A 96,592-nucleotide genomic window follows, 5' to 3' on the forward strand; every position below is an offset into this window, starting at 1 on the left:
AGCGCCATTCCCACTCGGTTTCGCGCTTCCGCGCATAGGGCGTGATCTTCGCCGGCTTGCCGAGCATCTTGCGCAGGTCTTCCATCATCATGCCCGGCTGCACCTTGGCGAAGTTCTCGGGCGTCAGCACCTGGCGCAGCGCGCTCATCCTGCCGTCGGCGCCGATGGTGATCATGTAGTTCTTCTGGCCCTGCGGCTGGCGGTTGTACTCGAACACGCGGCCGCCGGGCGCATCCCAGATGTTCTCGGGCTGGCCGAACCTGGCGCGCACGTCGGCTTCGGTGGAGACGCCTTCTTCCAGTTCGCTGATGCGCTGGTTGTCGCAGCCCGCAAGCCCGATCACACCCGCCAGCAGTGCCGCCGCCATGCCGATCCGCCACTGTTTTCGCTGCTTCATTCCATCCCCGGTAAAATTCGCGCCACAAAGGTCCAGTCTATGTCCATCTTCCGCCGCCCCCACTACACCTCCGAGATCACCAACTTCATCGAGGAGATGAAAGCCAAGAAGCCGACGCTGGAAGCCGAACAGCGTGCCGGCCGCGCCCTGCTCTGGGACAAGCACCTCGACCGCAGCCTGCTCGAGGAGTACAGCGAAGCCCGCGTGCCGCAGCAGCCGTACGTCTACCAGACCCAAGCCAAGTAATGGTGCCCAGCCGGCATCCATCGTTTGCCGCCGTCGTGCGCAGCTATTGAAATGATAGCAAGCACCCGATGAAGGACAACGAGGACAGCGACACGCTCGTGGCCAGCATGCCCGAAGTGGTCGACCAGGTCGCGCTCGCGAGGCTCTATGGCGAGCCGTTGTTCGCGATGCCGAAGGACCTGTACATCCCGCCGGAGGCGTTGCAAGTCTTCCTCGAGGCCTTCGAGGGCCCGCTCGATCTGCTGCTCTACCTGATCAGGAAGCAGAACTTCAACATCCTCGACATCCCGATGGCGGGGCTCACGCGGCAGTACCTGAGCTACGTCGACGAGATCCGCCAGACCAACCTGGAGCTCGCGGCCGAGTATTTGCTGATGGCCGCGATGCTGATCGAGATCAAGTCGCGCATGCTGCTGCCGCCCAAGAAGGTGGCCGACGGCGAAGAGGCCGAAGACCCGCGCGCCGAGCTCGTGCGCCGCCTGCTCGAGTACGAGCAGACCAAGCTGCAGGCCGCCGCCATCAGCGCGCTGCCGACCTACGGACGCGACTTCTGGAAGGGGCAGGTCTACATCGAGCAGTCGCTCAAGCCGCGCTTTCCCGATGTGAACGTGATCGAGCTGCGCGACGCCTGGGCCGACATCATGAAGCGCGCCAAGCTCGTGCAGCACCACAAGATCTCGCGCGAGGAGCTCAACGTGCGCGAGCACATGAGCATCGTGCTGCGCCACCTGCAGGGGCAGCGCTTCGTCGAATTCGAGAAGCTGTTCGACGTGTCGCGCGGCGCGCCGGTGCTGATCGTCACCTTCATCGCGATGCTCGAGCTCGCGAAGGAAACGCTGATCGACATCACGCAGGCCGAGGCCTTCGCGCCGATCTACGTGCGGCTGGCCTACTCGCCCGCCTGAGCCTCTTTCCTACTTCCGAGAAATCCGCCGTGCACGATTTCGACGTCCTCATCGTCGGCAGCGGCCTTGCAGGCCTCTCCGCCGCGCTGCACCTGGCGCCCACGCACCGCGTGGCCGTGCTGACCAAGCGCGCGCTCAACGACGGCTCCAGCGCCTGGGCGCAGGGTGGCATTGCCGCGGTGCTGGCCGCGGGCGACAGCTTCGACGCCCATGTGGAAGACACGCTGATCGCCGGCGCGGGCCTCTGCGACCCCCAGGCCACGCGGCTGGTCGTCGAGGGCGCGCCTGAGGCCATCGCCTGGCTGCGCGAACTCGGCGTGCCGTTCTCCGAGGAAGGCGGCGGCCTGCACCTGACGCGCGAAGGCGGCCACAGCCAGCGCCGCATCGTGCACGTGACCGACGCCACCGGCGCGGCCGTGCAGCGCACGCTGATCGAGCAGGTGCGCCGCACGCCCAGCATCTCGCTCTTCGAGCACCACACGCTGGTCGACCTCGTCACCGGCACCGGGCTCGGCCTGAAGGACCCCGCCTGCGTGGGCCTCTACGCGCTCGACGACCAAACCGATGAAGTGCTGGCCTTCCGCGCGCCGCACACCATCCTGGCCACGGGCGGCGCGGGCAAGGTGTACCTCTACACCACCAACCCCGACACCGCCACCGGCGACGGCATTGCCGCGGCCTGGCGCGCGGGCTGCCGGGTATCGAACATGGAATTCATCCAGTTCCACCCGACCTGCCTCTACCACCCGCACGCCAAGTCCTTCCTGATCAGCGAGGCGGTGCGCGGCGAAGGCGGGCTGCTCAAGCTGCCCGACGGAACGCGCTTCATGCCAAAGCACGATGAGCGCGCCGAACTCGCGCCGCGCGACGTGGTGGCGCGCGCCATCGACTTCGAGATGAAGAAGCACGGGCTGGACTGCGTGCACCTGGACATCTCGCACCAGCCGCCGGCATTTCTTAAAGAACATTTCCCCAACATCCTCGCGCGCTGCCTGGAACTGGGCATCGACATCACGCGCGAGCCGATTCCCGTGGTGCCGGCCGCGCACTACACCTGCGGCGGCGTGCTGAGCGACCTGGCCGGGCGCACCGACCTGCCCGGCCTCTACGCCATCGGCGAGACCGCCTGCACCGGGCTGCATGGCGCCAACCGCCTTGCGAGCAATTCGCTGGTCGAGTGCATGGTGTTCGCACGCGCCGCGGCCGCCGCCATTGCCGCGGCACCGGCGCGCGAGCGCATCGAACTGCCGGCCTGGGACGAAAGCCGCGTGACCGATGCCGACGAGGCCGTGGTCATCTCGCACAACTGGGACGAGCTGCGCCGCTTCATGTGGGACTACGTCGGCATCGTGCGCACCAACAAGCGCCTGGAGCGCGCGAGCCACCGCATCGCGCTGCTGCAGGCCGAGATCCAGGAGTTCTACGCGAACTTCCACGTCACGCGCGACCTGCTCGAACTGCGCAACCTGGTGCAGGTGGCCGAGCTGATCGTGCGCTGCGCCCAGGCCCGCCACGAAAGCCGCGGGCTGCATTTCAGCCGCGACTATCCCTCGCTCGCCGAGCCGACCGCACCGACCGTGCTGGTGCCCTCGGCGGACTGAAAACCACCCGCTTTTCACGTTTTCTTCACTCAAGGATGCCCGGCCACCGACGCCCGCAGGGAGAAACCCAACCATGTCGAACACCACCACCCCACCGCCGGAAACCACGCCAGCCTCGCCCTACGGCACGCTGCCGCCGGCCTCGCTGCCCGCCTCGCGCAAGCCCCTGAGCCTGCCGCGCCTGGCCGACATGCATGCGCGCGGCGAGAAGATCTCGATGCTCACCGCCTACGACGCCACCTTTGCGGCCATGGCCGACGCGGCCGGCATCGATTGCCTGCTGGTCGGCGACTCGCTCGGCATGGTCTGCCAAGGCCTGAACAGCACCGTGGGCGTGAGCCTGGACGCCATGCGCTACCACACCGACAGCGTCTCGCGCGGCCTGCGCCGTGTGCAGGGCACGGCCTGGCTGATTGCCGACCTGCCCTTCGGCAGCTACCAGGAATCGCGCGAGCAGGCCTTGCGCAGCGCCACGGTGCTGATGCAGGCCGGCGCGCACATGGTCAAGCTCGAAGGCGGCGGCTGGACCACCGAGACGGTGCGCTTCCTGGTAGAGCGCGGCATTCCGGTGTGCGCGCACCTGGGCCTGACGCCGCAGACCGTGCATGCGCTGGGCGGCTACCGCGTGCAGGGCAAGGGCGACGCCGGCGCGCTGCTCAAGCAGCAGGCGCATGCGCTGCAGGACGCGGGCGCGACCATGCTGGTGCTCGAGATGGTGCCGGCCGCGCTGGCCGCCGAACTCACCGCCGAACTCAAGCACTGCGCCACCATCGGCATCGGCGCCGGCAAGGGCACCGCCGGCCAGGTGCTGGTGTTGCACGACATGCTGGGCATCAACCTCGGAAAGATGCCGAAGTTCGTGCGCAACTTCATGGCCGATGCGCCGGGCGTGCTGCCCGCCCTCAAGGCCTACGTGCAGGCCGTCAAGGACGGCAGCTTCCCCGACGACCAACTCCACGCCTGGTAAGGAAGGAACCGAGACATGTACATCGCACACACCATCGACGAGCTGCGCAGCCACCTGGCCGCCTTCGAGCGCCCCGCCTTCGTCCCCACCATGGGCAACCTGCATGACGGCCACCTGGCCCTCGTGAAGCAGGCCAAGCCGCTGGGCGACGTGACGGTGGCGAGCATCTTCGTGAACCGCCTGCAGTTCCTGCCGCACGAGGATTTCGACACCTATCCGCGCACCTGGGACAGCGACTGCGAGAAGCTGCGCACGGCCGGCTGCGACGTCCTCTTTGCGCCCGACGAGAAGGCGCTCTACCCCGAGCCGCAGACCTGCAAGGTGCACCCGGACCCGGCACTCGCCGACATCCTCGAAGGCCATTTCCGTCCGGGCTTCTTCGTCGGCGTGTGCACGGTGGTGATGAAACTCTTCCAGTGCGTGCAGCCGCGCGTGGCGGTGTTCGGCAAGAAGGACTACCAGCAGCTCATGATGATCCGCCACATGGTGCGGCAGTTCGCGCTGCCGATCGAGATCGTGGGCAGCGAGACCTTCCGCGCCGACGACGGGCTTGCGCTGTCGTCGCGCAACGGCTACCTGAGCGAGGCCGAGCGCGTGGAGGCCGTGCAGCTCTCGAAGGCGCTGAAGGCCATGGCCCAGGCGGTGCAAGCCGGCGAGCGCGATTTGGCCGCGATCGAAGCGCGGGCAATGCAGGCGCTGGCGCAGCGCGGCTGGCAACCGGACTATCTTGTGCTGCGGCGCCGCTCCGACCTGCAGGCGCCCAGTTCCGCCAATCTGGCTGGCGAGCCGCTCGTGGCGCTGGCCGCGGCGCGGCTGGGCGGCACGCGGCTGATCGACAACCTCGAAATCGACGCGATGCCCTCATGACCTACAGCGTCAAGGAAATCTTCTACACCCTGCAGGGCGAAGGCGGACAGGCCGGCATGCCGGCCGTGTTCTGCCGCTTCGCGGGCTGCAACCTCTGGACCGGCCGCGAGGAAGACCGCGCCACAGCCGTCTGCCGTTTCTGCGACACCGATTTCGTCGGCACCGACGGCACGCTGGGCGGCAAGTTCAAGAATGCCGAGCTGCTGGCCGACACCATCGCCGCGCAATGGCCGGCCGAAGACGCCGAGCACCGGCTGGTGGTGCTGACCGGCGGCGAGCCGCTGCTGCAGGTGGACGCCGCGCTGGTCGATGCGCTGCATGCGCGGCGCTTTCGCATTGCGGTGGAAAGCAACGGCACGGTCGCCGCGCCCGAAGGCATCGACTGGCTCTGCATCAGCCCCAAGGCCGGCGCGCCGTGGGTGCAGCAGCGCGGGCAGGAGCTCAAGCTGGTGTGGCCTCAGACCGAATTCGATCTCGACACGATGGCGCGCACCGGCGAGTTCACGCACCGCTTCCTGCAGCCGATGGACGGACCCGACCGCATAGCCAACACCGAGCTGTGCATTGCCGAATGCATGCGCCATCCGGCGTGGCGCCTCAGCGTGCAGACCCACAAGATCACCGGCATCCGCTGAGCGCGGACATTCTTCAGATGCGATTCACCATCAGCCAACGCTTTTTCTTCGACGCCGCGCACACGCTCAAGCGCGAGATCGAAGCCGAAGGCAGCCGCCGTATCCACGGCCACACCTACCACGCCGAAGTCTGGCTCGCGGGCCAGCGCGATCCCGTCACAGGCATGGTCGTCGACCTGGGAGTGCTGCGCCGCCGGCTCGGCGACGTGCGCGAGCAGCTCGACCACCACCTGCTCGACGACGTGGCGGGGCTGCATCCGCCGACGCTCGAGAACCTGTGCCTGTTCATTGCGGACGCGCTGCCGGAATTCAGGCCCTCGCTCGCGCGCGTGCGCGTGTGGCGCGAGGCGCTGGGGGACAGTTGTACGCTGGAGTTCTGAGTCTCGCTCCCTCTCCCCTCGGGGAGAGGGTTGGGGTGAGGGTGAGCGGCAGCGAAGGCCGCGCGATGTTGTGAGGCCCAGGCCCTCACCCTAACCCTCTCCCGGAGGGAGAGGGAACAAAACCTCAGGCCGCGCCGATGCCCGCCACCAGGCTCCCCGGCGCCTGCCCCTTCTTCAGCCCCGCCGTGAACGCCAGCATCCGGTCGATCGGCACCCTCGCGCGCAGCCCCAGCGCCGGGTCGACGTGGATTTCGCCCGCGCCGGTTTCCAGCGCATCCGCCAGTTCCACCAGCCCGTTCATCGCCATCCACGGGCAATGCGCGCAGCTCTTGCAGGTGGCGCCGTTGCCGGCCGTGGGGGCCTCGATGAAGGTCTTGCCGGGGTTCAGCGTGCGCAGCTTGTGCAGCATGCCGCTGTCGGTGGCAACGATGAATTCGCTCGCGTCCATGCGCTGCGCCGCGTTCAGGATGGCCGAGGTGGAGCCTACCGCGTCGGCCAGCGCGATCACGTCGGCCGGCGACTCCGGATGCACCAGCACCTTCGCGGCCGGATGCGCCTTCTTGAGCAGTTCGAGCTCGAGCGACTTGAACTCGTCGTGCACGATGCAGGCGCCGTTCCAGCTGACCATGTCGGCACCGGTCTGGCGCTGGATGTAGTCGCCCAGGTGGCGGTCGGGGCCCCAGAGGATCTTGCGGCCCTGGGCGTGCAGCGCGCTCACCACGTCGAGCGCGCAGCTCGAGGTGACGAGCCAGTCGGCGCGCGCCTTCACGGCCGCGCTGGTGTTGGCATAGACCACCACGGTGCGGTCGGGGTGCCGGTCGCAGAAGGCGCTGAACTCGTCGACCGGGCAGCCCAGGTCGAGCGAGCAGTTGGCGTCCAGATCGGGCATCAGCACGCGCTTCTCGGGCGAGAGGATCTTGGCGGTCTCGCCCATGAAGCGCACGCCCGACACCACCAGCGTCTGCGCCGCATGGTCGCGGCCGAAGCGCGCCATCTCGAGCGAATCGCTCACGATGCCGCCGGTTTCCTCGGCCAGGTCCTGCAGGTCGGGGTGCACGTAGAAGTGCGACACCATCACCGCGTTGCGCTCGCGCAGCAGGCGGCGGATGCGCTCCTTGAGTGCGATGCGCTCATCTTGCGAGGGCTCGGGCGGCACGCGGGCCCAGGCGTGGCGCGTGTCGCAGGCCGCGCCGGCGCCTGCCGCGGGTTGTTCGTAGTCGACGTCGATGACGAAAGAAGGGGCAGCCATGGACACGCTCAGCCTTCCTGGAAACGCATCGAGAAGTCGATGGCCTTCACGTCCTTGGTGAGCGCACCGACGGAGATGCGGTCCACGCCGGTGTCGGCCAGCGTGCGCAGGCCCTCGAGCGTCACGCCGCCCGAGATTTCGAGCACGGCCTTGCGGTCCTCGCCGGCTTCGGCGTTGATGTGGACGGCCTCGCGCAGCGTCGGCAGGTCCATGTTGTCGAGCAGCACCATGCGCGCGCCCGCCTCCAGCGCCTCGCGCAGCTGCGCCAGGGTTTCGACCTCGACCTCGACGAAGGCCGCGCGCTGCGCCGCCGGCGCCACCGCACGCAGCGCCGCGGCCACGCCGCCGGCCGCGGCAATGTGGTTTTCCTTGATGAGCACCGCGTCGTAAAGGCCGATGCGGTGGTTCACGCCGCCGCCCGTGCGCACCGCGTACTTCTGAGCAAGGCGCAGGCCCGGCAGCGTCTTGCGGGTGTCGACGATGCTCGCGCGCGTGCCGCACACGGCGTCGGCATAAAGCGCCGTCTTGGTGGCGACCGCGCTCAGCAGCTGAAGAAAGTTGAGCGCGGTGCGCTCGGCCGTGAGCAGTGCGCGCGCCGTGCCCTCGATCTCCAGCACGGTCTGGTCGGCCGCGCAGCGCTCGCCCTCGCCGCACAGCCAGCGGATGCGGGCCTGCGGATCGAGCTGCCGCACGGTGGCTTCGACCCAGGGCGCGCCGCAGAGCACGGCCGCCTCGCGCGCCAGCACGCGGGCATGGGCGCGGCGGCCGGGGTCGACCAGCGAGGCGGTCAGGTCGCCGTCCGCCACGTCTTCCTGCAGGGCGCGGGCGGCGTCGGCCTGGGCCAGCGCGGCCACGGCCGGCGCCGAAAAATCAAAGCGAGGGCTCATGGCTGTCTTGTCTCTTCAGTCTTGTGTGTAGTTCATGGTCATGGCACACGGCCCGGACGCCTCTAGGGCCGCACCGACTCGGGCACCGGATCGCGGCCGGTCAGCGAGGCCACCGCCTCCTGCGGGCTCAGCCGGCCGTCGAGCAGCGCGACCACGCCTTCGGAGATGGGCATTTCCACGCCCAGGCCGCGCGCACGCTGCACCACGGTGCGTGCGCAATAGACGCCTTCGGCGACATGCCCCAGCGAAGCGACGGCCTGCGCCAGCGTGTGGCCCTGGGCCAGCAGCAGGCCCACCTTGCGGTTGCGAGAAAGGTCGCCGGTGGCCGTGAGCACCAGGTCGCCCAGGCCGGAAAGGCCCATGAAGGTTTCGGCGCGCGCGCCGAGCGCCAGCCCGAAGCGCGTCATTTCGGCCAGGCCCCGCGTGATGAGCGCCGCGCGCGCATTGAGCCCCAGCGCCAGGCCGTCGCAGAGGCCAGTGGCAATGGCCAGCACGTTCTTGACGGCACCGCCGACCTCCACGCCCACGATGTCGTCATTGGCATAGACGCGCAGGGCCGGGCCGTGGAAGGCCTCGACCAGCGCGTCGCGCACCGCGGCATGGGGGCTTGCGGCCACCAGCGCCGTCGGGCGGCCCTCGGCGACTTCCTGCGCAAAGCTCGGGCCGCTGAGCACGCCGGCCATCAGTTCAGGCGCGACCTGCCCCCAGATTTCGTGGGCCAGCAGGCCGTAGGAGGTGGGAGACGAAGCATCGAGCGCGGGTTCGACGCCCTTGCACAGCCACGCGACCGGCGCGGTCGTGCCGCGCAAAGCGATGAGCTGCTGGCGCAGCGCGGCCATGGGCGTGGCCACCACGACCAGTTCGGCGCCCGCCCGGGCCTGGTGCAGGTCGCCGGCGCGCACCGTGAGTGCGGGCGGCAGCGCCAGGCCGGGCAGGTAGCGGACGTTTTCGCGCGCCTTGGCAATGGCCTCGGCCTGGGCCGCATCGCGCGCCCAGAGCGTGACCTCGTGGCGGCCCGCCGCATTGACAGCCAGCGCCGTGCCCCAGGCACCGGCGCCATGAACGCAGATCTTCATCGGCGTTGCGGCGCTGTGCCGGCTTTACTGCGTGACGATCGGCGAGGGCTGGCCGGCGGCCTGCGCCTGCTGCTGCTCGTACATCGCCTGGAAGTTGATTTCCGCCAGGTGCACGGGCGGGAAGCCGCCGCGCTGGATCACATCGGCCACGTTGCCGCGCAGGTAGGGATAGACGATCTGCGGGCAGGCGATGCCCAGGATCGGGCCCATCTGGTCTTCGGGCAGGTTGCGGATCTCGAAGATGCCGGCCTGCTTGGCTTCGACCAGGAACACGGTCTTGTCCTGGATCTTGGTCTGCACGGTGGCCGACACGGTGATCTCGAAGATGCCTTCGGCCACCGGCTGGGCGTCCACGCCGAGCTGGATGTCGACTGTGGGCTGCTCCTGCTCGAGCAGGATGGCGGGCGAATTGGGCTGTTCGAGCGACAGGTCCTTGAGGTAGACGCGCTGGATCTGGAAAACGGGATCTTGGGCTTGCTGGTCGGCCATGGCTGAACTTTCGAGGATCAAAACAATGCCCGCCGGGGAGAGCTTCCCGCAGCGGGCTGCAGATGAATGAGCAGGCGATTATCGCCCCGCGGCCGGACCACTTTCGCGACGCCCGGCTGCTTTGTGTGTCAGGCGCCTTGGAGCAGGGGCACCAGGCCGCCGCGGCCGTCCAGCGCCACCAGGTCGTCGCAGCCGCCCACGTGGGTGTCGCCGATGAAGATCTGCGGCACCGTGCGGCGCTGGGTGATCTCCATCATGGTGCTGCGGGCCGCGGGATCGCTGTCGATGCGAATTTCTTCGATCTCCTCGACACCCTTGGACTTGAGGATCTGCTTGGCGCGAACGCAGTACGGGCAGAAGGCGGTGGTGTACATCTTGACGGCTTGCATACGCTTTACCTTGGGGAAGCCTCAGGCTTTTTCAACGGGCAGGTTAGCCTCTTTCCAGGCCTTGAGGCCGCCGGAAACCGCTTGGGCCTGCTCGTAGCCCAGTTTCTTGGCCATGGCCACGGCGCGCTGGGCGCGGGCGCCGGTGGCGCACACCAGCAGCAGCGGCACGCCCTTGTTCTTGACCGCGCCGGTCAGTTTTTCCTCGAGCTGGTTCAGGGGCACGTTCTTGGCGCCGATCATGTGGCCGGTGGCGAACTCTTCGGGTTCGCGTACGTCGACCAGCACCGCGCGTTCGCGGTTGATGAGGTGCACCGCGCCCTGGGCCGTGAGCGTGCCGCCGCCGGCGCCGCGCACGAGCGGCCAGGCCAGCATGCCACCCGAGCTGAGTGCGATCAGGATCAGCATCCAGTTCGCGGTGACGAATTCGATCAATTTCACGGGGGTTCCTTGGATGGCAAACCCGGGATTTTAGAATGCTGGTTTTCCCAAGCGCTGCCAAAGGCTTCCCACATGCACAAACTGGTACTGATCCGCCACGGCGAATCGACCTGGAATCTCGAAAACCGCTTCACCGGCTGGACCGATGTCGACCTGACCGAAACCGGCATCGAGCAGGCCAAGCAGGCCGGCCGGCTGCTCAAGGCCGAGGGCTACGACTTCGACGTCGCCTACACCAGCGTGCTCAAGCGCGCCACCCGCACGCTCTGGCACACGCTGGACGAACTCGACCGCACCTGGCTGCCCGTGGTGCATTCGTGGCGCCTGAACGAGCGCCACTACGGCGCCCTGCAGGGCCTCAACAAGGCCGAAACCGCCAAGAAGTATGGCGACGAGCAGGTGCTGGTCTGGCGCCGCAGCTACGGCACCCCGCCGCCGCCGCTGGAAGCCGACGACCCGCGCAGCGAGCGCTCCGACGTGCGCTACGCCAAGCTTTCGCCCGAGCAGGTCCCGCTGACCGAATGCCTGAAGGACACGGTGGCACGCGTGCTGCCGTTCTGGAACGAATCGATGGCGCCGGCCATCCGCACCGGGCGCCGCCTGGTGGTGGCGGCGCACGGCAACTCGATCCGCGCGCTGGTCAAGTACCTCGACGGCATCTCCGACGACGCCATCGTCGGCCTGAACATCCCGAACGGCATTCCGCTGGTCTACGAGCTCGACGACGAGCTCAAGCCGCTGCGGCACTACTACCTCGGCGACGCCGCGGCCGCCGAAAAGGCCGCCGCAGCGGTGGCCTCGCAGGGCAAGGGCTGAAAAAAGAAAGCCCCTCGGCGGCGCTCCCCCGTGGAACCCCGGCAGGCAATTTGCTTCCAAGCTGTGTATATTGGTTTGACAGCCGACAAGGACAATCACTCATGATGGGTCAGAAACTGAAGATTACCGGCTGGGTTGCCGCCGGCGCCGTTGCCGGCGTCTTGACCACCGTCTCGTTGCAGACGGTTGCACGCGGCTCGCTCGCGCCGCTCCCGCTCGAGGAATTGCAGCAGCTCGCCGCGGTGTTCGGCATGGTCAAGAGCGACTATGTCGAGCCGGTCGACGAGAAAAAGCTCATTTCCGACGCCATCTCGGGGATGGTGGCCGGGCTCGACCCGCATTCCCAGTACTTCGACAAGAAGTCCTTCAAGGAATTCAGGGAAGGCACCACCGGCCGCTTCGTCGGCGTGGGCATCGAGATTTCCCAGGAAGACGGGCTCATCAAGGTGGTGTCGCCGATCGAGGGCTCGCCGGCCTTCCGCGCGGGCCTCAAGCCCAACGACCTGATCACCAAGATCGACGACACGGCCGTGCGCGGCCTGTCGCTCAACGAGGCCGTCAAGCGCATGCGCGGCGAGGCCAACACCAAGGTGCTGCTGACCATCTTCCGCAAGGACGAGAGCCGCACCTTCCCGGTCACGATCACGCGCGAAGAAATCCGTACCCAGTCGGTGCGCGGCAAGGTCATGGAGCCGGGCTACGGCTGGATCCGGCTGTCGCAGTTCCAGGAACGCACGGTCGACGACTTCGTGAAGAAGGTCGAGGACATCTACAAGGAAGAGCCCAACCTCAAGGGCCTGGTGCTCGACCTGCGCAACGACCCGGGCGGCCTGCTCGACGCGGCCGTCGCCATCTCGGCCGCCTTCCTGCCCGAGAACGTCACGGTGGTGTCGACCGACGGCCAGCTGGCCGAGAGCAAGTCCGTCTACAAGGCGGCGCCCGAGTTCTACCAGCGCCGCACCGGCAGCGATCCGCTGCGCAACCTGCCCGCGGCGCTCAAGACCGTGCCGCTGGTGGTGCTGGTGAACGAAGGCTCGGCCTCCGCGAGCGAGATCGTGGCCGGCGCGCTGCAGGACCACAAGCGCGCCACCATCATGGGCAGCCAGACCTTCGGCAAGGGCTCGGTGCAGACGGTGCGCCCGCTCGGACCGGACACGGGCCTCAAGATCACCACGGCGCGCTACTACACGCCGAGCGGTACCTCGATCCAGGCCAAGGGCATCGTGCCCAACGTGCTGATCGACGAAAGCGCCGAGGGCAGCCCGTTTGCCGCCCTGCGCATGCGCGAGGCCGACCTCGAAAAGCACCTGGCCAGCGGCCAGGGCCCCGAAACGAAGGACCCGGAACGCGAAAAGGCCCGCGACGAAGCCCGCAAGCGCCTCGAGGAAGAAGCCAAGAAGCCGCCGCAGGACCGCAAGGTGCCCGAGTTCGGCACCGACAAGGACTTCCCGCTGGTGCAGGCGCTCAACCGCCTCAAGGGCCAGCCGGTGCTCGTGAGCAAGACACAGGTCATCGTCGAGAACAAGGAAGAAAAGAAGGAAAACTGAAGCCGCGCTGCCACCAAGGCGGCCCGGGGCGCGCATGGACGATCACGACCTGCTGCGCTATTCGCGGCACATTCTTCTCGAGGAGTTCGGCATCGACGGCCAGGCGCGCGTCGGTGCCGGCCACGCGCTGGTGATCGGCGCGGGCGGCCTGGGCTCCCCGGTTGCGCTGTATCTCGCGGCCGCCGGCGTCGGGCACATTGCCCTTGTGGACGACGACGAGGTCGATCTCACCAACCTGCAGCGCCAGGTCGCCCATACCAACGACCGCGTGGGCCGGCTCAAGGTCGAATCGGCCGCCGAGGCCATGCGCGCCATCAACCCCGACATTGCCATCGAGACGCACGCCCTGCGCGCCGACGAGGCGCTGCTTTCGCGCCTGGTCGCGGCCGCGGACGTGGTGGTCGACTGCTGCGACAACTTTGCCACGCGGCACGCCGTCAATCGCGCCTGCGTGGCGCATGGCAAGCCGCTGGTGGCGGGCGCCGCGATCCGCTTCGACGGCCAGCTGAGCGTGTACGACACGCGCGATGCGGCCTCGCCCTGCTATGCCTGCATCTTTCCGCCCGACGCGGCCTTCGAGGAAACGCGCTGCGCGGTGCTTGGCGTGTTCGGCCCGGTGGTGGGCACCATCGGCACGCTGCAGGCCAGCGAAGCGCTGAAGCTGCTCGCGGGCATCGGGCCCTCGCTGGCAGGCAAGCTCCTGATGTTCGACGGCCGGCGCACCGCCTTCGATACGCTGAAGATCGCGCGCGATCCGCACTGCAGCGTGTGCGCGCAGCGCCCGGCCTGAAGAAGCGCCCTTCTCAAGGCTGCCGGGCGCCCTTGGCCCGAGCGGCGCCCTTGGCGGGGGCCCCGGGGGTCGGGCGATTCGCTTCCGACAGCACGCCCTTGCAGTCCGAATCCTGCCCCGGTCCGGTCTCGATGGTCGCGGCCAGCCCCAGCAGCGGGTTGACGGTGCCCAGCGCGAGCGCCGCCAGGCCGCGCCCTGCCAGCGGGACCACCTTGACGCCGCCCGTTGGCGAACCGAAAGTGCCGCCGATGACCAGCGGCGTGCGCAGCGAGAGGATGTTCTTGCTCTTGGGCTCCGGGCGGACCACGAAGTCGAGCGTTTCGGTCGCGAGGTTGGCCTGGCCGGTGGCATAGAACACGGCATTGGTCGTGTCCAGCACGAGGGTGCGCCCGGTCATCAGCCCCTTGTTCACGTCGAAGGCCATGGCCGCGCAGCGCAGCTCGACGTTGCGGTCGCCGCGCAGCAGGAACTTGATGATGTCGCCCCCCACGAGCGTTGCGAAGACCGGCAGCAGGTTGCCGAACTGGCCGCGCCCGGAAATCACCGCGACGTCGCCGGAAGCGCCTCCGAGCCAGTTGGCCACGGAATTGCCGGCGCCCGACAGGTTGATGCGGCCGTCGAGCCGGCCCACGCTGTTGCCCGTGGTCTCCAGCTTCGGAAACACCCGGGCGAGCTGCATGCCGCGCAGGTCGAGCGAGGCGCGGATGTCGGCCGGATCCTTCGCGCCGTCGATGCGGATCGCGCCGGCCAGCTTGCCGCCGCCCACGCCCAGGTCGAGCGGATCGAGCGTCAGCACGCCGTTGTTCAGCTTGACCTGCACGCTGCCGCGGTCGAGCGGCACGTCGCGCACGTTGCGGATGCGGTCGGCCGTGTACTTGACCTCGGCGTTCATGGCGCGCAGGCGCTCGAAGTCGAGCTTGGCGCTGGGCAGCACCTTGGCGCCCGGGGCGCGCTTCGCCTTGATGGTGGGCGGCGGCGCGACGCCCTCGACCGCCTTGGCCGAGCGTTCGGTCGGCGGCAGGCCGATGAGCGGGCCCAGGTCGTCCATGTCCATGACCTTGGAGCGCAGCTCCCCCGCCAGGTGCGGCACCTGGCCGGCCTTGTCGAAGCGCATGTCGCCGGCAATGTCGGAAAGGCCGAGCCGGCCCTTGAGCCCGGCCACTTCCCACAGCTTGCCGCGCTTGCGCAGGTCGCCGCTCAGCGCATAGGGAGAGGTTTCCGGCAGCGCGATGCCCAGCAGCGGGAACAGCGCGCCAAGGGTCTGGCCCTTGAGGTCGAACGTGGCCTGGATGCCGTCGAGGTCGGCAAAGTCGGTCACCGTGCCCGAGGCCTTCAGCCGCGTCTGGCCGGCCGCGGCATCGACCTCCAGCGGGAACGGTGGCTGGCCGGCCGCCTTGAGCTGCAGCACGTTGCCGGTGCGGCCCTCGGCCGTCAGCGGCTGGCCCTTGTAGCGGCCCTTGATGCGGTAGCTGAGCGGGAGCGTTCCCCGGCTGGTGTCGTAGCTCACGTCCGCATGCAGGTCGACGCCCAGGTGGGTGGCCAGGAAGTCGACCGCGCCGCTGTCGACCTGCATCAGGCCGATGACGGGCACGGTGCCGGCATCGGAGGTGTCCTTGCCGAGCGCCCACGTGCGGCGCCCGTCCGGCTCGATCTGCAGGCCCAGCGTGGGCGAGGACAGCGCCAGGCGCGGGATCACGACCTTGCGCGAGACGAGGGGCCAGAGCCGGATGTCGAACTCGGCGCGCTCGGCCTTCACCAGGTAGGGCTCGCGAGCCCAGGGCGGATTGGCAAACTCGATGCCGTCGGCCTTGACGGTGGCGCCGCGCAGGCCGATGCCCACGTCGAGCCGGCGCGTGATCTCGAACTTGCGCCCGGTCTTCTCGCTGACATAGCGGTTGACCGGTCCGCGCAAGGTGTCCCACGGAAAGAACGCCAGCAGCACCGCCAGTGCGGCAAGCAGCAGCACGAAAGCCGCAAGCAGCTTGAGCCAGAGCGGCCGGTCGCGAAGGACGTTCGTTGCCATGCCGAGTGGATATATCGGCCGCGGCGCCCCGCGGGTCGGCAATGGACCGCAGAAACCGTGAGGCATTGCCTACGGAGGGGGCCTCGCCGGTCCTTTCGTCAGAACGCGCCTACAACACCCTTCCTCCGAAACTTGCATGATGCTCGTCGGCGGCGCCACAAATTTCGGTGTGCAGGCATTCGCCAGCGGGGCGTCGAAGACACCTGCCAACGTCAGAGGAAGCGCGGTTCGGCATGGAGACAAGATTGCAGACCTACATCGTCGAAGACAACCTCACGATCCGTGAAAACCTCATTGGCACCCTGGAAGAACTCACCTGCACGACGGTGGTCGGCTTTGCCGAAACCGAGGCCCATGCGAGGCAATGGCTGCACGACCACAGCGAGGAGTGGGACCTGGCGGTGGTCGACCTTTTCCTCAAGCAGGGCAGCGGCCTGGGCGTGCTGCAGGCCTGCACCTCGCGCCGGGCGAACCAGAAGGTGGTGGTGCTCAGCAACTATGCAACGCCCGACATCCGGCGGCGATGCGCCGAATTCGGCGTGGATGCGGTGTTCGACAAGTCGAACGAGATCGATGCGCTGGTCGACTTCTGCATCCTGGAGGCGGTGGCTCACCGCCCCACGAGCGGCACGGGCGGCACCGGTTGAAGAAGTAGCCGGCGGCCGCCGGCTACTTCCATCAATCGATCAGCTTGTTCTTCAGTGCGTAGTACGTGAGGTCGCTGTTGGAGGACAGGTTCATCTTCTCCATGAGGCGCGTGCGGTAGGTGCTCACGGTCTTCACCGACAGCGACAGCGTCTTGGCGATGTCGCCCGCGGTCTCGCCCTTGGCGAGCTTCAGGAACACCTGGAACTCGCGCTCCGACAGTTGCTCGTGCGGCGCGGCATCGTCCTTGCGGTCGAGCTGGCGTGCCAGCAGCTCCGCCACGGCCGGCGTGATGTAGCGGCGGCCGAGCGAGATGGTGCGAATGGCGTTGACGATCTCCATCGGATCGCATTCCTTGTTGAGGTAGCCGCTCGCACCCTGGCGGATGAGATTCATCGCGTAGTGCTCTTCGGGATAGCCGCTCAGGATGAGGATGCCCACGTCCGGCGCCTTGGCGCGGATCATGGCGAGCGCGTCGATGCCGCTCTGCCCCGGCATGGAAAGGTCCATCACCAGCACGTCGAGTTCGGTGGTGCGCACGAGCTCGATGGCCTCGCGCCCGCTGGCGGCTTCGCCGGCCACGCGCAAATCGACGTGTTCGGAGAAGAACTGCCTGAGGCCAGATCTGACGATGGCGTGGTCGTCCACAATTCCAATTTTGATCATCTGTTACTTTCTTCGTTGTGCCGCGCCTGCGCAAGCCGCAGCATGCCGGTCCCCTGCTTGTTGTCAATTATTCACGAACTTGTGTTGAAAGCACCTTCGAAAGTTTCATGCATTGGCTAGCCCCTCCAAAAATGGCCGTGAGCCTGCTGCTCGCGGCGCTGGCCGCGCTGGCCCTCGTTGGGATCAACGAGGCCGGCTACCGCCAGTCGAGCCGCGCCCTGGCAGACATCGACGCGGCGCTGAAGGTGCGCGGTACGCTCAACCAGATCCTGCAGAACATGCTCGATGCCGAAACCGGCCAGCGAGGCTACCTCCTCACCGGCGAAGCCAGCTACCGGCAACCCTACGACACGGCAGTCAAGCAGGTCGACGGCCACCTTGCGGCGCTACGCCAACTGTACGCCGAACGCCCGGCCGAGCGTACGCGGCTGGCGGAGCTTTCGAAGCATGTGCTGCGCAAGATCGCTGAAATGGACATGAGCGTGCGGCTGCGGCAGGACGGCAAGGACGAGGCCTGGAAATTCGTCATCACGACGGACGTGGGGCGCGAGGAAATGGATTCCATTCGCAAGGCCGCCGGCGAATTGGCGGAGATCAGCAACCAGACCCTGCACCAGAGCCAGATCCAGGTGATGAAGTCGCTGCGGCTTGCGCGCATCGGCACCGCCATCGTCGCGCTTGCCGCGTTCCTTGCCTTCTTCCTGTACCTGCGGCAGGCGCACGCGCTGCGCTCCATCGGAGAGCGCCAGCAGGAAACACTGCAGCGCGAGCGCAATGCGCTCGAAGACGAAGTGCGCGAACGCACCGCATCGCTGGCCGAACTGGCCACGCACCTGCAGGACGTGCGCGAAACCGAGCGCGGCTATCTCGCGCGGGAGCTGCACGACGAGCTCGGCTCGCTGCTGACCGCCGCCAAGCTGGACGTCGCACGCCTCAAGTCGCGGCTGCTGGAGGCGCCCGACGCCACCCAGCGGCTGCAGCACCTGACCGAGCTGCTCAACAGCGGCATCGCGCTCAAGCGCCGCATCATCGAGGACCTGCGGCCGTCGTCGCTGTCGAACCTCGGGCTGGTCGCGTCGCTCGAGATCCTCGGGCGCGAGTTCGCCGAACGCTCGGGCATCCAGGTCCAGATGGTGCTCGAACCGGTGGCCATGGACGAATCGCGCCAGCTCACGATCTACCGCATGGTGCAGGAGAGCCTGACCAACATCGGCAAGTACGCCGAGGCCAGCGAAGCGACGATCGTGCTGAAGAACTACGAGAACCACGCGGTCGTGGAAGTGGCCGACAACGGCAAGGGCTTCGACCCCCAGCGCATCCGTCCGTCGACGCACGGCCTGGCCGGCATGCGCCACCGGGTCGAGGCGGCCAGGGGCAGGCTCACGATCTCGTCGACGCCGGGCCGCGGCACCCGCGTGAGCGCCATGCTGCCGATTGCGAAGACGCTCTGAGCGCTTGCCGGCACCCCTGCGGTATTTCTGCACGGATCGGCGCGCAAGGAACTCGGCCATCTCCTACGCTCCCCGCGCCCAGCCGCTGACAGCCCCTCGCAGGGGGGTCCACTTAAGGTTGGCCACGTGCCGTTCATTTCCTCTTGGACGCGCAATTTCCAAACAACGAGCGAAGCCTCGAAGGAGTCCACATGTTGTATTACGCAGTGGTGTTTCTGGTCATCGCACTGATCGCCGCCGTGTTCGGCTTCGGTGGCATTGCGGCCAGCGCGGTAGGGATCGCCAAGATCCTTTTCGTGATCTTCGCCGTGCTTGCCATCGCCAGTTTCCTGGCCGGCTTGCTACGACGCAAGTAGCGTAGGTACGATCCACAGGCTCCCGCAATTCATCTCCCCGGAAAGGAAAGATTCATGAACACGACCAAGACTCCCTCGCAACTTGCCGACGATGCCCGCCAGACCGCCAACGATGCGGTGGAAACGACCCGGGCCTATGCACAGAACGCGGTGAATGCGGCCGGCGAGAAGGTCCGCGAATTGCGCCGCGACGCGGAACCCGCGGTCGAACAACTGGCCGCACGCGTGCAGCAGGCCGTGCAGCGCGGCCTCGACGCCGCCTCCACCACCAGCGCGCGCGCACAGCGCCGGCTGGAACAGGCGGCCGACGTCACCGGACGCTACATCTCCGACCAGCCCGTGCGCTCGGTGCTGATTGCGGCCGCCGCCGGCGCCGCGATCACCGCCCTCATCGTGCTGGCCAGCCGCAACCGCCGGGACGACTATTGATCTGATCCGCTGAAGGCACGCAGGCAGTTCCACCCGTTCCGCGCACCATGCTTCATCCGATTTTTTCCACGGTGCTCGGGCATCCGGAACTCATCGCCGACCACGCCGCCAACTACGCGGCACTGGTAAGACAGGAGGCCTCGGAAGCGGGGCGCGGGATCGTTGCCCGCATCGTGGCCGGCGTGCTGGCGGTCGGCAGCGCCCTGCTGGCCCTCGGGCTCATCGGCGTGGCCGTGCTGATGGGCGTGCTCCACGGCAGCTTCCACTGGGTGCTGGTGGCGGTGCCCGGCGTCGCGCTGGTGATCGCCGCCATTTGCGCCTGGATGGCGGTCCGGCCCTTCCCCGGCTATGGATTCGACGACCTGCGCGCCCAGGTCGACGCCGACCTCCGGGCGCTGCACGAAGCAGGAGTTCACCATGGACGGCACTGAGCGCAGCTTCCTGACGCCGCAGGAGCGGCTGGCCATCTCGCGCCGTGCGCTCGTCAGGCAGTTGAATGGTGAGGACGAGCCGGCGGACGACGGCGGCCGCGGCCAACGCCGCACCGCGCAGGAACGTCCGGAAGGAATGCATGCCGCCGGCGAAGCGGCGGACCACCGGCGAGCCTCGCCGGCGCGCGGCCGCAGCCAATGGGTTTCGATGGCCCGCAGCATGACCGAGCGTTGGTGGCGCCGCCATCCGGCCCATGCGGTGGGCCAGCTCGCCCGCCCTTTGCTCGAACACTATGCCCGCAAGGAGCCCGCCAAGCTCATGGCGCTGGCGGCCGCCACCGGGGCGGTGATCGTGCTGACCAAGCCGTGGCGCCTGCTCTCCTTCACGGCGGTGCTGGCGGCTGTGCTCAAGACATCGGACGTGGCTGACGTCGTCAACACGTTGATGCAGAAAAACACCAGCCCACGAAAGGATTCTCCATGAATGCCAATGCTTCCACCGCCACGGGCGCGGCACAACACCAGCGCCTCGTGCTCGACGAGCAGGCCATCGGCGCCGCCGCCAAGAGCCTCGACGAAGGCGCGGTCACGCCGAGCTACGGCCCCTGGCGCGACGATGTGCTCAAGCTTCTGAACGACGCGCTGGCCACCGAACTGGTTTGCGTGCTGCGCTACAAGCGCCACTATTTCACCGCCAATGGCGTCTCGTCGCCCAAGATCGCCGAGGAATTCATGGTGCACGCCAACCAGGAATCGGCCCATGCCGACCGCATCGCGGAACGCATCGTCCAACTGGGCGGGGAGCCGGACTTCGCGCCGACGCACCTGCTCGACCGCAGCCACGCGAGCTACGACGAATCCACCGACCTGCAGGCCATGGTGCGCGCCAATCTCGTGGCCGAGCGCATCGCGGTGGAAACGTACCGGCAGATGATCGCGCTGATCGGCGACAAGGACCCGACCACCCGCCGCATGCTGGAAGACATTCTTTCCGACGAGGAAGAGCACGCGGACGAGCTCAAGGACTGGCTCGGCCACTGAGCGCGATTCCTGAGGCCGCAACAGCCCTCTCTCCCATTAAAAAGCCCGGACGAACCGGGCTTTTTGCTGGGCAAGGGAAACGGTCAGCTTCTGACCTCGAGCTGGTTGTTCACCGAGGTCACGCCCTGCACGCCCTTGGCGATCTCCTCGGCGCGCGCCTTGGCGGCGGCCGTGGGCGCGGGGCCCTTCAGGCTCACGACGCCGCCCTTGGTGTCGACGTCGATCTTGATCGCGCTCAGGTCCGGATCCTTGGCGAGGCCCGCGGACACCGACGCGGTGATCGCGGCATCGTCCACCGTGGCACTCACGGCCGCGCCGGCGTTCTTTGCGGCGTCCTTCACCTCGGCGGCGGTGCCGGAGGCGTCGATCTTCGCCTTCGCTTCCTTCAGGGCCTCCGCGGTCTTGGCGGCGGCCGTGTCGGCCGCCTTCTCGGTCTTTGCGATGGCGCTGTCGAGCTTCTCGCCCGCGGTGCGGTTGCCCGCGTTGTCGCAGGCGGCGAGGGTCAGCGCGGCGCCGGCCAGCAGCACGGCGAGCCATGCGCGCGAAAACGGCATGGCGATGGTTGTTCGGCGAATATTGTTCATTGGGAATCCTCCAGTCGCTCGCAGGGAGCAGGGAAAGGCGTGGCCCGAAGGGACGGGCCACGGCTCACTCTAGCTTTCGGAGCGAACCGGCAGGGATGGCCGGCGGCGCGAAACCCTGTAGGACGGAAGGGTCAAGCCGTGATGATCCAGCCTTCGAGCGGATCGAACCGCTCCGGCAAGCCGTAGCCCGGACCGGGCGTGGAAGCGCGCTGCGCGCCCCAGGCAGCCTGTACGAGGCAAAGTACCGCATCGATGTGGTCGCCGCGGGCGTCGCCGAGCAGCTCGGCGCGCTGGGCGCCGCTGAGCGCCAGCCGCAGCCCGAGCCGCGTGGTGCCGGCTTCGAGCGCCGCGAGCAGGTCGGTGCGCGCGGCCAGCCGCTCGGGCGTCTGCTTTGCGGATTCGTCGCTCTTGTAGCTGCGGCGGCCGATCAGTTCGCGCGCGAGCAGCCCCGGATAGGCCTCGAGCGCCACGCGGCGGCCGTTGCTGCCGGCGTGCAGCCCCGGCAGGCTCGCGCCCGCCTCCAGCAGCGGCGGCACGCCCGCATGGAGCATGAAAGCCACCGGCGGATTGACCCATTTCATCGACGTGCTCGAACCCGCCGGCCCGTCGGTTGCCCGGTGCGCGAACTTGCCGCCGGCCGGGCGGGCGGCGCAGAAGGCCGCGAAGGTGGCCCGGATCTCGGCGCGGCCAAGGCCCGCATAGTGGCTCATGAGCGCGTTCCATTCCATAGGCCAGCGCAGATGCTTCACCAGCTCGCGCGGAAGCCCGAACGGAAAATCGAAGCCGCCGATCCATGCGGGTTCGCTGCGCAGCCACGCGGCCCAGGCATCGAGCGCCGTGAAGCGCCGCAGGCCCGCGCCAGCACCAGCTCGCCCGCATTGCTGCTGATGCGGCCGCTCGCCACGACGATCGGCTTGCGCGCCGTGGGTGCGCAGGAAAAATCGCAGCCGAACAGCAGCGCCTGGCTCATCGTCTTCAGCCCAGCGCGAGCGCCACCACGCCGGCCGCGATGAAGCCGGCCCCCAGCAGCCGCAGCAGGCGGTCGCCCTCGCGCAGCAGATGGCCACCGATCAGCGCGGCGAACAGCATCGAGACCTCGCGCGCCGGCGCGACATGCGAAATGGGCGCCTGCTGCACCGCGTAGAGCACCAGCACGTAGGAGACCGGGCTGATCGCCGCCACCAGCAGCGCGTACTTCCACTGCGCGCGCCACATCCGCACGGTGGTGGCGCGGTCGTGCAGTGCCGCGGGCAGCAGCAGGCCCACGCGCACGAAATTGCTGAAGTAGTCGAGCAGGATCGGCGACATCGCCAGGAACTTCACCGCATAGCTGTCGGCCACCGTGTAGGCCGCAATGAAGGCGCCGGTCAGCACGCCATAGCGGAGGCCCTTGTGCACCCGCGCGCGCTGGGCAGGGTCATGCGTCTTGCGCCACAAGCCCGGGCCGCCCGCCACCAGGAACACGCCGAGCACCACCCCCGCGATGCCCGCCACACCCACCAGGCTGATGCGCTCGCCCAGGAACAGGATGGCCACCAGCGACGACAAGAGCGGGCCCGAGCCGCGCGCCAGCGGATAGACCACCGTGAGATCGGACTTGCGGTAGCCGCGCAGCAGGATGACGTAGTAGAAGACGTGCAGCACGCCGCTCACGGCGACGAAGCCCCACTCCCGCAAGCCCCAGCCCGGCACCACGCGCCAGCCCAGCGCAATGCCCACGGGTGCCCACACGATGGCCATGAACACGCCGCTCTGGAATGCGAAGCGCGCATCGCCGTTCGCCTTCTTGGCGGCGATGTTCCAGCTGGCATGGACGATCCCGGCGAGCAGGATCAGCGCGAAGGCGGAAAGCGGCACCTCAAACTACGCGGGATCGAGCGCCGCCGGGCCGCCCCAAGGCGCGAGCGGCCCCCTCGGGGGGCAGCGAGGACACGAAGTGCCGAGCGTGGGGGCCACGTACCTTAATGGCGCCCGACGATGGCGGCGGTGGCCATCAATTCTTCGAGCAGCGCGAGCGAGACCTTGCCCGACACTGCGTACGGATTGAGTTCGGGCTTTTCCGAATACTTGAGCAGCGTCGAAGCATTGAGCTTGGAGAGGTTGACCTGCCCCATGGTCCAGCCGCCGAAGCGGCGCTCGGAGATTTCCTCGTAGTGCAGCAGCACCACGTCCTTGTGGCGCGCATCGCGCTGGATGTGGCCGTAGAGCTCGCTGATGGCCATGCGTCCGCCCTCGATGGCCTGCAGGAAGGTACCCGCGCCATAGCAAAGAATGCCGGTGATGCCGCAAGCCGTGTTGTGCGTGCGCGATTGCGAGAGGATGGCTTCGATGGCCTCGGGGCTGGTATCGACCGCGCGGCTGGCGTAGAGAAGTCGGACCAGCATGATCAGCTCCTTCTTGGCAAGAGGGAAAGGAATTCGCGCCGCAGGCTCGGGTCCTTGAGGAACACGCCGCGCATCACGGAGTTGATCATCTTGCTGTCCATTTCCTTCACGCCGCGCCAGGCCATGCAGAAATGCTCGGCTTCCATCACGAGCGCAAGGCCGTCGGGCTGCGTCTTTTCCTGGATCAGGTCGGCCAGCTGCACCACGGCTTCTTCCTGGATCTGCGGGCGGCCCATGACCCATTCGGCCAGGCGCGCGTACTTCGACAGGCCGATGACGTTGGTGTGCTCGTTGGGCATGATGCCGATCCACAGCTTGCCGATGATCGGGCAGAAGTGGTGCGAGCAGGCGCTGCGCACGGTGATCGGGCCGACGATCATCAGCTCGTTCAGGTGCTCGGCGTTCGGGAATTCGGTGAGCGAGGGCGGCGCCACGTAGCGGCCCTTGAACACTTCGTTCAGGTACATCTTGGCCACGCGGCGCGCGGTGTTGCCGGTGTTGTGGTCGTTCTCGAGGTCGATCACCAGGCTCTCGAGCACGCCCTTCATCTTGACCTCGACCTCGTCGAGCAGCGATTCGAGTTCGCCGGGCTCGATGAACTCGGCGATGTTGTCGTTGGCATTGAAGCGCCTGCGCGCGGCGGTCAGGCGCTCGCGGATCTTCACCGAGACGGGGGTGCCCTCGTCGTCGTTGTTGCCGTCAGGGCGCGGTTCCACGTCGGTTTTCCTCAGCATCCGCGCATGGTATCAGCGAACGCATTCCAGCCGGGGCCGGCGGGGAACACCGCGCCGGCGCCATTCATGCCAGCGCAAAATCGGCCACCAGCGGCAGGTGGTCGGACATGCGCGCCCAGATCGGGCCGCGCGGCACCGAACAGGCCACCGGCTCGAGCTCGCGCCCGTAGACGAAATCGAGCTGCGCCACCGGCAGCCGCGAGGGGTAGGTGAGCGTTCGCGGCCCGCGCAGGTCGCTGGTGTCGCGCAGGCCCATGGCGTTCATGGCATAGCGCATGCGCGCGCCCCAGTCGTTGAAGTCGCCCGCGACCACCACCGCCTCGCCGGCCGGCACCTCGCGCTCGATGAACTCGCGCAGCCGCGCAACCTGCCGCACGCGGCTGCCCTTGATGAGCCCCAGGTGCACCACGATGGCATGCACCGGCCGCCCCTCCACCTCGATGACCACGTGCAGCAGGCCACGCTGCTCGAAGCGGTGGTCGGAAATGTCCTGGTGGCCGGTGCGGATGACCGGCCAGCGGGTCAGGAGCGCATTGCCGTGCTCGCCGTGGCGCGTGATGGCGTTGGTTTCGTAGACGGCGGTGTAGCCCTCGGGCGCGAGGAAGTCGGCCTGCGGAAGCTCGGGCCAGCGCTCGAAGCGAAGCGCGGCCTGCCGGTTCATCTTGCGCACTTCCTGCAGGCAGACGATGTCGGCATCGAGCTGTTCGATGGCATGCCCCAGGTTGTGGATCTCCAGGCGCCGGGCCAACCCGATGCCCTGCACACCCTTGTGGATGTTGTAGGTGGCCACCCGGAGGTTGTATGCCGGCAGGTTCATCGCACAAATTCTGGCAGCAACAGAATGGCTTCGGCGTTCGACGGGGAAAAGCACGCATCGGCCGCCTCGCGGTAGGGCAGCCACTTCCAGTGGGTGTGCTCGTGCGGTGCCAGCGTGGGCACCACGCGCTCGGGCACGCACAGGCCGAACAGGTGCTCGGTGTTGTGCGTCACGCCGGGCGCATAGCGCGCGCGCCAGCGCGGATAGATCTCGTAGACGTTGCGCAGCTGCCAGTCGACCAGCTGCGATGCGAGCGGGCTGCCCTCCCCGCACTGGATGCCGGTTTCCTCGGCCACTTCGCGCGCCGCGGTGAGCGCCAGCGGCTCGTCGGCCAGGTCCTTGCTGCCGGTGACCGACTGCCAGAAGTCCTCGGCGTCGGCGCGGCGGATCAGCAGCACCTCGAGCGCCGGCGTATGGATGACGACCAGCACCGACTCCGGAATCTTCCAGGGCCGAGTGCTGGCGGTCATGGGCGCATCAGGCAGGTTGCTGTACGTTGCGCAGCCGGATGTGCAGCTCGCGCAACTGCTTCTCGTCGACCGGGCTCGGCGCCTGCGTGAGCAGGTCCTGCGCGCGCTGGGTCTTGGGGAAGGCGATCACGTCGCGGATCGACTCGGCGCCGGTCATGAGCATGACCAGGCGGTCCAGGCCGATGGCGATGCCGCCGTGCGGCGGGGCGCCGTACTGCAGCGCGTCGAGCAGGAAGCCGAACTTGAGCTGCGCATCCTCGGCGCTGATCTTGAGCGCGCGGAACACCTTGCTCTGCACTTCCTCGCGGTGGATACGCACCGAGCCGCCGCCCATCTCGATGCCGTTGAGCACCATGTCGTAGGCCTTGGCAATGCACTTCTCGGGCGCGGTGTCCATGAGGTCTTCATGGCCGTCCTTCGGCGCGGTGAACGGATGGTGCACGGCGCTCCAGCGCTGGCCTTCCTCGTCGAATTCGAACATCGGGAAGTCGACCACCCACAGCGGCGCCCAGCGGTCGTCGAACAGGCCGCTCTTCTTGCCGAAGGCGCTGTGGCCGATCTTCACGCGCAGCGCACCGATCGCGTCGTTGACGATCTTTTCCTTGTCGGCACCGAAGAACAGGATGTCGCCGTTGCGCGCACCCGTGCGGGCGATGATCTCGGCCAGCGAGGCATCGTCGAGGTTCTTGACGATCGGGCTCTGCAGGCCCTCGCGGCCGGCCGCGGCATCGTTGACCTTGATGTAGGCCAGGCCCTTGGCACCGTAGATCTTGACGAACTCCTGATAGGCGTCGATCTCGCCGCGCGAAAGGCCGCCCTCGGCGCCACCGCCCGGCACGCGCAGCGCGACCACGCGGCCGCCCTGCATGGTGGCGGCGTTCGAGAACACCTTGAACTCGACGCGCTTCATGAGTTCGGTGAGCTCGGTGAACTCGAGCTTCACGCGCAGGTCGGGCTTGTCCGAGCCGTACTTGAACATCGCGTCGCCGTACGTCATGGTCGGGAACACCGGCAGGTCGATGCCCGCGGCGTTGCGGAACACGTTGCGGATCATGCCCTCGAACATCTCGCGGATCTCTTCCTCGGCAAGGAACGAGGTCTCGATGTCGATCTGCGTGAATTCGGGCTGGCGGTCGGCGCGCAGGTCTTCGTCGCGGAAGCACTTCACGATCTGGTAGTAGCGGTCGTAGCCGGCCACCATCAGCAGCTGCTTGAAGAGCTGCGGCGACTGCGGCAGCGCGAAGAAGCTGCCGTCGTGCACGCGGCTGGGCACGAGGTAGTCGCGCGCGCCTTCGGGCGTGGACTTGCCGAGCATCGGGGTCTCGATGTCGATGAAGCCGTTGGCATCGAGGAACTTGCGCGTTTCCATCGTGACCTTGTAGCGCAGCATCATGTTGCGCTGCATGGCCGGGCGGCGCAGGTCGAGCACGCGGTGCGTGAGGCGCGTGGTTTCCGAGAGGTTGTCGTCGTCCAGCAGGAACGGCGGCGTGACCGAGGGGTTCAGCACCTTGAGCTCATGGCACAGCACTTCGATCTTGCCGCTCTTGAGCTGGTCGTTGGTGGTGCCTTCGGGGCGTGCGCGCACCAGGCCGGTGACCTGCACGCAGAACTCGTTGCGCAGGTTCTCGGCCACGGCGAAGGTGGCGGCGCGGTCGGGGTCGCACACCACCTGCACGTAGCCTTCGCGGTCGCGCACGTCGATGAAGATCACGCCGCCATGGTCGCGGCGGCGGTTGACCCAGCCGCACAGGGTGACGGTTTGGCCCATCAGGGCTTCGGTCACGAGACCGCAATAGTGAGTACGCATGGCCATATCTTGGATTCCGGCGCCGCGGGGGCGCGTTTTTTTACTTGTTCGCGAGGGAGGACGGGCCGCCGGGGACGACCACTCCCATCGAGACGATGTACTTGAGCGCTTCGTCCACGCTCATCTTGAGTTCGATGCAGTCGCTGCGCCTGAGCATCACGAAATAACCGCCCGTGGGGTTGGGCGTGGTCGGCACGTAGACACCCAGGTAGTCGCCGCCGCCCAGGTGGCCAATGACCTCGCTGCCCGGCGTGCCGGTCACGAAGGCGATGGTCCAGACTCCCTCGCGCGGCCACTGCACCAGCACCGCCGTGCGGAAGGCGTTGCCGTTCTCGGAGAACAGCGTATCGGACACCTGCTTGACGCTGGAGTAGATCGAGCGCACGACGGGAATGCGCCGCACCACGGCGTCGCCCCATCCGAGCAGGCGCTTGCCCACGAAATTGCTCGCAATGGCGCCCACGCCCAGCAGGATGGCCAGCGTGAGCAGCACGCCGAGCCCGCGCACGTTGTTGTCGTACAGCCATTTCTGCCAGACCGAGGGCAGCACCCAGAGCGTCTGGTCCAGCGTGTCGATGATCCACTTCAGCACCGCCAGGGTGATGAACAGCGGAACGATCACCAGCAAGCCGGAGAACAGCCATTTGCGCAGGGCGAGCATGGATGGCTTCTCAGTCGCTCTTGGCAGCAGCAACCGGCGCGGGGGCCGGGCTGGGGGCGGGGACGGCGGCGGGCGCTGGGCTGGAAGCTTCCGCGGTGCTGGCGGCCGGCGCGGCTGCGGCGTCGCCGTTCTTGGCGGCGCCCGCAGGCTCGGCCTTCTTGCCGCCGCCATCGCGGAAATCGGTCACGTACCAGCCGGAACCCTTGAGCTGGAAACCGGCGGCGGTGACTTGCTTCTCGAATGCACTAGCGCCGCACGCCGGACACACCGTGAGGGGTGCATCGGACATTTTCTGCAGGGCGTCCTTGGCGAAGCCGCAGGCGCTGCACTTGTAGGCGTAGATGGGCATGGAATTGAGTGAAAAAGCGGCGCAAAAACGAGGCAGGGGCCGCTCGCAAAGCCCTCGATTATAAGGGCGCCCCGCCCTTCGGGGCGTCCTAGACAGCCAGCATCCGGTGCGGTGTGCGGGTGTTGGTCACCCACTGCGGCGCCAGCGATCCGGCCACCAGGCCGGCAAAGGAGGCCAGCACGCCGGCCAGCTGGGCCGGGAATGCGCTGCCCCAGGGCATGGCCAGGAACAGCAGCCAGGTGCCGATGCCCAGCACAATGGAAGCAAGGGCGCCCTGCGTGGTGGCGCGGCGCCAGTAGAGCCCGCACACCAGCGGCACGAAGGCGCCGACCAGCGGCACCTGGTAGGCGCCCGACACCAGTTCGTAGATGGGGGTGCCCTGCATGCGGATGGCGTAGGCCAGCACGGCTGCGCTGAAGACCAACACCGTGATGCGCATGGTCATGAGGTTCTGGCGGTCGGTGCCGGCGGGACGGAACTGGCGCCAGATGTTCTCGGTGAACGTGACGCTCGGTGCCAGCAGCGTCGCCGAGGCGGTCGACTTGATGGCCGACAGCAGCGCACCGAAGAACAGCACCTGCATCACGAAGGGCATCTTCTCGAGCACCAGCGTGGGCAGCACCTTCTGCGGATCTTCCTTCAGCAGTGCGGCGGTCTGCTCCGGCATGATCAGCAGCGCGCTCGCCACCAGGAACATCGGCACGAAGGCGAACAGGATGTACGCCACGCCGCCGATCACCGGGCCGCGGGTGGCGGACTTGACGCTGTTGGCGGACATCACGCGCTGGAACACGTCCTGCTGCGGAATGGAGCCGAGCATCATCGTGATGGCCGCGGCAAAGAAGAACACCATGTCGTGCCAGTTGGGCTCGGGCCAGAACCTGAAGAGGTCCTTGCTGACCGCGAAGGCCACCACCTTGTCGGCGCCGCCGGCCATGTTGCCGGCGAACACCGCAATGCAGGCCAGCCCCGCCACGAGGATGATCATCTGGATGAAATCGGTCACGGCCACCGACCACATGCCGCCGAACAGCGTGTAGGCGAGGATCGACACCACGCCGATCACCATGCCCGCCGGGATGGGGATGGCGCCGGCCGAGAGCACGTTGAACACCAGCCCGAGCGCCGTGACCTGCGCCGACACCCAGCCCAGGTAGCTCAGCATGATGATGAGCGAGCAGGCCACCTCGACGCCGCGGCCGTAGCGCTCGCGGTAGTAGTCGCTGATGGTCAAAAGCGTCATGCGATAGAGCTTGCCCGCGAAGAACAGGCCCACCAGGATCAGGCAGGTGCCCGCTCCGAACGGGTCTTCGATGACCCCGTTCAGCCCGCCCTCGATGAACTTGGCCGGGATGCCGAGCACCGTTTCGGAGCCGAACCAGGTCGCGAAAGTGGTCGTCACGATCATGTAGAGCGGCAGGTGCCGCCCGGCGATGGCGAAGTCGGTGGTGTTCTTCACCCGCTTGGCGGCGTACAGGCCGATCGCGATGGTGACCAGCAGATAAACGACAACCAGCGTCAGCAGCACGGGGACACTCCTCTAGAACAATCTCACGCGCACCAGCAATTGCATGGCGAGCAACCCCAATACAAATCCTATGCCACCGTAGATGATGGTCTGCAGCAGCCGGTTGGTGCGCTTCTGGGCGGCCAGCAGTTCCAGCAGCTCGCGGCGGTGGTCGGCGGGCCGATTTTCCAGGAAATCGTGCAGCAGGCGCGGCAGCTCGGGCAAGAGTTTTGCGTAGCGCGGCGCTTCGGCCTTGAGCTGCTGGAACAGCTTCTTCGGCCCGATCTGGTCGACCATCCACTTCTCGAGGAAGGGCTTGGCGGTGTGCCAGAGATCGAGTTCCGGATCGAGCTGTCGGCCCAGGCCCTCGATGTTGAGCAGGGTCTTCTGCAGCAGCACCAGCTGCGGCTGGATCTCGACATGGAAGCGGCGCGAGGTCTGGAACAGGCGCATCAGCACCATGCCGAGCGAGATTTCCTTCAGCGGCCGGTCGAAGTACGGCTCGCAGACGGTGCGGATCGCGCCTTCGAGCTCGTCGATGCGCGTGCCCTCGGGCACCCAGCCGCTCTCCAGGTGCAGCTCGGCCACGCGCTTGTAGTCGCGCCGGAAGAAGGCCACGAAGTTCTGCGCGAGGTATTCCTTGTCCGACTCGGTCAGCGTGCCGATGATGCCGAAGTCCAGCGAGATGTAGCGCCCGAAGGTCTCCGGCGCGAGGCTCACCTGGATGTTGCCCGGGTGCATGTCGGCGTGGAAGAAGCCGTCGCGGAACACCTGGGTGAAGAAGATCGTGACGCCGTCGCGCGCCAGCTTGGGAATGTCGACGCCGGCCGCGCGCAGGCGGTCGAGCTGGGCAATGGGCACGCCGTTCATGCGCTCCATCACGATCACCTCGGGGTGGCAGAAGTCCCAGAACATCTCGGGGATCAGCACCAGTTCGAGCGAGGCCATGTTGCGGCGCAGCTGGGCCGCGTTGGCCGCCTCGCGCACCAGGTCGAGCTCGTCGTGCAGGTACTTGTCGAACTCGCCGACCACCTCGCGCGGCTTCAGGCGCTTGCCGTCGGGCGAGAGCTTCTCGACCCAGCCGGCCATCATGGCCATGAGCGCCAGGTCTTTCTCGATCACGCCGCGCATGCTGGGGCGCAGCACCTTGACCGCGACCTCGCGCACCTCGCCTTCGTCGGTGCGGATGGTCGCAAAGTGGACCTGGGCGATCGACGCGCTGGCGATCGGCGTCTCGTCGAACTGCACGAACACGTCGCCCACCGGACGGCGGAAGGCGCGCTCGATGGTGGCAATGGCCACCGCCGAGGGGAACGGCGGCACGCGGTCCTGCAGGAAGGCGAGCTCGTCGGCGATGTCGGGCGGCAGCAGGTCGCGCCGGGTCGACAGCACCTGGCCGAACTTGACGAAGATCGGCCCCAGGCGTTCGAGCGCCTCGCGCAGCCGCTGGCCGCGGGGTGCGTCGAGGTTGCGGCCGATGGAGACGATGCGCGCCACCACGCGCAGCCAGGGTTTCTGGAAGCTCGTGAGCACCAGCTCGTCCAGGCCGTAGCGCAGCGCGACCCAGACGATGAAGATTCCGCGGTAGAAGCGCCTCATTCGGCCGTGCTCGCCGAGCCGGTCGACGGACCGCCGGCCTGCGGTGGCTTGCGGCCGCCGGCGAACTGGCGCAGCGCTTCCACGACCCGGCGCGCGCCGTTGGCGATGGTGTGCGCCGGTACGTCGCCCACGAGGCGGGCGAGGTCGTCCTCGACGTCCCAGCGCACGTGGTCCACCAGCCAGTTGACCTCGGCCGCGAGCTGCACGTCGCCGATGATCTGCACCGAGGGCTTGCCGCCGCGCAGCGTGGCGCGGGCCAGCTCGAAGGGAGATTCATCCGTGACGGTGAGCGTGAGTTCGGGCACCGAGCCGGCGGGCGCGAGGTCCAGCAGGCCGGCCGGCGTGGCGACCAGATCCATCGTCACGAAGCGCCACTGGAAGCGCACCACCCGCCCCTGCTGCCGGAGCAGCCGCTGCTGGGCCTCGGGTTCCTGCTGCAGCACATGGTTCAGGAACAGCACCGCGCGGTGCTGGATCTCGTGCACCGCCCAGGCGGGCGGCTGCAGGCGCTCGCCGATGCGGTTGAACAGGTCGTCGAGAAAAGAAAATGGGGACGATGGTGTAGCCATGTCCCCATTATCGGTTCTGCAGGCGGCCCCGCGGCCGCCGCAATGCGCTTACTGCAGGGCCTGCACGCCCGCCACGAGCCAGCCGCTGGTGCCGCTGGTGGGCTTGGTCATGTTCCAGACTTCGCGGAACGGGCCCGGGCCGGCCGAGGCATCTTCGCGGATCATGCCGGAGAACTCCACGCTCGCGAGGTAGGCATCGGCCAGTTCCTCGATGCCGAGCAGCTTGGCGTCGAGCATGACGACTTCGGTCTTGTTCGAGGCGCCGCCGGTGTGGCTCGCACGGTCGGCCAGCTGGCTGCGGATTTCCTCGACCATGTCGTCGGTCATCATCGAGCGCAGCATGCTGACGTCGGCGCGGTCCCATGCGTCCTGCAGTGTCACGAAGTTGCGCTTGGCGGCGCTCAGGAAGCCGTCCACGTCGAAGCCGGCCGGAATGCCCCACGACTGCGAGCCCGAGAGCGCCGAGCCGATCATGCTGCCGCCGGCCGCCGCACCGGCCGCGGACAGGCTGCTGCCATGCGCGGAGGAGCCGGCGTCGAAGGCGGCCGTGTTGCGCTCCCAGGGACGCGCCGACGCATCGTTGCCGACATTGGCGGGGCTGTACTGCGCGGGCGCGCTGGCGTTGGCCGGATTGCCGGCGCCTTCGAATGCGAAGCCGCCCGGGCGGTTGGCGCCCGACGATGCGGCCGAGCGCGCCTTGAACATGCGCCAGACGAACAGCCCGGCCATCACGAGCAGGCCGATCAGGAGGATGTTCGCAAAGCCGGCACCCAGGCCCAGCGAGTGTGCGAGCCAGGCGAGGCCCAGGCCGGCGGCGAGGCCGCCGAGCATGGCGCCCCACGGACGCTTGGGCGCAGCGGCGGCGGGCGCGGGCGTTGCGGGCCTCGGCGCCGCATTGGTCGCGTTTTGCTGCGCGGGTGCGGTGGGTGCTGCGGATTCGCGCTGCGTCACGTTGGACGACTGGCGGCCGAACGACTTGCCGCCACCGATGCGAGCTGCGTCTGCCTGAACGCTGACCAGGGCCAGCACGCAAGCCAGGAACAAAGAACTCAAACTTTTCATGTCGTCTCCTCTTTCGAGCGAAGAATTCGCTTCATCAACATTTGATTCCAACATGAAGGGCCACCACGCCCCCCGTCATGTTGTGATAGTCCACATGCCCGAAACCGCCCTCTTTCATGAGGGTCTTGAGTTCGTCCTGCGCGGGATGCATGCGGATCGATTCGGCCAGGTAGCGGTAGCTCGCGTCGTCGCCGGCCACCAGCTTGCCCAGGCGCGGCAGCACGTTGAACGAATACCAGTCGTAGGCCTTGGCCAGCGGCTTGGCCACCTTCGAGAACTCGAGCACCAGCAGCTTGCCGCGCGGCTTGAGCACGCGGTTCATTTCCTTCAGTGCAAGGTCCTTGTGCGTCATGTTGCGCAGGCCGAAGGCCACGGTCACCACGTCGAAGTGGTTGTCGGGGAACGGCAGCTTCTCTGCGTCGCACACCAGCGTGGGGAGCGCCACGCCGCCATCGAGCAGGCGGTCGCGGCCGGTGCGCAGCATGGCTTCGTTGATGTCGGTGTGCACCACCTGGCCGCTGGCGCCCACCTTCTTCGAGAAGGCCAGCGCGAGGTCGCCGGTGCCGCCAGCGATGTCGAGCACGCGCGAGCCCTCGCCCACGTTGGCCACCATCACGGTGTAGGCCTTCCAGGCGCGGTGCAGCCCCATCGACATCAGGTCGTTCATGAGGTCGTAACGCGTGGCGACGGAATCGAAGACGCCGCGGACACGTTGCGCTTTCTCGCTTTCGTCGACTTTCTCGAAGCCGAAGTGGGTGGTGCTCATGCGCCTGATATTAGGCCGGAAGCACACAGCTCAAGAAGGCGACCCTGCGGCGACGGCGGACATTTGTTGCTTTTTCTTGAAATCGCGGGCCGCGGCAAGGCGCGCCGCGCCTGCGTGCGGGGCTACTTTTTCAGGAGCGAACGCGGTCTGGCGGGTCAGTGGCTGCCGCAGGCGGAGCCGCCCTTGTCGATCATCGGCGCGTCGCGGTCGACGCCCGCGGCGGCAAGCCGGCGCTCGTATTCGGCCCAGAGCGCGACCTGGTTGGCGCCGAGCTCGTACAGCAGGTTCCACGAGAAGATGCCGGTGTCATGGCCGTCGCTGAAGACCGGCTGCACGGCGTAGTTGCCGACCGGCTTCAGGTCGACCAGCTCGACCTCGCGCTTGCCGGTCTGCAGCACTTCCTGGCCAGGGCCGTGGCCCTGCACCTCGGCGGATGGCGAATAGATGCGCATCAGCTCGAACGGAATGCGGAAGCTCGCGCCGTCCGAGAAGCCGACCTCGAGCACGCGCGACTGGCCGTGCACGGTGATCGATTGCGGCGTCGGTGCGCCGGCTTGCAAACCTGCCATCAGAAGCTCCTTGTGCCCAGTCGGGCCATCATCTCACTCTCGAGCGCGGGCAGGCGCGCGGCCACGGCGGCCTGCCGGGCCGCATCCGCTTGGCGCTGCACCGGCGCCCACACGGAGCCCGGAAAATGCGTGTCGTCCGCAAAGCGCGCGATCACGTGCCAATGCAGGTGCGGCACCATGTTGCCGAGCGCCGCAAGGTTGATCTTGGCCGGCGACAGATGCTCGCGCAGGCACTGCTCGACCACCGTCACCGCCTCCATGCACAGCACGCGGTCGGCCGCGTCGAGGTCGGAAAACTCCGCCGCATGCTCGCGCCAGATCACGCGGTAGAAGGCCGGGAAGCCGGCCTCCTCGGCATGGATGACGCGAAGCTTCGCGCCCTCGAACACGATGCGGCCGCCGGGGCCTTCGCAGAAGGGACAGTTCTTCACCTTCATACGAGCACCCGCTCGATGCCGCCCTGGTTGGCGGCGGCGACGTATTCGGGCATCCAGTCCCTGCCGAGGATCTTGTTGGCCATCTCGACCACGATGTAGTCGGCCTCGAGCAGGCCGTTGTTCAGGTCGTTGCCGTAGCGCGAGAGGCCTTGCAGGCAGCTCGGGCAGCTGGTCAGGATCTTGACGTTGTCCTTTTCGCCGACCTGGCCGTTCGCGCGCAGGGCGGCCTCGCCCTTCTTGAGCTCTTCTTCCTTGCGGAAGCGGATCTGCGTCGAGATGTCGGGCCGCGAGACGCCCAGCGTGCCCGATTCGCCGCAGCAGCGGTCGTTCTTGAGCACGTTGTCGCCGACCAGCGCCTTCACGGTCTTCATCGGGTCCTGCAGCTTCATCGGGCTGTGGCAGGGGTCGTGGTAGAGGTAGCCGCCACCGCCTGCATCGGCCAGCGTGATGCCCTTTTCGAGCAGGTACTCGTGGATGTCGATGATGCGGCAGCCCGGGAAGATCTTGTCGAACTGGTAGCCCTGCAGCTGGTCGTAGCAGGTGCCGCAGCTCACCACCACCGTCTTGATGTCGAGGTAGTTGAGCGTGTTGGCCACGCGGTGGAACAGCACGCGGTTGTCGGTGATCATCTTCTCGGCCTTGTCGAACTGGCCGCTGCCGCGCTGCGGATAGCCGCAGCACAGGTAGCCGGGCGGCAGCACCGTCTGCACGCCCGCGTGCCAGAGCATGGCCTGCGTGGCAAGGCCCACCTGCGAGAAGAGGCGCTCCGAACCGCAGCCGGGAAAGTAGAAGACCGCCTCGGTCTCCGAGGTGGTGGCCTTCGGGTCGCGGATGATCGGCACGTAGTCGGCATCCTCGATGTCGAGCAGCGCGCGCGCCGTCTGCTTGGGCAGGTTGCCCGGCATCTTCTTGTTGATGAAGTGGATCACCTGCTCCTTGACCGGCGCCGGGCCGAGCGTGGCGGGCGGCGCCGCGGTCTGCTTCCTGGCGAGGCCGCGCAGCAGGTCGTTGGCCAGTCGCTGCGCCTTGAAGCCGATGCCCACCATGCCCGCGCGCACCGCCTTGATGGTCTGCGGATTGGTCGCGTTGAGGAAGAACATCGCGGCCGCGTTGCCGGGGCGGAAGCTCTTCTGCCCCATCTTGCGCAGCAGGTTGCGCATGTTCATCGACACGTCGCCGAAGTCGATCTTCACCGGGCAGGGCGTGAGGCACTTGTGGCAGACCGTGCAGTGGTCGGCCACGTCCTCGAACTCTTCCCAGTGCTTGATGCTGATGCCGCGCCGGGTCTGCTCTTCGTACAGGAAGGCTTCGACCAGCAGCGAGGTTGCGAGGATCTTGTTGCGCGGGCTGTACAGCAGGTTGGCGCGCGGCACGTGGGTGGCGCACACCGGCTTGCACTTGCCGCAGCGCAGGCAGTCCTTCACGCTGTCGGCAATGGCGCCGATGTCGCTCTGCTGCATGATGAGCGACTCATGGCCCATGAGGCCGAAGCTCGGCGTGTAGGCGTTGGTCAGGTCGGCATGCGGCAGCGCGGCTTCGCCGGCGGGGGCGCGCAGCAGCTTGCCCTTGTTGAAGCGGCCTTCGGGGTCGACGCGGCGCTTGTAGTCCATGAAGGGCGCGAGCTCTTCGTCGCTCAGGAATTCGAGCTTGGTGATGCCGATGCCGTGCTCGCCCGAGATCACGCCGTCGAGGCTGCGCGCCAGCGCCATGATGCGCACCACCGCGGCATGCGCGGTCTGCAGCATCTCGTAGTTGTCGCTGTTGACCGGGATGTTGGTGTGCACGTTGCCGTCGCCCGCGTGCATGTGCAGCGCCACCCAGACGCGGCCCTTGAGCACCTGCTGGTGGATGGCGGTGCACTCGGCCAGGATCGGCGTGAACTCGGCGCCCGAGAAGATTTCCTGCAGCGGCTGGCGCAGCTGGGTCTTCCAGCTGGCGCGCAGCGTGTGGTCCTGCAGCTGCGGGAACAGCGTGTCGACGTCGCGCAGCCATTCGGCCCAGAGCGCACGCACGCCCTGCACCAGCGCCACGGCCTGCGCCACCCGGTCTTCGAGCAGCTCGGCGGCGGGGATCTCGTGTGCGTCGTCGGTCTTGCCCAGCGGCAGGTTGCCGCGCAGCAGGAAGGCTTCGAGCGCGTCGGTGAGCGCGAGCTTGTTCTGCAGCGAGAGCTCGATGTTGATGCGCTCGATGCCGTCGCTGTACTCGGCCATGCGCGGCAGCGGAATGACCACGTCTTCGTTGATCTTGAAGGCGTTGGTGTGCTTGCTGATGGCCGCGGTGCGCTTGCGGTCGAGCCAGAATTTCTTGCGCGCCTCGGGGCTGATGGCGACGAAGCCTTCACCGCTGCGCGAATTGGCGATGCGCACCACTTCGGAGGTGACGCGCGCCACCGCGTCGGCGTCGTCGCCCGCGATGTCGCCGAACAGCACCATCTTGGGCAGGCCGCCGTGTTTTTTCGACTTGGTGGCGTAGCCCACGGCCTTCAGGTAGCGGTCGTCCAGGTGCTCCAGGCCCGCCAGCAGCACGCCCGAGCGCTTCTGCTCGGCGAACATGAAGTCCTTGATCTCGACGATGCTGGGCACCGCGTCCTTGGCGTTGCCGAAGAATTCGAGGCACACGGTGCGGGTGTGCGCCGGCATGCGGTGCACCACCCAGCGGCAGCTGGTGATGAGGCCGTCGCAGCCCTCTTTCTGGATGCCGGGCAGGCCCGAAAGGAACTTGTCGGTCACGTCCTTGCCGAGGCCTTCCTTGCGGAAGGTGCGGCCGGGAATGTCGAGGCGCTCGGTGCGCAGTTTCGTCTTGCCGTCGGCGGCGTAGTACTGCAGTTCGAACTCGGCGCTCTCGGCGTCGTGGATCTTGCCGAGGTTGTGGCCGATGCGCGTGACTTCGAGCCATTCGGCCTGCGGCGTGACCATGCGCCACGAAGCCAGGTTGTCGAGCGCCGTGCCCCAGAGCACGGCTTTCTTGCCGCCCGCGTTCATGGCCACGTTGCCGCCCACGCACGAGGCCTCGGCGGAAGTGGGGTCGACCGCGAACACGTAGCCGGCGCGCTCGGCGGCGTCGGCCACGCGCTGGGTGACGACGCCGGCTTCGGTCCAGATGGTGGGCACGGGGTTGTCGAGGCCGGGCAGCGGAACCAGCTCGACCTCGGTCATGGCCTCGAGCTTCTCGGTGTTGATGACCACGCTCTTCCAGGTGAGCGGAATGGCGCCGCCGGTGTAGCCGGTGCCGCCGCCGCGCGGGATGATGGTCAGGCCCAGCTCGATGCAGCCCTTGACGAGCAGGGCCATCTCGGCCTCGGTGTCGGGGCAGAGCACCACGAAGGGATATTCGACGCGCCAGTCGGTGGCGTCGGTGACGTGCGAGACGCGCGAGAGGCCGTCGAACTTGATGTTGTCCTTGGCCGTGAGGCGACCCAGTACGCGCGTGGCCTTGCGGCGCAGGGCGGCCACGTCGCGAAAGGCGGTGTCGAAGGCCGCGACGGCCTGGCCGACAAGGCCCGTGAGTTCGCCCACGAGCTGGTCGCGCGGCAGGTCGCTGTCGGGGGTGCGGCGCTTCTGGACTTCGGCCAGGCGGTGCCTGAGCGCATCGACCAGCTGGCCGCGGCGGCGCGGGTTGTCGAGCAGGTCGTCGACGAGGTAGGGGTTGCGCTGGACCACCCAGATGTCGCCGAGCACTTCGTAGAGCATGCGCGCCGACCGGCCGGTGCGGCGCTCGGCGCGCAGGGTCTGGAGCAGTTCCCAGCCGCGCTCGCCCAGCAGGCGGATCACGATCTCTCGATCGGAAAAGCTGGTGTAGTTATAGGGGATCTCGCGCAGTCGTACAGGCTCTGCGGCCTGCGACAACAGCGTGGTCAACGCGGTCGGAGCATTCATCGGGGGTGGCACCTCGGCCAGGCGCTGCGCGCCCATCTAGCCGGGGGTGGGATTTTAGGGCAGGGGCGGGGGGCCTGCCTTGCGCCTTCGCTGTTCCCCTATTGGGAGGCGCCCGGCAGGCGGTGCCGTGGTGTGGATGCCGCTGCCCTCACCCCGGCCCTCTCCCGGAGGGAGAGGGAGCAAGACGGAGGCGCTTGGTTCAGGGTTCAGAACAGCACGCGGCTGCGGATCGTGCCGTTCACCTTGGCCAGCTTTTCCAGCGCCAGGTCGGAATACGCGGCGTCGATGTCCATCACCACGTAGCCGATCTTCTCGTTGGTCTGCAGGAACTGCGAGGAGATGTTGATGTTGTTGTCCGAGAAGATCTTGTTGATCTCCGACAGCACGCCGGGCACGTTGCGGTGGATGTGCAGCAGCCGGTGCTTGCCGGGGTGGGCCGGCAGCGCCACCTCGGGAAAGTTGACCGACGAGGTCGAGGTGCCGTTGTCGCTGTACTTCACCAGCTTTTCCGCCACCTCCAGGCCGATGTTGGCCTGCGCCTCCATCGTCGAGCCGCCGATGTGGGGCGTGAGGATCACGTTGTCGAGCCCGCGCAAGGGCGACTGGAACTCGTCCTTGTTGCTGCGCGGCTCGACCGGGAACACGTCGATCGCGGCGCCCAGCAGCTTCTTCTGCTTCAGCGCCTCGGCCAGCGGCTCGATCCGCACGACCGTGCCGCGCGAGGCGTTGATCAGGATCGCGCCCGGCTTCATGGCGGCGATTTCGGCCGTATCGATCATCCATTGGGTGGCCTGCGTCTCGGGCACGTGCAGGGTCACGATGTCGCTCTGGGCCAGCAACTGGTGCAGTTCGCGCACCTGGTGCGCATTGCCCAGGGGCAGCTTGGTCACCACGTCGTAGAACGCCACCTTCATGCCCAGCGCCTCGGCCAGCACCGACAGCTGGGCGCCGATGGAGCCGTAGCCCACGATGCCCAGCGTCTTGCCGCGGATCTCGAAGGCGTTCTCGGCCGACTTGAGCCAGCCGCCGCGGTGGGCGACCGCGCTCTTCTCGGGCACGCCGCGCAACAGCAGGATGGCTTCGGCCAGCACCAGCTCGGCCACCGAGCGGGTGTTGGAATACGGGGCATTGAACACCGCCACGCCGTGCTCGCGCGCGGCTTCCAGGTCGACCTGGTTGGTGCCGATGCAGAAGCACCCCGCCGCCACCAGCTTGTGGGCGGCCGCGAAAACCTCGGCCGTGAGCTGCGTGCGCGAGCGGATGCCCAGGAAGTGGACGTCGGCGATCTTGGCCTTGAGCTCCGCATCGGGCAACGCACCCGGCAGCGACTCGATGTTGGTGTAGCCCGCGGCGCGCAGGACCTCCACCGCCGAAGGATGGATGCCCTCGAGCAGAAGGAACTTGATCCGGCTTTTTTCGAGGGAGGTTTTGCTGCTCATGGCGTACTCGCGGAAGCCCCGGCCGCGGCAACAGGCTAGGCCGAAAAAGGGGAGGTCGATGCTAGCATGCTGCGCCGCAGCATGAGGGCGCGCACGCCGTGGGAAGCCCTGCGCCAAAGGGGTTTTCCCGATTGGAAATTAACAACACTCCGTGCGCAAATGTGACGCGGCCATGTCATCCACGTGGCCTAGCATCCGCGCTTTCATTTTCCCATCAGGAGTCTTCATGCGATTCAAGACGCTCGCGCTGGCATCGGCGCTGGCCGCCACCACGCTGTTCAATGTGGCACATGCCCAGACTGAGATCCAGTGGTGGCACTCCATGACCGCCGTCAACAACGAGTGGGTCAACGACCTGGCCAAGCAGTTCAACGAGAGCCAGAAGGAATACAAGGTCGTGCCGACCTACAAGGGCACGTACGACGAATCGATGACGGCCTCCATTGCCGCTTTCCGTGCCGGCAACGCGCCGCACATCCTGCAGGTGTTCGAAGTGGGCACCGCCACCATGATGGCCAGCAAGGGCGCCATCGTGCCGGTGGGCCAGGTCATGAAGGACGCGGGCGAGAAGTTCGATCCGGCCGCCTACATTCCCGCCGTGGCCGGCTACTACACCGCGCCCAACGGCCAGATGCTGAGCTTCCCGCTGAACAGCTCGACGACGGTGTTCTATATCAACAAGGACGCCTTCAAGGCCGCCGGCATCGACACCACCAAGCTGCCCTCGACCTGGCCCGAAGTGACGGCCGCCGCGGCCAAGCTCAAGGCGAGCGGCCACAAGTGCCCGTTCACCACCGCCTGGCAGGGCTGGACGCAGCTGGAGAGCTTCTCGGCCTGGCACAACGTCGAATTCGCGACCAAGAGCAACGGCCTGGCCGGGCTCGATGCGCGCATGAAGATCAATTCGCCGCTGCACGTGCGCCACATCGAGAACCTGGCCAACATGGCCAAGCAGGGTCTCTTCATCTACAAGGGCCGCGGCAATGTGCCGGAAGCCTCGTTCGTGTCGGGCGAGTGCGCGATGATCAACACCTCGTCCGGCTTCTACGGCAACGTCGCCAAGAACGCCAAGTTCGCCTACGCGGTCGCTCCCCTGCCCTACTACCCGGACGTGCCCGGCGCACCGCAGAACACGGTGATCGGCGGCGCCAGCCTCTGGGTGATGTCGGGCAAGAAGCCGGCCGAATACAAGGGCGTGGCCAAGTTCTTCAGCTTCATCTCGACGCCTGAAGTGCAGTCGGCCAGCCACAAGCGCACCGGCTACCTGCCGGTGACCACGGCGGCCTACAAGCTCACCGAGGAATCGGGTTTCTACAAGCAGAACCCCGGCACCGACGTGGCCGTGACGCAGATGATCCGCAAGGTCACCGACAAGAGCCGCGGCATCCGCCTGGGCAACTACGTGCAGATCCGCGCCATCGAGGACGAAGAGCTCGAACAGGTCTGGAGCGGCAAGAAGAGCGCCAAGGAAGCCCTCGATTCGATCGTCACGCGCGGCAACGAGCAGCTGGAACGCTTCCAGAAAGCTAACAAAAGCTAACGATTGACGGCCGGACCCGTGGGTCCGGCTAATATCGCCCGCCCCCGTTCGCTCGTGCGCAAGAGCGGGCCAGGCGGGATTTTTTATGCAGAGGGTTCATGGAAAAACGCGTTTTCTTTCGCTCGGGCTGGTTGCCCTGGCTGCTGCTGACCCCGCAAATGGCGGTGATCCTCGTGTTTTTCTTCTGGCCGGCGGCGCAGGCGCTGCTGCAGTCGCTGCAGCAGCAGGACGCCTTCGGCACGTCGGTGGAATTTGTCGGGCTCGACAACTTCCGCCAGATATTCAGCGATCCGAGCTATGTGGAGTCGTTCAAGACCACCGCCCTGTTCTCGGTGCTGGTGGCGGGCATCGGCATCACGCTGTCGCTGGGGCTCGCGGTGTTTGCCGACCGCATCACGCGCGGCGGCACCTTCTACAAGACCATGCTGATCCTGCCCTACGCGGTGGCGCCCGCCGTGGCGGCCGTGCTCTGGGTGTTCATGTTCTCGCCGTCGCTGGGCGTGGTGGCCTATGCGCTGGGCAAGATCGGCATCGACTGGAACCACCTGCTGGACTCCGGCCACGCCATGACGCTGATCGTGATGGCCTCGGTGTGGAAGCAGATTTCGTACAACTTCCTGTTCTTCCTGGCCGGGCTGCAGTCGATTCCCAAGTCGCTCATCGAGGCCGCGGCCATCGACGGCGCGCGCCCGTGGCGCCGGTTCTGGACCGTGCAGTTTCCGCTGCTCTCGCCCACCACCTTCTTCCTGCTGGTGATCAACGTGGTCTACGCCTTCTTCGACACCTTCGCGATCGTCGATGCGGCCACCCAGGGCGGGCCGGGCAAGGACACGGCCATCCTGGTCTACAAGGTCTACTACGACGGCTTCAAGGCCATGGACCTCGGCGGCTCGGCGGCGCAGTCGGTGGTGCTGATGGTGATCGTGGTGGCGCTCACCGTGATCCAGTTCCGCTACGTGGAAAAGAAGGTTCAATACTGATGAAGCAAAACAAGAATCTGGCGGAGGCGTTCCATGGTTGAGAAACGCGGCACCCATGGCATCCTGGCCCATGTGGTGATGATCCTGGGCGTGTTCATCGTCGCCTTCCCGCTCTACCTGGCGTTCGTGGCGTCCACGCACACGGCGCAGGAGATCGTGCAGGCGCCGATGCCGCTGCTGCCCGGCAGCAACATGCTGGACAGCTACAAGGGCGCGCTCTTCGGGCGCGAAACCAGCAGCGGCTCCAACGCGCCCGTGGCCCACATGATGTGGGTGAGCCTGGTGACGGCGCTGGTGATCTCCATCGGCAAGATCTCCATCTCGCTGCTGTCGGCCTTTGCCATCGTCTACTTCCGGTTCCCGTTCAAGAAGATCTGCTTCTGGGCCATCTTCGTGACGCTGATGCTGCCGGTGGAGGTGCGCATCCTGCCCACCTACAAGGTGCTGTCCGATCTGAACATGCTGAACACCTACGCGGGCCTCACGGTGCCGCTGATCGCGTCGGCCACCGCCACCTTCCTTTTCCGCCAGTTCTTCCTGACGGTGCCCGACGAGCTCACCGAGGCCTCGCGCATGGATGGCGCAAGCCCCATGCGCTTCTTCTTCGACGTGCTGCTGCCGCTGTCGAAGACCTCGATTGCGGCGCTGTTCGTGATCCAGTTCATCTACGGCTGGAACCAGTACCTCTGGCCGCTGCTCGCCACCACCGGCGAAGACATGTACCCCGTGGTGGTCGGCATCAAGCGAATGATTGCCGGCGGCGACAGCCAGAACGAATGGAACGTGGTGATGGCCACCGCCATCCTCGCCATGCTGCCGCCCGCGCTGGTGGTGGTGCTGATGCAGAAGTGGTTCGTCAAGGGCCTCGTGGACACTGAAAAATAAATAACTTGCGGGACAGACCAGGATTGCGAAGCAATCTGCTCTGTCCCCAACTGATCAAGACTATGGCTGCTCTCTCTTTACGCAACGTCATCAAGCGCTACGGCCATGGGCCGAAAGCCAACCAGGTCATCCACGGCGTGAGCGCCGAGATCGCCGACCATGAATTCATCGTCATCGTCGGCCCCTCAGGCTGCGGCAAATCCACCCTGCTGCGCATGGTGGCCGGCCTGGAGGAAATCTCGGCCGGCGAAATCTCCATTGGCGGGCGCGTGGTGAACCAGCTCGAGCCCTCCGAGCGGGACATCGCCATGGTGTTCCAGAACTACGCGCTCTATCCGCATATGAGCGTGTTCAAGAACATGGCCTATGGCCTGAAGATCGCCAAGGTGCCGGAGCCCGAGATCAAGACCCGCGTCGACAAGGCGGCCAAGATCCTGGAGCTGGGCCACCTGCTCGAGCGCAAGCCGCGCGAGCTCTCGGGCGGGCAGCGCCAGCGCGTGGCCATGGGCCGCGCCATCGTGCGCCAGCCGCAGGTGTTCCTGTTCGACGAGCCGCTGTCCAACCTGGACGCCAAGCTGCGCGCGCAGACCCGCATCGAGATCCAGAAGCTGCACCGCGAGCTCGGCATCACCTCGCTGTTCGTCACGCACGACCAGGTCGAGGCCATGACGCTGGCGCAGCGCATCATCGTGATGAACGGCGGCGTGATGGACCAGTTCGCGACGCCCGAAGAGGTCTACAACCGGCCCGCCACCACCTTCGTTGCCAGCTTCATCGGCTCGCCGCCGATGAACCTGCTGCAGCACGCCCCCGGCGTGCGGCCCGGCCAGATCCTGGGCATCCGCCCGGAGCACCTGACGCTGGACGAAAGCGGCTGGTCGGTGCAGGTGGAGTCGGTCGAACTGCTGGGCGCCGAGCGGCTGGTGTACGGCCGCATCGGCGAGGAGCAGATCATCATGCGCACCGACGAAAGCGATCATCCGCCGGTCGCGGGCGACACCGTGAAGATCGCGGCGCGCGAGGACAAGCTGCACTGGTTCGATGCCGGCTCCGGCAAGCGGGCCGACTGACGATGCCGGCACGGATGAAGCCCTGGCCCTATCCGCGCTGGATCGCGCACCGCGGCGCCGGCAAGCTGGCGCCCGAGAACACGCTGGCGGCCTTCCGCCTTGGCGCGGCGCACGGCTACCGCATGTTCGAGTGCGATGCGAAGCTCAGCGCCGACGGCGTGGCCTTTCTGATGCACGACGCCACGCTCGACCGCACCACCAACGGCCGCGGCACCGGCGGTGCGCAGCCCTGGAGCGCGCTGGCTCAGCTCGACGCCGGCGGCTGGCATTCGCGCGCCTTCGCGGGCGAGCCGCTTGCCACGCTCGAGAACCTCGCGCGCTTCTGCCTGGCCAACGGCCACCTGCTCAACATCGAGATCAAGCCCACGCCGGGCACCGAACGCGAAACCGGCGAAGCGGTGGCGCGGCTCGCGGCCCGGCTGTGGCAGGGCGCGGCCATACCGCCGCTGCTCACCTCGTTCCAGGCCGAATCGCTCGCGGGCGCCAGGGCGGTGCAGCCCGAGCTGCCGCGCGGGCTGCTGCTCGACACGCTGCGGGACGGCTGGCTGGCCGCGGCCACCGGCCTGGACTGCGCCGCGGTGGTCTGCAACCACGCGCTCTGGGACGCCGCCACGGTGGCGCAGGTGCAAGGCGCGGGCATGCGCGCGCTGAGCTACACCGTGAATGACGAATGGGCCGCCGAGCGGCTCGTCGAGCTGGGCACCGACGGCATCATCACCGACCGGGTCGACCTGTTCAGCCCGGCCGGTTGACCGCTTCCCGCCGGCGCGGCCCGGCAGACACACGCTGTCACGCCCCGCGCCGCGGACCGCAAATGGCGCCTTCTATGATGGCAGCCATGCGTTCGATCCCCCGCCTGATTGCCTTTTGCCTGGCCGCCCTGCTGCTGCTGATGTGCGGCGCCGCGACGGCCCAGCCGGGCACCGGCGGCGTCGGCGGCAGCACCGCGGCTGCCGCGGCCCCGGCGCCCGAACCCACGGTGGCCGAGCTGCGCGAGCAGTTCAACAAGATCAGCACCGATGCCGATTCCACCGGGGACCTGCGCCAACTGCTCGCGCAGATCAGCGACATCGGCACGCAGGCCGACAAGTTCGTTGCCGCGCGCACCGGCGAGCTGGCCGACCTGAACGCCCGCCTCGGCGAGCTCGGCAATCCGCCGGCCGCGGGCGCAACCGAAGACCCCGACATCACGCGCCAGCGCGCCCGCCTCACGAAGGAGCGCAACGCGCTGGACGCCGACATCCGGCTCGCACGGCTGCTGGCCATCGACGTGCGGCAGCGCGCGGCCGAACTGGTGACCCAGCGCCGCGCGCTGTTCGAGGCGCAGATCACCGAGCGCGCGCCCTCGCCGCTCACCGGCGAGTTCTGGGGCGATCTGCAGGACGCCTGGCCGAGCGACCTGGCGCGCCTGAAGGCCATGGCCTCCGACCTGCGCGACGGGTTCTCGCAGGCCATGCAGCAAGGCCCCCGCATGGCGGTGCTCTGGGCGCTGATCCTGGCGGTGCTGCTCGCGGTGCTCGGCAACTGGGTGGCCGAGCACCTGCTGACGCGGATCGCCGCGCGGCTGCTGCCGGCCGGGCGGCTGCGGCGTTCGCTGCTGGTGATTGCCATCGTCGCGAGCCACGTGCTGCTGGTGGCCGTGGCCGCGCACGGCTTCGTGTGGGTGCTCGAGGAATACGCCACCTGGGAGCCGCAGGCGCGCAAGGCGATGCGCTCGACGGCGCAGGCGCTGGTGTTCATGGCCTTCGTCATCGGGCTGGGCCGCGGGCTGCTGGCCACGCGCCGCCCGTCGTGGCGGCTGCCGCCGATTCCGGACGCCATGGCCACCCGCCTGGCGCCGCTGCCGTGGCTGGTTGCGGCGGTGGCCGCGCTGGCCTGGGCGCCGGTGGAGATCAACGCGCTGGTCGAAGCGAGCTTTGCGGCCGTGGTGGCCACGCACGTGCTCACCGCGCTGGTGCTCACGGCGCTGGTGGGCGCGGTGCTCCGTCGCCTGAGGCCCATGCGCGCCGATACGCCGGACGCCGATCCGCCCGAGCGCCCGATGTGGGTGGGCCTGCTGGTGGCCTGCATCGGCGTGCTGATGGTGGCCATCTGGGTGCTGGTGGCGGTGGGCTACGTGGCGCTCGCGAGCTTCCTGGCCTCGCAGCTCACCTGGAGCGGCATCGTCGCGGCCGCCTTCTACGTGCTGTTCAAGTTTGCCGACGACGTGTTCATGGCGGGCGTGTCCTCGCGCAGCACCTTCGGCCAGCGCCTGCAGAAGAGCTTCGGCCTGGCGCCGCAGACGCTCGACCAGGCGGCCACCGTGCTCTCGGGCCTGAGCCGGGTGGCGCTGTTCTTCTACATGCTGATCGCGCTCGCGGCGCCGCTGGGCACCGGGCCCAGCGAAGTGTTCCAGCGCAGCGGCAAGTTCGGCACCGGCGTGAAGGTGGGCGAGTTCCAGCTGGTGCCGGGCGCCATCCTGAGCGCCGTGGCGGTGGCGGTGATCGGCTTCATCGTGCTCAGGGTGTTCAAGCGCTGGCTCGCGCGCAGCTACCTGCCCAGCACGCAGTTCGAGCCGGGCATGCAGAGCTCGATCACCACGCTGCTGGGCTACGTGGGCGGCATCCTGGTGGTCGCGTTCTCGCTGTCGGCGCTGGGCATCGGCATCGAGCGCATCGCGTGGGTGGCCAGCGCGCTGTCGGTGGGTATCGGCTTCGGCCTGCAGGCCATCGTGCAGAACTTCATCTCGGGCCTCATCCTGCTGGCCGAGCAGCCGGTGAAGGTGGGCGACTGGGTGGTGCTGGGCACCACCGAAGGCGACGTGCGGCGCATCAACGTGCGGGCCACGGAGATCCAGCTGGGCGACCGCTCGACGGTGATCGTGCCGAACTCCGAGTTCATCACGAAGACCGTGCGCAACATGACGCTGACCAACGCGGAGGGCCGGGTGCTGATCCGCCTGCCGATGCCGCTGACCACCCACGCGCAGCGCGTGCGCGAGCTCATCCTGGACGCCTGCCGCGCGCACGAGAGCGTGCTGGAAACACCGGCGCCTTCGCTCACGCTCGAAGGCATCGAGGGCGGCCTGCTGATCTTCCAGGCCATTGCCTATGTGCCGAGCCCGCGGCTGGCAGGCAGCGTGCGCAGCGACCTGCTGTTCACCATCCTGGAGCGCCTGGATGCGGAGCAGCTGCCGCTGGTGCCGTATGCGGCGCCGCCTGCGCCCGTGCCTGCGTCCGCACCCGCGCCGGATGCCGCGGACGGCGCCGGCCCGGCCGCCACCCCCGCCGCCTAGGCGCCGCACCGATCGTCCAAGCAGCGGGCGAATGCCCGCGCTGATCGATCAATTGTCCGGAGGCTCCCAAACCAACAATCAGCCATGAGCAGGCGTGCTGTCGCCAACGCTCGCCCGGAGCATCAATGGCTGAAGAAAGCGACCTCGAAAAAACCGAACCCGCCTCACCGCAGCGCCTCGAAAAGGCCCGCGAGCAAGGGGACGTGGCGCGGTCGCGCGAATTGGCGACCTTCGTGCTGCTGGGCACTGCCGTGGCCGGCCTGTGGCTCACGGCCGATTCGCTCGGCGCCACGCTGCGCGGCGCGCTGGCCCAGGGCCTGCACTTCGACCGCGCCGCAGCGTTCGACCCCGCCCACATGCTGGCGCGTGCCGGGCTCATGGGCCAGCAGGCGCTGCTCGCGCTCGTGCCGCTGTTCGGCATGATGCTGGTGGCGGCCGTGGCGGCGCCGCTGATGCTCGGCGGCTGGCTGCTCTCGGCCAAGGCCCTGGCGCCCAAGTTCAGCAAGCTCGATCCGGTGGCCGGCGTGGGCCGCATGTTTTCGGCGCAGGCGCTGTCGGAGCTGTTCAAGGCGCTCGCCAAGTCGCTGCTGATCGGCGGCGTGGCCTGGCTGGTGATCATGGGCAACGTGGACGAAGTCTCCGCGCTCATGGCGCAATCGGAGCGCGCCGCGCTGCCGCAGATGATCGTGCTGGTGGCGCACAACTGCGCGCTGATCGCCTCCGCGCTGTTCCTGGTGGCGCTGGTCGACGTTCCCTACCAGCTGTGGAGCTACCACCGCAAGCTGCGCATGTCGCGCGAAGACCTGCGCCAGGAACACAAGGAGAGCGAGGGCGATCCGCACATCAAGGCGCAGATCCGCCGCCAGCAGCAGCAGATGGCGCGCCGGCGGATGATGTCCGAGGTGCCCAAGGCCGACATCGTGGTGACCAACCCCACGCACTTTGCGGTGGCGCTCAAGTATGTGGACCACGACATGCGCGCGCCGCGCGTGGTGGCCAAGGGCAGCGACCTGATGGCCGCGCGCATCCGCGAGATCGCGCGCGAGAACAACGTGGCAATCCTCGAGGCGCCGCCGCTCACGCGTGCGCTCTTCAAGCACACCCGGCTCGGCGACGAGATCCCGGCCGGCCTCTACACCGCGGTGGCCGAGGTGCTGGCCTGGGTCTACCAGCTCAAGCGCTGGCAAAGCGAAGGCGGCGAAGCGCCGCGCACGCCGGCCGACCTGCCGATTCCTGAATCGCTCGAATATTCACCGAAGGCCGCCGCATGAACGCCATGGCCACCCTCACGCGCCTGCAGTCGCAACTGTTCTCCGGCAGCCAGTGGAAGGGCCTTGCCGGCCCCATCCTGATCGTGCTGATCCTGAGCATGATGGTGCTGCCGCTGCCGCCCTTCCTGCTCGACCTGCTGTTCACCTTCAACATCGCGATGTCGGTGATGGTGCTGCTGGTGAGCATGTACACCATGAAGGCGTTGGACTTCGCGGCCTTTCCGGCCGTGCTGCTGTTCTCCACGCTGCTGCGCCTGTCGCTCAACGTGGCCTCCACGCGCGTGGTGCTGATGCACGGCCACACCGGGCCGGACGCGGCGGGCAAGGTGATCGAGGCCTTCGGCCACTTCCTGGTGGGCGGCAACTTTGCCGTGGGCGTGATGGTGTTCATCATCCTGGTGCTGATCAACTTCATGGTGATCACCAAGGGCGCGGGACGCATCGCCGAGGTCGGCGCGCGCTTCATGCTCGACGCGATGCCGGGCAAGCAGATGGCGATCGACGCCGACCTGAACGCCGGCCTGATCGGCGAGGAGGTGGCGCGCAAGCGCCGCCAGGAAGTCGCGCAGGAAGCCGACTTCTACGGCTCGATGGACGGCGCCAGCAAGTTCGTGCGCGGCGACGCGATTGCCGGCCTGCTGATCATGGTGATCAACATCATCGGCGGCCTGGTGGTCGGCATGCTGCAGCACGGGCTGGACTTCGGCACCGCGGGCACGACCTACACGCTGCTGGCCATCGGCGACGGCCTGGTGGCGCAGATTCCGGCGCTGGTGATCTCGACCGCCGCGGGCGTGATCGTCTCGCGCGTCACCACCGACGAAGACGTGGGCCGGCAGCTGACCGGCCAGCTGTTCTCCAATCCGCAGGTGCTCTTTCTGACGGCCGGCCTGATCGGGCTGATGGGGATGATCCCCGGCATGCCGAACCTGGCCTTCCTGCTGATCGCGGGCAGCCTCGCGTGGCTGGGCCGGCGCATGCTCAAGCGCGCGCCGCAGGCCACGGCCGAACAGGCCGCCGCAGCCCAGGCCGCGGCCATGCCGTCGGCCGAGGCACCCGAGGCGACCTGGGACGACGTGGCGCTGGTCGACCCGCTCGGCATGGAGGTCGGCTACCGGCTGATCCCGCTGGTGGACCAGACCCAGAACGGCGAGCTGCTGGGCCGCATCAAGAGCATCCGCAAGAAGGTGGCCCAGGAGATCGGTTTCCTGGCGCCGGTGGTGCACATCCGCGACAACCTGGAGATCCCGCCCAACACCTACGTGATCAGCCTGAAGGGCGTGGAGATCGGCCGCGGCGAGGCCTTCCCCAACCAGTGGATGGCCATCAACCCCGGCCAGGTGAGCGGCACGCTGCCCGGCACGCCGACGCAGGACCCCGCCTTCCACCTGCCCGCGGTGTGGATCGACGCCAGCCTGCGCCAGGAAGCGCAGGTGCTCGGCTACACGGTGGTCGATGCCTGCACGGTGATGGCCACGCACCTGAACCACCTGATCCAGACCCATGCCGCCGAATTGCTCGGCCGCCAGGAAGTGCAGCAGCTGCTCGACCAGATCGGCAAGACCGCGCCCAAGCTCACCGAGGATCTGGTGCCCAAGGTCATCTCGCTGAGCACGCTGCACAAGGTGCTGCAGAACCTGCTCGACGAAGAGGTGCCGATCCGCGACATGCGCACCATCCTCGACGTGATGGCCGAGCATGCGCCCACCGTCAAGGACGCGGCCGAGCTCACCTCGCTCACGCGCCTGGCGCTCGGCCGCGCGATCACGCAGCAGCTGTTCCCGGGCGATTCCGAGCTGCAGGTGATCGGCCTGGACAGCGCGCTCGACAGCGTGCTGCAGCAGGCGCTCACCAACAACAACGGCATCGAGCCGGGCCTGGCCAACAGCCTGATGCAGCAGACCCGCGCCGCCATCGCGCGCCAGGAGCAGCTGGGCCTGGCGCCGGTGCTGGTCGTCCAGCATTCGCTGCGCGTGCTGCTCTCGCGCTTCCTGCGCCGCAGCTTCCGCCAGCTCAAGGTTCTCTCGCATGCAGAGATTCCTGACACCCGCAACATCAAGATCACCGCCACCATCGGAGGAAGAGTTTGAACATCCCGACAGACGTCCGCACCAGCGCGCGCAAGTTCGTCGCGCCCACCAGCCGGGAAGCACTGCGCCTGGCGCGCCAGTCGCTCGGCGACGAAGCCATCGTGCTGACCAACCGCGTGACCGCCGAAGGCGTGGAGATCGTGGCCATGGTGCAGGAGGATGTGGAAGGCGTGCGTGCGAGCGCCGCTGCCGCGCCGCCGGCGCCCCAGCCATTGCCGGCAGCCATGGCCGCTCCGGCGCCCGCCAATACTCCCATCGCAGCGCCTGCCGCTGTCCCCGCGCCCCTGGCCGCGGACAGCGTGCTCGGCGAACTCCATTCGATGCGCTGCATGATCGAGGAGCAGCTGGCCGGCGTGGCCTGGAACGAGAAGCAGCGGCGCGACCCGATGCGCGGGCGCCTGCTGCGCACGCTGCTGGGCGCCGGCTTCAGCGCCCGCCTCTCCAAGGCCATGCTGGAGCACCTGCCCACGGGCCAGAGCTATGCCCAGGGCATGGCCTTCGTGCGCTCCGAGCTGATCCGCACGCTGCCGGTTCACGAGGACGAGGACGCGCTGCTGGCGCAGGGCGGCGTCTATGCGCTGATGGGCCCTACCGGCGTCGGCAAGACCACCACCACGGCCAAGCTCGCGGCGCGCTGCGTGATGCGCTTCGGCGCCGACAAGCTCGCGCTCGTCACCACCGACAGCTACCGCATCGGCGCCTACGAGCAGCTGCGCATCTATGGCCAGATCCTCAACGTGCCGGTCTACGCCGTGAAGGACACGGCCGACCTGCACCTGGTGCTGCAGGACCTGCAGGGCAAGCACATGGTGCTGATCGACACCGTCGGCATGAGCCAGCGCGACCGCGCCGTGTCCGACCAGATCGCCATGCTCTGCAACAGCCAGCGGCCCGTGAAGCGGCTGCTGCTGCTCAACGCCACGAGCCACGGCGACACGCTCAACGAGGTGGTGCACGCCTACCGCCACGGCAGCGGCAGCGATCTCGCGGGCTGCATCTTCACCAAGGTGGACGAGGCCACGCACCCCGGCGCGCTGATCGACACCGTGATCCGCCACCGCCTGCCGGTGCACTACGTCTCGAGCGGCCAGAAGGTGCCCGAGAACCTGATGCGCGCCGACCGCGCCCAGCTGGTGGACAGCGCCTTCCAGGCCAACAGCCGCAGCGCGCTGTTCGTGCCCGGCGAAGGCGACCTGCAGGACGGATCGGCGAATGCCGAGGCCTCCGCAGCTCACGCGGAGGCCGAACGCCAGCGGCTGCAGTACCGCCAGCTGATCCGCGCCATGGCGCACGACGCGCAGGAAGTGGCCGCCGCGGCGTCGGCACTCGCGGCCGCGCCGCTCGGCTTCGAGCAGGCGCGCACGCTCTGGCGGATGGCCGCCGACGAGGACGTCGGCCACAAGGCGGTGCTGCAGGCGCTCATGGCGCATGCCGCGAGCGAGATTGCCGCAAGCTGCGACACCCACGTGCTGGCGCTCAGCGGCCAGGTCGGGCTCAAGTCCGACGAAGGCGGCGACGCCTACCAGTGCCAGGGCAGCCTGCTGCTGTCCGACCGCGGCGGGCAGCCGCTCTCGGCGCCCAACCAATGGCTTTCCACCGCCGCGACCCGCAGCGCCGCCGACCCCACGCGCAAGCCCGGCGTGCGGCAGGTGCAGTGGCTGCGCCAGCAGGACTTCGGCAAGGCCGTGGTGCACATGCTGCCGCGGCTGCCCGCGGCCGAGCTCATGCTGCAGTGGCAGGTGCAGCGCCAGCAATGGATGGCGCGCGCGCCGGGCTCCACGGCCGTGACCGATCCGCGCACCGGCGAATACGCCACGCTGACCGGCCTGGACTTCAGTTTCGGCGAGGCGCGCGCCGTGGTCTTCAAGGGCCGTGCCGCGCTGCAGTCGGTGGCCGAGGCGCGGGTCACGCTGCGCACCGACGGCGGCCTGCCCGGCCTGCGCTGCATTGCCACGCGCCTGACCGATGCGCGCAGCCACAAGGTGCTGGCGCAGAGCTATGCGCTCACCAACATCGGCCGCGACATCGGGCCGCAGCAGCTCGCGCAGTGGCAGGGCTGGGCCGCCGAGGCCGAGCCCTGCCTGCGCCTGCTGCGCCAGGGCCTCTCGGTGCTGGGCGGGCTTGGCGAGGCGGGCGATCCGCACATGATGAAGCGCCTGCTCATCGCCGGCCAGGTGACCACCACCGTCTGGCGCCTGCAGCAGGCCGGCGGCGACTGGGCCGGCCGCACCCGCGCGCTGCTGTCGCAGCTGACCGGCCGTCCCGCGCGGCCCGGCCGCCCCGTGTCGGGCAACGTGCTGTATGCCGGCGTGGGCAAGCTGTTCTTCCTGCTGGAGGCGCTGGACACGTGAGCAAGCTGGTGTCGGATCAAGCCGATGGGCTGCGGCGGCTGCTTGCGCAGTCGTCGGCGCGCATCATCGCGATCGCAAGCATGGGCAACCGCCCCGGCGCCACCACGGCGGCCATGAACCTGGGCGCCGCGCTGGCCCACATGGGCAAGGACGTGCTGCTGCTCGACGAGCACAGGCCGGGACCGGATACGGCGTGCGCCGCATGGGCCGCCGATCCGCTCGGAACGCTGGCCGACGTCGCATCGCAGCGGCTGACCTGCGAGGGCGCCGCCGCGCGCACCGAGTGCGGCGTGCATGTGCTGCCGGCGCCGCTCGGCGGCCAGCCCGACCACACCGACCCGCGCCTGCTGTGGGACGGCAGCATGATCCTGGTCGACGCGGCGCTCGACGCCGTCGGCAACCTGTCGCCGCTCGCGCGGCTGGCGGACGAGCTGGTGGTGGTGCTGCAGCCCCACCCGGCCTCCATCACCGCCACCTATTCGGGCATCAAGCGGCTGCACTACGCGCACGCGCTCAGGCAGCTTCGCCTGCTGGTCAATGGCGTGGCCGACCCCGAGGCCGCGCGCCAGACCATGGCCAACCTGGTCGACACCGGCAGCCGCTACCTGGCGGTTTCCATACAGCCGGCCGGCTGGGTCCGCGCCGACCCGCACATGGCCGATGCCAGGCGCCTCGCCCGCACCGTGGTCGAGGCCTTCCCGGCCAGCCCGGCGGCGGTGGATTTCCGCGTCATCGCCGCCGCTGTTGCGCAGTGGCCCTGGCGTCCGGCCGTGCGGCCGCAGGACACCCGGACCGCGCTCTGGCGGCCCGAGGCGTTGGCATCGGAGCCCGTGGCGGCACAAGAGCAAGAGACGGAAGACGAAAGGGACGGCCGTGTACACCGCGCAGGGAACCTTTGAGAAGTCCCACCTGCTGAAGCAGCACCAGCCGATGGTGCGCCGCATGGCGCTCCAGATGCTGGCCAAGCTGCCCGCCAGCGTGGAGCTCGACGACCTGATCCAGGCCGGCATGATCGGCCTGCTCGACGCTTCCACGCGCTACCAGGACAACCGCGGCGCGCAGTTCGAAACCTTCGCCAGCCAGCGCATCCGCGGCGCCATGCTCGACGAACTGCGCGCGAGCGACTGGGGCTCGCGCGGCCTGCGCCAGTCGGCGCGCAAGGTCGAACAAGCCATCCAGGCGCTGGAGCACCGGCTCGGCCGCTCCGCCAGCGAAGGAGAGATCGCCCGGGAACTGAAGATGGAGCTGGACGACTACCAGTCGCTGCTGCAGGACATCCAGGGCTGCCAGCTGCTCTACGTGGAAGACTTCGCACAGGATGGGGAATCAGAAAACCCCTGGCTCGAGCGCCAGGCACAGGCCGACGCCCGGCTCGGCGGCGACGATCCGCTCGCGCAGCTGCTCGAAGCGGGTTTCCGCCATGAGCTTGTCGATGCGATTGCCGCGCTGCCCGAACGCGACCAGCTGCTGCTGAACCTGTACTACGAGGAAGAGCTGAACCTGCGAGAGATCGGCGCGATCCTGGAAGTGACGCAGTCGCGCGTGTGCCAGCTGCACAGCCAGGCGATCAGCAGGTTACGGGCGAAGTTGAAGGATTCGCTTTAGGGGTCGGACCGGACGCGGAGCGCTCCGAAACGGATTCTCGCCGGCGTGAGAGGTCGCACTGCCCGACCGTATCAGTAGGCGTACGGAGAGACCTGCACAAACGGGTCGGCCTGGACTCTAAAACCATATGGCGCTGGGACGGTGTTGTCGAAGCGGCCAGTAAACAGGTTCGCAGCCGCGAACTCAATGAATCTCCCGCGCTTGTCATTGATGACCCTGGCGCCGGGACAGCCCAACAGGCTTAGATGAATAACCGGTTGAAGCTGCGTTGAACAATAAACACTGACGGCAACGTCGCCGCTCATCGGCCGCACCGTTAGCTCAAGGCGTAGTTCTTGACGATGAACAACATAGTGAAACGAGACCCCGTACTCTTCTTCATCTGGAGCTACTCCGAGAAGTTCAAGGAATTCGACTGGCTCCCACACAAGTTCTGACATGACAAATCCGGCAGGCTATGGGGCGTTCTGCGGTGTAGCGACTATCCATTCTGCCGTCACAGCGCCATCGCCGTACATCAACAGGTCGACCACATTGTCGAGACTCACAAACCGAAAGTGACGCGGCATGCTTCGCGCTAGCCCAATGGTCTGGAAGTCTGTGAATGACGCCAACCACTGCGAGTTCTTGACCTCCAAGAGCGGGAATGCGTAGCCGTCCCATCTTCCCTCAAGCCGGGGAATCTCGGCTGCCGGCATCGCCTCCCATGGGTGGGCGAACTCGGTGTGGGACATGCATGCCATGACGCTATCAAAGCGGACCAGGAGATCCCGCGCTGAAGCGCCGCGAATGTTCGAAAAACTGAGTCGGACCGTGTGACCACCGGGTTCCGTGCACAGCACGATGTAAGCGCATGGAGCAACCACATCCCTGACCGGCGTGAAGCGAATGTAGGTTTCTTGCATTGGGGATACGTAGATCGCTTTGTTGGTCATTGGACAGTGCTTGGCCCGCGGATCGAGGATTTAGCCGCTTCGATCATGGGGCCCCATTCGCGTCAAAACGCTGCAGAAGGTCGACCACCGACGGTTCGACCGAAGGCGCTTTGACAGCACACGCAGATATCGCCATGGCCCGATGATATTCACAAGGCGATGGGCCGGAAGGTCCGACTCTGGCGACTGCAGCCATTGGGGCCAAAAGCGTGATTTTGTGGGCGCCCTCAGAGCGCGAGAATGTTGACAGCACTACAGGAGAACTTTTCTTGACGACCATCGCCATCACCCCCGCAATCAACGTCAGCAACGGCCAGGGCTTTGTCCTGTTTGGCGGCGTGAACGTACTCGAGTCGAAGGACATGGCCCTGCGTACTGCGGCGGAATACGTCCGAGTCACGCGGAAGCTTGGCATCCCATATGTTTTCAAGGCAAGTTTCGACAAGGCGAATCGCTCGTCTATCCATTCCTTCCGAGGGCCCGGATTGGAAGAGGGCTTGAAAATCTTCGAGGCCGTCAAGGCGGAGTTCGGCGTGCCTCTTCTCACCGACGTTCACGAACCGTGGCAGGCAGATCCTGTTGCCGAAGTCGTGGACGTTTTACAGCTACCTGCGTTTCTCGCTCGCCAGACCGACTTGGTGGTCGCGCTTGCCAAGACCGGCAAAGTCATCAACGTCAAGAAACCTCAGTTCCTGAGCCCGCCGCAGGTGCTCAACATCGTGGAGAAAATCAGGGAGGCAGGAAGCTCCCCCGTCATCCTGTGCGACCGTGGCACTTGTTTCGGCTACGACAATCTTGTGGTGGACATGCTTGGATTCGGTGCGATGAAGAAGGTCACCGGGAATCTGCCGGTCATCTTCGACGTTACCCATGCCCTCCAGCAACGTGACGCGAACGCCGCCGTCTCTGGCGGGAGACGGGAGCAAGTGGCTGAACTGGCGCGCGCGGGCCTGGCCGTAGGTTTGGCGGGCCTCTTTCTTGAAGCTCATCCTGACCCAGCGCAGGCTAAATGCGACGGTCCCAGCGCTCTGCCGCTGGACCAGTTGGAGCCTTTTCTGGCGCAGTTGAAGGCATTGGACGACTTGGTGAAATCGTTCTCGCCCCTGCATATCCGCGCCTGAGCGATGCATCGCAATCCGATGGATCCGCATTGGAAAGCTAACCATCAACGGGCAAGTTCGAACCGTGAGCAGGTTCAAGACATCGCCTGCCATCAAATGCCACGCCAGCTCCTCAACAGTCCAACGGGCTGAGGCCCCGGCATTGCGCAGAAGCCTTGACGTTGATTGGTAACAACGTGGTGACCGGTATCGTCGCTCCTGCCTCGCGGTAGGGAATGAACTTGGCACCAACGAGCGCTCGCGCTGCTGCGCTATCGAGCACGGCGCTGCCGCTGCTGGTGACCAGCGATGTTTTGCGCACAGTGCCGCGCTCGTCCACGTGCACCCGCAGCACAGCGGTTCCGTTAGGCATCGGGTCATTCGTGTTTTGCCGGGGCATTCTGAGTTGCAGTGGCTCGGCCAAGCGAAGCTGGCTCGGCGACACGGTCTTGTCTGGCCACGCGTCGGTCGCGCTGGAAGAGGCGCAACCTTCTATGCCGATCGCGCAACATAAAAGCGCAGCAACCGCAAGAATTCTCATATGCATGTTTCTGTGTTCGTTATCTGAGTGTTGGCACTTGGCTGAACGCGGCTCGTTAGCTGACGGCTACCCGCTCTGAGAATCGCGTGCGATGCGGACCGGTTTGCACGCCTCACACCGCCAGACGATCACCCCATCCATATACGTGGCGCTCATCTACATTCAAACGGCACCTGACGTTGGCGGCCGCTTGATGGCAGGTCTATGCGCCAGCCCCGCCTCCACCAAGCTGCTCGGCAAGCCCGACGATGATGCCCTCTGGCCCGCGGATGTAGGCCAGCCGGTAGCTGTCTCCATACTGCATTTCGCCGATGATCTCGGCCGCGTGGGCGCGCATGCGCGCGACGACGCTGTCGATGTCATCGACCGCGAACATGATGCGGCGGATGCCCAGCGTGTTCACCGGTTGATTCACAGGACCAAACCTGATCGCATTGGGCGTGTGGAACTTGTCCAGCTCGATGCCCTGTCCATCGGGCGTCCGCAACATCGCCAGGGTGGCGCGGACATCCTTGAGCCCGATCAGTTGTCCGACCAAGGGCCCGTCCACTGTTGTTTCGCCCTCGAGCTTGAGGCCCAGTTCGATGAAGAACGCCTTGGTCGCTTCAAGGTCGTCGACAACGATAAGGACGTTGTCCATGCGTTTAAGCGTCATATCCTTCCTCTCCTGACTTTGAATGCAGGCGTTCGGAGCCGCTATGGTTCCAGCGCTTTCTTCATGTACGCCATGTAGAAGCCCTGAATGCAGTCGTCGATGCGCCCGAACTCTTCGTATCCCTGCTTGAGGTAGAACGCGCGGGCCTGCCATTCGAATGTGTTCAGCGTCGCGTTGCGGGCGCCCAGCTCGCGGGCTTTGTGTTCTGCCATGGCGAGCAGCCTGCGGCCCACGCCCTGGCGCCTCGCTGCATCGTCCACAAACAGCAACTCCACGTTCAGCCATTGCAGGAATACAAACCCGCGCAGGCCACCTACGAGCGCGCCGTCCTGGTCCTTCGCGCTGACCCAGACCGGCTGCACCTGTCCGTATTCGCCGACAAACCGGTAGTTGAACTGCCGCATGCGGCGACCCAATTCGCCCGAGTGCACTTCCTCGGCCGTGGGGGTGTAGATCTCGAAGTTGCTCATGGGTGGAAAGCCGGCTGCTGGCCGCATTCTGTCCCTTCAGCCCATCTCGACCAAAAGCCGCGGCCATCGCTCGCCGAACCGTTTTGCCGCAACCCGCTGCCGGTAGGTCGCAAGGCTTGCACGCAGGGGGTTGTGCCGGACGCGCAGCGCGAACAGGTCGTCGAGTCCATGCGGCGCGACGACGCCCAGCGATCCGTCCTCGTTCAGCCAGACACCGACGCAGGTGGCAAATTCCGGCCAGGTTGCAACGCCTTCTTCCAGCGACGCGAGAGGAGGCACCACCTGGCCGAGGGCGGCGGCGAACCAGCGGTGCACGCCGGCCTGATTCGTCACTTCCCAATTGAAGCCTGGCATGGCCGAACGAAGCTGGTTTTCAAGGCCGGCATCCTGCTCCGGACTGGCCTCCACGTCGAAGTAGACGACATCCAGGTCTTCGACGGCCGAGCGCCGCTCGAACCCGTGAAGGGTGTCCCACACCAGGGACCGGATGGCGCCGGCGCCAATGCACCAGGACCGCAGCCCGAGCGAGCGGACCGCCCGCAGTGCGGCCATCAACTCGTCCGATGCGGCCACCATGGCGGCAAGCCTCTGCACATGGTCTGCCTTGGGGCTGGAAGTCATGCCCCGATGGTAAGCCGGCCGCCCCGCGCAGCCTCAGAACCCGAGGCTCTCCAGCAGGTCGTCGACCTGCGCCTGGCCCGTGACGGCCTCCGGGTTGCCGGGCACCACCTGCGGGCCGTTCTGCAGGCTGCCGGCTTCGGCCTCGTGGCGCTTCTCGGCGTGCTTGTCGAGGTGCGAGTTGTCGATCAGCACCTGCAGCAGCTGCGTCTCGACGTCGTTGACCACTTCCATCATCTTCTTGATGACCTGGCCCGTGAGGTCCTGGAAGTCCTGCGCCATCAGGATCTCGATCAGCTGCGTGTTGATGGCACCGGCCTTCTGCGGCACGTCCTGCAGGTAGCCGCGCGTGTCCATCACGAGCTGACGTGCATGGTCCAGCTCGACCGGGTTCGCAAACCATTCGTCCCAGCGCCGGCTCAGGCCCTTGGCGTTGCTTGCAAGGTCTTCCTGCAGCGGCTGGGCCAGGTCGATGGCGTTGAGCGCACGGTGCGCCGCCCGCTCGGTCATGGAGGCGATGTAGCCCAGGCGATCGCGCGCATCGGGAATGGCCTGCGCGGCCTTGGCGACCTGCTTGTCCAGCCCCAGTTCGCGCAGGCCTTCGCGCAATTGCCGGGTCAGGTGCCCGATGCGCCCGAGCAACTCTTCGGCCGTGTTCCCGTGCTCCGCGGGTTCGAGCGCAGCGTGTGTCATGTCAGGCCGCCTCTTTCTGGAGCTTCTCGAAGATCTTGGTGATCTTTTCCTCGAGCGTGGCCGCCGTGAAGGGCTTGACCACGTAGCCGTTGGCGCCGGCCTGCGCGGCCGCGATGATGTTTTCCTTCTTGGCCTCGGCCGTGACCATCAGCACCGGCAGCTTGGCCAGCTCGGGGTCGGCGCGGATGGTCTGCAGCATGGTGAGGCCGTCCATGTTGGGCATGTTCCAGTCCGACACCACAAAGCCGAAGTTGCCGCCGCGCAGCTTCTCGATGCCGGCCGCGCCGTCTTCGGCCTCGTCGACGTTGAGGAACTCGAGTTCCTTCAGCAGGTTGCGCACGATGCGCCGCATGGTCGGGAAGTCGTCCACGACCAAAATTTTGATGCTCTTGTCAATCACGATTCTTCAACTCCAACAGTTCGTTTTCAAACCCGGTTCGTGCGTTCGCCGAAGGTGCGCAGATGGGCCAGCACGCGGCGTCCCATCTCTGCCAGCGGCGCCACTTCATCGGCCGCGCCCAATGCGATGGCCTCGCGCGGCATGCCGAAGACCACGCAGCTGGCCTCGTCCTGCGCAAAGGTGTAGGCGCCGGCCTGCTTCATGCGCAGCAGGCCTTCGGCGCCGTCCCGGCCCATGCCCGTGAGGATCATTCCGATCGCGTTCTTGCCGGCGTGCCTGGCGGCCGAATCGAACAGCACGTCGATCGAGGGGCGGTGGCGGTTCACCGGCGGCTCCTGGTCGAGCTGCGCCACATAGTTGGCGCCGCTTCGCCCGAGCGACAGGTGAAAGCCGCCAGGCGCGATGTAGGCGTAGCCCGGCAGCACGCGTTCGCCATGCTCGGCTTCCTTCACGGTGATGCGGCACAGGCCGTTCAGGCGCTGCGCGAACGAGCGCGTGAAGCCGGCCGGCATGTGCTGCGCAATGAGCACCGCGGGCGCATCGGGCGGCAGCGGCAGCAGCACCTCGCGGATGGCCTCGGTGCCGCCGGTGGAGGCGCCGATGATGATGAGCTTCTCGGTGCTCAGCAGCGGGCTGCGCAGCAGCGGCTCCTGCGGGTTGCTGTCCGCCGCGCCCTTGGCCGAGGCGCCGTGCCGGCCCGGCAGCAGCCGCGCCGCGGCGGCCGTGCGGATCTTGCCGGCGATGAGCTCGGTGTATTGCAAGAGGCCGTCGCGCACGCCGAGCCGCGGCTTGGTCACGAAATCGATCGCGCCCAGCTCCAGCGCGCGCAGCGCAATCTCCGAGCCGCGCTCGGTCAGCGACGACACCATGACCACCGGCATCGGCCGCAGGCGCATGAGCTTCTCGAGGAATTCGAGGCCGTCCATGCGAGGCATCTCGACGTCGAGCGTGAGCACGTCGGGGTTCGTCACCTTGATGAGGTCGCGCGCCTGCAGCGGATCGGCTGCGGTGCCGACCACCGTCATGTCGGCCTGGCTGTTGATGATCTCGGTCATCACGCTGCGGATCAGCGCCGAGTCGTCGACGCAAAGTACCTTGATTTTCTTCATGCGATCCAGCTTCCCTTGCCATATGCGGCGGACCATTTGCGCAGCAGTTCGCCCTCGTCGCGCTGGACCGCCTGGATGTCGACCGGCGCGCGCAGCTTGCGCACCACGGCCTTGCCGCTCTCCGGCAGCAGGCACACGCGGCGCGCATGCAGGCCGCGCAGGTCCTGCGCAGCGACGGCGATGCGCTGCTTCTCGAGGTAGCGCAGGACAAAGTCGGCATTGCGCCCGCCGATGTTGAGCATGGTCATGTTCGCCAGCACCGCGGCGCCGCCAAAGACCTTGGCCTTGAGCCGCTCGCGGCGTGCGCCCGCGCGCAGCAGCTCGGCGATCAGCACGTCCATCGCATGCGCGCCGTAGCGCATGGCGCCGGCCTGCTCGCGCGAGCCCGCCTCGGCGTCGTCGGGCAGCATGAAGTGGTTCATGCCCGCCACGCCCGCCTCCACGTCGGTGATGCAGGCCGCCACGCAGGAGCCCAGCACCGTGGTCAACAGCACACCGGCATCGGTCACGTAGTACTCCGCCGGCAGCAGCTTGACCGCGGCGCAATCGAAGTCGCGGTCGAAGTAGTGATGCGTGGCCACCGAACCCGGCACGGCCGCGGGCAGGAAGCCCTTCTGCGCAGCAAGGTTCGTGTTCGCATTCGTGTTCATGTACGCGCCTTGCCCAGCGCGTACACCGTCTGCCCGACCGTCTTGAAGCTCTGGTTGACCAGCGAGGCGTTCTCCGAATGCCCTGCGAACAGCAGCCCGTTCGGCTTGAGCAGCGGCATGAAGCGGTCGAGCAGCTTCTTCTGCGTGGGCTTGTCGAAATAGATCATCACGTTGCGGCAGAAGATCGCATCCACCGGCTCCTTCACGGGCCACGACGCATCGAGCAGGTTGAGCCGCGAGAACTTGACCATGGCGGCCACCTCGGGACGCACCCGCACCTTGCCGGCGTTCGCGCCGGTGCCCTTGTTGAAGAAGCGCCGCAGGCGCTCGGTGGACATGCGGTTGACCTGCTCCATCGTGAAGACGCCGGCCGACGCGCGGGCCAGCACCGCGGTGTCGATGTCGGTGGCAATCACGCGCGCTGCGCTCGCACGCTCGCCGAGCGCCTCCATCAGCGTGATCGCGATCGAATAGGGCTCCTCGCCCGTCGATGCGGCTGCGCACCAGACGGTGGGCGGCTGGGTGCACTTGCGCGCCAGTTCCGCAAGCACCGGAAAGTGGTGCGCCTCGCGGAAGAACGAGGTCAGGTTGGTGGTCAGCGAGTTGATGAACAGCTGCCACTCCTGGCCGTCGCGGCTGTCTTCCAGCATGGCCAGGTAGGCCGAGAATTCGGGCAGCCCGAGCTCGCGCAACCGGCGCGAGAGCCGGCTGTACACCATCTGCCGCTTGTGCTCGCCCAGCGCGATGCCGGCGCGCCGGTGGATGAGCGTGCGAATGCGCGAAAAATCGCCGTCGGTGAAAAGGAATTCGGAAGTCATGCGCGCATCTCGCTAGGCGGCTTCGGCCGGGATCACGTCCTGCGACCAGGCCAGTGCCGACAAATGCGCGGCATTCACCTGGCTCGCGCTCAGGAGCAGCGCCTCCGCCAGGCGCGCCGCCTCGCCGGTGTCCATCTCGCAGGCCTCGGCCAGCGAGAGAAAGGGGCCGTACACGCCGCCGCGCGTGAGGATGGCCTGCTGGACCGAATCGGACAGCTGCACCTTGTTGAGCACCTCCTGCATCGGAATGCCCAGCAGCTGGTCGATCAGCGAGAACATGCCGACCACGAACAGGTTGTCCGACTCGCCCCGCGGCAGCATGATCTCGCCCATCAGTTCGACGAAGCGGCCGCGCATGATGGCCTTCTTCATCATGAAGGGCGGGCTGCCCATGGGGTTGCTGGTGGCCAGCAGCAGCGAGAGCCAGCGGAACAGCGGCGAATAGCCGAGCATCGTCACCGCATGGTGCAGCGAATGGATCTCGACGCCGGCCCCCACGGCCGGCGAGTTCATGTGGCGCAGCAGCCGGTAGGTGAGCGCGGCATCGCGCTTGAGGGCGGCCTCGATCTCGCGCAGGTCCTCGTTGCGCTGGATCATCTGCAAGAGCCGCATGATCAGCACCGATTCGGGCTGCAGCGCATGGCTGCCGGTGCTTGCCGCAGGCGGCGGCGGCAGGCCGCAGCTCGCGTCGGCGAACACGTCGACGCGGCGGGCGGCGCAGGCTTCGAAGTCTTTCCACGAGGCCATGCGCGTGGCGATCGGCTGGATCGGCATGTGGTCGGGCAGCTCCTTGCCGCGCGCGGCCGCCACCAGCAGGGGATCGCCGGCACCCACGTCGAAATGGCTCACCAGGCCGAGCAGTTCGGGATCTTCGGGCAGCGCCTTGGCGCGGCACAGCATGAAGCTGAACCCCTGCTCGTGCAGGAAGTGCAGTATCGGCCGCAGCTCCTCGTTGGCCAGGTCGCCGAGCTCCACGCACAGCACGGTGTACTCGGGCGGCAGCGACTGCAGCGCGCCCAGCGCGAGCAATTCGGCATTCACGTCGAAGAACAGTTCGCTGCGCCCCAGCCGCCATGGCGTGTCCGGCGGGTTGAGGTGCTCGGTCACGCAGGCCACGAGCGACTTGAACTGGCTGATCGCATCCGGCGCTTCTTCGGGCCTGGCGGCCGCGCGCCAGGCGAGCCTGTAGCCTGCGACGCGCTTGTGCGCATCGAGCAGCAAGGTGTAGGCCACAAAGCCCTCTGCATTGCGCGGCATCGCCAGGCCTTGGGCCGTTTCGGCTGCGGGCGTTTCCTCGGCCGCGCTGCGCCGGAAAAAATCAAAACGCATTGCATCGTCTCCGTGGGGTTGTCTCTGTCGTATCCGTCAGGCCGCGACCGGCTCCGTGCGCGCCGCGCGGGCCAGCACGGTGGCGCGCTCCACGTGCGCGCGCTGGATGCGCGGCATGGCATCGACGTCGATGATGAAAGCCACGCTGCCGTCGCCCAGGATCGTCGCGGCCGAAATGCCCGGCACCTTGCGGTAGTTGGTCTCCAGGTTCTTGACCACCACCTGGTGCTGGCCGAGCAGCTCGTCCACCAGCAGCGCGAAGCGCGTCTCGCCGGCCTGCACGATCACCAATATCCCCTGGGTCGGATCGGTCTGCGCGCCGGCCACATCGAACACGCCGTGCAGCTCGATCAGCGGCAGGTACTCGCCGCGCACCTTGATCACATGGCCGTCGCTGGTGATCGAATGCAGGTGCTCGGTGCGCGGCTGCAGCGACTCGATCACGTAGCTCAGCGGCAGGATGTAGGCCTCGCTGCCCACCTTGACCGACATGCCGTTGAGGATGGCCAGCGTGAGCGGCAGCACGATGCGGGTGGTGGTGCCCCAGCCCTCGCGCGAACTGATCTCCACGTGCCCGCCCATCTCCTGGATGTTGCGCTTGACCACGTCCATGCCAACGCCGCGGCCCGAGATGTCGGTGACCTGCTCGGCCGTGGAGAAGCCGGGCGCGAAGATCAGCTGCCACACCTCGTCGTCGGGCATGGTGTCGGTCACGGGCAGGCCCTGCTGCATGGCCTTGGCGAGGATCTTCTGGCGGTTGAGGCCCGCGCCGTCGTCGCTGACCTCGATCACGATGTTGCCGCCATGGTGCTGCGCCGACAGCAGCAGCTGCCCTTCGGCTTCCTTGCCCTTGGCGATGCGCTGCGCGGGCGTCTCGATGCCGTGGTCCAGGCTGTTGCGCACCAGGTGCGTGAGCGGATCGATGATGCGCTCGATCAGGCCCTTGTCGAGCTCGGTTTCCTTGCCGAAGGTGTCCAGGCGCACTTCCTTGCCGAGCTTGGCGCTGACGTCGCGGATCACGCGCGGGAAGCGGCTGAACACATAGTCCATCGGCATCATGCGGATCGACATCACCGATTCCTGCAGGTCGCGCGCGTTGCGCTCCAGGTGGCCGAGGCCGCTCAGAAAGCGCTCGCATTCCACCGGGTCGAGCATGGTGGCGGCCTGCGTGAGCATCGATTGCGTGATCACCAGCTCGCCCACCAGGTTGATGAGCTGGTCGACCTTTTCCACGTCGACGCGGATCGAACTCGAATCCTTGGCGCCTGCTGCGGCGGCCGAAGCGGAGGCCGCCCTGGGCGCCGCGCTGGCCGTCGGCGCGGCCGGCTGTGGTGCCGCGGCCGCCGGTGCGGCCGGCGCCGCTGCAATGGGCGCGGCCGCAGGAGCCGCATCGCCGCCCGCGGGCTCGGCCGTGATCTCGATCTGCGACTCGTCGATGACGAAGCAGCACACGGCCACGATGTCGTCGGGCGCGCAGCTGGTGTCGAGCAGCACCGTGAGCTGGTCGCCGCTGCGCGTGCGCGACAGCAGCTTGCCGAGGTTGCCGAGCTCGTCGGCGAGCAACTCGCATTCGCTGTCGGACAGGCGCGAGAACCGGATGCGCAGCGCCCCGCCCGGCGCGGGCACCGCGGCAGCGGCAGCAACGGGCACGGCGGCGGGCGCGGGCACAGGCGCGGGTGCAGGCGCCGCCTGGGCTCCGTCGCTCTCCAGCGCCAGCTGGCGCAGCACCTCGCAGATGTGCGCCACGCGCTCGGGGTCGGGTTCGTTCTCGGCCTGGTAGGCAATCAGTTGTTCTTGCAAGGCGTCCTTCGTTTCCAGGAATGAATCGATCATCGAGCGGCTCAGCGTCAGCTGGCCGTGGCGCGCGCGGTCCAGCAGGGTTTCCAGAAGATGGGTGGTGTCGGTCAGCGCAACGAAGCCGAAGGTGGCCGCGCCGCCCTTGATCGAATGCGCGGCACGGAAGATGGCGTTGAGCTGCTCGCTGTCGGGCGCCTCGGCGTCCAGTTCGAGAAGCAGCTGCTCCATCTGCGCCAGAAGCTCGACGGCTTCGACAAAAAATGCCTGTGTGAACTGACTGAGATCCATCGTTGCTCCGAACCGGCGTGCATGCGTGCCGGCGTCAATGTCTTTAGGGGTGCGTGGCTGCCGGCGACCCTTTGACGGTCACCTTGAGGTTGTCGGTGGGCGCGGAAAGCAGTGGCGGCGGCGAAGCCTTCGCCCTTGCCGGCAGGATGGCGCCGGCACCGCCACCGCCGCTGTTCTCGTTCTCGATCTGCTGCTGGGTGCGGTGGTTCAGCAGGATGATGCTGATGCGCCGGTTGATCGGGTTGCGCGGATTGCTGCGGTCCAGGTGCATGCTGTCGGCCAGGCCGACCACGCGCAGCACCTTGTTCTCGGCCATGCCGCCCATCACCAGCTCGCGCCGCGAGGCGTTGGCCCGGTCGGCCGACAGCTCCCAGTTGCCGTAGGAGCGGTCGCCGTTGCTGTAGACGAAGGCATCGGTGTGGCCCGACAGCGTGATCTTGTTGGGCAGCTCGTTGAGCGTGGGGCCGAGCTCGCGCAGGATGGCGCGCATGTGCGGCACCACCTGCGCACTGGCCAGATCGAACATCGGGCGGTTCTCGTTGTCCACGATCTGCAGGCGCAGGCCCTCGGTCGTGATGTCGATCAGGATCTGCGAGCGGAACTGGCGGAACACCGGGCTGTTCTCGATGAGCTTGTCCAGCCGCTCCTTCATGCTGGCCAGGCGGTCCGCATCGGCGTCGTCCTCGGCGTCGGCGCGCTGCACCTCGCCGTCGGCCCGCGTGCTCGGGTCCATGCCGCCGCCGGGCACCACGCTGATGCTGGTGCTGCTCTTCTCGCCGCCGCTGAGCGCCACCTTCAGCGGCATGCGGAAGTGCTCGGCGATGCCCTCGCGTTGCTTCGGCGAGGTATTGGACAAGAGCCACATCACGAGGAAGAACGCCATCATGGCGGTCATGAAGTCGGCATAGGCGATCTTCCAGCCGCCGCCGTGCCCGCCGCCCCCATGGGCGGCCACGCGCCTGACCACGACCCTGTGCTTTTCGGTGCTCATGACGATGCGCCGCGCCGCTCAGCGCGCCTTGACTTCGCGCACGTGGCTGTCCAGCTCGGTGAAGCTGGGCCGCTCGGTCGAGAACAGCACCTTGCGGCCGAACTCCACCGCCAGCTGCGGCGCATAGCCGTTGAGGCTCGCGAGCAGCGTGACCTTGGTGCACTGGTACAGCTTCATGCCCTCGGACACCTTCTGGTCGATCAGCGAAGCCAGCGGCGAGACAAAGCCGTAGGCCAGCAGCACGCCAAGGAAGGTGCCCACCATGGCGTGCGCGATGAGCGCGCCCATTTCCGAGGGCGGCAAATCGGCCGAGCCCAGCGCATGCACCACGCCCATCACGGCCGCGACGATGCCCAGCGCAGGCAGCGCATCGCTCACGCGCGAGAGGCTGTGCACGGGCATCTCGGCCTCGTGCTTGATGGTCTCGATCTCGTGGTCCATGAGCGCCTCGATCTCGAACGCATCGGTGTTGCCGCTGATGACCAGGCGCAGGTAGTCGCACAGGAACTCCATCACGCCGGCATCGGCCAGGATCTCGGGGTAGCGGCGGAAGATCTCGCTTTGCGCCGGGTCCTCCACGTCGGACTCCAGCTTCATCATCCCTTCCTTGCGCGCCTTGGCCAGCAGCTCGTAGAGCAGCGCGAGCAGGTCCAGGTAGAGCTGCCGGTTGTGCTTGGACGAGCGCAAGAGCAGCGGCAGCTCCTTGAGCGTGGCCTTGATCGTCTTGCCGTTGTTGCCGGCCAGGAAGGCGCCCAGCGCGGCGCCGCCGATCATCAGCAGCTCGACCGGCTGGAACAGCACGCCGAAGTGCCCGCCCATGAGCGCATAGCCGCCGAAGACGGCGCCAACCACCACCAGATACCCAACCAAAAGGAGCACGCGCTTCCCCTATTGCCCTTGAGGCGTCGATTCAAAAGCCCTGCCCGGCGGGCAGGGTCCGTGTCAGTGGAGGCCCGCGCCGCCCGGCGCCGCCTCCACGCCAAAACCCATGCCTTCGATGCCGAGCGCGCCGGCCTCGCCATCGGCGCCGCGCTTGGCGCCGCGCGCCTTGCCCGCGCGCGACGGCGGCCTGCAGAGCACGCACACGTAGCCGCTCTTGTGGTCGTGCGCATGCGCGACGAACTGGCCCGAGCAGCGGCAGCAGGTGCTCAGCTGCAGCATGTCGCTGTCGAAAAAACGCACCATCGTGTAGGCGCGCGTGAAATCCAGAATTGGCTCGCTGTCCTGGGCTGCAATTTGCTGCAAATAAAGCTTGTAGCTTTTAATCAATATCCAGACTTTTTCTTCGTCCGAATGAATTTTCATGAATTGATACATGTTGTAAAACATTGACGAATGGATATTCGCCAGCCACGTCATATACCAATCGGTTGAAAAGGGAAGCAATCCCTTGGGCGGTGAAACCCCCTTGATTTCCTTGTAGAGGCGGATCAGCCGCTCGCGGCTCAGGCCCACCTCCGACTCCAGGAACTGCAGGCGGGCGCCCAGCTGGATCAGCTGGATCGCGAGCTGCACTTCCCGCACCTCGCCCAGCACGCTCTTGCGCGTCATGCCGGCACCGCTGCTTTTCGGGTCTGCAGGCTCCGTGCCGACATCAGGATCGACATGTGTGCTTGTTGCAGCATCGTGTCCTTACCTTCGCCAACCACCGCCGACATCGAGGCGTGTTCGTCGAGCCTGAAACTGCACAGCAGGAAGTTCGACGCCGCCAGCTTGACGATCTGCGCCAGCGACATGCCGGCCAGCATGTCGGCCAGTTCGCTGCTCACGCCGAGCCTAAACATCGCCGCCACGCGGTCCTGCTTGACCAGTTTCTGCGCCAGCAGCATGTAGGCGAGATTGATGTCGCCGATTTCCCGGGAGATTTCGCCGTTGGCTACGCTCATCACGTTATCCGTTTCCAAAATGCACTCCGTTCAGTCATGTCCTGATTGGATTATTCACAATATTTAACACTTGTAACCTTCTGCACTACTCAAACTGTAAACAGGGCTACAAGTACATGTAAGCTTTTGTTGCAATAGCACGACGGGGCTTCCGTCGCTGCGACCAGTTCTCAAAAAAGATGTGAATCTAATGACAAAGCATTAATCGAATCGCCCTGCCGCCTGGCCCCTGCCGTTCTCGATTCCGTGGATCCATGCCATGACCTCGGCCACCGCCAGATAGAGCTGCGGCGGAATCTGCCGATCGAGGTCCACCTGCATCAGCAACCGGATCAGGTCCGGCGAGGCGTGCACGTAGACACCGTTCTCGCGCGCCTGCCGCAGGATCGATTCCGCCGTCACGCCATAGCCTTTGGCCACGACCACCGGCGCCTTTGCGGTGTCGGCATGGGACAGCGCCACTGCGCTCTGGCGCGGTTGCGCGGGGGTCGTCATGCAGTGCGCTCCATGGCGGTGATCTGCAGGTCCTGCAGCCGCAGGCCCGCGGCCGCGAGGCGCGGTGCCAGTTCGCCGCCGTCGCTGCGCAGCCGGGCCAGCGTCGCGGCCTCGCGTGCGGCCAGGTGCGCCTGGACCATTTCGCCCGCAAGGCTCAGGCGAAGATCCACCGCCCCCAGCTTCGGCAGCGTGAGCGACACCGTGGTCGTCCAACGGCGCAGGGGCGCGCCGCCGCCGTCGCCGCGGCCTTCGGGCGCATCGCCGGGCTGCCCGGTTTCTTCGTGGATCGACCACGCCATCGGCACATCGGGCCAGGCCTGGCCGCTCCAGCGGAACACGGCGGTGGCCAGCAGGTCGAGCTGCTGGTGCACCAGCGCGGCGGTCTGCGGATGGATCAGCTCGGCCGCGGCCGGCGCTGCCGCGCGCGCCGGCGCATTGGCCGCATCGGTTTCGCCGGCGCCGAGGCCGGCCATGCGCGCCTCGCCGGACAGCGCGGCCATCGCGGCGATCGCGGCCATGTGGCTGGCCGAGGCAACCGCGGCCTGGTGGATCTGGGCGGCCGGCGCGGCGCCAGCGGGCTGGGCCACAGCGGGTTGGGCCATCGCCGTCGGCTGCGCCCGAGAGGTGCCAGGCCCGGCCGGCTGCTGAAGCATCGGCAGCGGCTGCGTCAGCCGAACCTGCGGCTCCTCGGCCAGCTGCGACAGCGTGCGCAGCCCCATGGCGAATTCGAGCAGATGCGATTCGTAGAACAGCCCGCTGCCGCTCACCGATCGTCCCAGCGCGGCCGCGAGCACGGCGCCGGACGGAGCTTCCTGCGGCGACGCCCACAGCGGCGCCGCACCGCGCACCGGCTCCGGTTCGGCATGCAGGTCCGCCAGCACGGCGCCGATGACGCGTGCCGCCGCCGACCACCGCGTGTCGATCGAGGGCGGCGCATCGGCGCGCGGCAGTGCGGGCGCGGCGCCAGTGTCAAGGCGCGTTTCGAGCGGCGCATGGGACGGCAGCCGGACATCGTTCTTGATCTTCTGGATCTCGGCCATCGGCCCGACCGGCATGCTCGTGCCGACCTCGGTCTGCAGCACGGCGAGGTCCGGCCGCGCCGAAGAAAGCTTCGAGGCAAGCAGCGCATCGACGGCAGGTCCGATCGGTCTGTTCATGGCTTCGGGTGCAGCGTCCGGCGATCAGTGCGGCAGGCCGTAGGCCTTGCCAAGATCGCTGCGGTTCTGCAGCTGGGCCATCTTGGCCACCAGGCGCTCCAGCTGCGGCTTGACCAGCGCGCACACCTCGTCCTGGTCGGCGTGGATGCGCGCGATCAGTCCGCGCACCTGTTCCAGCTGCGCGGCATCGAGCGACACCGCGCCCACGGCCTTGAGCCGGTCGACCAGCTGCGCACAGCGGGCTTCGAGCTCGGGCAGCCGGTCCCATTCCCTCGCGCGGGCCAGCGAAGCCATGAGCGACATGGCCGAGGCGAGCTCGCCATAGCAGTGGACGACTTCGTGGCGGACTGGCACGGCCTGCGCTTCCAGTGCGGCGGGGTTGGGATCAATTGCCGGCACTGGCGCCGCCGATCTCGCGCCATGCGGACGCGACGTTCTCGAGCAATGCCTCGGCCTCGTCGAGTGCCTTGGGCTCGTTGTGCAGGTTGGCATAGAGCAGCCGGCGAATGACGTAGTCGTACAGCGCCGAGAGATTGCCCACCAGCTCGGCGCCGGCCGCGCCCGCGGCCTTGGCATCGAGGGCGGCCTTCAGGCCGTTGTCGACGATGCTCACGGCCTTGGAGATCGCGTTGCCCTTGGCGGCCATGTCGCCGGTGGCCATGTGGTGGCGGGCCATGCCGATGCTGGTGACGACGCCGTCGAACAGCATGACGATGAGCTGGTGCGGTGACGCGCTCATGGTGCGCGTCTCCATGCCGACGTGCGCATACGCGCTGGCGCCGGTCCTGAAGGTGTGGGGGGTGTACATGACTGCTTGCTCCGCTGGAATGGCTACTTGCTGCTGCTTTGCATGCTCGCGAATTGCTGTGTGAGATAGCTGCTGGTCCGGTTCATCTGGCTCATGAGCAGGTCGAGCTGGGTGAACTGCGTGCGATAGCGCTCCACCTTGGCGTCGACCCGCGTCTTCATGTCGGCGTACTGCTCGTCGAGCTGCTTGAGCGAGGCGGTCATGCCATCGGACGCGACCTTGAGCGCGCCGCCGGTGGAGGTGAGGTCGTCCACCAGCGCGCTCAGCTGCTTGCCGTAGCCGGCGGTGCTGCCGGTGGCGCTCGCGAACAGCCCCGAGACGCCCGCCAGGTTGCTGGCCAGGACCGACTTGAGCTTGGTCGAATCGACCGCCATGGTGCCGTCCTTCTGGAAGGCGACGCCGATCTCGGACAGCACCTTCATGTCGTCGGGGCCGCCGGCCTGCGGCGTGGTGAGCGCCTGCCGGATGCGCGTCTGCAGGTTGCGCAGCGTCGAATCGCCGACGAGCGCGGCGCCGGTCTTGGAGTCCTGGTTGTAGGCGGTCAGCGTGTTGGCCGTGGCCTGCAGGCTGTTGTAGGCCTTGACGAAATCGTTGATGGCCGTCTCCACCGCGGCCGTGTCGGCCTGGGTCGAGAGGCTGCTGCTGCCGGTCTTGAGCAGCGTCAGCGTGGTGCCCTGGATGGCTTCCTTGACGGTGTTGCTCGCGCTGGTCACGGCAATGCCGTTGACGCTGAGCTTGGCGTTCTGCCCCGCCACCGTCTGCCGCAGGTTCTGCGTGCCCGCGGGATCGTTGTTCAGCAGGTTCTGCAGCGCTGCATCGCCCGCCACCGAGACGCGCATGCTCGAGGCCTCGCCGGTCTGCGAGGAGGTCAGCACCAGCCGGTTGGGCGTGCCGCTGCCGTCGTTCACGATGCTGGCCGAGACACCGGCCTTGGCGGCGTTGATGGCGTCGCGGATGCCCGCCAGCGTGTTGTTGCTGCTGTCGATGGTGATCGGCACGGCGGTGCGGGTGGCGTCCTTGGTGAAGCCGGAGCCGCTGTAGGTGCCGGTGGCCGCATCGAGCGTGCCGCCCGTGATGGCGCCGAAATCGATGGTGATGGTTCCGCTGCCGATGGCCGCGGTGGTGCTCGCCTGGCCCGCCGCCACCAGCGACTGCGGCTGCGCGAGCTGCGTCACCTCGACGGCATAGGTGCCGGCCGCGGCCGTGCCTGCGGCTGCCGCGGTCAGCACGTCGGTTGCGCTGGAGACGGCCTTCACGCCCTGGAACAGCGCCGGGTCCGAGAGCTTCTTGGCCGCGGCCTGCAGCGTGCCCAGCGAGCTTTGCAGCGTGCCGTAGGCCGAGAGCTTGCTCGTGTAGCTCACCTGGCGCTGCTGCAGCGCCACCAGCGGCTGGCTCTCCGCCGTCTGCAGCTGCGAGAGCAAGGTGCTCAGGTCGAGGTTGGAGCCCACGCCCAGGCTGCTGATCGATGCCATGTTGAAATTTCCTGATGTCTGTGAATGAGAAGGCGGCGGCGGCTGTCAGGATTGCTTTCGCTGTCGTCTGCGGCCTGGCCGGAACCAGGCCGCAGGGAACAGCGCAGGCGGAGCCGGGCTTTCGCCCGGCGGCCTGCGCAATGCCTTTTCAGATCAGCGCAGGAGCGACAGCACGCCTTGCGTGGTCTGGTTCGCCTGGGCCAGCACCGAGGTACCGGCTTGCTGCAGGATCTGCGCACGGGTCATGTTCGACACTTCGGTTGCGTAGTCGGCGTCTTCGATGCGCGAGCGCGAGGACGACAGGTTGGTGATGGCGGTGCCCAGGTTGGAGATCACCGAGTCGAAACGGTTCTGCACCGCACCCAGCGAGCTGCGCAGGTCGTCGACTTGCTTGAGCGCTGCGTCGATGGCTTCGAGCGGGTTGGCGGTCGAGCCGGTCTGCAGGCTGGCGACCGAGACCTTCGAGGTGTCGAGCGCGAAGGCGGCCGTGCCAGCGGTCGTGGTCGTGTCGGCGGCTTGCGGGTCCAGCGCGACGTAGAAGCGTTGGGCCACGCCGTTTGCTGCGTCGGTGAATCCTTCGTTGTTCAGGGCCATCGCTTCCGCGGCGCTGGCAGGCGTGATGGTGACTTCCGCGTACCAGTTGCCAGCCTTGTCGCTCAGTGCGTTGGCACCGAAGGTCACGCTACCGGCAGCCACGCCCAGGCTGGTTGCCAGCGTGCCGCCGGTCTTTTCGGTCACAGCGGAGGTCGTGACGTTGGTCGTTGCGCCGTACACCTTCTGTGCGGCGGCGGCGTCCACGTCGGCCGAGGTGCCGACCATCGTGGCGGTGCCGTCGAAGCTCGCGCCGGTCTTGGCTTGCGGGCCGTTGACGTTGAAGCCTTGCATGCCGAGCGTCTTCGAGCTGATTTCCTTCAGGTCGATGTCGATGGTCTCGCCGTCGTTGGCGCCGACCTGCACGGTCAGCGGCTTGGCCGACGACGACAGGACCTTCACGCCGTTGAAGTCGGTCTGCTTGGACACGCGGTCGATTTCACCGAGGCGCAGCTTGATTTCGTCCTGGATGGATTGCAGGTCGCTGCCGGAGTTGCTGCCGTTGGCGGCTTGCACCGACAGTTCGCGAACGCGCTGCAGGTTGTTGTTCACTTCCTTGAGCGCGCCTTCCGTCGTCTGCGCCAGCGAGATGCCGTCGTTGGCATTGCGCGAGGCTTGCGTCAGGCCGCGGATGTTGGCCGTGAAGCGGTTCGCAATGGCCTGGCCGGCGGCGTCGTCCTTGGCGCTGTTGATGCGCAGGCCGGAGGACAGGCGCTGGATCGCCGTGTTCAACGACGATTGCGACGCGTTGAGGTTGTTCTGCGTGAGCAGGGAAAGGCTGTTGGTGTTGATGACTTGCGCCATGTTCGACTCCTGATAGACAAAGGTTGTGGACTCCGGCCCTCAGGCCGCAACGCTGGACCCGCTCCCACTGTGAGACTCAAGCCATCGTTGGTTTAGTTATCGGCAGGGCTTTTCAAACATTTAGAGTCCGGCGCAAAAAAAGATGCGCGCCCCACAACCTCGGCGCTCAGGCGGGCAGGTTCATCACTTCCTGGTAGGCCGCCACCAGCCGGTTGCGCACCTGCAGCCCGGTCTGGAAAGCCACGTTGGCCTTCTGCAGGTCGACCATCACGTCGTTCAGCGCCACGCCGGGCTTGCCCATTTCGAAGTCCTCGGCCTGGCCGTAGGCCTTGGTCTGCGCGGTGCTGATGCTGTCGAGCGAGCGGCGCAGCTCGGCCGCGAAGGCCCCGGGCTGGGCCGCCTCGGCGGCGGGTTGCGCAATGCCGCTCTGGAGCGCGGTGGCGCGCATCTGCTGCAGGACGGATTCGATGGCGGTGATCGACATGGAGAGCTCTCTCTGGATGGGTTGGATCTGGATATGAAGAGGGAGGCCCAGGGCCTTCCCGCGTGTTTTCAGCGTAGCAGGCGAAGCCCCGGCGACATGCGCCCAACTGACGGCAAAACCCGCAGTTGTTCGACCAATCGAATATGGCCCGGCTGCTGAGAATCAACGCCGAACCCATAGCTCGCTGACGACACCACGGCCCCCTCGGCATGACCCCAGAACATCGAAGCCTCCAGCCCCTCGACATGATCCCGCGCCGCCCCGTGCACCTGGCCGCGGCGGAGCCTGCGCAATGAGTTCGGCGGCCCCCGCGGGCACCGGCCCGGCGCCCTCGCCCGCCTCCGGCCTTGCCGAGCGCCTGCGCACCCAGCCGAAGCTGCCGCTGATCGTCGGCGCGGCCGCCATTGCCGCGGCCGCCGCGGCGTTCCTGCTGTGGAGCCGCGCGCCCGACTACGGCGTGCTCTACACCAACGTGACGGACCGCGACGGCGGCGCCATCATCGCGTCGCTGCAGCAGATGAACGTGCCCTACAAGTTCGCCGAAGGCGGCGGCGCGATCCTGGTGGCGCGCGACAGGGTGCCCGAAGTGCGCCTGAAGCTCGCGTCGCAGGGCCTGCCCAAGGGCGGCGGGGTCGGCTTCGAGCTGATGGACAACCAGAAGTTCGGCACCAGCAACTTCGCCGAACAGGTCAACTACCAGCGCGGGCTCGAAGGCGAGCTGGCGCGCTCGGTCGAATCGATCGGCTCGGTGGAATCGGCGCGCATCCACCTGGCGCTGCCCAAGCCTTCGCTCTTCGTGCGCGACCAGAAGAAGCCCTCGGCCTCCGTGATCCTGACGCTGCACCGCGGCCGCAGCATCGACGAGGGCCAGGTCAGCGCCATCGTGCACATGGTCTCCAGCAGCGTGCCCGACCTGGACGCCAAGAGCGTGACGGTGGTCGACCAGCACGGCAACCTGCTGTCGGCCGCCAATGCCGGCGCCCGCGGGCTGGACGTGAGCCAGCTCAAGTACGCGCAGGAAATCGAGCAGGGCTACATCCGCCGCATCGAGGCGATCCTGCAGCCCCTCGTGGGCGCGAGCAACGTGCGCGCGCAGGTGGCGGCCGAGATCGACTTTTCCGTGGTCGAGCGCACCGAGGAAAGCTACAAGCCGAACCAGGACCCGCGCGCCGCAGCCATCCGCAGCCAGCAGTCCAGCGAGTCGATGCAGCAGGGCGCCACGCCGCCGGGCGGCGTGCCGGGCGCGCTGTCGAACCAGCCGCCGCAGACGCCGAGCGCGCCGATCACCGCGCCGCCGAACGCCGCGGCAGCTGCGCCGAAGGCCGCGGCAACCGCCACGGCAGCCAGCACGGCACCGGGCAGCTCGCGCAAGGACGTGACGACCAACTACGAGCTCGACCGTTCGATCCGCCATGTGCAGCAGGGCGCGGGCGGCGTGAGGCGGCTGTCGGTGGCCGTGGTGGTGAACCACCGCGACACCGCGGACAGCGCCGGCAAGCCGGGCCAGCGCGCGCTCACGCCGGCCGAGATCGAGCAGATCCGCAACCTGGTCAAGGAAGCGATGGGCTTCAGCCAGGAGCGCGGCGACTCGCTCAACGTGGTCAACAGCGCCTTCGCCCGCGAAGGCGGCGACGCAGAAGCCGGGCCCGCGCTGCCGTTCTGGCGCGACCCCGCCAACCTCGGACTCGCCATGACCATCGCGCAGTACCTGCTGGTGGCTGGCCTCGCGCTGTTCGCCTGGTTCGCGGTGCTGCGGCCGCTGCTGCGCAAGCACCTCGCGCCGCCCGCCGCCGCGGTGCCCGAAGCGGCGCCGGCCGCCCCTGGCGCGGCCGACGACGACGGAACGGCCGCGCAGAACAACGCGCGGCTGCGCGAGATCGAGCGCCAGAAGGCCGATCTCGACTACGCACACCAGACCGCCGACCAGGACCCGCGCCTGGTCGCCACGCTGATCAAGCATTGGATGAATTCATGAGCGACGCAGGCACCCGGAAGAGCGCAATCTTGCTGATGTCGTTGGGCGAGGACCGCGCCGCGGCCACGCTGCACCACCTGCCGGCCACCGAGGTGCAGGCACTGGGCGTGGCCATGGCGCGGCTGAGCCAGGTCTCCAAGGACGAGCTCGCGGCCGTGCTGGCCGAGTTCCGCATGGAGACCGAGCAGCTGTCCGCGCTGCACCTGGGCTCGGGCAGCTACATCCGCGCCGTGCTGCGCAAGGCGCTGGGCGACGACCGCGCGAGCAACCTGCTCGAGGACATCCTGCAACCCGACGAGCCGCACGGCGGCATCGAGCGGCTCAACGACCTGGAAGCCGGCGAGGTGGTGGAGCTGGTGCGCGACGAGCATCCGCAGATCCTGGCCACGCTGCTGGTCCACCTGGACCGCAAGAAGGCCTCCGAGGTGCTCGAACGGCTGCCCGAGCGCCTGCGCCACGACGTGATCCTGCGCGTGGCCACCTTCGGCGGCGTGCAGCCGGCCGCGCTGGCCGAGCTGACCGACGTGCTCACCGAGATGCTCTCGGGCGAAGGCCTCAAGCGCAGCCGCCTGGGCGGCGCGCGCACCGCGGCCGAGATCGTCAACCTGATGAACAGCGCGCAGGAGGAAGAGGCCATTGCCCACGTGCGCGCCCATGACGAGGCGCTGGCCCAGCGCATCGTCGAGGAGATGTTCGTGTTCGAGAACCTGCTCGACCTGGAGGACCGCTACATCCAGCGCCTGCTCAAGGACATCGAGTCCGATTCGCTCATCGTCGCGCTCAAGGGCTCGGCGCCCGAGCTGCGCGAGAAATTCCTCAAGAACATGTCGCAGCGCGCCGCCGAGACGCTGCGCGAGGACATCGAGCTGCGCGGCCCGGTGCGCGTGTCGCAGGTCGAGACCGAGCAGAAGGCGATCCTGCAGGTCGTGCGCCGCCTGGCCGATGCCGGCGAGATCGTCGTAGCCGCGCCTGGTACCGATGATTTCGTCTGACGCCTTTCCTGCCGCCGCGCGTCCGCGCCTGTCCGCCTGGCAGCGCTGGGAGATGGGCGCGATCGACGCGGACGCGCTCGCGGCGCGCAGCGCCAGCATCGAAGTGCCCGCAGCGCCGCGCGTCGACCCGGCCGCGCTGGCACGCGAGGCCGAGCTCGAACGCCTGCGGCTGGAAGCGCGCGCCACCGGCGAGGCCGAAGGCCGCCGCGAGGGCTGGGCGCAAGGCCATGCCGAGGGGCGCGCCGAAGGCCTGGCGGCCGGCTTGGCCGCGGCCAGCGCGCATGCCGAGCAGTTGCGCGCGCTGGCCGCCTCGCTGCCGGCCGCGCTGCGCAGCGCCGAGAGCGAGCTGGCCGATGCCATCCTGGCGCTTTCGCTCGACGTCGCGCGCCAGGTGATCCACCGCACCCTGCGCGTCGAGCCCGAATGGGTTCTTGCGCTGGTGCAGGACCTGCTGCACACCGAACCCGCGCTGCAGGGCGAACCGCGCCTGCTGCTGCATCCCGACGACCTGGCGCTGGTGAAGAACAGCCTCGGCGGCGAATTGCAAGCCGCGGGCTGGCAGTTGCGCGCCGACGACGCCCTGGCCCGTGGCGGCTGCCGCGTGCGCTCCGCGAGCGGCGAGATGGACGCCTCGCTCGAGACCCGCTGGAAGCGCGTGGCCGGCGCCTTCTCGCGCGATGCCGAACCCGATGGAGCCTGAAGCCATGCAAGCCACCGCCAACACCGCCGCGCCCGGCGCCGTCAACCCGCACCTCAAGTCCTGGCTCGGCACGCTCGCGCAGGCCCGCGGCGAGGTCGGCCTGTGCGCAACCATCGCCACCTCGGGCCGCCTGACGCGCGCCGTCGGCCTGGTGCTGGAGGCCGTGGGCCTGCAGCTGCCGGTCGGCAGCGACTGCCTGATCGAATTGCCGCCCGGCTATCCGCAGCGCCATGCCGAGGCCGAAGTGGTCGGCTTTGCCGGCGACCGCCTGTTCCTGATGCCGCAAAGCGAAGTGGCCGGCCTGCTGCCGGGTGCGCGCGTGTTTGCGCGGCCCGGTCCTGCGCAGTTTGCGGGCGGCGCTTCCGGCGATGCCCACACCAAGCGGCTGCCGGTGGGCGAAGGCATGCTGGGCCGCGTGGTCGATGCCGCCGGCCGGCCGCTCGACGGGCTCGGCCCGCTCGACGTGAGCCGCCGGGTGCCGCTGGGCGCGCCGCCGATCAATCCGCTCGCGCGCGCGCCGATCGATTCGGTGCTCGACGTGGGCGTGCGCGCCATCAACGCCATGCTCACCGTGGGCCGCGGCCAGCGCATGGGCCTGTTCGCGGGCTCGGGCGTCGGCAAGAGCGTGCTGCTGGGCATGATGGCGCGCTACACCAGCGCCGAGGTGATCGTGGTCGGCCTCATCGGCGAACGCGGCCGCGAGGTCAAGGACTTCATCGAGAACACGCTGGGCGAGGAAGGCCTGGCGCGCTCGGTGGTGGTGGCCGCGCCGGCCGACAACTCGCCGCTGCTGCGGCTGCAAGGTGCGGCCTATGCCACCTGCCTGGCCGAGTACTTCCGCGACCAGGGCCGCGACGTGCTGCTGATCATGGATTCGCTCACGCGCTATGCGATGGCGCAGCGCGAGATCGCGCTGGCCGTGGGCGAGCCGCCCGCCACCAAGGGCTACCCGCCTTCGGTGTTCGCCAAGCTGCCCGCGCTGGTGGAGCGCGCCGGCAACGGCGCGCGCGACGCCAACGGCCGCGGCGGCTCGATCACGGCCTTCTACACCGTGCTGTCCGAAGGGGACGACCAGCAGGACCCGATCGCCGATTCGGCCCGCGCCATCCTCGACGGCCACGTGGTGCTGTCGCGCACGCTGGCCGAGGCCGGCCACTACCCGGCGATCGACATCGAGGCCTCCATCAGCCGCGCGATGACGGCGCTGATCGAGCCCTCGCAGTTCGACACCGTGCGCCGCTTCAAGCAAGCGCTCTCGCGCTACCAGCGCAACCGCGACCTGATCAGCGTCGGCGCCTATGCGGCCGGCCACGACCCGCAGCTCGACCAGGCCATTGCGCTCTATCCGCGCATCGAGGCCTTCCTGCAGCAATCGATGCACGAGCGCTGCGACTACGCCGCCTCGATCGAGCGCATGGGCAGCCTCTTCGAATCCGCCTGATCCATTTCCCTTCCACAGGAGTTGCCATGCCGCACAAGCTTCCGCTCGACACGCTCACCGACCTCGCCCGCACACGGACCGACGATGCGGCGCGCCAGCTCGGCCTGCTGCAGAACGCGCAGGTCAGCGCCCACCAGAAGCTGGAGCTGCTGCTGCAGTACCGCCAGGACTACAGCGACCAGCTGCAGGTGCTGATGGAGAACGGCCTGCCCTCGGCCCAGTGGCACAACTACCGCAATTTCCTCGGCACGCTCGACGGCGCCATCCAGCAGCAGCAGGCCATCGCCGCACAGGCGGCCAGCCGGCTCGACCATGGCCGCAGCGAATGGCAGCAGCACAAGCGGCGCCTGAACTCCTTCGACGCGCTGGCCGAACGCGCACGGCGGCAGGAACTCGTGGTCGGCGCGCGGCGCGAGCAGCGCGACAGCGACGAGCGCACGGCACGCAAGTTCTTCGACCGCGCCTCCCAACCGACACCCTGACGCACATGCCTTCCCCCATCGCCCCTTCCTTCAGCCCGAACGCGGCTGCCTCCGCGGCTTCTTCCACCGCCGCCGGTGCACGCGGCCGCAACGCCGAGGAACCCGGCGGCCGCAGCTTCGACGCGGCGCTGGCCCGCTCGCGCAACGCAGGCGCAGCGCAGGCGCCCGAAGAGGCCGAATCGTCCGCACTGGCAACCACGCACCGCCGAAAGGCCTCGCGCGCCGGCGACCGCAAGGACGAGCTTCCCGCCGAGTTGCTGCCGATGTCTTTTTTTGCGCCGCTGGTGGCGCCGCCAGCTGCCGCTACTGCTGCACTTGCAGCCGGTGCGTCCGCCGCCGCCTCGGTGCCCGATGGCGTCCAGGCCGTGGTGCCGGGCGATGCGCCGGCCGACACGCTGGCTGGAGAGACCTCGGACGCTGCGGCAGGCCAGACGGCCGTCGCGGCGGATGCCGAAGGCGAAAGCACTGCGCAGGCGAAGCCGGCAGACGGTGCACAGCAGGCCGCGGCCCCGGACACCGCGCAGCCGGCGGAGGCACGCGCCGCCATGCAGGCCGCAGCCGCTGTGCCGCCGCCGGCCGCCGCGGGCACGGCCCCAGCCGCGATCCCGGCTGCCGATGCTGCAGCGCCCGACGCCGCCGCCACCACCGCGGCTTCCGCAGCAGCAGCCACCGACCCCCGCGGCGCCTCCACCGCCTCCCTCTCCGCCGATGCCGACACCGACTCGGCACCGGCCACCGCCATGATCTCCGCCGACAAGACCGCCGACCTGGCCGCCGCATCCGACGCGGCGCCCACTTCCACCAGCGTGGCCACCGCGATGCCGTTCACGCCGGCCGCGGCCGCTGCCGCGCGCACGAACGTGCCGCCGGCTTCGCCGCACACGCCCATCCTCAGCGTGGAGCCGTCCGTCGGCTCGGCCGCCTGGGGCAAGGCCATCGGCCACCAGGTGCTGCGCATGACCGCGGCGGGCTACCAGGTGGCCGAGCTGAACCTCAACCCGGCCGGCCTCGGCCCGCTCAAGGTCACGCTCACCATGGGCGACAACCAGGCGCAGGCGATGTTCACCTCGGCCCACGAGAGCGTGCGCAAGGCGCTCGAGGTGGCCTTGCCGCAATTGCGCACCAGCCTTGCCGACCACGGCATCAGCCTGGGCCAGGCCTCGGTCGGCGCGGAATCGCATCCCTTCGCCGGCCAGGGCGGCGCCTTCGGCCAGCCGCCCCCGCAGCAGGGGTCGCAGCGGCAGGCCGACTACCCGGGCGCGAGCCGCGTGCCAGCCATTGCCACCACCGAGCCGCTGCGCAGCATGCCGGCGCCCGCCGCGCTTCGCCGGCCCAGTGCCGGCGTCGACACCTTCGCATGAGACGGTGAACGCGGGATCTGAGGCCTTTTCCCGCGCTTGATCAGCCCTTCGCCTGCCAGCCACCTGGCAAAGAATAGTCCGAAACCGATTCGCTTCGCAGCACCCTTATGGCTACCAGTCCTCCTGTCGCACTCGCCCCCGTTCCCCCTTCCCCCGCACGTCCATCGAAGCTGTGGATCGTGCTCCTGATCGTCGCGCTGGTTGGCGCGCTGGCCGCTGCCGGCGGCTACTTCCTGCTGCGCCAGCGCGCACCGGCCGAGCCTGCCGCAGCCGCCGCGCCGGTGCCGGAGAAGCCGATCTTCGTGACGCTGGAGCCGCTCACCGTCAACGTGCAGTCCGAAGGCCGCGGCCGCTTCCTGCACGTGGGCGTGGCCCTCAAGGTGCATGACGAGCAGGCCAAGGCGCGCATCGTCGAATTCATGCCCGAGATCCGCAGCCGGGTGCTGCTGCTGCTGTCGAACCGCCCGCCCGAGTCGCTGGTGACGACCGCCGACAAGGCCCGCCTGGCCGAGGAGATCCGCGTCGAGTTGAGCCGCCCGCTGGGCGCCGGCCTGCCGCCGCAGGAGATCGCCAGCGTGTCCTTCAACACCTTCGTGGTGCAGTAACCCTTTCCGGACCGCCGATCCATGGCCTACGAACAAGTGCTCTCCCAGGACGAGGTCGACGCGCTGCTGCAGGGCGTCACCGGCGGCGCGCCCGAGCAGAGCGACGGCGCCGCCGCCCGCGCGGACGGCCTGCCGGTGTACGACCTGGGTGCGCCCGACCGCGTGGTGCGCAGCCGCATGCACACGCTCGAAGTCATCAACGAGCGCTTTGCCCGCCACCTGCGCAGCTCGCTGCTGAACTTCATGCGCCGCAGCCCCGACATCTCGGTCGGGCCGGTGCACATCCAGCAGTACGGCGAGTTCGTGCGCCACCTGCCGGTGCCGGCCAACATCAACATGCTGCACATGAAGCCGCTGCGCGGCACGGCGCTGTTCGTGTTCGATCCGAAGCTGGTGTTCCTGGTGGTGGACAACCTGTTCGGCAGCGACGGGCGCTACCACGTGCGCGTCGAGGGGCGCGACTTCACACGCACCGAGCAGCGCATCATCAAGCGCCTCCTGAACCTCACGCTGCAGTGCTATGCCGACGCCTGGCAGCCGGTGTTCCCGCTGAGCTTCGACTACGTGCGCGCCGAGATGCACGGCAAGCTCGCCAACATCGTCGCGCCCAACGAGGTGGTGATCAACACCACGCTGCAGATCGAGTTCGGCCCGGTGGGCGGCTTCCTGCACGTGTGCATTCCCTATTCGATGATCGAGCCGATCCGCGACCTGCTGTCCAACCCGGTGCAGGACGAGATCGAGGTCGACAAGCGCTGGGTGCGCCAGATGTCCCAGCAGATGCAGAGCGCCGACGTGGAGCTCAGCGCCGAATTCATCACGCTGCCCTCGACCATTGGCGAGGTGCTCAAGCTGCAGGTGGGCGACGTGCTGCCCATCGAGCTTCCCACGTCGATCACCGCGCGCGTGGACGGCATTCCGGTCATGGAATGCGGCTACGGCGTGTCGAACGAGCGCTATGCCCTGCGCGTGCTGCAGATGATCTCCCACCAAGACAGCGATCCGAAGAACGACCATGACTGACAACACCCCATCCACCAGCGATGCGGACGACTGGGCCAGCGCGCTGGCCGAGCAGACCGCGGCCTCCGCGCCCGCGCCCGCCTTCGCCCCCCCTGCCGCCCCGCCGGCAATCGCTCCCGCTCCCGCACCGGCTGCTGCTCCCGCGGGCAGCCGCGTGTTCCAGCCGCTGCAGGCCATGGCGACCGGCGCCGGCTCGCCGGTGGACGTGGAGCGCATCCTCGACGTGCCGGTGCAGCTCACGGCCGAGCTCGGCCGCACGCGCATCACCATCAAGAGCCTGCTGCAACTTTCGCAGGGCTCGGTGGTCGAGCTCGACGGCCTGGCCGGCCAGCCGCTGGACGTGCTGATCAACGGCTACCTGATCGCGCAGGGCGAAGTGGTGGTGGTCAACGAGAAGTACGGCATCCGCCTGACCGACATCGTCACCCCCTCCGAGCGCATGCAGAAGCTCGGCCGGTCATGAGCCTCTTCGCCCGCCGGCTGCGGCAGGCCGCGGCTTCGTTCGCGGCCGCGGCCTGCGTTGCCGCCCACGCCGCGCTGCCGACCGTGCCCTCGCCCGTGGAGGCCGCCGCGCCGGCCGTGGGCGCCTCCAGCCTGCTGCAGGCCGGCTTCGGCATGTTCACGGTGCTGGGCCTGATCTTCCTGTGCGCCTGGGCCGCGCGCCGCTTCGGCCTGCAGCGCCTGGGCGGCGGCCAGTCGGTGAAGGTGGTCTCCAGCACCATGGTCGGCCAGCGCGAGCGCGTGGTGGTGGTCGAGGTCGGCGGCACCTGGCTGGTGCTGGGCGTTGCGGCCGGCCGCGTCAATGCGCTGCATTCACTGCCGGCACAGGTTCTGCCCGCGGCGCCGCCGGCCAGCGCCATGCCCGACGCCCGCCTGGCCGGCGCGGCGGGCCTGTTCGCCCAGAAGCTGCGCGACTCGCTCGGCCTTCAGCGGCCCCACCCATGATGCGCATCGCCCGCCAACGAAGCCTTGCCGGCTTCGCGCTGATGCTGCTCGCCCTCGCGCTGCCGATGGCGGCGTCGGCTCAGGGCCTGCCCGGCCTCACCAGCACGCCCGGGCCGGGCGGCAGCCAGACCTGGTCGCTCAGCGTGCAGACGCTGGTGATGCTGACCTCGCTCAGCTTCCTGCCGGCGCTGCTGCTGAGCATGACGAGCTTCACGCGCATCCTCATCGTGCTGGGCCTGCTGCGCACGGCCATCGGCACGCAGTCGTCGCCGCCCAACCAGATCCTGGTGGGCCTGTCGCTGTTCCTGACCTTCTTCGTGATGGCGCCGGTGTTCGACAAGGTCCACGACGAGGCCTACAAGCCTTTTTCCGAGAACAAGATCACGGCCGAGAAGGCGCTCGAGAAAGGCATTGCGCCCTTCAAGTCCTTCATGCTGAAGCAGACGCGCGAGAACGACCTGGCCCTGTTCGCCAGGCTCGCGAAGACGCCCGACATGCAGGGCCCAGAAGAAGTGCCGCTGCGCATCCTGCTGCCTTCGTTCGTGATCAGCGAGCTGAAGACCGCGTTCCAGATCGGCTTCACCATCTTCATTCCGTTCCTCATCATCGACCTGGTGGTGGCCAGCGTGCTGATGTCGATGGGCATGATGATGGTGCCGCCCGCCTCCATCGCGCTGCCCTTCAAGCTGATGCTGTTCGTCATGGCCGATGGCTGGCAGCTGCTGATCGGCGCACTGGCCCAGAGCTTTTATCTTTAGAGGCGCGCAATGACACCCGAATCCGTCATGTCCCTGGGCAGCCAGGCCATCCACGTCTCGCTGCTGCTGGGCGCGCCGATGCTGCTGGTGGCGCTGGTCGTGGGCCTGGTCATCAGCATCTTCCAGGCTGCGACGCAGATCAACGAAGCCACGCTGTCCTTCATTCCCAAGCTGCTGGCGGTGTTCGCGGTGCTGGTGCTGGCCGGCCCCTGGATGCTGGCGCAGATGCTCGACTACATCCGCACGCTGTTCTCGAGCATCCCGCAGCTGGTCGCCTGAGCGCGCGCCGACATGCCCGCCATCTTCTCCGTCACCTCGGCGGAGCTGACCGCCTGGCTGACGGCCTTCCTGTGGCCCTTCGTCCGCATGCTGGCGCTGGTGAGCACCGCGCCGGTGTTCGGCGAGCCCGGCGTCGCGCGCCAGACCAAGGTGGCCATTGCCGCGCTGCTGGCGGTGGCCATCGCGCCCACGCTCGGGCCGATGCCCGCGGTGCCGGTGGTCTCCGCGGGTGGCGTGTGGATCATCGTGCAGCAGGTGCTCATCGGCGGCGCCATCGGCTTCACGATGCGCATGGTGTTTGCCGCCGTGCTGGCGGCGGGCGAGTACATCGGCCTGCAGATGGGCCTGTCGTTCGCGTCCTTCTTCGACCCCATGGCCGGCGGCGCCACCATGGTGGTCGCGCGGCTCATGCACATGCTGGCCATTCTTCTTTTCCTGGCGGTGGACGGCCACCTGCTGATGCTGGCCGCGCTGGCCGACAGCTTCCACACGCTGCCCATTGCCGATGCGCCGCTGGCGGCGCAGGGCTGGATGCTGCTGGTGTCCGGCGGCGGCCGCATCTTCGCCAACGGGTTGATGCTGGCGCTGCCGCTGGTGACCGCGCTGCTCACGCTCAACCTTGCGATGGGCATCCTGAACCGCGCATCGCCGCAGTTCAGCATCTTTGCGGTGGGCTTTCCGCTCACGCTGCTGGCGGGCATCGGCATGCTGCAGCTGCTGATGCCGCAGCTCGGCGCCTTCCTGGAGCCGCGCTTTGCCGCCGCGCTGTCTTCGCTGCCGCAGCTGATGCAGGCGCTGCGGCCCTGAGCCGCACGCCCCTTCCCATTCACAGGTAGTTGAACAGCGCGATGCTGTGCAGCCGCGCGAAGGTCTGCTGGGTGGCCTGGAGCGAGGTCTGGCGCTGCAGGAATTCCGAGATGGCGCTGGCCGGGTCCAGGTCCACCAGTTCCGAGAGGTAGGCCTTGTCGGTCAGGCCGCGCGAGGCACCGCTGGTGTCGAGCGCGTCGATCTCGTTCATGCGCGAGCCGATCGACGACATCACGGTGAGCACGTTGTCGTGCGCGTTGGTGATCTTGACATTGAAGGTGCTGAGCGCGTTGAGCAGGTCGGCCTTCGCCGAATCGCCATTGCCGGCGAGCGGCTGCCTGAGCGCGGTGACCAGTTCGCCGATGGCGGCGAACACGTCGGTGCCCGCATTGCGCGCGGTGGCCACCTGGAAGGTGTCGCCATCGGCCGGCGCGCCGCTCATGGTGATCTGCAGGCCGCCGAACGAGATGGCGGCGCCCGGCACGTAGGCGCCCGATGCGGCCACCACAGGCGGCGTCTCCTGCGTGGCCACCGTGTAGTTGCCGCCGCTGAAGCTGATGACGAAGTCCTTGCCGTAGTTGGCCGCACCCGCGTCGGTCACGCCCACGGCGCCGAAGACGCCGGAGCCGGTGTTGGCCGCGCCCGCCGAGCTCACGTAGCCCGCGCCGCCCTGCACCGACTGGAACACGCTGCGCCCGTCGTCCGTGGTGGACATCTGGCGCGACACGTCGACCTGCATCAGCCGCTGGCCCTGGTCGCCCATGTACTGGATGCCGCCGGCGGCGCCGGCCACGAAGGGCTGGCTCCCGCTCTTGAAGCCGGCGAACAGGAACTGGCCGTTGCCGTCGTCGGCATTGGCCACGTTCACGAGCTGGTCCAGGTTGCCCTGCAGCGTGGTGGCCAGCGAGGCGCGGTCCGCATCCGACAGCGTGCCGTTGCCCGCCTGCACCGCGAGCGTCTTCATGTTCTGCATGATCGAGGTGACCGACTTCAGCGCGGTCTCTTCCTGCGAGAGCGAGAGCATCGCGCGGCTGCGGCTGGTGGCGTACTGCGCCGACTCCGCCATCGACTGGCTCACGCCCAGCGCGCGCGCGGCGGCCACCGGATCGTCGGCAGCCGTCAGGAACTTGGTGCCCGCAGCGAGCTGCTGCTGGATGCGGAACAGCTGCTGCTGCTGCGAACCGAGCGAGTTCATGCTCTGGGCGTAGAAGGATTGGGTGCTGATGCGCATCGCGGCTCCTGAAGATCTTCTTTGGAAAAATGCGGCCGGCTCAGCCGCGAATGCCCAGAATCGCGTCGAACATGGTCGACGCGGTCTGGATCACCTTGGCATTGGCCTGGTACATCTGCTGGTACATCAGCAGGTTGGCGGTTTCCTCGTCCTGGTTCACGCCCGAGATCGAATCGCGGCTCGCGCGGATCTGGCCCGTCACGCCTTCCTGCGTGGCCGAGGCCACGCGGATTTCCATGGCGCGGTTGCCCACCTCGCTCACCAGCTTGGCGAAGGCGCCGTTGAAGGTGGAGGTGCCGCCGTCCATCGCGGTCTTGCGCTGCAGCGCGCCAAGACGCAGCGCGTTGCTGCCGTCGGACACGCCGCCGGCGTTCTTGCCGATGGTGAAGGTGTCGCCATCGGCAGGCGCGCCGCTGAGCTTGACCTCGATGCCGTCGAAGCGGATGGAAGCGCCCGCGGTGTAGGGCACGGCCGTACCGGCGGCATAGCTGGTCGATGTGCCGTCGGCCAGCGTCACCGTCACGGCGGAGGTCGCTGGAAAGCCCGTCAGCGTGTTGGCCGCGGCGTCGTAGCCGAGCGTGACCGTGCCGGCCAGCGGCGTGGCCAGGTAGGCCGAATCGACCACGGCCGGGCTCAGCGCGCCGGTGCCCTTGTTGCCGACCGCCTTGCCCGTGGCCAGCGGCGACGCGGCGGCCACCTTAGCGGTGTCGCGCACCAGCACGTCCATGTCGCGCGCGCCGGTGCGCGTCGGCTGCACCAGGAAGGAATCGCCCGCCTGCGCGGTGCCGCTGGCCACCGCGAGGCTCACGCCGTCGAAGCTGGCGGGGAAGCTGGTGAAGTCGCCCATCGGCTGCTTGTCCGACAGCCGCGTGACGCTGTAGGTGAGCGTGCCAGCCACGTCCTTCACCTGCACCGAATAGTCGCTGGTCGTGAGCTGCGAGGTGTCGGCCACGCTGGCACCGAGCACCATGTCGCCCCCGTTGCGCGCATTGGAAAACACGCCCGCCGTGGCTTGCGAGAAGAAGTCGGTGCCCAGCACGCCGTTCAGGTCGACGCCCAGCTTGTGCTGCTCGTTGAACTCGCTGCCCAGCGCCATGGCCAGGCGGCCGACGGCGTTCTGCGTGGGGGTGAGCGTCTCGGCGCGGAAGGCCAGCAGGCCGCCCAGCGATCCGCCAGCAATCACGTCGTCGTTGAGTTCGGACACCGTGCCGGTGAGCCCGACCAGCGCCACCGCCTTGCGCGTGGGATCGGCGGCGGACGACACCGCCTGCAGCTGCGCGGCCCGGTCGCCCAGCACCAGCGTCTGGCCGTTGCCGATGAAGACGTTGTACTGGCCGCTGTCCTGCTCCAGCACCTTCACGCCCACGATCTTGCCGAGCTCGCTCACCAGCTGGTCGCGCTGGTCCATCAGGTCGTTGGGCGGCTGGCCGCCGGCCATGGCGCTGAGCTGGCTGATCTGCTGGTTCAGGCTCGCGATCTGCTTGGCATAGGTGTTGATCTGCCCGGTGCTGCCTTCGATCTGGTCGTTGACCGAACCGTTCAGGTCGGTGAGGTACTGGTCGGTGGCGCGGAACTTGTTGGCCAGCGTCTGCGCCGCGCTGATGAGCTGCTGGCGCGCCGCCGGATCGGCCGGCGTGTTGGCCACGCCCTGCACGCTGGCAAAGAAGCTCTGCATCAGCGGCGTGAGGCCCGCGGTCTTGTCGGCCAGCAGCGAGTCGATGCGGTTGATCTGCGATCCGTAGCTCGCGAGCGCCGCGCCCGCGGCCTCGGCGCCGTTGAGCTGGGCCGTGAGATAGCCGTCGTAGCTGCGCTGCACCGTAGTGACGCGCGCGCCGTTCCCGATGAACCCCGCACCGGTCGTCGTGCCGCCGTTGGACGAGACCAGCGCGGTCTGCCGGCTGTAGCCGGCGGTGTACACGTTGGCCGTGTTGTGGGCCGTCGTCATGAGCGCGGATCGCGCGACGCTCAGGCCGGACAGGCCCGTTTGGAACATCGACATGAGGCTTTACCTGTAAAACGTTTTCTTGTTGGCACCGGGCATCGCTTGCGATGCCTGCTTCCTGTCTATCGGCAGGCGGCGCGGAAAATGAAGTGCCCGGTGGAACATTTCAGGCGGCGCGCCGGAACACGCTGACCGACTCGACCAGGCTCGCGGCCTGCTCCTGCATCGACTGCGCCGCAGCGGCGGCTTCTTCCACCAGCGCCGCGTTCTGCTGCGTCACCTGGTCCATTTGCGCAATCGCCTGGTTCACCTGCTCGATGCCGGTGCTCTGTTCCTGGCTTGCTGCGGTGATCTCGCCCATGATGTCGGTCACGCGTTTCACGCTGTCGACGATCTCGTCCATCGTGCGGCCCGCCTCGGCCACTTGGCGGCTGCCGGCCTCGACCTTGTCGACCGAGTCGTCGATCAGGCCCTTGATTTCTTTTGCCGCTGCACCTGAGCGCTGGGCGAGGTTGCGCACTTCGGAGGCCACCACTGCAAAGCCTCGGCCTTGTTCACCGGCACGTGCCGCTTCCACGGCCGCATTCAGAGCCAGGATGTTGGTCTGGAACGCAATGCCATCGATCACGCCGATGATGTCGACGATCTTCTTGGACGACGCATTGATCGACGCCATGGTGTCGACCACCTGGCCCACCACCCCGCCGCCTTTCACGGCCACTTCAGAGGCCGAGAGCGCCAGCTGGTTGGCCTGCCGTGCGTTGTCGGCGTTCTGCTTGACGGTGCTCGTGAGCTCTTCCATCGAGGCCGCCGTCTGCTCGAGCGAACTGGCCTGTTCCTCGGTGCGCGCCGAGAGGTCCCGGTTGCCCGCCGCGATCTGGCCCGATGCGGTCGCGATGGTGTCGGTGCCCTGGCGTACTTCGCCGACCACCCTGGCCAGGCTCTCGTTCATGTGCTTCAGCGCCTGCATGAGCTGGCCGGTCTCGTCGCGCGAGTCGGCTTCGATCACCGAGCCGAGATCGCCGCTCGCCACGGTTTCGGCCACCTTCACCGCGCGGCCCAGCGGCTGCGTGACGCTGCGCGCGATCAGGAAGGCGCAGGCCGCGCCGATCACCAGCGTGAGCACCGTGAGCACGATGCGCAGGTTGAAGCCTCGCTCGTTGGCCGCGTCGATTGCATGGCTCATGTCGTCGATCGCCTTGCGCTCGAGCGCCAGCAGTTCGAGCACCCGGCTTTCATAGGCCTTGGCGGCCGGCTGGAAGATGTTCTTGAAAACCGCCTCCGCTTCGCCCGGGGTGCCGCTGGCCTTGGCTTTTTGCACCGCGTCCTTGGCGGCCTGGTACTTGGCCCGCAGCTCGACGATGGACTTGAAGGTCGACTTCTCGACGTCGGTCACCAGCAGGGCCTCGACCTTGGCCATGGTCTCGCCGCCCTTCTTGACGCTGTCGGAGATGACGTCGGCAAAGGTGACGGGAAGCGTCTCGTCGGTGGTGCGGGCAATCATCGCGGTGCGCGCGATGGCCGAGTAGGTCAGCACGTACCAGTCGGAGATGAGCCGCTCCTTCGCGAGCGGGCTCTGCATCATCTGGCGCGTGGCCTCGGCATTGCTTCGGGCGGTCACCAGGGCGAAGGCGGCCGAGACCAGGGTCAGCGCGAGAACCAGGCCGAAGCCGATGGCCAGGCGCGTTCCGATGCGCATGTTGGAAAGGAAGTTCATCTTTGAATACCGAATGGGAGTGAAGGAGGCGCGCGGCCTCAGATGGGCGCCACCTCGGGCGCGTGGTAATGGACAGGGCTGGTTTGGCGCAGGGCGGTTGCGGGCTGGCGCGGCGGGCCGTCCAGCTTGAACACGCTCACGGCCTGCACGAGGCTCGCGGCCTGCTCCTGCATCGACTGCGCCGCGGCGGCGGCTTCTTCCACCAGCGCCGCGTTCTGCTGCGTCACCTGGTCCATCTGGGCAATGGCCTGGTTCACCTGCTCGATGCCGGTGCTCTGCTCCTGGCTCGCGGCCGTGATCTCTCCGATGATGTCGGTCACGCGTTTCACGCTGCCCACGATCTCGGCCATGGTCTTGCCGGCCTCGCCCACGAGGGCGCTGCCCATGTCGACCTTGCCGACGGAGTCGTCGATCAGGCCCTTGATTTCCTTGGCGGCGGCGCCTGAGCGCTGGGCGAGGTTGCGGACTTCGGAAGCGACCACTGCGAAGCCTCTTCCCTGCTCACCGGCACGTGCCGCTTCCACTGCCGCATTCAGCGCGAGGATGTTGGTCTGGAACGCGATGCCATCGATCACGCCGATGATGTCGACGATCTTCTTCGAGGACGCATTGATCGAGGCCATGGTGTCGACCACCTGCCCCACCACATTGCCGCCCTTCACTGCCACTTCGGAGGCCGAGAGCGCGAGCTGATTGGCCTGACGCGCGTTGTCCGCGTTCTGCTTCACCGTGGAGGTCAGTTCTTCCATCGAGGCCGCGGTCTGTTCGAGCGAGCTGGCCTGCTCCTCGGTGCGCGACGAAAGGTCCTGGTTGCCCGCCGCGATCTCGCCCGAAGCCGTGGCGATCGCATCGGTGCCCTGGCGCACGCCGCCCACCACCTTGGCAAGGCCGCCGCGCATCGATTCGACGGCTCGCGTGATCACGCCGATCTCGTCGCGGCGGTCGGACGACAGCGGCCGTGACAGGTCGCCCTGGCCGATGGCCTGCACATGCTCGCTCAGTACGCGAAGCGGCCGCACCATGCGCCGGATGAAGACGATCAGCCCCGCGCCCAGCAGCAGCGCGGCCAGCGCCATGATGCCGCCGAGCAGGCGCATCTCGCGGTAGAGATCGGCCATCACTTCCGAGGCGGGCATCTCCGCCACGACCAGCCAGCCGGTCGCATCGCTCCTGCTCACGGACGCGTAGCGCTGCCCCGGCTGCACCGGCTGCAGCACCGCGGGTGCATCCTCGATCCACGCGGCGTCCTCGCCCTTCAAACGTGCGAGCCACCCGGCCGGATCCGCGCCCTGCACAACCTCGGACAGCTTCTTGCCGGCCGCCGACGGATGGAACACGAGCGTGGCAGCGGCAGGGTCTGCGCCCGGGTTGACGATGTAGAGCCCGCCCGTGTCGAAGATCCGGCTCTGGCCCACCGCTTCGCCGAAGGAAGCCTGCTGCTGCGAGATGTCCAGGCCGATGTAGAGCACGGCGACGACCTGGTCCGCGGCGTCGCGCACCGGCTCGTAGACCGTCATGAAGGGGCGCCCGAACAGCATGACGCGGCCGATGAATTTCTTGCCCGAGCGCAGCACCGGATACGCTGCGCTCTTGCGGTCGAGCAGCGTTCCGATGGCGCGCTCGCCGTTCTCCTTCTTGACCGAGGTCGTGATGCGGCGGAAGTCTTCGCCCTGCGCCACGAACACCGTGGCGTTGGCGCCGGGAAAATCCCGCGCGAAGGCATCCACCTCGCTCGTGCTCGCGCCATTGATCTGCGTGCCGTAGCTGCTCACGATGCCTTGGGCCGCATCTTCGACAACGAAAGTGGCCGCGAACTGGCGCCGGAAGACGCCGTACGCGTTCTCCGCGGTCAGCTGCATGGTGCGGTCGAAGATGTCGAGCGACCGCGCAATCGCTTCGGCCTTGGCATTGGCGTATTGCGCGGCGCTGCGCTGCTGCTGTGCAGAGCCGATCGCATAGAACGCCGCGAGCAGCAGCCCCGTCACCAGAAGAATGGCAAGGGCGGCCCTGACGGTGAGCGCGCGCGCCAGCGAGACGAAGGGGCGCGTTGGCTGGGACGGGTCCGTGGCTGCGGCTTTCATCAGAGTTCTCTCCTGTGGGTGTCTAGAACTCGGTCCAATCGCCCGTGGCACCTGCGGCACCCGCAGCGCCGCCGGCCAGGGTCAGCGGCGTGGCGGAGGCCATCGCTTCCTTCTTGCGCGGCTTCGCGAGCGGCCGGGCCGGCGCCTCGGGCGTGCGCGGTGCTTGCGCATGCAGGGTTGGGGCCGCGCCCTCGAGCCTGAACACGCTCACGGCTTCCACCAGGCTCGCGGCCTGCTCCTGCATCGACTGCGCCGCAGCCGCCGCCTCTTCCACCAGCGCCGCGTTCTGCTGCGTCACCTGGTCCATCTGCGCGATGGCCTGGTTCACCTGCTCGATGCCGGTACTCTGTTCCTGGCTTGCGGCCGTGATCTCTCCGATGATGTCGGTCACGCGTTTCACGCTGCCCACGATCTCGGCCATGGTCTTGCCGGCTTCGCCCACGAGGGCACTGCCCATGTCGACCTTGCCGACGGAGTCGTCGATCAGGCCCTTGATTTCCTTGGCGGCGGCGCCCGAGCGCTGCGCGAGGTTGCGCACTTCGGAGGCGACGACCGCAAACCCTCTTCCCTGCTCGCCGGCACGCGCCGCTTCCACGGCTGCGTTCAATGCCAGGATGTTGGTCTGGAACGCAATGCCGTCGATCACGCCGATGATGTCGACGATCTTCTTCGAGGACGCATTGATCGAGGCCATGGTGTCGACCACCTGGCCCACGACATTGCCGCCCTTGACGGCCACTTCGGAGGCCGAGAGCGCCAATTGATTGGCCTGGCGCGCGTTGTCGGCGTTCTGCTTGACGGTGCTCGTGAGCTCTTCCATCGACGCCGCCGTCTGCTCCAGCGAACTGGCCTGCTCCTCGGTGCGCGAAGAAAGATCCTGGTTGCCCGCGGCAATCTCTCCCGAGGCGGTCGCGATCGCATCGCTGGAACTCTTGATCCGCACCACGACCTCGGTCAGCTGGTCCTGCATGCGCTTGATCGAGAACAAGAGGCTGCCGGCGCGGGCCGAGCGGGCCTGCACGCTTTCGCTCAGGTCGCCGTTCGCGATGCGGCCGACCACATCGGCGGCGTAGCCGGGCTCGCCGCCCAACTGCCGCGCCAGGAGCCGTGCCACCACCACGCCGAGCCCCACGCTGATGGCGATGCCGGCCAGCGCCATCAGCACCATCAGCAGGCGCGAGGTCTTGAAGGTGCGTGCGGCGTCTTCCATGCTGTCCTTGGCCTGCTGGTCGCTGTAGGCCACCATGCGCTGGAGCACTTTCTCCAGCGCGCGCGACTCCTTGAGCAGCTGCTCGCTCTCCTGCGGCACGCTGCCTTCGAACTGCGAGCTGTCCAGCGACTGCTTGGCGATCAGGTCGGCAAAATCGGCCAGGTGCTTTCGCAGCGGCGGCATCAGGCGCTGGTACTGCTCGCTGAGTTCGCGGCCTTCGGGCGTCTCCTCGAGCAGGGGCTTGACCTCGGCCACGTTCGATTCGAGCGCCCTCACGGCGTTCTTCAGTTCCGTGAAGCCGGTGTTGCGCTCGCCCTTGGTGCCGGCCGACAGCAGGCCCATCTGGGCGCGGCTCGCGTCGAGCAGCTGGATGTTGGCCGCCTGCACGGCCTTGATCGCGCGCAGGTCATGGCTGTAGAGGTCTTCAGTCGAGGCGTTGATGCGCCCCATCTGAATGATGCCGATCCCGCTCACCGCGGCACCCACCGCCGCGACCACGAGAAAGCTGAGCACCAGCCTGACGGCGACGCGAAGCTGCTGGAACCATTTCATTTTTCTTTTTCCTGGGGTGCGTTAGAACTCGGTCCAGTCGCCCGGCGCGGCAGCCTGGGCCGCGGCGAGCCTTGGAGCGGAACGGGTGCCGGCTGCGCGGCGGGCCGCCGCCGGCCGGGCGGGCGCCTTCAGCGCGGGCACCGCCTTGCGCGGCGGCAGCGCCGGCTGCACCCGGGCCTGCATCTGCACGAGCGGGCGCGGTGCGTTGTCGCTGTCCAGCTTGAACACGCTGACCGACTCGACCAGGCTCGCGGCCTGCTCCTGCATCGACTGCGCCGCGGCCGCCGCCTCTTCGACCAGCGCCGCGTTCTGCTGCGTGACCTGGTCCATCTGTGCAATGGCCTGGTTCACCTGCTCGATGCCGGTGCTCTGTTCCTGGCTGGCCGCCGTGATCTCGCCCATGATGTCGGTCACGCGCTTGACGCTGTCGACGATCTCGTCCATCGTGCGGCCCGCCTCGGCCACCTGGCGGCTGCCGGCCTCGACCTTGTCCACCGAGTCGTCGATCAGGCCCTTGATTTCCTTGGCGGCTGCACCTGAACGCTGGGCCAGGTTGCGCACTTCGGAGGCGACGACTGCGAAGCCTCTTCCCTGCTCGCCGGCTCTTGCGGCTTCGACAGCAGCATTGAGCGCCAGGATGTTGGTCTGGAACGCGATGCCGTCGATCACGCCGATGATGTCGACGATCTTCTTGGACGAGCTGTTGATCGAGCCCATGGTGTCCACCACCTGGCTGACCACGCCGCCGCCGCGCACCGCCACTTCAGAGGCGGAAACCGCCAGCTGGTTGGCCTGGCGTGCGTTGTCCGCGTTCTGCTTGACGGTGCTCGTGAGCTCTTCCATCGAGGCCGCCGTCTGCTCGAGCGAACTGGCCTGCTCCTCGGTGCGCGAAGACAGGTCCTGGTTGCCCGCCGCAATCTGTCCCGAAGCCGTCGCGATCGCATCGGTGCCGTGGCGCACTTCGCCCACCACCTTGGCCAGGCT

The 96,592-nt window shown here is 67.7% G+C and carries 99 protein-coding genes and 1 pseudogene (1 of these 100 only partly in view); 42 read left to right on the plus strand and 58 right to left on the minus strand.

The genetic code is table 11. The annotated features are described in order from the left end of the window. Window positions 1-367, minus strand: partial view of an outer membrane protein assembly factor BamE gene (locus AC1DSC_RS15040; RefSeq protein WP_369664503.1) — the 5' portion only. 107 nt of this gene lie to the left of the window's left edge; the window shows 367 of its 474 coding nt (coding positions 1-367); its start codon is at window positions 365-367; the stop codon falls past the left edge of the window. Between the two features lie 69 nt (window positions 368-436). Here AC1DSC_RS15040 and AC1DSC_RS15045 point away from each other — a divergent pair, with 69 nt between their 5' ends. The 7 genes from AC1DSC_RS15045 to AC1DSC_RS15075 all read left to right on the plus strand — a co-directional run bounded on the left by AC1DSC_RS15045 (window position 437) and on the right by AC1DSC_RS15075 (window position 5,998). After that, entirely contained in the window at window positions 437-643 is a 207-nt protein-coding gene (locus tag AC1DSC_RS15045; RefSeq protein WP_015866864.1) for a DUF3460 family protein, read from the plus strand. Between the two features lie 68 nt (window positions 644-711). Beyond that, entirely contained in the window at window positions 712-1,548 is an 837-nt protein-coding gene (locus tag AC1DSC_RS15050) for a segregation and condensation protein A (protein WP_015866865.1), read from the plus strand. 29 nt (window positions 1,549-1,577) lie between these two features. Then, a complete protein-coding gene (nadB, locus tag AC1DSC_RS15055; RefSeq protein WP_369663403.1) occupies window positions 1,578-3,149 on the plus strand; it encodes an L-aspartate oxidase in 1,572 nt (523 codons plus the stop codon). Between the two features lie 73 nt (window positions 3,150-3,222). After that, on the plus strand, window positions 3,223-4,116 hold the full coding sequence (gene panB, locus AC1DSC_RS15060) for a 3-methyl-2-oxobutanoate hydroxymethyltransferase (RefSeq protein ID WP_369663404.1): 894 nt from the start codon (window positions 3,223-3,225) through the stop codon (window positions 4,114-4,116). A 15-nt stretch (window positions 4,117-4,131) separates the two neighbouring features. Next, window positions 4,132-4,983 carry a pantoate--beta-alanine ligase gene (gene panC, locus AC1DSC_RS15065; RefSeq protein ID WP_369663405.1) on the plus strand — a complete coding sequence of 284 codons (852 nt, stop codon included), beginning with the start codon at window positions 4,132-4,134 and terminating at the stop codon, window positions 4,981-4,983. After that, window positions 4,980-5,618: a 7-carboxy-7-deazaguanine synthase gene (gene queE, locus AC1DSC_RS15070; RefSeq protein ID WP_062365700.1), complete on the plus strand. Its 639-nt coding sequence runs from the start codon at window positions 4,980-4,982 to the stop codon at window positions 5,616-5,618. The genes panC and queE overlap by 4 nt, the downstream gene beginning before the upstream one ends. 17 nt (window positions 5,619-5,635) lie before the next feature. Then, window positions 5,636-5,998, plus strand: coding sequence for a 6-carboxytetrahydropterin synthase (locus AC1DSC_RS15075; protein ID WP_015866870.1), 363 nt, complete (start codon window positions 5,636-5,638; stop codon window positions 5,996-5,998). Window positions 5,999-6,122: 124 nt separating this feature from the next. Here AC1DSC_RS15075 and nadA read toward each other — a convergent pair whose 3' ends face one another. From nadA to AC1DSC_RS15105, 6 genes are all read right to left on the minus strand, one after another. Next, window positions 6,123-7,247: a quinolinate synthase NadA gene (nadA, locus tag AC1DSC_RS15080; RefSeq protein WP_369663406.1), complete on the minus strand. Its 1,125-nt coding sequence runs from the start codon at window positions 7,245-7,247 to the stop codon at window positions 6,123-6,125. Between the two features lie 8 nt (window positions 7,248-7,255). After that, entirely contained in the window at window positions 7,256-8,134 is an 879-nt protein-coding gene (nadC, locus tag AC1DSC_RS15085; RefSeq protein ID WP_369663407.1) for a carboxylating nicotinate-nucleotide diphosphorylase, read from the minus strand. Window positions 8,135-8,196: 62 nt separating this feature from the next. Beyond that, entirely contained in the window at window positions 8,197-9,210 is a 1,014-nt protein-coding gene (locus tag AC1DSC_RS15090; protein WP_369663408.1) for an NAD(P)H-dependent glycerol-3-phosphate dehydrogenase, read from the minus strand. A gap of 24 nt (window positions 9,211-9,234) precedes the next feature. Beyond that, window positions 9,235-9,699 (minus strand): protein-export chaperone SecB, encoded by a 465-nt coding sequence (secB, locus tag AC1DSC_RS15095; RefSeq protein ID WP_015866874.1) that lies wholly within the window; start codon window positions 9,697-9,699, stop codon window positions 9,235-9,237. A gap of 128 nt (window positions 9,700-9,827) precedes the next feature. Next, on the minus strand, window positions 9,828-10,088 hold the full coding sequence (gene grxC, locus AC1DSC_RS15100; protein ID WP_015866875.1) for a glutaredoxin 3: 261 nt from the start codon (window positions 10,086-10,088) through the stop codon (window positions 9,828-9,830). Window positions 10,089-10,109: 21 nt separating this feature from the next. Further along, window positions 10,110-10,493 carry a rhodanese-like domain-containing protein gene (locus AC1DSC_RS15105; protein WP_370880715.1) on the minus strand — a complete coding sequence of 128 codons (384 nt, stop codon included), beginning with the start codon at window positions 10,491-10,493 and terminating at the stop codon, window positions 10,110-10,112. 105 nt (window positions 10,494-10,598) lie between these two features. Between AC1DSC_RS15105 and gpmA the strand changes: the two genes are divergently transcribed. The 3 genes from gpmA to AC1DSC_RS15120 all read left to right on the plus strand — a co-directional run bounded on the left by gpmA (window position 10,599) and on the right by AC1DSC_RS15120 (window position 13,679). Continuing rightward, on the plus strand, window positions 10,599-11,342 hold the full coding sequence (gene gpmA / locus AC1DSC_RS15110; RefSeq protein ID WP_015866877.1) for a 2,3-diphosphoglycerate-dependent phosphoglycerate mutase: 744 nt from the start codon (window positions 10,599-10,601) through the stop codon (window positions 11,340-11,342). 104 nt (window positions 11,343-11,446) lie between these two features. Next, a complete protein-coding gene (locus AC1DSC_RS15115) occupies window positions 11,447-12,889 on the plus strand; it encodes a S41 family peptidase (RefSeq protein ID WP_026284207.1) in 1,443 nt (480 codons plus the stop codon). A gap of 34 nt (window positions 12,890-12,923) precedes the next feature. Further along, window positions 12,924-13,679 carry a HesA/MoeB/ThiF family protein gene (locus tag AC1DSC_RS15120; RefSeq protein ID WP_018906415.1) on the plus strand — a complete coding sequence of 252 codons (756 nt, stop codon included), beginning with the start codon at window positions 12,924-12,926 and terminating at the stop codon, window positions 13,677-13,679. A gap of 13 nt (window positions 13,680-13,692) precedes the next feature. On the opposite strand, the gene AC1DSC_RS15125 is transcribed toward AC1DSC_RS15120, so the two are convergent. After that, the gene (locus AC1DSC_RS15125) at window positions 13,693-15,702 is read right to left on the minus strand and encodes an AsmA family protein (protein WP_018906414.1); all 2,010 of its coding nucleotides are present in this window, start codon (window positions 15,700-15,702) and stop codon (window positions 13,693-13,695) included. A gap of 233 nt (window positions 15,703-15,935) precedes the next feature. On the opposite strand from AC1DSC_RS15125, the gene AC1DSC_RS15130 reads away from it, so the two are divergent. Next, window positions 15,936-16,349 carry a response regulator gene (locus AC1DSC_RS15130; RefSeq protein ID WP_015866881.1) on the plus strand — a complete coding sequence of 138 codons (414 nt, stop codon included), beginning with the start codon at window positions 15,936-15,938 and terminating at the stop codon, window positions 16,347-16,349. A 31-nt stretch (window positions 16,350-16,380) separates the two neighbouring features. Here the strand turns inward: AC1DSC_RS15130 and AC1DSC_RS15135 are convergent, their stop codons facing one another. Then, the gene (locus tag AC1DSC_RS15135) at window positions 16,381-17,013 is read right to left on the minus strand and encodes a response regulator (protein WP_015866882.1); all 633 of its coding nucleotides are present in this window, start codon (window positions 17,011-17,013) and stop codon (window positions 16,381-16,383) included. 131 nt (window positions 17,014-17,144) lie between these two features. Here AC1DSC_RS15135 and AC1DSC_RS15140 point away from each other — a divergent pair, with 131 nt between their 5' ends. The 6 genes from AC1DSC_RS15140 to AC1DSC_RS15165 all read left to right on the plus strand — a co-directional run bounded on the left by AC1DSC_RS15140 (window position 17,145) and on the right by AC1DSC_RS15165 (window position 20,721). Then, the gene (locus AC1DSC_RS15140; RefSeq protein ID WP_015866883.1) at window positions 17,145-18,464 is read left to right on the plus strand and encodes a CHASE3 domain-containing protein; all 1,320 of its coding nucleotides are present in this window, start codon (window positions 17,145-17,147) and stop codon (window positions 18,462-18,464) included. A 191-nt stretch (window positions 18,465-18,655) separates the two neighbouring features. Beyond that, window positions 18,656-18,820: a DUF1328 domain-containing protein gene (locus AC1DSC_RS15145; RefSeq protein ID WP_015866884.1), complete on the plus strand. Its 165-nt coding sequence runs from the start codon at window positions 18,656-18,658 to the stop codon at window positions 18,818-18,820. Between the two features lie 54 nt (window positions 18,821-18,874). Next, a complete protein-coding gene (locus AC1DSC_RS15150; RefSeq protein WP_015866885.1) occupies window positions 18,875-19,249 on the plus strand; it encodes a hypothetical protein in 375 nt (124 codons plus the stop codon). Between the two features lie 47 nt (window positions 19,250-19,296). Beyond that, window positions 19,297-19,680 (plus strand): TMEM134/230 family protein, encoded by a 384-nt coding sequence (locus tag AC1DSC_RS15155; RefSeq protein ID WP_369663409.1) that lies wholly within the window; start codon window positions 19,297-19,299, stop codon window positions 19,678-19,680. Continuing rightward, a complete protein-coding gene (locus AC1DSC_RS15160) occupies window positions 19,667-20,164 on the plus strand; it encodes a hypothetical protein (protein WP_369663410.1) in 498 nt (165 codons plus the stop codon). Before AC1DSC_RS15155 ends, AC1DSC_RS15160 begins: the two co-directional genes overlap by 14 nt. Continuing rightward, window positions 20,161-20,721, plus strand: a complete 561-nt coding sequence (locus AC1DSC_RS15165; protein WP_015866888.1) for a ferritin-like domain-containing protein — start codon at window positions 20,161-20,163, stop codon at window positions 20,719-20,721. The genes AC1DSC_RS15160 and AC1DSC_RS15165 overlap by 4 nt, the downstream gene beginning before the upstream one ends. Before the next feature lie 83 nt (window positions 20,722-20,804). Here AC1DSC_RS15165 and AC1DSC_RS15170 read toward each other — a convergent pair whose 3' ends face one another. The 19 genes and pseudogenes from AC1DSC_RS15170 to serA form a co-directional block, all read right to left on the minus strand. Continuing rightward, window positions 20,805-21,305: a BON domain-containing protein gene (locus AC1DSC_RS15170; protein ID WP_018906411.1), complete on the minus strand. Its 501-nt coding sequence runs from the start codon at window positions 21,303-21,305 to the stop codon at window positions 20,805-20,807. Window positions 21,306-21,436: 131 nt separating this feature from the next. Continuing rightward, window positions 21,437-22,275: pseudogene (locus tag AC1DSC_RS15175) on the minus strand (DUF429 domain-containing protein). A 5-nt stretch (window positions 22,276-22,280) separates the two neighbouring features. After that, entirely contained in the window at window positions 22,281-23,162 is an 882-nt protein-coding gene (locus AC1DSC_RS15180; protein ID WP_369663411.1) for an EamA family transporter, read from the minus strand. A gap of 104 nt (window positions 23,163-23,266) precedes the next feature. Continuing rightward, the gene (locus AC1DSC_RS15185; RefSeq protein WP_015866892.1) at window positions 23,267-23,689 is read right to left on the minus strand and encodes a BLUF domain-containing protein; all 423 of its coding nucleotides are present in this window, start codon (window positions 23,687-23,689) and stop codon (window positions 23,267-23,269) included. A 2-nt stretch (window positions 23,690-23,691) separates the two neighbouring features. Beyond that, window positions 23,692-24,423: a GTP cyclohydrolase I gene (gene folE / locus AC1DSC_RS15190; RefSeq protein WP_015866893.1), complete on the minus strand. Its 732-nt coding sequence runs from the start codon at window positions 24,421-24,423 to the stop codon at window positions 23,692-23,694. Between the two features lie 64 nt (window positions 24,424-24,487). Beyond that, window positions 24,488-25,240, minus strand: coding sequence for an endonuclease/exonuclease/phosphatase family protein (locus AC1DSC_RS15195; RefSeq protein ID WP_369663412.1), 753 nt, complete (start codon window positions 25,238-25,240; stop codon window positions 24,488-24,490). Further along, entirely contained in the window at window positions 25,237-25,710 is a 474-nt protein-coding gene (gene nudB / locus AC1DSC_RS15200; RefSeq protein WP_369663413.1) for a dihydroneopterin triphosphate diphosphatase, read from the minus strand. Before nudB ends, AC1DSC_RS15195 begins: the two co-directional genes overlap by 4 nt. 7 nt (window positions 25,711-25,717) lie before the next feature. Continuing rightward, entirely contained in the window at window positions 25,718-27,523 is a 1,806-nt protein-coding gene (aspS, locus tag AC1DSC_RS15205; protein WP_015866896.1) for an aspartate--tRNA ligase, read from the minus strand. Between the two features lie 34 nt (window positions 27,524-27,557). Next, window positions 27,558-28,178, minus strand: a complete 621-nt coding sequence (locus AC1DSC_RS15210) for a DUF502 domain-containing protein (protein WP_015866897.1) — start codon at window positions 28,176-28,178, stop codon at window positions 27,558-27,560. 10 nt (window positions 28,179-28,188) lie between these two features. Next, on the minus strand, window positions 28,189-28,527 hold the full coding sequence (locus AC1DSC_RS15215; protein WP_015866898.1) for an FmdB family zinc ribbon protein: 339 nt from the start codon (window positions 28,525-28,527) through the stop codon (window positions 28,189-28,191). 88 nt (window positions 28,528-28,615) lie between these two features. Then, a complete protein-coding gene (locus AC1DSC_RS15220) occupies window positions 28,616-30,055 on the minus strand; it encodes a high affinity choline transporter 1 (RefSeq protein WP_369663414.1) in 1,440 nt (479 codons plus the stop codon). Window positions 30,056-30,067: 12 nt separating this feature from the next. Further along, window positions 30,068-31,633, minus strand: coding sequence for a ubiquinone biosynthesis regulatory protein kinase UbiB (ubiB, locus tag AC1DSC_RS15225; protein ID WP_015866900.1), 1,566 nt, complete (start codon window positions 31,631-31,633; stop codon window positions 30,068-30,070). Next, window positions 31,630-32,202: a ubiquinone biosynthesis accessory factor UbiJ gene (locus tag AC1DSC_RS15230; protein ID WP_015866901.1), complete on the minus strand. Its 573-nt coding sequence runs from the start codon at window positions 32,200-32,202 to the stop codon at window positions 31,630-31,632. The genes ubiB and AC1DSC_RS15230 overlap by 4 nt, the downstream gene beginning before the upstream one ends. A 48-nt stretch (window positions 32,203-32,250) precedes the next feature. Beyond that, window positions 32,251-33,264, minus strand: a complete 1,014-nt coding sequence (locus AC1DSC_RS15235; RefSeq protein WP_015866902.1) for a Tim44 domain-containing protein — start codon at window positions 33,262-33,264, stop codon at window positions 32,251-32,253. Window positions 33,265-33,298: 34 nt separating this feature from the next. Beyond that, window positions 33,299-34,030 carry a bifunctional demethylmenaquinone methyltransferase/2-methoxy-6-polyprenyl-1,4-benzoquinol methylase UbiE gene (gene ubiE, locus AC1DSC_RS15240; protein WP_307595777.1) on the minus strand — a complete coding sequence of 244 codons (732 nt, stop codon included), beginning with the start codon at window positions 34,028-34,030 and terminating at the stop codon, window positions 33,299-33,301. A 155-nt stretch (window positions 34,031-34,185) separates the two neighbouring features. Next, complete coding sequence (locus AC1DSC_RS15245) at window positions 34,186-34,599, minus strand: gamma-butyrobetaine hydroxylase family protein (RefSeq protein WP_278876662.1); 414 nt, start codon at window positions 34,597-34,599, stop codon at window positions 34,186-34,188. Next, complete coding sequence (locus AC1DSC_RS15250; RefSeq protein ID WP_018906404.1) at window positions 34,599-35,036, minus strand: HIT family protein; 438 nt, start codon at window positions 35,034-35,036, stop codon at window positions 34,599-34,601. Before AC1DSC_RS15250 ends, AC1DSC_RS15245 begins: the two co-directional genes overlap by 1 nt. Next, a complete protein-coding gene (locus AC1DSC_RS15255; RefSeq protein WP_369663415.1) occupies window positions 35,033-38,911 on the minus strand; it encodes a DUF3683 domain-containing protein in 3,879 nt (1,292 codons plus the stop codon). Before AC1DSC_RS15255 ends, AC1DSC_RS15250 begins: the two co-directional genes overlap by 4 nt. Window positions 38,912-39,117: 206 nt before the next feature. Then, on the minus strand, window positions 39,118-40,350 hold the full coding sequence (gene serA, locus AC1DSC_RS15260; protein ID WP_015866907.1) for a phosphoglycerate dehydrogenase: 1,233 nt from the start codon (window positions 40,348-40,350) through the stop codon (window positions 39,118-39,120). A gap of 226 nt (window positions 40,351-40,576) precedes the next feature. Here serA and ugpB point away from each other — a divergent pair, with 226 nt between their 5' ends. The 11 genes from ugpB to AC1DSC_RS15315 all read left to right on the plus strand — a co-directional run bounded on the left by ugpB (window position 40,577) and on the right by AC1DSC_RS15315 (window position 55,416). After that, on the plus strand, window positions 40,577-41,890 hold the full coding sequence (gene ugpB / locus AC1DSC_RS15265) for a sn-glycerol-3-phosphate ABC transporter substrate-binding protein UgpB (protein WP_015866908.1): 1,314 nt from the start codon (window positions 40,577-40,579) through the stop codon (window positions 41,888-41,890). A gap of 98 nt (window positions 41,891-41,988) precedes the next feature. Continuing rightward, window positions 41,989-42,870 carry a sn-glycerol-3-phosphate ABC transporter permease UgpA gene (ugpA, locus tag AC1DSC_RS15270; protein WP_015866909.1) on the plus strand — a complete coding sequence of 294 codons (882 nt, stop codon included), beginning with the start codon at window positions 41,989-41,991 and terminating at the stop codon, window positions 42,868-42,870. A 33-nt stretch (window positions 42,871-42,903) separates the two neighbouring features. Continuing rightward, window positions 42,904-43,755, plus strand: a complete 852-nt coding sequence (gene ugpE, locus AC1DSC_RS15275) for a sn-glycerol-3-phosphate ABC transporter permease UgpE (RefSeq protein WP_145745686.1) — start codon at window positions 42,904-42,906, stop codon at window positions 43,753-43,755. A 62-nt stretch (window positions 43,756-43,817) separates the two neighbouring features. Beyond that, window positions 43,818-44,825 (plus strand): sn-glycerol-3-phosphate import ATP-binding protein UgpC, encoded by a 1,008-nt coding sequence (locus AC1DSC_RS15280; protein WP_015866911.1) that lies wholly within the window; start codon window positions 43,818-43,820, stop codon window positions 44,823-44,825. Window positions 44,826-44,827: 2 nt separating this feature from the next. Then, a complete protein-coding gene (gene ugpQ / locus AC1DSC_RS15285) occupies window positions 44,828-45,577 on the plus strand; it encodes a glycerophosphodiester phosphodiesterase (protein ID WP_015866912.1) in 750 nt (249 codons plus the stop codon). Window positions 45,578-45,651: 74 nt separating this feature from the next. Further along, complete coding sequence (locus AC1DSC_RS15290; RefSeq protein ID WP_015866913.1) at window positions 45,652-48,099, plus strand: DUF3772 domain-containing protein; 2,448 nt, start codon at window positions 45,652-45,654, stop codon at window positions 48,097-48,099. A gap of 125 nt (window positions 48,100-48,224) precedes the next feature. Beyond that, a complete protein-coding gene (flhB, locus tag AC1DSC_RS15295; RefSeq protein ID WP_018906397.1) occupies window positions 48,225-49,370 on the plus strand; it encodes a flagellar biosynthesis protein FlhB in 1,146 nt (381 codons plus the stop codon). Further along, window positions 49,367-51,460, plus strand: a complete 2,094-nt coding sequence (gene flhA / locus AC1DSC_RS15300) for a flagellar biosynthesis protein FlhA (protein WP_015866915.1) — start codon at window positions 49,367-49,369, stop codon at window positions 51,458-51,460. Before flhB ends, flhA begins: the two co-directional genes overlap by 4 nt. Further along, window positions 51,457-53,811: a flagellar biosynthesis GTPase FlhF gene (gene flhF / locus AC1DSC_RS15305; RefSeq protein ID WP_369663416.1), complete on the plus strand. Its 2,355-nt coding sequence runs from the start codon at window positions 51,457-51,459 to the stop codon at window positions 53,809-53,811. The genes flhA and flhF overlap by 4 nt, the downstream gene beginning before the upstream one ends. Continuing rightward, a complete protein-coding gene (locus AC1DSC_RS15310; protein WP_015866917.1) occupies window positions 53,808-54,710 on the plus strand; it encodes a MinD/ParA family ATP-binding protein in 903 nt (300 codons plus the stop codon). The genes flhF and AC1DSC_RS15310 overlap by 4 nt, the downstream gene beginning before the upstream one ends. Further along, complete coding sequence (locus AC1DSC_RS15315; RefSeq protein ID WP_027730267.1) at window positions 54,685-55,416, plus strand: RNA polymerase sigma factor FliA; 732 nt, start codon at window positions 54,685-54,687, stop codon at window positions 55,414-55,416. The genes AC1DSC_RS15310 and AC1DSC_RS15315 overlap by 26 nt, the downstream gene beginning before the upstream one ends. A gap of 71 nt (window positions 55,417-55,487) precedes the next feature. On the opposite strand, the gene AC1DSC_RS15320 is transcribed toward AC1DSC_RS15315, so the two are convergent. Together AC1DSC_RS15320 and AC1DSC_RS15325 are read right to left on the minus strand one after the other, a co-directional pair. After that, window positions 55,488-55,856 (minus strand): hypothetical protein, encoded by a 369-nt coding sequence (locus tag AC1DSC_RS15320; protein WP_038107915.1) that lies wholly within the window; start codon window positions 55,854-55,856, stop codon window positions 55,488-55,490. A gap of 15 nt (window positions 55,857-55,871) precedes the next feature. Beyond that, window positions 55,872-56,351, minus strand: coding sequence for a hypothetical protein (locus AC1DSC_RS15325; RefSeq protein WP_369663417.1), 480 nt, complete (start codon window positions 56,349-56,351; stop codon window positions 55,872-55,874). Window positions 56,352-56,620: 269 nt separating this feature from the next. Between AC1DSC_RS15325 and kdsA the strand changes: the two genes are divergently transcribed. Continuing rightward, complete coding sequence (gene kdsA / locus AC1DSC_RS15330) at window positions 56,621-57,472, plus strand: 3-deoxy-8-phosphooctulonate synthase (RefSeq protein WP_369663418.1); 852 nt, start codon at window positions 56,621-56,623, stop codon at window positions 57,470-57,472. 112 nt (window positions 57,473-57,584) lie between these two features. On the opposite strand, the gene AC1DSC_RS15335 is transcribed toward kdsA, so the two are convergent. The 22 genes from AC1DSC_RS15335 to fliE form a co-directional block, all read right to left on the minus strand. Then, window positions 57,585-57,998, minus strand: coding sequence for an energy transducer TonB (locus AC1DSC_RS15335; protein WP_080642546.1), 414 nt, complete (start codon window positions 57,996-57,998; stop codon window positions 57,585-57,587). Between the two features lie 196 nt (window positions 57,999-58,194). Next, window positions 58,195-58,647, minus strand: coding sequence for a VOC family protein (locus AC1DSC_RS15340; protein WP_369663420.1), 453 nt, complete (start codon window positions 58,645-58,647; stop codon window positions 58,195-58,197). Window positions 58,648-58,688: 41 nt separating this feature from the next. Then, window positions 58,689-59,117 (minus strand): GNAT family N-acetyltransferase, encoded by a 429-nt coding sequence (locus AC1DSC_RS15345; protein WP_369663421.1) that lies wholly within the window; start codon window positions 59,115-59,117, stop codon window positions 58,689-58,691. A gap of 36 nt (window positions 59,118-59,153) precedes the next feature. Then, a complete protein-coding gene (locus tag AC1DSC_RS15350; protein WP_369664504.1) occupies window positions 59,154-59,693 on the minus strand; it encodes a nucleotidyltransferase family protein in 540 nt (179 codons plus the stop codon). A gap of 78 nt (window positions 59,694-59,771) precedes the next feature. Then, on the minus strand, window positions 59,772-60,428 hold the full coding sequence (cheZ, locus tag AC1DSC_RS15355) for a protein phosphatase CheZ (protein ID WP_018906387.1): 657 nt from the start codon (window positions 60,426-60,428) through the stop codon (window positions 59,772-59,774). 1 nt (window position 60,429) lies between these two features. After that, entirely contained in the window at window positions 60,430-60,825 is a 396-nt protein-coding gene (cheY, locus tag AC1DSC_RS15360) for a chemotaxis response regulator CheY (protein WP_026284205.1), read from the minus strand. A 29-nt stretch (window positions 60,826-60,854) separates the two neighbouring features. After that, complete coding sequence (locus AC1DSC_RS15365) at window positions 60,855-61,937, minus strand: protein-glutamate methylesterase/protein-glutamine glutaminase (protein WP_369663422.1); 1,083 nt, start codon at window positions 61,935-61,937, stop codon at window positions 60,855-60,857. After that, window positions 61,934-62,587 carry a chemoreceptor glutamine deamidase CheD gene (gene cheD, locus AC1DSC_RS15370; RefSeq protein WP_369663423.1) on the minus strand — a complete coding sequence of 218 codons (654 nt, stop codon included), beginning with the start codon at window positions 62,585-62,587 and terminating at the stop codon, window positions 61,934-61,936. Before cheD ends, AC1DSC_RS15365 begins: the two co-directional genes overlap by 4 nt. Continuing rightward, window positions 62,584-63,405, minus strand: a complete 822-nt coding sequence (locus AC1DSC_RS15375; protein ID WP_369663424.1) for a CheR family methyltransferase — start codon at window positions 63,403-63,405, stop codon at window positions 62,584-62,586. Before AC1DSC_RS15375 ends, cheD begins: the two co-directional genes overlap by 4 nt. A 12-nt stretch (window positions 63,406-63,417) precedes the next feature. Next, window positions 63,418-64,734 carry an EAL and HDOD domain-containing protein gene (locus AC1DSC_RS15380; RefSeq protein ID WP_369663425.1) on the minus strand — a complete coding sequence of 439 codons (1,317 nt, stop codon included), beginning with the start codon at window positions 64,732-64,734 and terminating at the stop codon, window positions 63,418-63,420. A 36-nt stretch (window positions 64,735-64,770) separates the two neighbouring features. Beyond that, window positions 64,771-66,819 carry a chemotaxis protein CheA gene (cheA, locus tag AC1DSC_RS15385; protein WP_369663426.1) on the minus strand — a complete coding sequence of 683 codons (2,049 nt, stop codon included), beginning with the start codon at window positions 66,817-66,819 and terminating at the stop codon, window positions 64,771-64,773. A 43-nt stretch (window positions 66,820-66,862) separates the two neighbouring features. Further along, complete coding sequence (motB, locus tag AC1DSC_RS15390; protein ID WP_015866931.1) at window positions 66,863-67,810, minus strand: flagellar motor protein MotB; 948 nt, start codon at window positions 67,808-67,810, stop codon at window positions 66,863-66,865. A gap of 18 nt (window positions 67,811-67,828) precedes the next feature. Beyond that, complete coding sequence (motA, locus tag AC1DSC_RS15395; protein WP_015866932.1) at window positions 67,829-68,689, minus strand: flagellar motor stator protein MotA; 861 nt, start codon at window positions 68,687-68,689, stop codon at window positions 67,829-67,831. Between the two features lie 63 nt (window positions 68,690-68,752). Next, on the minus strand, window positions 68,753-69,361 hold the full coding sequence (flhC, locus tag AC1DSC_RS15400) for a flagellar transcriptional regulator FlhC (RefSeq protein WP_018906380.1): 609 nt from the start codon (window positions 69,359-69,361) through the stop codon (window positions 68,753-68,755). After that, a complete protein-coding gene (gene flhD, locus AC1DSC_RS15405; RefSeq protein WP_026284204.1) occupies window positions 69,358-69,696 on the minus strand; it encodes a flagellar transcriptional regulator FlhD in 339 nt (112 codons plus the stop codon). Before flhD ends, flhC begins: the two co-directional genes overlap by 4 nt. A 201-nt stretch (window positions 69,697-69,897) precedes the next feature. Next, complete coding sequence (locus AC1DSC_RS15410) at window positions 69,898-70,191, minus strand: EscU/YscU/HrcU family type III secretion system export apparatus switch protein (protein WP_015866935.1); 294 nt, start codon at window positions 70,189-70,191, stop codon at window positions 69,898-69,900. Continuing rightward, window positions 70,188-71,348: a flagellar hook-length control protein FliK gene (gene fliK, locus AC1DSC_RS15415; RefSeq protein ID WP_369663427.1), complete on the minus strand. Its 1,161-nt coding sequence runs from the start codon at window positions 71,346-71,348 to the stop codon at window positions 70,188-70,190. Before fliK ends, AC1DSC_RS15410 begins: the two co-directional genes overlap by 4 nt. A gap of 24 nt (window positions 71,349-71,372) precedes the next feature. After that, window positions 71,373-71,702: a flagellar protein FliT gene (locus tag AC1DSC_RS15420; RefSeq protein ID WP_230537932.1), complete on the minus strand. Its 330-nt coding sequence runs from the start codon at window positions 71,700-71,702 to the stop codon at window positions 71,373-71,375. 31 nt (window positions 71,703-71,733) lie between these two features. After that, a complete protein-coding gene (gene fliS / locus AC1DSC_RS15425) occupies window positions 71,734-72,156 on the minus strand; it encodes a flagellar export chaperone FliS (RefSeq protein WP_015866938.1) in 423 nt (140 codons plus the stop codon). 23 nt (window positions 72,157-72,179) lie between these two features. Next, a complete protein-coding gene (fliD, locus tag AC1DSC_RS15430; RefSeq protein WP_436287905.1) occupies window positions 72,180-73,628 on the minus strand; it encodes a flagellar filament capping protein FliD in 1,449 nt (482 codons plus the stop codon). A 153-nt stretch (window positions 73,629-73,781) separates the two neighbouring features. Then, window positions 73,782-75,023: a FliC/FljB family flagellin gene (locus tag AC1DSC_RS15435; RefSeq protein ID WP_369663429.1), complete on the minus strand. Its 1,242-nt coding sequence runs from the start codon at window positions 75,021-75,023 to the stop codon at window positions 73,782-73,784. 166 nt (window positions 75,024-75,189) lie between these two features. Next, window positions 75,190-75,507 carry a flagellar hook-basal body complex protein FliE gene (gene fliE / locus AC1DSC_RS15440; protein ID WP_369663430.1) on the minus strand — a complete coding sequence of 106 codons (318 nt, stop codon included), beginning with the start codon at window positions 75,505-75,507 and terminating at the stop codon, window positions 75,190-75,192. Window positions 75,508-75,799: 292 nt separating this feature from the next. On the opposite strand from fliE, the gene fliF reads away from it, so the two are divergent. The 13 genes from fliF (at window position 75,800) to fliR (ending at window position 86,875) form a co-directional block, all read left to right on the plus strand. Next, on the plus strand, window positions 75,800-77,482 hold the full coding sequence (fliF, locus tag AC1DSC_RS15445; protein WP_436287906.1) for a flagellar basal-body MS-ring/collar protein FliF: 1,683 nt from the start codon (window positions 75,800-75,802) through the stop codon (window positions 77,480-77,482). Next, window positions 77,479-78,474: a flagellar motor switch protein FliG gene (gene fliG, locus AC1DSC_RS15450; protein WP_015866943.1), complete on the plus strand. Its 996-nt coding sequence runs from the start codon at window positions 77,479-77,481 to the stop codon at window positions 78,472-78,474. The genes fliF and fliG overlap by 4 nt, the downstream gene beginning before the upstream one ends. After that, window positions 78,461-79,174, plus strand: coding sequence for a flagellar assembly protein FliH (gene fliH / locus AC1DSC_RS15455; protein ID WP_369663432.1), 714 nt, complete (start codon window positions 78,461-78,463; stop codon window positions 79,172-79,174). Before fliG ends, fliH begins: the two co-directional genes overlap by 14 nt. 4 nt (window positions 79,175-79,178) lie before the next feature. Beyond that, window positions 79,179-80,615 carry a flagellar protein export ATPase FliI gene (gene fliI, locus AC1DSC_RS15460; protein WP_015866945.1) on the plus strand — a complete coding sequence of 479 codons (1,437 nt, stop codon included), beginning with the start codon at window positions 79,179-79,181 and terminating at the stop codon, window positions 80,613-80,615. 26 nt (window positions 80,616-80,641) lie between these two features. Further along, complete coding sequence (gene fliJ, locus AC1DSC_RS15465) at window positions 80,642-81,097, plus strand: flagellar export protein FliJ (protein WP_015866946.1); 456 nt, start codon at window positions 80,642-80,644, stop codon at window positions 81,095-81,097. A 5-nt stretch (window positions 81,098-81,102) separates the two neighbouring features. After that, entirely contained in the window at window positions 81,103-82,458 is a 1,356-nt protein-coding gene (locus AC1DSC_RS15470; protein WP_369663433.1) for a flagellar hook-length control protein FliK, read from the plus strand. Window positions 82,459-82,565: 107 nt separating this feature from the next. Further along, window positions 82,566-83,063 (plus strand): flagellar basal body-associated protein FliL, encoded by a 498-nt coding sequence (gene fliL / locus AC1DSC_RS15475; RefSeq protein WP_015866948.1) that lies wholly within the window; start codon window positions 82,566-82,568, stop codon window positions 83,061-83,063. A gap of 21 nt (window positions 83,064-83,084) precedes the next feature. Then, window positions 83,085-84,086, plus strand: a complete 1,002-nt coding sequence (gene fliM / locus AC1DSC_RS15480) for a flagellar motor switch protein FliM (protein ID WP_015866949.1) — start codon at window positions 83,085-83,087, stop codon at window positions 84,084-84,086. Continuing rightward, window positions 84,079-84,549, plus strand: a complete 471-nt coding sequence (fliN, locus tag AC1DSC_RS15485; protein ID WP_369663434.1) for a flagellar motor switch protein FliN — start codon at window positions 84,079-84,081, stop codon at window positions 84,547-84,549. Before fliM ends, fliN begins: the two co-directional genes overlap by 8 nt. After that, window positions 84,546-85,031, plus strand: coding sequence for a flagellar biosynthetic protein FliO (gene fliO / locus AC1DSC_RS15490; RefSeq protein WP_062365647.1), 486 nt, complete (start codon window positions 84,546-84,548; stop codon window positions 85,029-85,031). The genes fliN and fliO overlap by 4 nt, the downstream gene beginning before the upstream one ends. Before the next feature lie 41 nt (window positions 85,032-85,072). Beyond that, window positions 85,073-85,789, plus strand: coding sequence for a flagellar type III secretion system pore protein FliP (gene fliP, locus AC1DSC_RS15495; protein ID WP_369664505.1), 717 nt, complete (start codon window positions 85,073-85,075; stop codon window positions 85,787-85,789). 9 nt (window positions 85,790-85,798) lie between these two features. Further along, on the plus strand, window positions 85,799-86,068 hold the full coding sequence (gene fliQ, locus AC1DSC_RS15500; protein ID WP_015866953.1) for a flagellar biosynthesis protein FliQ: 270 nt from the start codon (window positions 85,799-85,801) through the stop codon (window positions 86,066-86,068). A gap of 12 nt (window positions 86,069-86,080) precedes the next feature. Further along, entirely contained in the window at window positions 86,081-86,875 is a 795-nt protein-coding gene (gene fliR / locus AC1DSC_RS15505) for a flagellar biosynthetic protein FliR (RefSeq protein WP_369663435.1), read from the plus strand. Between the two features lie 19 nt (window positions 86,876-86,894). On the opposite strand, the gene flgL is transcribed toward fliR, so the two are convergent. From flgL to AC1DSC_RS15535, 6 genes are all read right to left on the minus strand, one after another. After that, window positions 86,895-88,106, minus strand: a complete 1,212-nt coding sequence (gene flgL, locus AC1DSC_RS15510; protein ID WP_369663436.1) for a flagellar hook-associated protein FlgL — start codon at window positions 88,104-88,106, stop codon at window positions 86,895-86,897. Window positions 88,107-88,146: 40 nt separating this feature from the next. Further along, a complete protein-coding gene (gene flgK / locus AC1DSC_RS15515) occupies window positions 88,147-90,105 on the minus strand; it encodes a flagellar hook-associated protein FlgK (protein WP_369663437.1) in 1,959 nt (652 codons plus the stop codon). Between the two features lie 109 nt (window positions 90,106-90,214). Continuing rightward, on the minus strand, window positions 90,215-91,765 hold the full coding sequence (locus tag AC1DSC_RS15520; RefSeq protein ID WP_018906367.1) for a methyl-accepting chemotaxis protein: 1,551 nt from the start codon (window positions 91,763-91,765) through the stop codon (window positions 90,215-90,217). Between the two features lie 38 nt (window positions 91,766-91,803). Further along, window positions 91,804-93,846, minus strand: coding sequence for a methyl-accepting chemotaxis protein (locus AC1DSC_RS15525; protein WP_369663438.1), 2,043 nt, complete (start codon window positions 93,844-93,846; stop codon window positions 91,804-91,806). Between the two features lie 22 nt (window positions 93,847-93,868). After that, complete coding sequence (locus AC1DSC_RS15530) at window positions 93,869-95,608, minus strand: methyl-accepting chemotaxis protein (RefSeq protein WP_369663439.1); 1,740 nt, start codon at window positions 95,606-95,608, stop codon at window positions 93,869-93,871. A 21-nt stretch (window positions 95,609-95,629) separates the two neighbouring features. Next, on the minus strand, window positions 95,630-96,592 hold a 963-nt coding region (locus AC1DSC_RS15535; protein ID WP_478131824.1), incomplete at its 5' end, for a methyl-accepting chemotaxis protein.

It is taken from the genome of Variovorax sp. 01N425, from assembly GCF_056399465.1.

Bases quoted from the DNA above. Each gene is read 5' to 3' on its own strand.
- fliP (WP_369664505.1), top strand. From the start codon at position 85,073: ATGCTGCTCGCCCTCGCGCTGCCGATGGCGGCGTCGGCTCAGGGCCTG.
- fliM (WP_015866949.1), top strand. From the start codon at position 83,085: ATGGCCTACGAACAAGTGCTCTCCCAGGACGAGGTCGACGCGCTGCTG.
- AC1DSC_RS15050 (WP_015866865.1), top strand. From the start codon at position 712: ATGAAGGACAACGAGGACAGCGACACGCTCGTGGCCAGCATGCCCGAA.
- fliD (WP_436287905.1), bottom strand. From the start codon at position 73,628: ATGGCATCGATCAGCAGCCTGGGCGTGGGCTCCAACCTCGACCTGAGC.
- panC (WP_369663405.1), top strand. From the start codon at position 4,132: ATGTACATCGCACACACCATCGACGAGCTGCGCAGCCACCTGGCCGCC.
- flgK (WP_369663437.1), bottom strand. From the start codon at position 90,105: ATGTCGATGTTCCAAACGGGCCTGTCCGGCCTGAGCGTCGCGCGATCC.
- secB (WP_015866874.1), bottom strand. From the start codon at position 9,699: ATGGCCGACCAGCAAGCCCAAGATCCCGTTTTCCAGATCCAGCGCGTC.
- AC1DSC_RS15435 (WP_369663429.1), bottom strand. From the start codon at position 75,023: ATGGCGCAAGTCATCAACACCAACAGCCTTTCCCTGCTCACGCAGAAC.
- folE (WP_015866893.1), bottom strand. From the start codon at position 24,423: ATGCTGAGGAAAACCGACGTGGAACCGCGCCCTGACGGCAACAACGAC.
- fliG (WP_015866943.1), top strand. From the start codon at position 77,479: ATGAGCGACGCAGGCACCCGGAAGAGCGCAATCTTGCTGATGTCGTTG.
- AC1DSC_RS15530 (WP_369663439.1), bottom strand. From the start codon at position 95,608: ATGAAATGGTTCCAGCAGCTTCGCGTCGCCGTCAGGCTGGTGCTCAGC.
- AC1DSC_RS15380 (WP_369663425.1), bottom strand. From the start codon at position 64,734: ATGCGTTTTGATTTTTTCCGGCGCAGCGCGGCCGAGGAAACGCCCGCA.
- AC1DSC_RS15325 (WP_369663417.1), bottom strand. From the start codon at position 56,351: ATGACCAACAAAGCGATCTACGTATCCCCAATGCAAGAAACCTACATT.
- AC1DSC_RS15340 (WP_369663420.1), bottom strand. From the start codon at position 58,647: ATGACGCTTAAACGCATGGACAACGTCCTTATCGTTGTCGACGACCTT.
- AC1DSC_RS15525 (WP_369663438.1), bottom strand. From the start codon at position 93,846: ATGAAAGCCGCAGCCACGGACCCGTCCCAGCCAACGCGCCCCTTCGTC.
- AC1DSC_RS15125 (WP_018906414.1), bottom strand. From the start codon at position 15,702: ATGGCAACGAACGTCCTTCGCGACCGGCCGCTCTGGCTCAAGCTGCTT.
- AC1DSC_RS15210 (WP_015866897.1), bottom strand. From the start codon at position 28,178: ATGCTCGCCCTGCGCAAATGGCTGTTCTCCGGCTTGCTGGTGATCGTT.
- AC1DSC_RS15350 (WP_369664504.1), bottom strand. From the start codon at position 59,693: ATGGTGGCCGCATCGGACGAGTTGATGGCCGCACTGCGGGCGGTCCGC.
- fliQ (WP_015866953.1), top strand. From the start codon at position 85,799: ATGACACCCGAATCCGTCATGTCCCTGGGCAGCCAGGCCATCCACGTC.
- nudB (WP_369663413.1), bottom strand. From the start codon at position 25,710: ATGACCGCCAGCACTCGGCCCTGGAAGATTCCGGAGTCGGTGCTGGTC.
- AC1DSC_RS15105 (WP_370880715.1), bottom strand. From the start codon at position 10,493: ATGCTGATCCTGATCGCACTCAGCTCGGGTGGCATGCTGGCCTGGCCG.
- AC1DSC_RS15335 (WP_080642546.1), bottom strand. From the start codon at position 57,998: ATGCATATGAGAATTCTTGCGGTTGCTGCGCTTTTATGTTGCGCGATC.
- fliI (WP_015866945.1), top strand. From the start codon at position 79,179: ATGCAAGCCACCGCCAACACCGCCGCGCCCGGCGCCGTCAACCCGCAC.
- fliS (WP_015866938.1), bottom strand. From the start codon at position 72,156: ATGTACACCCCCCACACCTTCAGGACCGGCGCCAGCGCGTATGCGCAC.
- grxC (WP_015866875.1), bottom strand. From the start codon at position 10,088: ATGCAAGCCGTCAAGATGTACACCACCGCCTTCTGCCCGTACTGCGTT.
- AC1DSC_RS15045 (WP_015866864.1), top strand. From the start codon at position 437: ATGTCCATCTTCCGCCGCCCCCACTACACCTCCGAGATCACCAACTTC.
- ubiB (WP_015866900.1), bottom strand. From the start codon at position 31,633: ATGAGGCGCTTCTACCGCGGAATCTTCATCGTCTGGGTCGCGCTGCGC.
- AC1DSC_RS15160 (WP_369663410.1), top strand. From the start codon at position 19,667: ATGGACGGCACTGAGCGCAGCTTCCTGACGCCGCAGGAGCGGCTGGCC.
- AC1DSC_RS15145 (WP_015866884.1), top strand. From the start codon at position 18,656: ATGTTGTATTACGCAGTGGTGTTTCTGGTCATCGCACTGATCGCCGCC.
- flhB (WP_018906397.1), top strand. From the start codon at position 48,225: ATGGCTGAAGAAAGCGACCTCGAAAAAACCGAACCCGCCTCACCGCAG.
- fliN (WP_369663434.1), top strand. From the start codon at position 84,079: ATGACTGACAACACCCCATCCACCAGCGATGCGGACGACTGGGCCAGC.
- AC1DSC_RS15165 (WP_015866888.1), top strand. From the start codon at position 20,161: ATGAATGCCAATGCTTCCACCGCCACGGGCGCGGCACAACACCAGCGC.
- ugpA (WP_015866909.1), top strand. From the start codon at position 41,989: ATGGAAAAACGCGTTTTCTTTCGCTCGGGCTGGTTGCCCTGGCTGCTG.
- motB (WP_015866931.1), bottom strand. From the start codon at position 67,810: ATGAGCACCGAAAAGCACAGGGTCGTGGTCAGGCGCGTGGCCGCCCAT.
- AC1DSC_RS15115 (WP_026284207.1), top strand. From the start codon at position 11,447: ATGGGTCAGAAACTGAAGATTACCGGCTGGGTTGCCGCCGGCGCCGTT.
- ugpQ (WP_015866912.1), top strand. From the start codon at position 44,828: ATGCCGGCACGGATGAAGCCCTGGCCCTATCCGCGCTGGATCGCGCAC.
- fliO (WP_062365647.1), top strand. From the start codon at position 84,546: ATGAGCCTCTTCGCCCGCCGGCTGCGGCAGGCCGCGGCTTCGTTCGCG.
- ugpB (WP_015866908.1), top strand. From the start codon at position 40,577: ATGCGATTCAAGACGCTCGCGCTGGCATCGGCGCTGGCCGCCACCACG.
- AC1DSC_RS15470 (WP_369663433.1), top strand. From the start codon at position 81,103: ATGCCTTCCCCCATCGCCCCTTCCTTCAGCCCGAACGCGGCTGCCTCC.
- aspS (WP_015866896.1), bottom strand. From the start codon at position 27,523: ATGGCCATGCGTACTCACTATTGCGGTCTCGTGACCGAAGCCCTGATG.
- ubiE (WP_307595777.1), bottom strand. From the start codon at position 34,030: ATGAGCACCACCCACTTCGGCTTCGAGAAAGTCGACGAAAGCGAGAAA.
- flhC (WP_018906380.1), bottom strand. From the start codon at position 69,361: ATGACGCGCAAGAGCGTGCTGGGCGAGGTGCGGGAAGTGCAGCTCGCG.
- AC1DSC_RS15230 (WP_015866901.1), bottom strand. From the start codon at position 32,202: ATGGCTACACCATCGTCCCCATTTTCTTTTCTCGACGACCTGTTCAAC.
- flhD (WP_026284204.1), bottom strand. From the start codon at position 69,696: ATGAGCGTAGCCAACGGCGAAATCTCCCGGGAAATCGGCGACATCAAT.
- panB (WP_369663404.1), top strand. From the start codon at position 3,223: ATGTCGAACACCACCACCCCACCGCCGGAAACCACGCCAGCCTCGCCC.
- AC1DSC_RS15195 (WP_369663412.1), bottom strand. From the start codon at position 25,240: ATGAACCTGCCGGCATACAACCTCCGGGTGGCCACCTACAACATCCAC.
- flhA (WP_015866915.1), top strand. From the start codon at position 49,367: ATGAACGCCATGGCCACCCTCACGCGCCTGCAGTCGCAACTGTTCTCC.
- queE (WP_062365700.1), top strand. From the start codon at position 4,980: ATGACCTACAGCGTCAAGGAAATCTTCTACACCCTGCAGGGCGAAGGC.
- AC1DSC_RS15155 (WP_369663409.1), top strand. From the start codon at position 19,297: ATGCTTCATCCGATTTTTTCCACGGTGCTCGGGCATCCGGAACTCATC.
- AC1DSC_RS15150 (WP_015866885.1), top strand. From the start codon at position 18,875: ATGAACACGACCAAGACTCCCTCGCAACTTGCCGACGATGCCCGCCAG.
- nadC (WP_369663407.1), bottom strand. From the start codon at position 8,134: ATGAGCCCTCGCTTTGATTTTTCGGCGCCGGCCGTGGCCGCGCTGGCC.
- AC1DSC_RS15120 (WP_018906415.1), top strand. From the start codon at position 12,924: ATGGACGATCACGACCTGCTGCGCTATTCGCGGCACATTCTTCTCGAG.
- nadA (WP_369663406.1), bottom strand. From the start codon at position 7,247: ATGGCTGCCCCTTCTTTCGTCATCGACGTCGACTACGAACAACCCGCG.
- gpmA (WP_015866877.1), top strand. From the start codon at position 10,599: ATGCACAAACTGGTACTGATCCGCCACGGCGAATCGACCTGGAATCTC.
- AC1DSC_RS15235 (WP_015866902.1), bottom strand. From the start codon at position 33,264: ATGAAAAGTTTGAGTTCTTTGTTCCTGGCTTGCGTGCTGGCCCTGGTC.
- AC1DSC_RS15375 (WP_369663424.1), bottom strand. From the start codon at position 63,405: ATGACTTCCGAATTCCTTTTCACCGACGGCGATTTTTCGCGCATTCGC.
- fliE (WP_369663430.1), bottom strand. From the start codon at position 75,507: ATGTCGATCACCGCCATCGAATCCGTCCTGCAGCAGATGCGCGCCACC.
- cheA (WP_369663426.1), bottom strand. From the start codon at position 66,819: ATGGATCTCAGTCAGTTCACACAGGCATTTTTTGTCGAAGCCGTCGAG.
- AC1DSC_RS15255 (WP_369663415.1), bottom strand. From the start codon at position 38,911: ATGAATGCTCCGACCGCGTTGACCACGCTGTTGTCGCAGGCCGCAGAG.
- AC1DSC_RS15280 (WP_015866911.1), top strand. From the start codon at position 43,818: ATGGCTGCTCTCTCTTTACGCAACGTCATCAAGCGCTACGGCCATGGG.
- AC1DSC_RS15130 (WP_015866881.1), top strand. From the start codon at position 15,936: ATGGAGACAAGATTGCAGACCTACATCGTCGAAGACAACCTCACGATC.
- AC1DSC_RS15345 (WP_369663421.1), bottom strand. From the start codon at position 59,117: ATGAGCAACTTCGAGATCTACACCCCCACGGCCGAGGAAGTGCACTCG.
- fliH (WP_369663432.1), top strand. From the start codon at position 78,461: ATGATTTCGTCTGACGCCTTTCCTGCCGCCGCGCGTCCGCGCCTGTCC.
- fliL (WP_015866948.1), top strand. From the start codon at position 82,566: ATGGCTACCAGTCCTCCTGTCGCACTCGCCCCCGTTCCCCCTTCCCCC.
- AC1DSC_RS15170 (WP_018906411.1), bottom strand. From the start codon at position 21,305: ATGAACAATATTCGCCGAACAACCATCGCCATGCCGTTTTCGCGCGCA.
- AC1DSC_RS15520 (WP_018906367.1), bottom strand. From the start codon at position 91,765: ATGAACTTCCTTTCCAACATGCGCATCGGAACGCGCCTGGCCATCGGC.
- AC1DSC_RS15245 (WP_278876662.1), bottom strand. From the start codon at position 34,599: ATGGCAGGTTTGCAAGCCGGCGCACCGACGCCGCAATCGATCACCGTG.
- AC1DSC_RS15250 (WP_018906404.1), bottom strand. From the start codon at position 35,036: ATGAAGGTGAAGAACTGTCCCTTCTGCGAAGGCCCCGGCGGCCGCATC.
- serA (WP_015866907.1), bottom strand. From the start codon at position 40,350: ATGAGCAGCAAAACCTCCCTCGAAAAAAGCCGGATCAAGTTCCTTCTG.
- AC1DSC_RS15140 (WP_015866883.1), top strand. From the start codon at position 17,145: ATGGCCGTGAGCCTGCTGCTCGCGGCGCTGGCCGCGCTGGCCCTCGTT.
- AC1DSC_RS15090 (WP_369663408.1), bottom strand. From the start codon at position 9,210: ATGAAGATCTGCGTTCATGGCGCCGGTGCCTGGGGCACGGCGCTGGCT.
- AC1DSC_RS15410 (WP_015866935.1), bottom strand. From the start codon at position 70,191: ATGACGACCCCCGCGCAACCGCGCCAGAGCGCAGTGGCGCTGTCCCAT.
- AC1DSC_RS15185 (WP_015866892.1), bottom strand. From the start codon at position 23,689: ATGCTGGTCCGACTTCTCTACGCCAGCCGCGCGGTCGATACCAGCCCC.
- cheD (WP_369663423.1), bottom strand. From the start codon at position 62,587: ATGAACACGAATGCGAACACGAACCTTGCTGCGCAGAAGGGCTTCCTG.
- AC1DSC_RS15215 (WP_015866898.1), bottom strand. From the start codon at position 28,527: ATGCCCATCTACGCCTACAAGTGCAGCGCCTGCGGCTTCGCCAAGGAC.
- cheZ (WP_018906387.1), bottom strand. From the start codon at position 60,428: ATGACACACGCTGCGCTCGAACCCGCGGAGCACGGGAACACGGCCGAA.
- AC1DSC_RS15290 (WP_015866913.1), top strand. From the start codon at position 45,652: ATGATGGCAGCCATGCGTTCGATCCCCCGCCTGATTGCCTTTTGCCTG.
- fliJ (WP_015866946.1), top strand. From the start codon at position 80,642: ATGCCGCACAAGCTTCCGCTCGACACGCTCACCGACCTCGCCCGCACA.
- fliK (WP_369663427.1), bottom strand. From the start codon at position 71,348: ATGAACAGACCGATCGGACCTGCCGTCGATGCGCTGCTTGCCTCGAAG.
- fliR (WP_369663435.1), top strand. From the start codon at position 86,081: ATGCCCGCCATCTTCTCCGTCACCTCGGCGGAGCTGACCGCCTGGCTG.
- AC1DSC_RS15075 (WP_015866870.1), top strand. From the start codon at position 5,636: ATGCGATTCACCATCAGCCAACGCTTTTTCTTCGACGCCGCGCACACG.
- AC1DSC_RS15135 (WP_015866882.1), bottom strand. From the start codon at position 17,013: ATGATCAAAATTGGAATTGTGGACGACCACGCCATCGTCAGATCTGGC.
- AC1DSC_RS15320 (WP_038107915.1), bottom strand. From the start codon at position 55,856: ATGTCAGAACTTGTGTGGGAGCCAGTCGAATTCCTTGAACTTCTCGGA.
- ugpE (WP_145745686.1), top strand. From the start codon at position 42,904: ATGGTTGAGAAACGCGGCACCCATGGCATCCTGGCCCATGTGGTGATG.
- fliF (WP_436287906.1), top strand. From the start codon at position 75,800: ATGAGTTCGGCGGCCCCCGCGGGCACCGGCCCGGCGCCCTCGCCCGCC.
- flgL (WP_369663436.1), bottom strand. From the start codon at position 88,106: ATGCGCATCAGCACCCAATCCTTCTACGCCCAGAGCATGAACTCGCTC.
- AC1DSC_RS15365 (WP_369663422.1), bottom strand. From the start codon at position 61,937: ATGAAGAAAATCAAGGTACTTTGCGTCGACGACTCGGCGCTGATCCGC.